Genomic DNA, 81,459 nt, shown 5'->3' with positions numbered 1-81,459 from the left:
CCCGGACACCGAAAGATGTCGAGCTCGCCGCATAACCTCAGCACCCCGAACCATCCCAAACCCGACAGGGTGTCTTGACGGAAGACATAGAGGCACCCCTTCCCCGTCCCCCTTTTCCCGATACACCGCACAGCAGGAGACCGGTAGGAGAGGAACGTCCATGACCCCGGTACGCACATCCGGCGCGAACCGATCCGCCGAGGGCGCCGTCGCGGGCCGCAAGCCCCGCGTGATGCCCCGGCTGCTGCGCGGGGGCGCGGCCGGGATAGCGGGGGTGCTGCTCACCGCCAGCCCGACCTGGGGCGCGGGCGTGGACATCAGCCACCGGTATCTGTCCGAGCGCGACGACCGCGCCCGCACCCACGGCAGCCCGGGCCCGCGCGGCGGCCCGCCGGCCCCCGGCGAGCGGCGGGACGCCGCCCGCGGGGCGCGGGAGGACACCGGGAGCGCGGACGGCCTGGCCAGCTCGGACGGCTCGGACGGCCCGGCCTCCGGAAAATCCACCGGAACCGGCGCCGCGCACGGGTGGACGCACCCGGTGGCCGACGCCGACGTCTCCGCCGCCTACGGCATCCCCGGCGGCTGGCTCGCCGGCCACCACACGGGTGTCGACTTCGCCGTCCCCGTGGGCACCCCGGTGCGCGCGCCCGGACCGGGCGAGATCGTGACGGCCGGCTGGGGCGGGGACTACGGCCACCTGGTGACCGTGCGGACGCCGGGCGGCCAGTACCTCCTCTTCGCCCACCTCTCCCGGGTCGACGCGACCGCGGGGCAGCGGGTGGGCCCGGGAGACCTCCTCGGCCTGTCCGGCAACACCGGCCGGTCGAGCGGGCCGCACCTGCACTTCGAGGTGCGGCAGAGCACGGAGTACGGATCCGACATCAACCCGCGGTCGTATCTGGCCTCCAAGGGCGTCCGGCTCTGACGCCCGGTCCCCCTGGGACGCGCCGCCGCCCGCGGGCCGGGCGGCGGCGCCGGGCCGCACGGGCCGGGCCGGCCCCGGGGACGCGGGCGGCCCGGAGACGCGGTCAGCCCAGGGACGCGGTGAGCGTGATCGTCGTCCCCGTCAGGGCCTGGCTCACCGGACAGTTGACCTTGGCGTCCTCGGCCGCCGCGGTGAAGGCCTCGGCGTCCGTTCCGGGGACCTCGCCCGACACCGTCAGGTGGATCCCGGTGATGCCCGTGCCCGGCTGGAAGGTGACCTCGGCCCGGGTCGTCAGCCGGGTCGGGGGCGTGCCGGCCTTCGACAGGCCGTTGGAGAGGGCCATCGAGAAGCAGCTCGAATGCGCCGCTGCGATCAGCTCCTCCGGGCTCGTCCGGCCGTCGGGCTCCTCGGCACGGGACGGCCACGAGACCTGGTACTCCCCGGCTCCGGAGGAGTCGAGGGCGACGGTGCCCCGGCCCTCGAGCAGATTGCCTTCCCAGACCGTGTGCGCGGTGCGTGTGGTGGCCACGTTGGATCCCTCCTGTGATGCGGGTGGCTTCAAGCCGATGGTCCGCCCCCGTACGGCCGCTCCGGCCGCGACGCGCCGTGCGGCGGATGCCGGCGCCGCAACCGGTCCGCGACATCTGCCCCGATACGGGACAGAGCGGTCCGGGAGGGGGCGGGCGGAGGCGGAGAGCGGCGGGGTGTCCGTCCGGGCCGCCGGCGGTCGCTGCGGAACGGACACGCGCGTGCGCCGGGGACACGGGGTGGTCCCCAGGCGGTTTGCGGGGCGCCCGGGCCGCGACCGATCCCATCGGCGGGCGATCGGCCGGGGGCGAGTGGCGGGGCGGAGGCGGACGGGAGACGAAGGGCTCGGCTCAGGCCGGAGCCTTGGCGTGGAGGGGGAAGCGGGCGCGGACCGTCTTGCCGCCGGGGCGGCGGAGGACTTCCAGCTCGTCGGAGAGCCGCTGGACCATGATCAGCCCGAGCCCGCCGCCGCCCGTGAGATCCGAGGTCCGGCGGATGGCCGGGGTGATCTCACTCCGGTCGTCCACATCGACGATCAGTACGTCCTCCCAGGCGCTGATGCGCAGCCGCCACCATCCGGACGTGTGCCGGGTCGCGTTCGCCACCAGCTCGGAGACAACGAGCACGACCGCGTCGGCATCCACTCCGGGGCACGCGGTGGAGACGTACTCCGCGGCCGCGTGCCTGGCATCAGCGGTGCTGGCACGGCTGGACTCCACCACGACCATGCGGCTGCACCTCCTCCTCACCGTTCATTACACCCCTCTTGCCCAGCGGCCGCCCAAACATGGGACACGATCAGGCAGAGGATGCGCGGATGATGTGAGAACACGCGTCATCCGGGTACTCCCCGCCCGAGCTGTCACCCGAGGGCGGGACGGAACGGATCCGCCTCCGCCTTCCGGGTGGCGGCCCGCCGGGCGCGGCGTGCGCACCGCGCACCTCCCCGCGCGCCGTGCCTAGCCTGCGGAGGTCACCGTATCGCGGAGGTGTCCTCCATGTTCCGTCCAGTCCTCCCCGTCCGCACGCCGGGGGCCCGGTCACTGGCGGTCGGCGTCCTCTGCGCTGCCCTGCTGGCCGGTGGCTGCGCCCAGTGGTCCGGGGCCCCGGAGCCCCCGGCACGGCCCGGTCCGGAGGCCGGCGCACACCGGGTCTCGCCCTTCGGGGGACTGACCGAGCGGCCGCGGCCGACGCCCGGCACGACCTTCCTGCTCGTGGGCCTGGACGGGCGCACCGGCATCTCGCGCGAGGAGAAGCGGCGGCTGTTCGTCGGCGGCGAGGGGTGCGACTGCACGGACGTGATGATGCTGCTGCACGTCTCGGCGGACCGGGACCGGGTCGGCGTCATCAGCATCCCGCGGGACTCCTACGCCGAGTTCCCCCCGCACATCGAGCCCGCCGCCGTCGAGCCCACCACCGGCGCCCCTCCCTCCACCGGAGCCTCCGGACCGGCTCCCTCCGGACCGGCTCCCTCCGGGAGCGTCTCCTCCGGGACCGTCTCCCCCGTGCCCGGGACCGCCGGGCCGAAGACCTCCCCGCCGGAAGCACCGGCGCCGGCGCCCTCCGGGTCCGGCACCGGGCCGGGGCGCCACTGGGGAAAGATCAACGCGGCGCACAAGCACGGCGGCCCGGCCCTCACCGTGGCCACGGTGGAACACGCGACCGGTATCCGGATCGATCACTACGTGGAGACGGATTTCACGGGCTTCGTCCGCGCGGTCGACCGGCTCGGCGGCGGCGAGGTCTGCACCGACAAGCCCCTCCGGGACGAGAACTCCGGCCTCGACCTCCCGCCCGGCACCCACCACGTCGACGGCACGGGCGCGCTGAAGTACGTCCGCGCCCGCAAGCTGGATCCCCCCGGAGACCTCGGCCGGGTCCGCCGGCAGCAGCGCTTCCTGCTCTCGGTGATGGAGAACCTCCTCTCCGGCGAACGGGCGGCCTCCGGCCGGGACGAGTTCTCCCGCGGCGCGCGGGCCCTGCTGGAATCCGTCCGCACCGACGAGGGCCTGACCCTGCCGAAGCTGGCCGGCCTCGCCCGGGCCCTGCGGAAGCTGCCGGGCTCCGCCGCCGAGTTCGCCACCGTGCCCATGAGGGACTTCGACCACCGGGTCCCCGGCTGGGGCTCCACCCTTCTCTGGGACGAGCCCCGGGCGGAGGCCCTCTTCGCGGCCGTCCGGGCGGACCGGCCGTTCGTTCCGGAGACCCGCCCCGGCGAGGTCCGCCCGGTGCCCGTCGCCATCGAACCGCGCAAGCTGCGGGTGAGCGTGGCCGAGGGGCCCGGGGCGGAGCCGGGCAGCGCCGCCCGGCTGGCGCGGAAGCTGCGGGCCACCGGCTTCACGGTCGTCGGGGTCACGGCCGGGTCCGGAGGCGGCACCCCGCACGCGGGACCGACCGAGATCGCGTACGACCCGCGGCTGCGGCGCGCCGCCCCGACCCTGTCCGCCGCGCTGCCGAACGCCCGGGTGCGCGAGGTGGAAGGGCTCGGCCGGGTCTTCCGGGTGACCGTCGGCCCGATCGCCGGGCGGGTGGTCCCGGTCGTCCACGACCGGAGCGGTGTCGAAGGGGCACCCGTGACCGGCGACGAGCTCAGCTGCCGGGAGCAGCCGCCCGGCGGGTAGTGCCCCGTGTCTCCGTGCCCCGCGCCTCCGGCCCGCGCCCCCGCCCCCACCTCCCGCGTCTCCCGCGCCCCCGGCTCCGGTCGGGCCGTGCGAGGGCCCACGGGTGACGACGGTCACCGGGCGTCATGAACGCCACGCAGGGTAGGCGACCGGCCAGTCTACGAACGGGGAGAGTGGCCCACCCATGAGCACACTGCGGGACAAGCGGCGCGAGAAGCTGGCCGACAGCCGGCGCAGCGAGGACAAGAAGACGCGGATGACCGTCCTCGTGGCGCTCGCCGCGAACCTCGTCATCGCGCTGGCCAAGGCGCTGGGCGGCCTTTTCGCCGGTTCCCCCGCCCTGCTGTCGGAGGCGGCGCACTCGGTGGCCGACAGCATGAACGAGATCTTCCTGCTCGCTTCCCTGCGGCGCAGCCGCAAGGCCCCGGACGCGGAGCACCCCTTCGGCTACGGCAAGGAGCGCTTCTTCTGGTCCCTGCTGGCGGCCGTCGGCATCTTCGTGATGGGCGGCTGCTTCTCCTTCTACCAGGGCATCAGCGCCATGAGTTCCGGCTCCTCGGAGAGCCTCGACGGCTATGTGGCCGGGCTCGTCGTCCTCGGCATCGCCCTGCTCGCCGAGGGGACCTCCCTCCTCAAGGCCCTCCACCAGCTCCGCGGCCACGCCCGCCGCAACGGACGCGGCATGATCGCCCAGCTGCGGGCCGGCACCGACCCCGCGCTGCGCACCGTCCTCGCGGAGGACGGCACGGCGTGCCTCGGTGTCCTGGTGGCCGCGGCCGGGATGGGCCTTCACATGGCCACCGGCGACATCGTGTACGAGGCGTGGGCCTCGCTGCTGATCGGCGTCCTGCTGGTCTACGTCGCCTACCGGCTCGGCCGGGAGAACCGGGACCAGCTCATCGGCGTGGCGCTCGACCCGGTCCTGCGGCAGGAGATCCACACCTTCCTGGACGAGCAGCCGGAGATCGACACCGTCACCACGCTCCTCACGATGCGGCTGGGCATGGACTCCACCCTGGTCGCCGCGCGGGTCGACCTGATCGGCGGGCTCGACAGCGAGGAGGTCGAGGAAGTCTCCGAGCGGATCAAGAACGCCATGGAGGGCGCCTGGCCCATGGTCGACCAGATCTTCCTGGACATCACCGAGGCCACCGTCGAGGACCGCCGGCGGGCCCGCCGGGAACGGCGGGAGCTCGACGCGGCGGTGGAGGCCGTGGCGGACAACTCCGGCTGAATGGCGGTGCGTTCATGACGGAACGGGGGAGTACGGGGGAGTATGGACGGGAGGGTACGGAGTGACGACGGGGGCACCCGCCGGGCCGGGCGCACGGAGCGCCCCGCCCGAGCGGGCACGTCCGGCCGGCACGGCCGGTCGCGTACCGCTGACCGCACACGGCTGATTCGAGAGGCGAAGAACATGGCCACGGCACAGGCAGCGCACCTGTCCGACGACGATCTCGCCACACTGGACCGCTACTGGCGGGCCGCGAACTATCTGGCCGTGGGCCAGATCTATCTGCTCGCCAACCCGCTGCCGGACGAGCCGCTGGCCGTGGAGCACATCAAGCCGCGGCTGCTGGGGCACTGGGGCACCACACCCGGCCTCAACCTGATCTACGCCCATCTCAACCGGGTGATCAAGGCCCGGGACCTGGACGCCATCCACATCACCGGCCCCGGCCACGGCGGTCCGGCGACCCTCGCCTGCTGCTGGCTGGACGGCAGTTACTCCGACGTCTACCCGGATGTCTCCCGCGACGCCGAGGGCATGGCCCGGCTCTTCCGGCAGTTCTCCTTCCCCGGCGGGGTGCCCAGCCACGTCGCCCCCGAGACCCCCGGCTCCATCCACGAGGGCGGTGAACTCGGCTACGCGCTCAGCCACGCCTACGGCGCCGCCTTCGACAACCCCGGGCTGGTCGTGGCCGCGATCGTCGGCGACGGCGAGGCCGAGACGGGCCCGCTGGCCACCGGCTGGCACGGCAACAAGTTCCTCGACCCGGTGCACGACGGCGCCGTCCTGCCGATCCTCCACCTCAACGGCTACAAGATCGCCAACCCGACGGTCCTGTCCCGCCTTCCGCACGAGGAACTGGACCAGCTGCTCCGCGGCTACGGCCACGAACCGGTGTACGTCGAGGGCGACGACCCGGCCGCCGTGCACCACGCCATGGCCGCCGCCCTCGACCACTGCCTGGACCGGATCGCGGAGCACCAGCGGGCGGCCCGCGAGGACGGCACGGCCGGGCGCCCCCGCTGGCCCATGATCGTCCTGCGGACTCCCAAGGGCTGGACGGGGCCGGCCACCGTCGACGGCAAGCCGGTCGAGGGCACCTGGCGCGCCCACCAGGTGCCGCTGTCGGGCCTGCGGGAGAGCCCCGAGCATCTGCGGCAGCTGGAGGAGTGGATGCGCTCCTACCGGCCCGCGGAACTCTTCGACGAGCAGGGCCGGCCGCGCCCCGAGGTGCTGGGCCACGTCCCCGCGGGGGACCGGCGGCTCGGCTCCAACCCGCACACCAACGGCGGCCGTCTGCTGCGCAGTCTGCCGGTGCCCCCGATCCGCGACTACGCGGTCAAGGTCTCCGCACCGGGCGCCACCCTGCACGAACCCACCCGGGTCCTCGGCGGGCTGCTGCGCGATCTGATGCGGCGGACGGGCAAGAGCCGGGACTTCCGGCTGTTCGGCCCCGACGAGACCGCCTCCAACCGCCTCCAGGACGTCTACGACGCGACCGGCAAGGGCTGGCAGGACGAGCTCCTGCCGACCGACGAGCACCTGACCCGCGACGGCCGGGTGCTGGAGATGCTCTCCGAGCACAACTGCCAGGGCTGGCTGGAGGGTTATCTCCTGACCGGGCGGCACGGCCTGTTCTCCTCGTACGAGGCCTTCATCCACATCGTCACGTCCATGGCGAACCAGCACGCCAAGTGGCTGAAGGTCTCCCGGCAGCTGCCCTGGCGGATGCCGCTGTCCTCCCTGAACTACCTGCTCACCTCGCACGTCTGGCGGCAGGACCACAACGGCTTCTCGCACCAGGACCCCGGCTTCATCGACCACATGGTCAACAAGGACCCGCAGACCATCCGGGTCTACCTGCCGCCGGACGCCAACACCCTGCTGGCCGTCGCCGACAAGACCCTCGACAGCCGCGACCTGATCAACATCGTCGCGGCCGGCAAGCAGCCCTGCTTCGACTGGCTCTCCCTCGACGACGCCGTGAACCACGTGGAGCGCGGCGTCAGCGTCTGGGACTGGGCGGGCAGCGACACCGGGCGGGAGCCGGACGTGGTCCTCGCCGCCGCGGGCGACGTCCCGACCCAGGAGGTCATGGCCGCGGCCGGCCTCCTCCGCGCGCATCTGCCGGATCTGGCCGTCCGGGTGGTGAACGTCGTCGACCTGATGCGGCTGCTGCCGCACACGGAACATCCCAGCGGGCTGAACGATCACGGGTTCGACGCCGTATTCACCGCCGACAAGCCCGTCATCTTCGCCTACCACGGCTACCCGTGGCTGATCCACCGGCTCACCTACCGGCGGCACGGCCACTCCAACATCCACGTCCGGGGCTACAAGGAGCAGGGCACCACCACGACACCGTTCGACATGGTCGTGCTGAACGACATGGACCGCTACCGGCTGGTGATGGACGTCATCGACCGGGTGCCCGGGCTGGCACTCCGGGCGATCGGGGTCCGCCAGCTGATGAAGGACAAGCGCAACGAGCACCGTTCGTACATCCGGGAGCACGGCCAGGACATGCCCGAGATCCGCGACTGGACCTGGGGCTAGGGTCCTTTCGGGGGCGGGGACCGTCGGCGCGGCGAACGACAGCAGACGCACAGACGCGGGGCCACCCCGCCACCGAGGGAGTCTTGAGATATGGCAGACACCGGGACGAAGGCGCAGATCGGGGTCACCGGGCTGGCGGTGATGGGCCGCAACCTGGCCCGCAACCTCGCCCGGCACGGGCACACCGTGGCGCTGCACAACCGCACCGCGACCCGGACCCGGGCCCTGGTCGAGGAGTTCGGGCACGAGGGCACCTTCCTCCCGTCCGACGACCCGGCCGCCTTCGTCGCCTCGCTGGAGCGGCCCCGCCGCCTGGTGATCATGGTGAAGGCGGGCATGTCCACCGACGCGGTGATCGACGAGTTCGTCCCGCTGCTGGAACCCGGCGACATGATCATCGACGGCGGCAACGCGCACTTCGAGGACACCCGGCGCCGGGAGGCCGCGCTGCGCGAGCGCGGCCTCCACTTCGTCGGCGCCGGGATCTCCGGCGGCGAGGAGGGCGCGCTCAACGGGCCCAGCATCATGCCCGGCGGCTCGGCCGAGGCCTACGCCGCCCTCGGCCCGCTGCTGGAGGACATCTCCGCCAAGGCCGCCGACGGCACGCCCTGCTGCGCCCACATCGGGGCGGACGGCGCCGGCCACTTCGTCAAGATGGTGCACAACGGCATCGAGTACGCCGACATGCAGCTCATCGGCGAGGCCTACGACCTGCTGCGCCAGGTCGCCGGTTACCGGCCCGCCGAGATCGCCGAGATCTTCCGCACCTGGAACACCGGCCGCCTCGACTCGTACCTCATCGAGATCACCGCCGAGGTGCTGGCCCACACCGACGCCGCGACCGGCCTGCCGTTCGTGGACGTCGTCGCCGACAGCGCCGGCCAGAAGGGCACCGGACGCTGGACCGTGCAGACCGCGCTCGACCTGGGCGTGCCGGTCTCCGGCATCGCCGAGGCCGTCTTCGCCCGCTCCGTCTCCGGCCACGCGGGGCTGCGGCAGGCGGCCGGCGGCCTGCCCGGCCCCCAGCGCGCCACGCTGGGGGCGGAGGACGCCCGGCACTTCGCCGACCAGGTGGAACAGGCGCTCTACGCCTCCAAGGTCGTCTCCTACGCCCAGGGCTGGAACATGATCGACGCGGCGGCCGCCGAGTACGGCTGGACGATCGACCCGGGCACGGTGGCCGCGATCTGGCGCGGCGGCTGCATCATCCGGGCCGCGTTCCTCGACCGCATCCGCGCCGCCTTCGGCACCGACCCCAAGCTGCCCACGCTGCTGGCCGACCGGGAGTTCGCCGGGGAGATCGGCGCGGCGCAGCGGGACTGGCGCACGGTGGTCGGCACGGCCGTGGCGCACGGGGTGCCGACGCCCGGCTTCTCCGCCGCCCTCGCCTACTACGACGCGCTCCGCGCCGACCGGCTGCCGGCCGCGCTCACGCAGGGGCAGCGCGACTACTTCGGGGCGCACACCTACCGGCGCGTCGACCGGGAGGGCAGCTTCCACACGCTCTGGGGCGGCGACCGCTCCGAAGTCGCCGGCTGAGTCCGGGACGGCCCGCGGCGGGGGCCCCCGCCCCGGGTTTCCCGGGCCGGGGCCCCGCCGTGCCCGTGCGGGCAGTCGGCGCAGGCTGATCATCACACTTTCGAGGGAGCGCGGGGAGCGCCTCGCCCGCCGCCGGGCCCGCCCGCGCGAGTCTGACCGGAGAGCAGCCGTCCGGAAAGGACTCCCCATGCGCTGGTCCCGCACCTCCGGCGGACCGCCCGTAGCGGTGGACCTCGGCACCTCCCGCATCCGTGTCCGCGGACCGCGGGGAACCCACCGCTACGACGGCGCGTCCGTCATCGCGGTGACCGCCGCGTCCCGCCAGGTGGTGGCCGTCGGCGACCAGGCGGGCCGCATCCTCGGCCGCACTCCGCCCGACATCGAGGCCGTCGTGCCGCTCAGCCGCGGTGTGGTCACGGACTTCGACGCGGCCGCCCTGCTGCTCCGGCACGCGCTGGGCGGCGGCGGTCCCTCCCGGCGGGGACTGCTGCCGCCCGGGGTCGTGACGGGCGTCCCCGCCTCCGCCACCGAGGTGCAGCGGATCGCTGCCGAGGAGGTGCTGCTCCAGGCCGGGGCCCGCTGGGTGCGGCTGCTGCCCAAGGGGATGCTCGCGGCGCTGGGCGCCGGGCTGCCGCTCTGGGACTCCGGCGGCACCATGATCGTGGACATCGGCGCCGGGACCACGGAGATCTGCGCCTTCGCCTTCGGGACCCTCGTCGCCGCCGAGTCCTCGCCGGTCGCGGGCGACGCCGTGACCTCCGCGCTGGTCACCCATCTCCAGCGCGAGCACACCCTGGCGCTGAGCACGGTCGCGGCCGAGGCCGTCAAGACCGGCCTGGGGCGGGTGGCGGAGACCGCGCCCGGCACCCGGCTTCCGGTCCGCGGCCGGGACCGCGTCACCGATCTGCCGAAAACCGTCTCGGTCGCGGCGGGGGAGCTGCGGGACCTCATCGAGCCGGAGATCGGGCGCATCGCCCGGCTGGTCGTCGCCGCCATCGGCAACTGCCCCGGCGGCGTCGCGGACGACATTGTGGAGCGCGGGCTCGTCGTCACGGGCGGCGGGGCGCTCTTCGACGGACTCCCGGACCGGCTGGGGCGGGCCATCGGCATGACCGTCCATCTCGCCGGGGCGCCGCGCTCCTCCGTGCTCGACGGCGCCGCGCGCTGGATCGACGACGTGGACCCCGCCGCCCGCCGGCAGATGCTGGCCCCGCTGTGAAGGGCACGGCCACCGTCACCACCGGCTTCCGGGGCGGAGGGCTTCCGGGCTCCCGGGGCGGCGGCTCAGATCTCCGCGCGGCAGCCCGGCAGGGTGCGGGGATGCGGCGCCGGCCCCTCGCGGCCTCCCGCCACGCGCTCCCGCTCCCGCCGGGCGCCCTCGCCCACGGCGGCGTGGACCGCCCGGGCCAGCCGGGCGCCCCAGAGGGAGCGCGGCCCGCCGAACGCTTCCTCCTCCTCGCCGGGCCGGGCGGCGCGGGCCGCGACGCACACCGCGTCCGAGGGGGTTCCGGAGCAGTCGAAGCCCGCCTCCAGCAGGGCCTGGACCTTGGCCTCGGTGACCGTGGCCACGGCGTTGACCAGCGCCGCGTCGCTCAGCGGAGCCGGTACGGCGACGACGATGTTGATCGTCCCCGGCGGCGGCGCGGCCGGGGACCCCGGGGCGGGGGAGGCGGCCCAGCCGGAGACGCCGATGCCCGTGGTGACCAGCGCCTCCACCCCGCCGTCGGCGGCGCGCGTGCACGCGTCGACCTCGGCCGCCGTCATCAGACCCACGCCGGGCCCGGTCAGCCCGGCGTCCCGGGCCAGCCCGGCCAGATGACGGCCGGGGTCGGTCCGGGTGTAGCCGGGGCGCACCTGGGCGTTGAGCACCCAGCCGCGCTCACCGAGGCCGCCGCCCAGGACCGCGCTGCTGGCCATCCGCCAGCCCGGCCCGGCGCGCCACAGCAGCAGATGGCGGCAGGCTCCGTCCTCGGTGCGGGCCAGCCGCTCGGCCCGCAGCAGGGCGGGTGCGGGGCCGGCCGCGGCGCGCGGCAGGGGTGTGGTGGTCACGGCGCCCTTCCTCCGCCGGCCGGGTCCGGGAGACGGCCCGGGAGGGTCCCGGCGGCCGGTGACCATGATCGTAGACGGCGGCCGCGGGGGCGGGGCGGGGGGCCTGGCCACCACACCGGCCATTGCTCCGCCCACCGCTCCGGTCATCACTCCGCCCACCGGTTCACCGCATCCCGGGACCCCGTCAAAACGGACAAAACGCCCGTCGGTGACGCGCTTCACAGAATGCCCGGCGGAATGGTGACGCATTGCATCGGGATGCCGCTGTTCCGTCGAGGATGTAACCCTCTGCTGTTTCCGGGCGCCGAACCGCGAGGTTTTTCGTCGCTCTTTGCTGGGGCGCGTGCGCACCGCGTCACGCCATCCCCGCGAATACCGCCGGTAAACACCGGGCTGTCCGACTTCTCCTTGCCTCGGTGAAATCAGAGCGCTTACGTTTGCCGCTGTTCCGCCGAACGCTTGGCGGACATTCCTCCTCCGGAACGCCGAATCCTGCCGCCGGAGCGGGGAAAACCACGACGCACCACGGCAGGAGCGGGGGACCCACAGGTAAGTCGCCGGACCGTGTGACACACCGCACGGTGCGGCTCGGGGTGAAGACGCGCAGGGCGGCCGAGCCGATCATGCGAATGCGTCCGGGCAACTCCAGCCCGAACCCGACAGCTCACCTCGTAGGCGTAGGAGAGGAAATACCCCTATGTCTCGCGGACGTCATCGCCGTACTCGCACGAGCCGTCTTTCCATCGCCGCCCTCGCCGTCACCACCGGTGGCGCGGGCCTGGCCCTTCCCCTCATCGGCGCCACCGGCGCCAGCGCCGCCTCGGTCGAGACCTGGGACAAGGTCGCCGAGTGCGAGAGCACCAGCAACTGGAGCATCAACACCGGCAACGGCTTCTACGGTGGCCTGCAGTTCACGCAGAGCACCTGGGCGGCCTTCGGCGGCACCGAGTTCGCGCCGCGCGCGGACCTCGCCACCAAGGACCAGCAGATCGCGATCGCCGAGAAGGTGCTCGCGGGCCAGGGCCCGGGCGCCTGGCCGGTCTGCTCCGTCAAGGCCGGTCTCACCCGCGGTGGTGAGGCCCCCGCCGTCGACACCGGCGCCAAGCAGCAGGGCCAGGCCGAGGCTCCGAAGAAGGAGGCCGCCGCCGCTGCCCCCAAGGCCGCGCCGAAGGCCGAGAAGAAGGCCGCGCAGCCGTCTCCGGCGGACGCGGACAGCGCGAAGACCTCTTCGTACACCGTCGTCAGCGGTGACACCCTCGCCAAGATCGCCGAGGCCGAGGGCGTCGAGGGCGGCTGGGAGAGCATCTACGAGGGCAACCGCGAGGTCATAGGCGGTAACCCGAACCTGATCTTCCCGGGCCAGAAGTACTCGCTGGACGGCGAGAAGGCCGCTCCGAAGGCGGAGGCCCCCAAGGCCGCGCCGAAGGCCCAGAAGTCCGAGGCCAAGGCCGAGGCCCCGGCCAAGGCCGCCGAGAAGCCGGCCGTCCAGCAGGCCGCGAACGCCGCGGGCTTCAGCGCCCCGGTCGCCGCCTCCCCGAGCACCCCGTACCGGGCCTCGGGCGGCAGCTGGTCCAGCGGTTACCACACCGGCGTCGACTTCTCCGTCGCCACCGGCACCTCGGTGAAGTCGATCGGCTCCGGCACGGTCGTCTCCGCCGGCTGGGCCGGCTCGTACGGCAACGAGGTCGTCGTCCGGCATGCCGACGGCAGGTTCAGCCAGTACGCCCACCTGTCCTCGCTGTCCGTCTCGGCCGGCCAGACGGTCCAGGGCGGCCAGCAGCTCGGCCTGTCCGGCTCCACCGGCAACAGCACCGGCCCGCACCTGCACTTCGAGGTCCGGACCGGCCAGGCCTACGGTTCCGACGTGGACCCGCTGGCCTACCTGCGGGGCAAGGGCGTCAGCATCTGACACGCCCGCACCGCACGGCACCACCCGAGGTGCCCGCTCCCGCTCCGGCGGGAACGGGCACCTCGCCCGTTTCCGGCCGGGCGCCCGCGGCTTTCCGTACCGGAACCGCCGTGAACCCACCCGGAATTCGATCTTCCGGGACGGGGCCGGGGCGGGGCCGGGGCGCGCGGGCGGCGCGTGCGGGCGGCGCGAGCGGCGCACCACGGATACGCAGGGGTTACACCGGGAAACAGACTTCTCCCCCGGTCACTCCTTTTCAAGATTCACTTCTCGGATTCCGATAATCGTCCCGCGGATTCCCGGAATCGGTTGTGACGCGGAATGTGCCCGCCTATCTTGGGCTCGGCCCGCGAACTCCCTTGCGCGGCTGCCTTTTTCGGCCCCAGCGCAGGAGAGGACCCAGCCGATGCCCCCCACCCGCGGACGGCACCGCCGGCCCCAGCCGAGCCGTATCTCCCAGGCATCGTTGACCGTCACCGCAGGAGGCGCGGGGCTCGCCCTGCCCCTGGTGGCCGCCTCGGGCGCGAGCGCCGCCTCCGCCGGCACCTGGGACCGGGTCGCCGAGTGCGAGAGCGGCAACGACTGGGACATCAACACGGGCAACGGCCACTACGGCGGCCTCCAGTTCTCGCAGAGCACCTGGGAGGCGTTCGGCGGCACCCGGTACGCGCCGCGCGCCGACCTGGCCTCCCAGGAACAGCAGATCGCGATAGCCGAGAAGGTCCTGGACGGCCAGGGTCCCGGCGCCTGGCCCACCTGCGGGCCGCGGGCCGGTCTCGCCCGCGGCGGCGACAGCCCGGGCACCGCGCCGGCGGCGGACCGGTCCGGCCCGCGCGCCGAGGACACGCGCCAGAAGGAGAAGGCCGCCGGGGCGCCGCAGCGGAAGCAGCAGCGCGCGGAGACCAAGGCCAAGGACCCGGCGCAGACCGCCTCCGCCACCCGCACCCCCGGCTCCCGCACCACCGACTCGTACCGGGTCGTCAGCGGTGACACGCTGTCCGGCATCGCCCGCGGCCACGACGTCGACGGCGGCTGGCAGCGGCTCTACGCGTCCAACCGCCAAGTCATCGGCGGGGACCCCGATCTGATCCTCCCCGGCCAGCGGCTCTCCCTGCGCGGCGGCGGGCAGGGCTCCGGGGCGGCCGGGGGCGCGCCCGAGACCTCGGAGCGCGGAACCTCCGAACGCCGGACGGCCCCGGCCCCGGAGAAGAAGGCCGAGAAGAAGGCGGAGAAGAAGGCGGAGAAGAAGGCCGGGAAGCAGAAGGCCGACCCGGAGGAGCAGCGGACCGAGCGGAAGAAGGAGAGCACCGGCGAGGACCGGGCCACCCGTTCCGGCTCCGGTACCGGCGCGTCCTCCGCCCCCGTCGCCGGCGTCTCGCCGAGCACCCCGTACCGCGCCTCCGGCGGCGTCTGGTCCAGCGGCTACCACACGGGCGTCGACTTCCCCGTGGCCACCGGCACCTCGGTCCGGGCCGTCGCCTCCGGCCAGGTCGTCTCCGCGGGCTGGGCGGGTGCGTACGGCTACCAGGTGGTGCTGCGGCACGGCGACGGCCGGTACAGCCAGTACGCCCATCTCTCCCAGCTCTCCGTGCGGGCCGGGCAGCAGGTTCCCGCCGGGCGGCAGCTCGGCCGCTCCGGTTCCACCGGCAACAGCACCGGACCGCACCTGCACTTCGAGGTCCGCACCGGGCCGGGCTACGGCTCGGACATCGACCCGCTGGCCTATCTGCGGGGGCGCGGGGTCGCGATCTGATCCGGGCGCGGTCCGGCCGGGGCACGGACGGAACCGGGGGCGGTGGCGGTGCGGGCACGCACCGCCGTCCCTCTCCCATCGAGCACCGCCCTCTGCTCCGCCCAACCGCTCTGCCCGCCCCCACCGCCTCGCGGCCCGGGCGCTTCCGCCGCCTCCCCCGGATCCGCGGCGCCCGGCACCGCTGATCCGCGACCGCCCACCGCTCCGCGGAGATCGCGCCCGTCTCAGACCGCCGCGCCGCGCTGCCGGGCGGCCAGGCCCGGCAGCAGCTTCTCGGGGAGGACCGGCAGGTCGCGGACGCGCACTCCCGTGGCGTGGTGTACGGCGTTGGTCACCGCCGCCGCCGTGCCCACCGCGCCGATCTCCCCGATGCCCTTGGAGCCCATCGGGTTGAGCCGGCCGTCCTCCTCCGCCAGCCAGCGCACCTCGATGTCCGGCACGTCGGCGCAGGTGGCCACGGGGTACAGCGCCAGGTCCCGTTCCGTGAAATCGCCGAACTCCGGGTCCAGGGTGCTGTGTTCCATCAGCCCCATCGACAGGCCCATCACCATCCCGCCGGCGAGCTGCGAACGCGCCGTGCGCGGGTTGAGGATGCGCCCGGCGGCGAACACGCCGAGCAGCCGCCGCACCCGGGTCTCCCCGGTGTCCATGTCCACCTGCACCTCGGCGAACTGGGCTCCGAAGGCCCGCCGCGCGTACTCCCGTGTGCGGACCGCGATCTCCTCCGCCGTGTCGGCGCGCACCGTCAGGCCGGTCTCCGGCGGCGTCCCGCCGCGCAGCGCCAGCTCGTGGCGCAGTTCCCGGCAGGCCTTGTGCACCGCCCAGCCCCAGGACGCGGTGCCCGAGGAGCCGCCCGCCACCGGGGCCTGCGGCAGATCGCTGCTGCCGATCTCGATCCGCACCAGGTCCAGGGGCGCGTCCAGCGCGTCGGCCGCGATCTGCGCGAGCACCGTACGGGCCCCGGTGCCGATGTCCGTGGCGTCGATCCGCACCCGGTAGCCGCCCCCGGCGTCGGCACGGGCCTCCGCCGCCGCGGGGGCCACGCTCGCCGGGTGGCCGGAGGCGGCCACTCCGGTGCCGATCAGCAGCCGCCCCTCGACGCGCGTGCCCGGCCGCGGGTCGCGGTCCCGCCAGCCGAACCGGTCCGCCCCCTCCCGCAGGCACTCGGCCAGCAGCCGGCTGCTGAACGGGCGCCCGGAGTCCGGCTCCTTCGCGGTGTCGTTGCGCAGCCGGAGCTCCACCGGGTCGAGCCCGCAGGCGATCGCCAGTTCATCCATCGCCGACTCCAGCGCGAACATGCCCGGGCATTCGCCGGGGGCCCGCATCCAGGACGGCGTCGGGACGTCGAGCCGGGTGAGCCGGTGTGTCGTACGGCTGTGCGGGCTGGCGTACATGAAGCGGCCGGGGGTCGCGGCCTGCTCGGTGAACTCCACCAGGGTGGAGCTGTAGGTGAACACCTCGTGGGACAGCGCCGAGATGCGCCCCATGCCGTCGGCGCCGAGGCACACCCGGTGCTCCGTCGCCGGCCGGTGGCCCACGATGCCCGCCAACTGGTGGCGGGGGAGCGCCAGTTTGACAGGGCGGCCGGTCACGCGGGCGGCCATCGCCGCCAGCACGGCGTGGGGGCGCGGGGTGCCCTTGGAGCCGAAGCCGCCGCCGACGTGCTCCGAGACGACGGTGACCATCTCCTCGTCCGTCCCGAAGAGGGCGGCCAGGGCCTCCCGTACGGGGGCCGCGCCCTGGCTGGAGTCGTAGACGCGCAGCCGCGGGCCGATCCAGAGCGCGGTGGCGGCGTGCGGCTCCAGCGGATGGTTGTGCAGCGGCGGAACGCGGTACGTCGCCCGGAAGCGGATCTCCGAGGCGTCGAACGCCATGCCGAAGTCCCCGCGCACCCGGTCGGCCGGGACACCGCCGTTGGCCCGCTCCGGCGCGTACATCCCGGGGTGGTCCGCGGCGAAGCGCGCGTCGTGCGGCTCGGCCGCGTACTCCACGCGCACCGCGGCGGCCGCCGCACGTGCCGCCTCCAGGGTCTCGGCCACGGCGAGCGCCACGTACTGCCCGCGGTGCGCGACCCGCGGCGACTGGAGGACGAGCAGCGTCGCGTCGCCCGGGTCGCCGAGCCGGGGCGCGTTCTCATGGCTGAGCACGGCGAGCACACCGGGCCCGGCCAGGGCGGCGGCCGTGTCGACCGCCGTGATCTCGCCGCGGGCGACGGCGGCGGGCACGGGCCAGGCGTACGCGCAGCCCTCGACGGGGTGCTCCGTGGCGTACCGGGCCGAGCCGGTGACCTTCTCGCGGCCCTCCAGCCGGGCCACGGGCTCGCCGAGCGGGGTTCTGCCGGGGCGCCGTGCCCCGGGCCGGGGCGCGGCACCGGGCACGGGTCCGGCGTTCCCGGGCACGGGTCCGGCGTCACCGGGCAGACGCCTGTCGTTCCCGTCACCGTGCGCGTTTCGGTCTCCGCTCATGGCGTCTCCCACGGTCCCTCGGGGTGCGGCCCGTCGTCCCCGGGCCGGAGGCCCGCCCGCCCGGACGGCTCGGCCCGTTCGGCCAGTTCGGCCAGGGTGCGCACGGTGAGTGAGCGCAGCAGCGGCACCTTGAAGGCGTTGTCGCGCAGCGGCTCGGCCGGGGCGAGTTCGGCGTCGACGGCCCGCGCGAAGGACTCGGCGCCGGCCGGCGCCCCCAGCAGCCGCTCCTCGGCCGTCCGGGCCCGCCACGGCCGGGCGGCGACCCCGCCGAAGGCCAGCCGCACCCGGCGGACGAAACCGCCGTCCACCCGCAGCGCGGCCGCCACGGACACCAGAGCGAAGCTGTACGAGGCCCGGTCGCGCACCTTGCGGTAGACGGAGTCCGCCGCCTCCGGCACCGCGCCCAGCTCGACATGCGTGATCAGGTCGCCGTGCTCCAGCACGGTGTCGTGCTCCGGACTGTCACCGGGCAGCCGGTGCAGCCCGGCCACCGGCACCGTACGGGTCCCCGCCCGGCTCCGCACGTGCACCCGGGCGTCCAGCGCGGTCAGGGCGACGGCCATGTCGGAGGGGTGGGTGGCGACGCAGGACGGCGAGGCGCCGAGCACGGCCAGCTCGCGGTGCGCCCCCTCGCGTGCCGGGCATCCCGTCCCCGGCTCCCGCTTGTTGCAGGGCTTGCCGGGATCCTGGAAGTACGGGCAGCGGGTGCGCTGGAGCAGATTGCCGCCGACCGTCGCCGCGTTGCGCAGCTGACCGGACGCGCCGGCCAGCAGGGCCTGGGACAGGGCGGGATAACGGGTGCGCACGGCGTGGTCGGCGGCCAGGTCGCTGTTGCGCACGGCGGCGCCGATCAGCAGACCGCCGGCGGAGGTGTGCTCGACGGCGGTGTGCGGCAGGGCGGTTACGTCGACCAGCAGGTCGGGCTGCTCGACCCCGAGCTTCATCAGGTCGACGAGATTGGTGCCGCCGCCCAGATAGCGGGCGCGGGGTGAGGAGCCCAGCGCGGTCACGGCCGCCTCTGCGTCGGTCGCGCGTTCGAAGCGGAACGGTTTCACCAGGCGCCGCCCTCGGTGGCACGGCCGCCGGGCGCGGTCCCGGTGTGCGCCACGTCGCGGACCGCGCGGACGATGCCCCCGTACGCGCCGCAGCGGCAGAGGTTGCCGCTCATCCGCTCCCGGATCTCCGCGTCGTCCGCCGGCACCGGCAGGCCGGACGGATGGTCCGCCGGCGTCACGGCGCTGGGCCGGCCCGCGCCCATCTCCTGGAGCGCCCCGGCCGCTGAGCAGAGCTGGCCGGGGGTGCAGTAGCCGCACTGGTAGGCGTCGCGGTCGAGGAACGCCTCCTGCAGCGGGTGCAGCCGGCCGCCCCGGGCGGGATCGCCGGAGGCCAGCCCCTCGACCGTGGTGATCCGGGCGCCGTCGTGGGCGACAGCCAGCAGCAGGCAGCTGTTCATCCGCGTCCCGCCGACGAGCACCGTGCAGGCGCCGCACTGCCCGTGGTCGCAGCCCTTCTTGGCGCCCGTGAGGTCCAGCCGCTCGCGCAGCACGTCGAGCACCGTGGCGCGGTTGTCGACCACCAGGTCCCGGGGCTCCCCGTTGACGTGGAGCGTGATGGGGGTGGTCACGGGCGTGGTGTGCGCCGGTGCGGTCATGGGGCCTCCCGGTCGCCCGGCCGGCGGACGGACGGGCGGACGGCATGGGACGGGGACGGACGGAGACGGGGACGGGACGGGGGGAACGGGGAAGCGGGGGGAGCGGGGACGGACCGGCGGAACGGGCGGGCGCGGAACCCCGGACCCCGGACCCCGTACCCCGGACGCCGGACGCCGGGACCCGGATCACGGGACCCGGAACCCGGACGCCGGACGCCGGGACCCGGATCACGGGACCCGGAACCCTGGCGTCCCCGGTCCGCCCCGCCCCGGACAGGGTGTCGGTAACCGTCCGTGCCCCGTCCGAAACAGCGGCGGCCGCCCGTCACCCGCCGGGCGGCCGCCGGGTGCGCGTCCACTCCAGCAGGCCGTCCGCCGTCCAGGTGTTGACGACCCGCCCGGCGGGGACGCCGCACTCCTCCGCCCGGGCGCAGCCGTACGGCTGCCAGTCCAGCTGGCCGGGCGCGTGGGCGTCGGTGTCCACGGCGAACAGCACCCCGGCGTCCACCGCCCGGCGGAGCAGCGCGCGCGGCGGGTCCAGCCGCTCCGGGCGGCAGTTGATCTCGACGGCGGTGCCCGACTCGGCGCAGGCGGCGAAGACCTTCTCCGGATCGAACCGCGAGGGCGGGCGGCCCCGGCCGGAGAGCAGCCGCCCCGTGCAGTGGCCGAGCACGTCGACGAGCGGGTTGCGCACCGCGCGGACCATCCGGCGGGTCATCGCCGCCTCGTCCATGGCCAGTTTGGAGTGGACCGAGGCCACCACCAGATCGAGCCGGTCCAGCAGTTCCGGCTCCTGGTCGAGGGAGCCGTCGGCGAGGATGTCGCACTCGATGCCGGTCAGCAGCCGGAACGGCGCCAGCCGCTCGTTGAGTTCCGCGACCACGCCGAGCTGTTCGCGCAGCCGCTCGGCGGACAGGCCGCGGGCGACCGTCAGCCGGGGGGAGTGGTCCGTGAGCACCGCCCACGCGTGGCCCAGGGCGGCCGCCGTCAGCGCCATGTCCTCGATCGGGCTGCCCCCGTCGGACCAGTCCGAGTGCAGATGGCAGTCGCCGCGCAGGGCGGCGCGCAGGTCCGCGCCGCCCGCCGCGAGCGGGTCGGCCGACTCCGCCTCCAGCCGCTCCAGATAGCCGGGCACTCCGCCGCCGAGCGCCTCGCGCACGACCTTCGCGGTCTTGGGCCCGATGCCCTTCACCGCCTCCAGCGAACCGGCCGCGGCCCGCCGCGCCACCTCCTCGCCGGGCATCTCCGCGAGAACGGCCGAGGCGGTGCGGAAGGCCCGCACCCGGTAGGTGGGGGCCTGGGCGCGCTCCAGCAGAAAGGCGATCCGGTCCAGTGCCGCCACCGGTTCCATAGCGCGTCCCTTCCGTCCTCGGCCCTCCGGCATCCTTTATCCGTTCCGCGTGCGCGCGTTCCCGCGTGGACGCCTTCCCCCCACCGTGGCCCACACCGCGTCCGTTCGCGCGCCGAGCGGTTGCCCGCCGTGAGCCGGGGAATACGCTGATCCGCACCGGCCGGACGACAGGAATCGGGAATCGCGCATGCGGAAATCGGCCCTCGTGGTCATCGACATGGTGAACACCTACGACCATCCGGACGCCGACCGGCTCATTCCCTCGGTACGGAAAACCCTGCCCGCGATGAAAGAACTGATCGAACGGGCCCGCGCCGAGGGCGTCGATGTCATCTACGTCAATGACAATTTCGGCAGATGGCGTTCCCACCACGACGAAATCCTGGACATGGCGCTGTCCGGTCCGCACGCCGAACTGGTGGAGCCCGTCCGGCCCGACAAGACATCGCTGTTCGTCCTCAAGGCACGGCACTCGGTCTTCTTCCAGACACCGCTGGAATACCTGCTCACCCAGTACGGGATCGGCCGCATCGTGCTCTGCGGCCAGGTCACCGAGCAGTGCGTGCTGTACTCCGCGCTCGACGCGCACATCCGCCATCTCACCGTGGCCGTTCCGCGGGACGCGGTCGCCCATATCCACGGAGATCTCGCGGACGCCGCGCTGCGCATGATGGAGCGCAATATGGGGGCGGAGATCTGCGACGCCGCCGATATCCGGTTCTGACAGCCCGGCTTCCCAGCCCCCGCGCACCGCCCGAGGAGGTCTTTCCCATGACAGCGCAGACCAGTTCCGCGGACGCCGCCCGCCCCGTCGCCGTGATCACCGGCGCCGACTCCGGCATCGGGCGCGCCACCGCCGTGCGCCTGGCCGGGCAGGGCATGGACATCGGCATCACCTGGCACGAGGACGAGCAGGGGGCGCGGGAGACGGCCGAGGAGGTGCGCGGCCTCGGCCGCCGCGCCGCCCTCCGGCAGACCGACCTCACCCGGCTGCCGGAGGCGGCCGGCGTCATCGACGAACTCGCGGACGAGCTGGGGCGGATCGACGTCCTCGTCAACAACGCCGGTACGGGCACCGCCACTCCCTATCTCGACATCGACCACGCCACGGTGCGGCGGGTCCTCGACGTCGACCTCGTGGGCCCGTTCCTCTGCGGGCAGCGCGCCGCGCGCCGGATGATCGGCCGGGGCGGCGGCGGACGCATCGTCAACGTCACCAGCGTCCACGAACACCAGCCGCGGGTGGGCGCCGCCCCGTACTGCGCCGCCAAGGGCGGGCTCGGTCTGCTCACACAGGTGATGGCGCTCGAACTGGCGGAGCACGGCATCACCGTCAACGCCGTGGCCCCCGGGGAGATCGCCACGCCGATGACCGGCCAGGAGGACACCGATGTGCGCACCGAGTCCCGCCCGGGGGTGCCGCTGGGCCGGCCCGGGGACGCCCGCGAGGTCGCCGCGGTGATCGCCTTCCTCGCCGGTCCGGACTCCGGCTACGTCACCGGCGCCTCCTGGGCCGTGGACGGCGGGATGCTGCGGATGGGCCCGATGGCCGGGTCCCATCTGGAGAGCGACGCCTGGCGTCGCGGCTGAGCCGGGCCCGGGCCGCCGCGGCCGAGCCACGGCCCGCCCGCGACCCCGGTCCGCCGGGCGTCAGTTCTCCTTCGACGTCACCGTGAACAGCCCGCCCTGACTGTCCCGCAGCGTCGCCTCCAACCCGTGCTGGGACTGCTCCGGCGGAGTGACGACCTCCCCGCCGAACGCCGCAGCGTGCTCCGCCGCGGCGGGCACGTCCTCCACGCAGAAGTACACATGCCAGCGCGGCCGGATCCGCGGGTCCGGCGCCGACTCCAGGGCCCCGCCGCGCAGGCCGCCGACCGTGCGGCCCTCGATCCGGACGAGCACCTGGTCGTCGGCGAACCGCACGTCGCAGCGCTCGGGCGGCTCGGTGTCCCAGCCCAGCACCTCGCTGTAGAAGATCGTCGCGGCGAAGACGTCCCGCGTGCGCAGCTCGATCCAGGAGGGGAAGCCCGGCCCCCGCCGGACCGGCCACTCCGATTCGGTGTACCCCTCCCAGACGCCGAAGGGGGCGCCCATCGGGTCCGACGCCCACGCGACCCGCCCCGGGCCGAACGGAATCGGCCCGACGGCCACCGTGGCCCCCCGCTCCCGGATGCGATCGGCCGCCTTGTCGGCGCTCTCGACCGCGAAATACGGGGACCAGGCGACGGGGAAGCCCATGGAGCGGGCCAGCGCCCCGATGCCGGCGACGGGTGCGCCGTCCTTGTACGCCACCACGTACTCCTCGCGGTGGAAGGCGGGCCGGAACTCCCAGCCCAGCAGGGCGTGGTAGAAGTCCAGCGAAAGCCGGAGATCACTCGTGATCAGGCTCACCCAGCAGGGTGCGCCCTGCACCACGGGGGTTGTGGCCGACATTCCGGCTCGCCTCGCTCTCTCGGGGTGCCGCTGGTGCCGTCGGTGCCGCCCGGAGCACCGGCCGTGTGCCCGTCCGCCACTGTGCCATCCCGGCCGTGAGGGCGCGCCGTGACGCACCAGCGGGCGCCGGCCGTCCGCGAACGCGGCGGGGGCGGGGGCCGGGCGCGTTCACCGGCGGGCCCGGCTCGGCTGGACCCGCTTCGGCTCGCCCGCCATCTTCGGGTGTTCCGGCGGATACGGGAGGTCCTCCAGGCCGTGGTCGCGCTCGTCCCGTTCGGCGAGTTCCAGCGCGGCCTCCAGCCGGCAGGGGTGCCGGTCCATGTCCGCGTGCACATCGCCCAGGTCCGCGTACCGCACCGGCATCGTCGCCAGGTCGAAGTCCTCCGGCACGGCGTGCGGCACCTCCTCCCACAGCAGCGGGGCGGAGACCGGCGCGTGCGGCCGGGGGCGCACCGAGTAGGCGCTGGCGATGGTGCGGTCGCGGGCGGTCTGGTTGTAGTCGACGAAGATCTTCGCGCCGCGTTCCTCCTTCCACCAGGCGGTGGTGATCCGGTCCGGCGCGCGCCGCTCCAGCTCCCGGCCCACCGCGATGGCGGCCCGGCGGACCTGCGTGAACGTCCAGCGCGGCTCGATGGGCACGAAGACGTGCAGCCCGCGCCCGCCCGAGGTCTTCGGCCAGCCGCGCAGGCCCAGCCCGTCGAGGACGTCCCGCAGCTCCTGGGCCGCGCGGACCGCCTCCCGGTAGCCGGTGCCCGGCTGCGGGTCGAGGTCGATCCGCAGCTCGTCGGGGTGCTCGGTGTCCCCGCGCCGCACGGGCCACGGGTGGAACGTCAGGCAGCCGAGATTGGCCGCCCACAGCACGGCGGCCGGCTCCGTGGGGCAGATCTCGTCCGCGTACCGGCCGCTGGGGAAGGAGATGCGCCCGGTGGGAATCCAGTCGGGGAGGTTCGCGGGGGCCCGCTTCTGGAAGAACGACTCGCCCGCCACCCCGTCGGGATAGCGCTCCAGGGTGGTGGGCCGGTTCCGCAGGGCCCGGGTGATGCCCTCGCCGACCGCCAGGTAGTAGCGGGCGACGTCGAGCTTGGTGAAGCCGCGCTCCGGGAAGTACACCTTGTCCGGATGGGACAGCTGTACGACCCGGCCGCCGACCGTGAGCTGCGCCGTCTCTGCCATGCCGCCACGGTAGGCCGGGGCGGCGCGCCCCGCCTCCCGGCGGACTCCGCCCCGGGGGCGCCACGGGTGCCCCCGCCGGCGCGCGGGCGGCCGCCGGGGGCCGCAGAATCGGCCCATGGACCTCCCGGTGATGCCGCCCGTGCGCCCGATGCTGGCGAAGAGCGCGGCCCGCATCCCGGAGGGGATGCTCTACGAGGCCAAGTGGGACGGCTTCCGCGCCCTGGTCTTCCGCGACGGCGACGAGATCGAGATCGGCAGCCGCTCCGGCAGGCCGCTGGGCCGCTACTTCCCCGAGCTGGTGGCGGCCTTCCGGGAGCGGCTCCCCGGGCGCTGCGTCCTCGACGGCGAGATCGTCGTCGCACGCGGCCCGCGGCTGGACTTCGACGCGCTGCTGGAGCGCATCCACCCGGCCGGCTCCCGGGTGCGGCTGCTCGCGGAGCGCACCCCGGCCGGCTATGTCGCCTTCGACCTGCTCGCCCTCGGCGGCGACTCGCTGCTGGACACCCCGCAGCGGGAGCGGCGCGTGGCGCTGGAGGCGGCCCTGGAAGGGGCGGGCGACCCGGTCTTCACGGCCCCGGCGACGTACGACATCGGCCTGGCGCGCCGCTGGTTCGAGCAGTTCGAGGGCGCGGGCCTGGACGGGGTCGTCGCCAAACCGCCCGGCCTGGGCTACCGGCAGGGCGAGCGGGTCATGGTGAAGGTCAAGCACGAGCGGACCGCCGACTGCGTGCTCGCCGGTCTCCGCCACCACAAGAGCGGACCGGTCGTCGGTTCCCTCCTGCTCGGCCTGTACGACGACGTGGGGCGGCTCCAGCACGTCGGCGTCTGCGCGGCCTTCCCCATGCGGCGGCGGAAGGAGCTGATGGAGGAGCTGGCGCCGCTGCGGATGGAGTCGGCCGAGGGCCACCCCTGGGCGGACTGGGCCGAGGCGGAGGCGCACGAGCGGGACCGGATGCCGGGCGCGCCCAGCCGCTGGACGGGCACGAAGGACCTCTCCTGGGTGCCGCTGCGCCCGGAGCGGGTCTGCGAGGTGGCGTACGACCACATGCAGGCCGGACGCTTCCGGCACACGGCCCGGTTCCGCCGCTGGCGGCCGGACCGCGTGCCGGAGTCGTGCACCTACGCGCAGCTGGAGGAGCCGGTCGGCTACGACCTGTCGTCGGTGCTGCCGGGCCGGCGGCCCTCCGGCTGAGGGCTCTCGTGCTCGCGCGGGCGGCGGCTCTCGTGCTCGCGCTGGAGGTCGTCCGGCCACTTGCGGGTGTCGCGCGGCTCCACGTACGGCTCCACCTCCTCCGGGTGGCCGGCCTTGACGGCCCGCTCCCGGGCCAGCTCGGCGTCGAACTCCAGGCCGAGCAGAATGGCCAGATTGGAGATCCAGAGCCAGACGAGGAAGATGATGACACCGGCCAGGGTGCCGTACGTCTTGTTGTACGAGCCGAAGTTGGCGACGTAGAACGCGAAACCGGCCGAGGCCAGCAGCCACACCACCACGGCGAGCAGGCTGCCCGGGGACACCCAGCGGAAGCCGCGCCCCTGCACGTTGGGCGCCGCCCAGTAGAGCAGGGCGATCATCAGCACGACCAGGAGCAGCAGGACGGGCCACTTGGCGATGGACCACACGGTCATCGCCGTGTCGCCCAGGCCGATCATGTCCCCGGCGCGCTGGGCGAGGGGACCGGTGAACACCACGATGAGCGAGCTGGCCGCGAGCATGACCATCAGGGCGACGGTCAGCACCAGCCGCAGCGGCGTGACCTTCCAGGCGGGACGGCCCTCCGGGAGGTCGTAGACCGCGTTGGAGGTGCGGATGAACGCCGCGATGTAGCCGGACGCCGACCACACGGCGGCCGCGAGGCCGATGATGGCGAAGATCCCGCTGGTCGAGCCGTTGTCCTGGAGCTGGGTCACGGCCTTGTCGAGGACGTCGCGGGCCGCGCCGGGGGCCAGGGACTGCAGATTGTCCAGGATCTTGTCCGTGGCCGACTTGCCGACCACTCCCAGCAGCGAGACGAGGACCAGCAGCGCCGGGAAGATCGACAGCACGCCGAAGTAGGTCAGTGCGGCCGCCCGGTCCTGGAGGTCGTCGTCCTTGAACTCCTTGAGGGTCCGGCGCAGCACCTCCTTCCAGGAGCGGGAGGGCAGGTCGCCCGGTCCCTCCGGGGCGGCGTGCGCTGACGGACCGCCCGGGGTGGCCCCGTGGGCCTTCTCATGATCGTTCGTTGGTCGCATGTTCTCCGGGTCCCCCGGTCCGCCGCCGTCAACCGGACGGGTTCGCGGCGGCGGATGCGGCGGAGGCGGCCGTACGGGCCGGAGCGGCGAACGTTTACGCAGGTCACGGCGGTGTCCGCCGGCCGCGTCGCCGGCCGTGCGCGAGGGCGGGCCCGGGCGGGGGAGACGGGCGTCCCGCCCCGGCCGTGTGAGCAAAGCCACCGCGGCCGCTGGAGCCGCGCGCCCGGCGGGAGTTGGGCCGTGCGCGGCGCGAGGAGCGGTGGTCCGGCTGTCGCCGGGCGCGGGGTGTCTGTGAGGATGGCCGCCGTTGGCCCCGCCCCGCCGGCCGTCTCCGGGCGGCCCCGGCGGCCGGGCCGGTATGCCGGACTCCTCTCCCCGGCATCCCGGTCCGGGGCCCGGCACTGCGAGAGCCGGGCCCCGGTCCGGGGACCACTCCGGCGCGGCCCGCTCCCGGGCACGGCCGCTCCGGGCGCGGCCCCCTTCCGGTACGGCCCCGTCCCGCGGGCGTCGTCCGTCCCGGCGGCCGGCCACCGGACGGCGGCGGGAGGCTCCGGCTCACCCCGCGCGGACGGCCCGGGCGACGGATCGCAGGTAGCGCTCCAGGGCCAGCCGCTGGGCCCCGCGGGCGACCGGCCCGGCGAGCCGGGTGTACCAGGCGGCGGCGCGGGAGAAGACCGCGATCTCGACGCGCACCGCGCCGTCGGCGTCGCGGATCACGGTGAACGATTCCTCCCCGCACTCCGGATGGCCCGGCAGCGAGCCGTAGGCGAAGCCGGTCCGGTCCGGCCCGTGCTCTGTCCACACCACGCGGCAGGGGATCAGGGGCCCCGGCAGCGGCAGACCGCCGGGGCGGGGGAGCAGCAGCACCGTGCCGCCCTCCTCGGCGGGCGTGCCGGGGTACGGGGCGAGGCCGGCGGCGCGCTGCGGTCCCCAGCCGAGGACGAAGGCACCGGCCCGTTCGAAGACCTCCGGGCCGCCGCCGATCCGCAGGGAGCGCCGGACCCGCAGCGGGTATCCGGCGGGGAGCGGGCCGCCCCGGGTGGCGCCGGTCTCCGGATACGTCGGCTCGGCGGCGCACGCCGCTCGGTACGCCTCTTCGGTGTCACGGGCCATGACCGGAATATAGGCTCCCCGGCCGTGCCCCCGGGCGGGCGGTGCCCGCCGGGGAGCGGGGGAGGCACCTCCGGGAGGAGCCCGGGGGAGGCGTCCGGCCGCCGCACCCTCCGTGACGTCCGCCCGGCATATCAGTGACATTCGGTTTGTCCTGGTCTGTGCGGGTTACCGCGAACCGCAGGCCCCGAGAGCCGGGCCCGCCGGCCCACCCGGCCGGGCAGCCGCCGAGCACCAGCACATCCGGGAGGACCGCGATGGGCAGCACGACAGCGCAGAAGACAGCGGCGCACGCCACCGCACCGGTGGATCTGGCGGGGAAGAACGCCATGGTGACCGGCGGAGCCCGCGGCCTGGGCGCCTCGATCAGCCGGGCGCTGGCGCGGGCGGGCGCCGCCGTCGACGTGGCGGACGTCCGGCGCGAACTCGCCGAGGACCTGTGCCGCGAACTCAAGGCGGAGGGCCACCAGGCCCGCTACACCGAGCTCGACGTCCGCGAACCCGCCGTGGCGGCGCGGTTCTTCCGCGACCTCGACCAGGTGGGACGGCCCCTCGACATCCTCGTCAACAACGCCGCCGTGGACGTCTCCAAGCCGATCGAGCATCTGTCCGCCGAGGAGGTCACCCGGGTCATCGGCACCAATCTGCTCGGCCCGATGTACCTGTGCCTGGAGGTCTACCGGCGGATGGTGGCCCGCGGCAGCGGCCACATCGTGAACATCCTCTCCACGGCCTCGAACCGCACCTGGACCGAGGCCGGCCCCTACGCGGCGGGCAAGTCGGGGCTGCGCGCCTTCACCCACACGCTGTTCAAGGAGGCCCAGCGCGACTGCCTGGGCATCGGCGTCACGGGCGTCATCGCGGGCGGTATGGAGACCCCCTTCGTCCTCGACCGCTTCCCCGACGCCGACACCACCAAGCTGCAGAGCCCCGACATCGTCGCCGACGCGGTGCTCTACGCCCTGTCGGTGCCGTCGGGCAGCGTCATCCCCGAACTGGTGGTGGTCCCGCGCTGCGAGACCTCCTGGCCGTGACGCGCGGCGAGAGCGAGCGGCGGCACGGCGTCCGCCGGGACCCGGACGGCCGTCGGGCCGGGGCGAGGGGCGGGCGGCGGGAGGGAAGCGGAAAGCGGGACGGGAAGCGGAACGGCGAGCGAGGAGAGGCGGAGTGACGGTGGACCGGAAACCGCGCGACGTCTCCGGCACGGGCCGCGCCGGCACGGCCGCCTCCGGCCCCCGCCGCGCGTCGGAGGCCCCGCGGACCCCGGTGGCCCCCGCCGCTTCGGGCGCCCCCGCGGCCCCCGGCGCCCCGGGGGCGCGGGCCCGTAACGGCGGGCCGCCGTGGAGCGGGCCGCTGCCGGGCGGCGGCGACCCCTCCGGCCACGGCGGGTACGGCGGGTACGGCGAGCCATACGGCCGCGCCGGGTACGGCCGGCCCGGCGGAGAACCGGGCCACGACGGCCCGGACGGCCCGGGCGCCGGCCACGGCGGCCCGTACGGGCACCTTCACGCGTACGGGGAGTCGCGCGGCTACGAGGCCCCGGCCCCCGACCGCATGCAGGCGATCCTGGACGCCACCAAGCACGTGGCCGGGCTGCTGAAGGCCGCCGGGCACCCCTTCGCGCTGGCCGGCGGCGTGGCCGCGTACGCGCACGGCAACATGGCCCGGCTCGAACACGACGCCGACTTCTGCGTGCTCCCCGAGGACGCCGAAGCGGTCGCCGGCACCCTGCGCAAAGCCGGCCTCCCCGTCTACGACCCGCCCGAGGACTGGCTGTTCAAGGCCCGCTGCCGGGGCCAGGACGTCGATCTCATCTATGAGCTCAAGCAGCTCCCGGTGACCCCGGAACTCCTGGGCCGCGCCGAGATCCTGCCGGTGGACTCCGTCGTGATGCCCGTTCTGGCACCGACGGACCTCCTCATCGGGCTGCTCAACGCCCTCTCCGAACACCACTGCGACTTCAGCGCCGTGCTGCCGCTGGCCCGCACCCTGCGGGAGAAGATCGACTGGGTCCGGGTGCGCCGCGTCTGCGGGACCGCGCCGATGCCCGACGCCTTCCTCTACCTCCTCGAACGCCTCGGCGTCATCGCCCCGCGCGGCCCGGGCCCAGCGGCCGCGGACGCGAGCGGGAGCGAAGACGGGAGCGGAGACGGCGACGGCAGCCGGCCCACCCCCGACGGCACACCGCACGGCACACCGCACGAAACGCCGCACGGAACGCCGCGGGCGGCGACGCCGCCGGGCGAAGGGCGGCAACGGCCGGAAGGACACCGGGCATGACGCACCACCACGCGGGGGCAGCAGCCGGCGGCGACCGGGACGGCGCCACCGCGACCACCGAGTACCGGCTCGCCCACCTCCAGGAACGGCTGGCGAGGGAGGGCAGCGGCGACATGGGCATCCGCCTGGAGATGCGCGGCGGCAGCCTGCTGCTGACCGGCACGGTCCCCTCGGCCGCGAACCGGGAGGAGATCCTGCGCATCGTCGCGGAAGTCCTGCCGGACGTCCCCGTCCACAGCGACATCGGCCTGACCGACCACAGGGCCCCCGACCGCCCGGAGGAACTGTCATGATCCGCGTCGCGGCCGTCGGCGACATCCACATGGCCCCGGACAGCCGCGGGCTGCTCCGCCCGGCCTTCGAAACCCTCGGCGACCACGCCGATCTCTTCCTGCTCGCCGGGGACCTCACCCGGCACGGCACCCCGGAGGAGGCCCGCGTCGTCGCGGAGGAGATCGCCGGGCTGCCCGTGCCGGTCGTCGCCGTCCTCGGCAACCACGACTACCAGGACGACCGGCCGGAGGAGGTCGCGGACATCCTGCGCTCCGCCGGCGCGACCGTGCTCGAGGGCGGCAGCACGGTGCTGCGCGTGGACGGCACGGCCGTCGGGATCGCGGGCGTGAAGGGCTTCTGCGGCGGCTTCGCGGGGCGGAGCGCCGGGGAGTTCGGCGAACCGGAGATGAAGGCGTTCGTCCGCTCCACCCGGCTCAGCGCGGACAGCCTGCACCGGGAGCTGGAGAGCCTGGCCGGGCGGGAGTGCGTCCTGCGGATCGCGCTCACCCACTTCTCACCCGTGCGCGACACGCTCGCCGGGGAGCCCGAGGAGATCTACCCCTTCCTCGGCAGCTACCAGCTCGCCGAGGCCATCGACGGCGCCGGCGCCGACCTGGCCGTGCACGGCCACGCCCATCTGGGCACGGAGCACGGCATGACGGGCGGCGGGGTGCTGGTGCGCAACGTCGCCCAGCCCGTCATCCGGCGCGCCTTCGCGGTCTACCACCTGGCGTGCGGCACGGAAGCCGGAGCAGCAGCGAGGGAGGGGCGGCCCGCGTACGCCGACCGGGGCATGTCCTGAGGACCGCTGATTGGTCCGGCCCGGTCCGGGTACTGCGGACGGGCGGCCGTCACCCGTGACGCCGCGCACTCCGTACCTCAGGAGGAGACATGGCTGAGAAGGTCAACCCGATCGAACTGCAGAAGGCTCTCAAGGGCGCCGACTACCCGGCTGACCGGAAGTCCCTCGCCTCGCTGGCCGAGAGCAACGGGGCCGACCGCAAGGTCGTCGAGAAGATCCAGAGCCTCGGCCAGAAGAAGTTCACCGGCCCCGACCAGGTCGAGAAGGCCGTGGCCCAGGAGCAGTGAGCCGGCCGGTGCGGAAAGGAGACCTTCCCATGGACGCCGCCGAGAAGGCAGCGATACCCGGAGCCGGCGGGCCGGACATGCCCGCCGGTGCCGCCGGCCCCGGCACGGACCCGGCCGGCGCGGTGACGGACACGGCCGCGGCGCGGCCCGGACAGCCGGCCGCCGGGGCCGTACCGGCGGGGGTCGGCGGCCGCCGCTGGGAACACGCCGTCGTCACGGGCGGAGCCGGCTTCGTCGGCTCCCATCTGTGCACGGCCCTGCTGGCGGAGGGGACCGCCGTCACCTGCGTGGACGACTTCTCCACCGGAACCCCCGGAAACATCGCGCACCTGCGGGACCACCCCGGGTTCACGCTGCTGCGGGCCGACGTCGGCGAACCGTTCGCCGGATACGTCCCCCGACCGGTGGACCTCGTCCTGCACTTCGCGTCCCCGGCCTCGCCCGCCGACTATCTGCGGCTGCCGCTGCACACCCTGGACACCGGCAGCCTCGGCACCCGCAACGCGCTGGCACTCGCCCGCGAACGGGGGGCCCGCTTCGTTCTCGCCTCCACCTCGGAGGTCTACGGCGACCCGCTGCAGCATCCGCAGAACGAGCGCTACTGGGGCAACGTCAACCCCGTCGGCCCGCGCAGCGTCTACGACGAGGCCAAGCGCTTCGGCGAGGCGCTGACCACCGCGGAGGCCGGGGCGCGCGGCACGGACGCCGGCATCGTCCGGCTCTTCAACACCTATGGCCCGCGGATGCGCGGCCACGACGGGCGCGCCGTGCCCACCTTCATCCGCCAGGCGCTGGCCGGCGAACCGCTGACCGTCACCGGTGACGGCCGGCAGACCCGCTCCCTCGCCTACGTCGACGACACCGTCCGGGGCATCCTCGCCATGGCCGGCTCGGACCTCCTCGGGCCCGTCAATCTCGGCAACCCCGACGAGATCACCATGCTGGAGCTGGCGCACAAGATCATCGACCTCACCGGCTCCCCGTCGACGGTCCGCTTCATCGCCCGGCCGACGGACGACCCGGCCGTGCGCTGCCCGGACATCACCCTGGCCCGCGGCAAGCTCCAATGGGCGCCGCTCGTCGACGCCGGTGAAGGGCTGGCCCGCACCATCGCGTGGTACCGGCAGCGGGCCCGGCCCGGGGCGGAGGCCGCCTGAGCGGCCCGCCACCGGGCCCGCCGGCGGCGGCCGGGGCCGGCCCCCTCCGGCCCGGGCACCGCGGTCCGGCGGCCGGGTCCGCCACCCGGGCCGCCCGGCCCCCGGACCGGCCCCCGGACCGGCCCCCGGACCGGCCGCCGGGCAGGTACTCCGCGACGAGCGGTCGAGCGGTGCCGGCGCGGAAGACCCGGCTCGGCACGGTCCGGCGCGCGGCCCGCGCCCCGTCCGGTTCCGCCCGGAACGGGCGCATCCCGCGCCCAACTCCCCGGGCGGGCACGCCCCTTGGGTCCCGCAGGCTCAGCTCCCGTCCCCTTTCACCAACCGTCCCCGTCCTTTCCCGTCCACCGGAACATCGCGGCCCCGGCCGCCGAAAGAGCGGAAACCCATGCGCATCCTCGGAATCAACGCTCTCTTCCACGACCCCGCCGCGGCGCTCGTCATCGACGGCCACACCGTCGCCGCCGCCGAGGAGGAACGCTTCTCGCGGCGCAAGCACGGCAAGCGCCCGTTGCCCTTCTCCGCCTGGGAACTCCCGGAGAAGGCCGCGGCCTGGTGCCTGGCCGAGGCCGGCCTGCGACCGCAGGACCTGGACGCGATCGCGTACTCCTTCGACCCCCATCTCGCCCGGCCCGCCGACACGATGGGCCTGGACGACCCCTGGGACCACCTGCGGCTCGCCTACGCCCGCGAGGCGCCCAACTTCCTGCACACCGCGCTGCCCGGACTCGACCCGGAGAAGGTGCGGTTCGTCCCGCACCACATGGCGCACGCCGCCTCCAGCGCGCTGGCCGCGCCGGGCGCCGAGACCTCCTCCGTCCTCGTCCTCGACGGCCGCGGCGAGGCCACGTCACACCTGGCCGGACGACGTGTCGGCGACCGCATCGAGCCCTTGTACGGGCAGGAGCTGCCGCACTCGCTCGGCCTCGTGTACGAGGAACTGACGGAGCATCTGGGCTTCCTGCGCTCCTCCGACGAGTACAAGGTGATGGCCCTCGCCTCCTACGGAACCCCGCGCATGCTCGGCGAGCTGCGGAAGTACGTGTACGCCACCGGCGACGGCGGCTTCCGCGCCGCAGGCGTGCCCTGGGCCGAGCTCAGCTCCCCGCTCCGCCCGGGCGAGGCGTGGACGCAGGAACACGCGGACCTGGCCGCCAGCGCCCAGGCATGCCTGGAGGAGACGCTGCTCGATCTGGCGCGCTGGCTGCACGGCCGGACGCACGACTCCCTGCTGACCATGGCCGGGGGAGTGGCGCTCAACTGCGTGGCCAACTCCCGCATCGCGCGCGAGGGCCCTTTCGACCGGGTGTGGGTGCAGCCCGCCTCCGGTGACGCCGGCACGGCCCTCGGCGGCGCGCTGTACCTCGCGGCGAGCGGCGGCGACCGCACCGAGCCCCTGGCCGGGGCCGACCTCGGCCGCCGCTGGTCCGACGCCGAACTGGAGGGCTGGCTGAAGACCGCCGCCGTCCCCTACGAGCGGCCCGCCGACGTCGCGGAGACGGTGGCCGAGGCACTGGCGGACGACCAGATCGTCGCCTGGTTCCAGGGCCGCTCGGAGTACGGGCCGCGGGCCCTCGGACACCGGTCGCTGCTGGCGCACCCGGGCCGCTCCGGCAATCTGGAGCGGCTGAACGACGTCAAGGGCCGCGAGCAGTTCCGCCCGGTGGCGCCGATGGTCCTCGCCGACCGCGCCCCCGAGATCTTCGACGGGCCGATGCCCAGCCCGTACATGCTCTTCGTGCACGAGGTGGCCGAGGAGTGGCGGGACCGCATCCCGGCCGTCGTGCACGTGGACGGCACCGCCCGCATCCAGACCGTCGACCCGGTGAGCGAACCCCTGGTCGCCCGGATGCTGGGCTCCTTCGAACGGCGGACCGGACTGCCCGTCGTCGTCAACACCAGCCTCAACACGGCCGGCCGGCCCATGGTGGACGACCCGCGCGACGCCCTGGAGTGCTTCGGCTCCTCGCCGGTCGACCTGCTCGCCATCGGCCCCTTCGTGGTCCGGCGCGGCACGTTCTTCGCGGGCGGGCGGCCGGACGCGGCGTCCGCCGCCGAACCGCTGTCCGCGACGGACGCGGAGGGCTTCGCGGCCGCCGGCTCCGTCCCGTCCTACGGCACGCCGGACGGCGTGTCGGCCCGCCCGGTCCGGACGACACCGGTCCGCGAACCGGTGGCGGGCACGGGCGCCGGAACGGCCGTCGGCGGAGCGGCCCGCACCGGCGCCGGAACGGGCGTCACCGGCGCGGCTGATGCCGGGGCCGGCCCGGGGGGCATGGAAGCCGGGCCGGGCGTCGCCGGCACACCTGTTGCCGGAGCCGGGGCGGGCGGCACGGAAGCCGGAACGGGCGTCACGAGCACACCTGTTGCCGGGTCCGGGCCGGGCGTCGCCGAAGCCGGAACGGGCTTCACCGGAGCAGGCGTTGCCGGGGCCGTCCCGAGCACGGCGGGGACCGTCCCCGGTATGGCGGGAACCGGCGCGGGCGTCACGGGAACCGGCCCGGGCGTCACCAGAGCTGGGCCGCACGGCGTTACCGAAGCCGGAACGGGCTTCACCGGAGCAGGTGTTGCCGGCGCCGTCCCGAGCACGACGGGGACCGTCCCCGGCATCGCGGGAACCGGCGCGGGCGTCACCGGAACCGTCCCGGGCGTCACCGGAGCCGGGGCGGACGGTGTCACCGGCGCGGCGGGACCGGACGGATCACCCGAGGGATCGCCGGGCGGTACCCCGGGCGGCGGCGCGAGCACCCCGGGGACGCCCCGATGAGCGGCCCCGCACCGCACACACCGCGGGGGCCGCGGGGATCGCGGGACCCGGAGTACGCGGTCGTCATCCCCACCCTCGGCCGGCCCAGCCTCGGCGCCTGCCTGCGAGCCCTCGCCGCGGCCGTCGACGCCGGCGGGCCGCCGCCCCGGCGGATCGTCCTCGTCGACGACCGGCCCCCGTACGACTCCACCCCCCTGGCCGTCGACATCCCGGACCGCTTCCAGGCGCTGGTGAGGAGCATCCCCGGCTGCGCCGGCGGACCCGCCGCCGCCCGCAACACCGGCTGGGAGGCCGCACCCGAGCCGTGGATCGTCTTCCTGGACGACGACGTCCTGCCCGGCCCCCGCTGGGCGACGGACCTCGCGGCCGATCTGGCCGCCGCGGGCCCCGCGACGGCCGGGATCCAGGCCCGGATCACCGTCCCCCTCCCGCAGGACCGCCCGCCCACCGACTGGGAGCGCAACACGGCCGGGCTCGCCACCTCCCAGTGGATCACCGCCGACATGGCCTACCGGCGCTCCGCCCTCGAAGCCCTCGGCGGCTTCGACGAGCGTTTCCCGCGCGCCTTCCGCGAGGACGCCGACCTGGCCCTGCGCGCCCTCGACGCCGGCTGGAACCTGGCCATCGGCAGCCGCCGCACCACCCACCCGGTGCGTCCGGCCGGCCGCTGGGTCTCCGTGCGCACCCAGGCCGGAAACGCCGACGACGTCCTCATGAACCGGCTGCACGGCCGCGGCTGGTGGGCCCGCGCCGGAGCGCCGCGCGGGCGGCTGCCCCGGCACCTGGCGGTGACGGCGGCCGGCGCCGGCGCCCTGGCCCTCACCGCCGCCCGGCGTCCGCGCGCGGCGGCGGTGTCCGCGGCACTGTGGCTGGCCGGCACGGCGGAATTCGCCGCGGCCCGCATCCTGCCCGGCCCGCGCACCCGGGACGAGATCACCACCATGGCGCTCACCAGCGCCGTGATCCCGCCGGTCGCGGCCTGGCACTGGACACGGGGCCTGCTGCGGCACCGCCGTGAGCGGCCCCGGGAACCGGGCCCGCCGCCGCCGAACGGCACCGGCCACGCGGACCGGAAGCGCATGGACGGCCCGGTCCGCTGATCCGGCCGACCCGGGGGGACACGGTCGGCGCGGTAGAGGCGGCGGAGGCGGGAGAAGCGGGGGAGAGACCCCGGGCTCGGCGATCCCGGTGGCAGGGTGAGGGCCGGGTGCGGCGCCAACGGCGTCGCCGCACCCGGCCCTCGACCGCACGACCCGGGCCCTCACGCGTGGTGCAGCAGCGGGTCCGTGATCCCTCCGGGGCAGGCGAGCCCGTCGATGTCCCAGCCGGCCCGGCCGGCCCCGGCCCGGTACGCGCTCTCGTAGAAGGCGAGCACGGCGGCGCGCGGATCGCGCTCGGCGCGGGCGTCGTCGTAGCGGAGGACCGCCAGATGGCTGTCCCCCCGGTCGACCCACCGCGCCGGCACCGGACTGAGCGGTTCCCCGGCCAGTCCCGCGGGTTCCGGCGCGGTGTAGGAGTAAAAGGCGGGCTCGGCGAAGGTGTCGTCCCCGAACCAGAAGCCGAAGCTGACCACTTCACGGGAGTACGCCTCCCGGGTCACCGGGTCGGCCTCGGGCGGCTGTTCGACGCGGCGCTCGGAGAACCGGGTGTGGGCGATGTCGAAGGTGTGCCAGAAGTGGTGGACGGGGCTGGCCTTCCCGGAGTACCGCGCCGCGAACTCCTCCAGGACCAGCGACACTTGGCTGAGTACGACCCAGTAGCGATGCGCCTGCACGGGGTCGTACTCCGCGTGCTGGGTGTCCTCGCTGAACAGCCGGCCCGAGTCCGGCAGGTCGAACGGCCGGGGCGAACGGATCTGCGTCCGCACGCCCAGACCGGCCAGGGCCGCGAGGGTCCGGTCGTGGAACGACGCCACGGACCGGCCGTAGAGGGGGAAGGACGACGCCCGGCCGTCCAGGGCCGCGACGACCAGCTGATGGTCCACGAAGTCGAAGTCGATCGTGAAGACCGGATTGCCGTCGGCCTGCCCCATGGGACGGCTGGTGATCCCGCGCCCGGTGACATGGAACGGGACGTTCCACCAGTGGTTGCGCCGGACACTCGCGGCGAGCCGGATCTTGCCGACGACTTGTGCGAACCGGTGCAGCGTCTCCTTGGTCCCCCGCCACTCCGCGAGCGGCATCGGCGGAAACAGCGGCATCATCGGCACCCTCCGTCAACTCCGGCCCGTCCGGCATCCGGGCCGGGATCCGCCGACGGGCCCGTCCCGGTGGCCCGGCCGGGCCGGTTCCATGATGGTCGGCCCGTTCACGGACGGCACCCGGCCGGACCCGGACGGCGTAACGCGGGCGGCGGCGCCCCGGCCGGGGGGCGCCCCCCGGCCGCCGCCCGGTCAGCGCACCGGCAGGGGCGCCTCCCGCTCCGACTCCGGGCGCGGGCCGAAGATGCGCCGTTCGGCCGCCGTGATGGGCACGTCGTTGATGCTCGCCTCCCGGCGCCGCATCAGGCCCTCCCCGGTGAACTCCCACAGCTCGTTGCCGTAAGCGCGCCACCACCGGCCGTCCGCGTCCCGGCACTCGTACTGGAAGCGGACGGCGATGCGGTCGCCCCGGAAGCCCCAGAGCTCCTTGCGCAGCGCGTAGTCCAGCTCCCGCCGCCACTTCTCGCGCAGAAACTCCGTGATGGCGTCCCGGCCGGTGACGAAGACATCGCGGTTCCGCCAGACCGAGTCCTCGGTGTAGGCGAGGGCGACGCGTTCGGGGTCGCGGGTGTTCCACGCGTCCTCGGCGGCTTGGACCTTCCGGGCGGCGGTGTCCTCGTCGAACGGCGGGAACGGCGGCCGTGATGCCATGGCGGTTCTCTCCCAACTCCACTGGAACGACAGGGAGAACGGTCGTTCTCCCGGCTTGCGGCTAGTCTAGGGAACGACCGTTCTCCAGGCGGGAGAAGGGAAGAAGAAGGGGGCGCGGTGCACGCGGACGAGGCCCGCGAACGGCTGCTCGACGCCGCGGAGCGGCTGTTCTACGAGCGCGGCATCCAAGCCGTCGGCATGGACCAGCTGCGCACCGCCTCCGGAGTCTCCCTCAAGCGGCTCTACCAGTGCTTCCCCTCGAAGGGCGACCTGGTGGAGAGCTGTCTGCGCCGCCGCGACGAGCGCTGGCGGGCCGCCCTCGCCGACCACGTCTCCCGGCACGCCGGCGACCAGGCGGAACGGCCGCTGCTGGTCTTCGACTGGCTGGGGGAGTGGTTCGCCGAACCCGGCTTCCGGGGCTGTGCGTTCATCAACGCGTACAGCGAACTGGCCGCGCTCTCCCCGGGCGCCGCGCAGGCGGCCAGGGATCACAAGCTGTCCTTCCTGGCGTATATGACCGCTCTGGTGGAAGAGGCCGCTGCGGTGGCGGACTTGACGCCGGCCGATCCGGCGGTGCTCGCCCGTCAGCTCGTCCTGCTGGCCGACGGCGCCATCACCACCGCCGCCATGACCGGCGATCCGGCGGCGGCACGACACGCCCGCACCGCGGCGGAGACCCTGCTGTCCGCCGCGCGCACGGCCGCACCGTGACCCGATGCGGCCTCGGGCGCGAACACCGGGCCGCCTGCCGGGAAGCCGCAGCGACCCGCCGCCGCACCGGCCGTGCCGCCGCCCTGGCTGTCACCGCGCCGCGGCGGGCTGGCAGGCTGACCCCATGACCGATACGGGGAAACCGGGCATGGCGGACGGAAACGGAGTGCCGGCGCTGAGCCGGGACGAGCGGGAGAGGGTGGCGGACCTCGCCGAACGGCTGTTCCGGCGGCCGACGCAGACCGACCTCGGCTACAACGCCCTACGCGTAAGGGAGTTCGGATTCGGCAGCGGCGTGCCCGAGCGGGCCCGCGCCTTCCGTGAGCTGACGGCCGTCATCGAGGCCCGGCTCGGCGCGCCGGCCTGGTGCGGCGGCTCGGCGAAGGGCCCGCAGGTCCGGTGGCGCGACGAGCGGCACACGCTGGTCCTGGAGGGCTGGAGCGCGGGCGCCGACCTGACGGTGCACCACACCGGGCCCCTGGAGCGCCTCGACGCCTGGTACTTCGACCACGGCGTCGGAGACGGCGAGGAGCAGGTGCCGTCCCACGACATGCTGCCCTACCTCTGGCAGCTCCACCGTCACCCGGGAGAACGGCTGGTGGGCGGCTGCGACTGCCTGGGCCTGCTGCCGGTGGCGGCCCCCGTCACGAGCTGGCCGCTGCTGGAGGAGTCGCTCGGGATGCTGCTGGGCGCCTGGAGCGAGCAACTGCCCGCGACGGTGGACGACTGGGCGGGCTTCCAGCTCCACCACTGCGCCGAGGACAACCGCGGCGGCGTGGTCGGCTTCACCCCGGGCACGGGCCTGTTCGCGTACGTCGACGACCACGACGGCGACGACAGCCCCGAACACGCCTCCGCCATGCGCGCGTTGGGCTGGCAGCAGCGAATCGGGCAGCGCTGGAAGGCGGCCTTCCCCGACCCGGACCGCCGCAGCGGCACGGCGCTGGCCCGCATCGTCGTCGCCGACGCCCGGGTCCGCGGCGCCAAGAGCCCGGCCGACCTGAAGGTCCGCGATATCAGCTGCGGCGACGACGGCCGCTTCGTCCTCCCGGCCCTCGGCCTGGAGGAGTGGTACTGGGGCTGAGCCCGCGCAGGCGGCGGGGAAGCGGGACGGCCCGACGGCACCGGGCTGCGTCGCGCCCCGGACCGGGGCAGGCACCGAAGTTGACGGTGCGGAAAGTTCGGATCATCCGGACGGGTGGACCCGGGGCTTTCCGGCCCCCGGACCTCTTGCGTCTGCGTAGCGTCACCGCCGCCGGCCGGTCACAGCACCGTCGGCGGCGAACGCGAACAGTCGCACGGGAGGTACGGATACATGGCAGGCGCAACGGGGCGGCGGCCGGAGCTGCCGGACGGCGACGGCACGGGTGGCTTCATCCGGAGCTTCGGCAAGCAGGTGCAGCTCTTCCGTGACCGTGCCGGGCTGACCCAGCCGGAGCTGGGCCAGCGCGTCCGGTACGGAGAGGACCTGATCTCATCGGTCGAGCAGGGACGGCGCATCCCGCGCCCGGACCTCATCGAGAAGCTGGACCGCGCTCTCGACGCGCACGGCGTGCTGTGCGCGATGAAGGACGAGGTGGCGAAGGCCAGGTATCCGGCGTTCTTCCAGGACGCGGCGAAGATCGAGGCGGAGGCGGTCGAATTGCACGCCTACGACTGCCATGTACTCAAGGGCATCCTGCAGACGGAGGAGTACGCGCGGGCCGTCTTCACCATGTGGCGTCCTTTCCTGGACGACGACACGGTCGAACAACGGGTGGCGGCACGCATGGCCCGGCAGCAGATCTTCTCGCGGAACCCCGCGCCGTTGGTGAGCTTTGTCATCGAGGAAGCGGTGCTGCGCCGCATGATCGGCGGCCGGGCGGTCATGGACGGCCAGATGGAGTGGTTGCTGCACATCGGACAGAAGCGCACGGTGGACATCCAGGTCATGCCCATGGGCCGGGGAGAGCACGCTGGACTCGGGGGACCCTTCACTTTGATGGTGGACCGGGAGCAGCAGAGGGTCGCCTACACGGAAGTGCAGGGCAACGGCCGCCTGTACATGGATCAGCGCAGGGTGCGGGAGCTGGAATCGACCTATGGAATCATCCGGGCTCAAGCCCTCACACCCCGTGAGTCGCTGACCTTCATCGAGAAGCTTCGGAGTGAGCTATGAGCGACGAGAAGCCGCAGCACATAGCCGGTCGGGAATGGTTCAAGAGCAGCTACAGTGCGGGAAACGGTGGTGATTGCGTAGAGGTGGCCGTCGTCCCCGGCACCGTTCATGTCCGTGACTCCAAGGACCAGGCGGGCCCCGTCCTCTCGGTCGCGGACGCCGAGTGGGCGGCGTTCACGAGGTTCGCCGCGAACCTCTGATACGGGACCACCCGCCGAACCACAGTGCCGCCCCTCCGGCGCTCGCGCAGCGGGCACCGTAGGGGCGGCACGGTCCGTTCCGGCCGGCGGAACGCGGGGCGGCTTGCCTCGGGACCCGGCCGGGTCCCGCTCATGGCCAGAGGGACGGGCCCGTGCTCACCGCAGGAGCGCTGTCCACCGTTCCAGGGAAGCCAGTACCCGCGGCAGGTGTTCCGCTGCCGACGCAACGAACCGCAGGCCGAAGGCGCGCTGCGCGGGACCGGCACCCCGGTGCCCCAGGGACAGCCACAGGCACCAGGCGAGGCTCGCGAGCTGGCTGCGCAGCAGGCCCGCGAAGGCCGAGACCTCGGCCGGACCGCCCGGAGCCCCACGCGCCAGGTAGCCCTTGATCACCGGGCGCACCACCCGCGGATCGCCCTCGGCCATCGGTCCGTTGAACGGCGTCGCGAACCGGAAGGCCACGCTCACGGTCTCCCACCACGGCACCTCCGCGGTGACGGAGTCCCAGTCGAGCAGCAGGTAACCGGCCGGTGTGCGCAGGATGTTGGCGCGGGAGGTGTCCCCGTGGACGAGGACGGTGCGGGGCCGCTCCTCCAGCGCGTGGAGGATCAGTGCCGTCGCCTCGTCGATGACCGGCAGCAGCGCCCGCGCGGGCCGTGCCACCGCGTGGCCGCCGGTCTCCGCCTCGGCCACCCAGGCGTGCCAGTCGGTCATCGGGTGCACGGGGCTGTTGTCGTCCAGGTCGGTGCCGGCGTCCAGGCCGAGCAGCGCGATGCGCCCGAGCACATCGCCCGTCCAGCGGGCCGCGTCCGGCAGGGAGGTGTCCGCCGCGTCCGCCGTCCGGAGGTCGTGGCCCTCGGCCCATGGGGTGACCCGCACGATTTCCGGCCCGTCGGCGAACCGGTGCCAGGCGCCGACGGCCGGCTCGGGCGGCTCGACGGGGCGGGGCAGCGGGACTCCGGCCGCGAGGGCCGCCTGCTCCAGACGGTGTGCGTGGTGGGCGTGGCGGCACTGCCAATCGCCGAGGAGCCGTCCGGTCTTGACGACCCACCGGCCCCGGTCGGTGGCCAGTACGGAAGTGGCCGACGGACCATCGCCGTTGGCGAGAGGACGCGGCGCCCCGAGGGGCTGTCCCAGGCCGAAGGCGGCGGCGATCTCGTCCGGACGCGGAAGCACCGCACCAGTCTGCCCGCCGTGGCCCGGCCGCGCACGAGCGTTCCCGGCTTCTTGAATCACCGTCCGTGATGTCCTTGTCCTGATCGCAGGTTCGTCGTTCGTCGCCAACAAGCTCGCTTGATCAGGTCCGATTTCCGGGTGAGCGTGATATCCGCGCAGCTGGCCGGCTCGAACGGACTGCATCCTTTTACTTCCAGGTCTCCATATATCCGCTCGATCTCGGAATCCTGCATGGCGGTGTCCGGCGCGACCGACCGGACCAGGGGTACGAGGAAGCGCCGTCCGTCAGACGCGCGCAGGCCCCGCGCTGCCAGAAGCCGGACGCCGCTCGCTCGGTCACCGTCGTGAACGGGTTCTTGATCAGCTGGGCACCGAGGAGGCTGACCCGTTTGCCGTCACCACCACGGCTTCGAGGTCGACCTTGACGCCTTGGAGACTCCAGTAAAGCTGCTGGTGGGAGGCCGTGAGGTCCACCATGCCTGCTCGGTCACGGCTCCGGGCAACTGCTGGAACCCGAGCGGCTCCAGGGAATCCCCGATATTGCGGATCTGCGCGGCGGACATGGGTGGAGCAGATGACGCTTCTGGATCCATTATTTCCCCTTTCGTGGGATTCCGGGAAAGTGCTAGAGTCTGGATATGCTGGCGCATATCTATTACGACTCGCACCCTCTTCCGTATCTTCTCCTGATTTCCTTGTGCGGCCCGACGCTTTTCGTGGCGATCTGGTTTCTGGCCAAGTGGATGATTCTTGCCCGGCGCGGAAAAGTGGTGGCCCTCGACGAACCGGGCGGATATTCCAGCCATTACGTCTTCACCGTCGACGGCAGGGAGTACCGGTGCAACGGCCGGGTGCCGGCCGAGCGGCGGTTCGCCGGAGATTCGCGGGACACCGGTGAACCGCCGCCGAGGTATGTCGTCTACGACCCGCGGAAACCCGAGCGGAACGAGGGGAAGCAGGAGCTCCGCTCCCAGTTCGGCGGCTGCCTGTTCGTGACCGTGGTCCTTGTGGCACTCGTCGGCTGGGGCGTCGTCGGACTGCTGGACTTCGTCTGATTCCCGGAGCCTTCCGTTGCTCTCGGGCCTGCCGGGCACCCGCGAGTTCTGGTCAAACGAAGAAGCCAGTCGGTTACCGGTTGGTCAGCCGGGGTTGGGCAGGAGCGCAAGCCGTTCAAGGGCGGCGGTGATCTCGCCGGTCCAGGGCAAGTGGCGGGCGAGGCGGAGGATGCGGCGCCGGCCGGTGGTGACGAGTTGGCCGGCCGCGGAGCACAGGCGGAACCGCAGCCGGCGGGGCTCGAAGAGGCGGGCTTGGCCGGTCAGGGCGAGCATGGGCATCCAGGCGAGCAGGTCGAGGGCGATCTGGACGATCTCCAGCCAGACCTTGTTCCGGGCGGTGTGGTGCAGGGGCAGGTTGCGCAGTCCAGTCGCGCGGGCGGCCCGGATGCGGTCCTCGGCCCACGGCCCGCAGGCGGTGGTGGAGCTCGAGCCCGGCGATCGGCCGGTGGGGGGTGTCGGTCGCGAAGCAGGTGATCCGCATGCCGTCCGCGTCGGTGATCCGCAACTGGGCACCGGGATGCTGTCGTTCCTTGCGGACGATCAGCCGCATCCCTTTCGGCCAGCCGGTGAGGACATCGCCGGTGAGTTCGGCGACCCAGGCGCCGTCGCGGATCTCGCCGTCCGTTTCGATGGCCGCGTCCAGGCCGGTGCCGGGATCTTGAGGACGTGGCTGTGGATGGTCTCTCTGATCACCATGCCGACCGAGTGGGACAGCCAACGTCCTCGCTTCGCGAGCCAGGACACGAAGTCGTGGGTGCCGCCGGCGGAATCGCAGCGGATGAGGGTCTGCCGCCCGCGCCGGTACTTCTTCGGCAGCTGGGCCAGCGCGAGGCGGGCGGTGGTGATGTGGTCGGCGGCCGTGTTCGAGCCCCGCGTTCCGCGGTGTCTCGCGGGAAAGTTCCGGCCGGTAGGTGATCGCCGCCGCGCTGGGCATCCGGGATCAGGACCGGAGTACGGGGACGAGGCGCCTGTATCAATGCAGCGCCCCCTCCAGCAGGGCCTCGCCCAGCCGGGTCCGGCGGTGCAGGACGCAGAGGCCCTGGCGGCGTGAGGTGAGCAGGCCGGCCTCGCGCAGCACAGAGGTGTGGCGGCTCGTCGTCGATGGGGCCAGGTCCAGGGCGGAGGCCAGGCCCGTCGTGGTCATCGGCCGGTCGAGGAGTTGGAGGAGCTGGGCGCGGGAGGTGCCGATGAGCTGGGCGGCGGGCGGTGCGCTCTCGCTCGGCCGGGCGCGTTCCAGCCAGCCCGGGGCGGGGGAGAGCGGGTGCACCAGGACCGGCGGCAGGCCGTCGTCCGCCAGGGCCAGCGGTGCCCGGACGCAGAAGAAGCCCGGGACCAGGGTCAACGTCCGGCCGTCCAGCCGCAGTTCGCGGTCCATGGGATACGGGGCGCGGAGCGCGCTGCCCTCGCAGCGCCACTCCGGCAGCCCGCCGTAACTGGCGAGCAGCCCCTCCGCGCCACCCGTCAGGGCCGCCTCGGCGCGCTCGGAACGGTCGGCGGCGGCCTCGGTGCGGATGGCCGGGAGGTACGGCTCGACGGCCACCGCGTGGTAGCGGCGGAGCGCCGTGCCCAGCCAGCGCAGCGCCTCCGGGCTGCCCTCGGCCAGCCGCCGCACGCCGCTGGGCAGCGGGGCGCCCGCGTACAGCCGGGAGAGTTCCGCGGCCAGCCGCTGCCGGGGCGTGCACATCACCTTCTCCAGACCGGTGTCGAGGTCCGCCGCGCCGCCGGGGGTGAGGAAGTCGGGGAAGTAGGCGGCGGGCGGGCAGAGCAGCATCAGGCCGCGCACGGCGGCCGTCAGCCCCGCGCGTTCCAGGGACGCCCGCACCTCGCGGCGCCAGGGGTCGAAGACGAGGGCCGCCTGCCGGGTCTGCAGCAGATGCAGGCTCAGCGCGATCTCCCAGAGCGGATCGACGCCCGCCGCCATGCGCAGCCGGGCCAGTTCCCGGCCGCTGAAGTCCACCCGCAGCACTGCGCACCCCCGGAGAACGTCGCGGGCCCGCCCTGGTCGGGGGCGGGCCGGATCCGGCCGCCTCGGAATGTCTCCCGTTGCGTTCGCGCGGGGAGTCTACGCGGGTAGGCGGCCCGGCGTCAGGCCATCGGACGGGATCCTGGCGGGTGTTGACGGTCACAGCACGGCCCGTCCGGCGGCGGGTCGGGGAACGGCAGGGGAGTGGCGGGGGCGCTTGCGGTGAACGAGCGCACGGCCCAACGGGGTTATGCAGAGCCCTGGTTGGTCCGGGTGGAAGCGGACGGGCTCCTCGCCGCGCCGGTTGACGCCGCGGAGGGCGCGCGGCGGCCGGCCGGGGCCGGGAGAGGCCGCAGGGGCCCCGGAGATCCGGAGCCCCTGCGGCCGTGCCGGGCGTCCCGTATGGCGGGCATCCCGTGCGGTTCGCTCCCGCACGCCCCGTGCGATCCGCGCGGCGCCCCCCGTTCCCGGCGCCGTACGGGTCAACGTGCCGTCAGCACAGCGGTACGCCCGGCAGTTTCGCGGCGGGGTGGTCGATGTAGATGTTGCTGATGAACCCGCCCTGGTCGCGGAGCTTGCTCCACCAGTTGTTGGTGTAGCCCTCGGCGTTGACGGTGTCGCCCTGCTTCTGGCAGAGCACGCGGACGCTGGTGGGCCCGCCGAGCACGGTGACCACGGAGGCGTTGAGGCGGGCGTCGGCGCGGACGCGGACGTCGGTGCCCCAGGTGGTGAACGGCGAACCGGAGCCGCCGCAGCCGTTGTCACTGGTCAAGTGGTACTGGTTGTAGCTGCCGGGGTAGGCCAGGCCGGAGCCGTTGATGACGATGTTCTGGCCGGTGCCGTTGTACAGCTGCTCGTAGTGGATGTGGGCACCGGAGGAGTTGCCGGTGCTCCCCGTGGTGCCGATCTGCCGGCCCTGGCCGACCGACGCGCCGTTGGCCACCGAGTAGCTCGCCAGGTGGAAGTAGTAGGTCTTCCAGCCGCCGCCGTGGTCGATCACGATGTAGTTGCCGGCGCCGCTGGGCTGGCTGTGCCGGGTGGCGGTGCCCGCCGCGGAGGCCAGGACGGGCGTGCCGGCCGTGGAACCGCCGTCGGAGCGGACGAAGTCCAGGGCGCGGCGCACCTCGGCCGAGTGATGGCTGTAGGTCCACTTCTGGCCGCAGGGGTAGGGGGCCTTGAAGTTGGGGGCGGCGGCCCGGGCCGCGCCCGAGCTCTCCGCCTGGGCGGGCATGGCGAGCAGGCCCACCAGCGCGATGAGCGCGGTGGCGAGTGCGGCAGGGAGGCGTCTCGGGTTCACGCATGCTCCTTGGTCGGGGGAGACGGACCGCCGGCCGGTGGGGCCACGGTCGCTGCGGGACGCCGGAAACGTAAGCGGTTCGTCTTGTACCTGACAACAATGGCCCGGGGTCTTCGCCTGGGATCGAATTCCTTGCCCCGGCGGATGCGCTCCGCCAGCCTGGCGCTGCTCACCTGCTCACCTGCTCACCTGCTCACCTGCTCACCGCTTTGCGCCCGTGTTCCTTCCGTACCGTCAGGCCCCGAGGAGTCGGCAGACCGATGCACGCGGAACCACCAGGAACCACCCCGGCCCAGACCCCATCCGCGGACTCGCCCGCGCAGCCCGTCCGCCCGGCCGCCGCCCGCGCCCGGTGGATCCGGCGGCCGCTGACCGGAGTCGCCCTCGCGCTGGGGATGCTCGGGGCCTTCCTCGCCGCCCCGGCGAGCGCCGGGGCGCAGCCGCAGCCCCGCCAGTCGCCGCTCGCCGGGCCCGGCGCGGACATCCCGGCGGATGTCACGGCCGGTGTCGCCGTCTTCGACCGCCGCACCGGCAGCTTCACCGAGCGGATCAACGCGGACCACCGCTTCCGGTCCGCGTCCGTCGTCAAACTGCTGCTGGCGCTGGACTTCCTCTGGGACCGCGGCCCCGGCTACGACATCCCGCAGGAGGACCGCGGCCGCCTCGAAGCGATGCTGCGCAGCAGCGACGACGGCGAGGCGAGCCACTACTGGGCCCAGGGCGGCCGCAGCGCGATCATCGACCGGATGGTGCCCCGGCTCGGGCTGACCGGCACCACCCCGCCGCCCGCCGCCCATCCCGGCTACTGGGGCTACACCTCGCTCACCGCCGCCGACACCGTGCGGATCTACCGGCACATCCTCGACGAATCCCCGGCCCCGGTACGGGACTTCATCATGGGCAGCCTCCACCGGGCGACGCGCTGCGCCAATGACGGCTTCGACCAGTACTTCGGCATTCCCTCGGCCTTCGAGGGGCCGTGGGCGGTCAAGCAGGGCTGGTCCGGCTTCCGTTCGGGCGGCTGCACGGCGGACGGGGCCCTGGCCGGGGCGGACGCGGCGGACGAGGCCGACAAGGCGAACGCGGCCGGCGCGCCCGGAGCCCCGGCCGCGTTCTCCGCTTCCCCGGCCCCCCCCGCCGCCGATGTGGACCTCGTCCGCGAGGCCCTGCACACCACCGGCACGGTCGGTCCCGGCGACCGCACCATCGTCGCCGTCCTCACCCTCCACCCGGACGGGACCCCGTACGGCACCGCGTACTCCGGCCTCACCCGGCTCGTCGGCTCCCTGGACGTCCCCGGCGCCCGGCACCCCTCCGGGACCTGGTTCGAGACCTGGGGCGACGGGGTGCGGATCCGGGCCGGGGCCACGACCTCCTCGGCGGTCGTCAGCACGCTCCCGGCGGGGGCGGACGTCCTGGTCTCCTGCCAGAAGCGCGGCGAGCCGATCTCCGACCCGCCGCACAGCAGCGCGTGGTGGGCGTATCTGCCGCAGTACGGGGGCTATATGACCACGGTGTACATCGACGCGGAGAGCAGACTGCCGGGCGTTCCGGAGTACGCGTGACCCGGCGGCCGGCCGCGCGGGCCTCGTCGGCGGGGCCTCCTCCCGCGCGGCCCGGTACGGCGCCGGGCCGGGGGACGGTCAACCGGCGGCGTCCGTGCCTCATCGACGGCCGGCTCCCCACGGGGGGCGGGCTTCCCGGGCACCGGCGACCCCGAGGAGGATGGACTTGTCAGGTGCATGGTCAGTTGGTCGATTATCGGGGGTGCGGCGGCGACGTCTGGCCGTATCTCCCCGACGTCGGCGGCGATCTCTCCAGCATCGTCACCGATGTGGCGGACGCCTGGCTTCCGGGCGTGCCGAACTGCTGAACTCGTAAGCCGGCGGCGGACGTTCGTACGAATCCGCCGCCGGTGTACGCACGAGCGGATCCGGGCTCCGGCCCCGCGTACCGGCGCACGCGCGCCGGAGCCCGGATCCGCTCCCCCCACCGTCCGCACACCACCGCGCCCACGGGCGCACCAACCCAGCCGCACCACCACCCCCCTCACCCACGCGCCGGAGAGCGGAGAGAGATCCGATGAACTCGTTGATCCCGGCCACCCCCAGCCCCAGCCCCCGTCCCGTCCCCCGGCCCCGTCACCGCCGGCTGACCGTGCTGATCGGCACGGCGGTCGCCGCCTCGCTGGTCCTGGCCGGCCAGCCCGCGTCCGCCGCGCCCGACGAAGGACCCGCCTCCGCCTCCGGCGAGGTGAACGCGGCCTTCGCCCGCGCGGCGGCAGAGTACGACGTACCGCGCGACCTCCTGGTGGCCGTCGGCTACGGCGAGACGCACCTGGACGACCACGACGGCGCGCCGAGCCACGCCAACGGCTACGGCGTCATGCACCTGGTGAGCAACCCCGGCCACCACACCCTGGAGCGCGCCGCCCGCATCACCGGCGAACGCGTCACCGACCTCAAGAAGGACACCGGGGCCAACATCCGCGGCGCCGCCGCCGTCCTCCGCGCCCTCGCCGACGACCTCGGCCTGGACGCCGCCGAACGCGACCGGCTCGGCGCCTGGTACCCGGTCACCGCCCGCTACGGAGGCACGGACGGCGCCCGGGCCGGCCGGCTCTACGCCGACACCGTCTACGAACTCCTGGCCTCCGGCATCCGCGGCCACGCGGACGGCGGCGAGCAGATCCGCGTCAAGCCGCGGAAGGTCACCCCCCAGCGCGGCACGTACGCCGACGCCGACGTCACGGGGGAGACCGGCGAGACGGGCGCCCAGAGCCCCGACTACCCGCCCGCGCAGTGGGTGGCGGCCAGCTCCGCCAACTACGCCACCGGCCGCTCGCAGCCGATCAGTGCCGTCGTCGTGCACGTCACGCAGGGCTCGTACGCCGGCACGATCAGCTGGTTCCAGAACCCGTCCGCCGAGGTCAGCGCCCACTACGTGGTCCGCTCCTCGGACGGCCAGGTCACCCAGATGGTGCGCGACAGCAACACCGCCTGGCACGCACGCTCCGGCAACGCCTACTCCGTCGGCATCGAGCACGAGGGCTGGGTCGACGACCCCTCCTGGTTCACCGACGCCATGTACCGCTCCTCGGCCGCGCTGACCCGGCACCTGGCCGACAAGTACGGCATACCGAAGGACCGGGCGCACATCGTCGGCCACCACGAGGTGCCCGGCAACGACCACACCGACCCCGGCCCGCACTGGGACTGGTCGTACTACATGGAGCTGGTGCGCGGCGGCAGCAGCGGCGACACCAAGTCCTTCCCCACCTGGGGCACGGACGTCGGCATCCGCCAGGCCGCCACGACGAACTCGACGCGGGTGGCGAGCCTCGCCGGCCCGACCACGGTCCGCGTGCGCTGCCAGGTGCGCGGCCAGCAGGTGACGTACCAGGGCTACACCAACGACGCCTGGGCGTACCTGCCGGACTACGGCGGCTACGTCTCCAACATCTTCATCGACGTCCCCGAATCCTGGCTCCCGGGCGTCCCGGCCTGCTGACCCGCCCGCCACGATGACGGCACGGGGACGGCCGGCCCGCACCAGGCGCCGGCCGTCCCGACCGGCCCGGGCGCCGCAGGACTCGGATACGCCGGGTGAGAGGGCATAGGACCGCCACACTGGGGAACTTGCACCGGGCCGTATGGAAGCCCGCGTGGATACACCGAATCGTTCAGAGTTCTGGCACGTTGCGCACATTGCGCTCGCTGACGTCGGGCAGGAAGCGAGCCACGGTGACGAAGTCGGCGTCGTCGTGCAGGACGATCAGCCCGTGGTGCGCGGCGGTTGCGCAGATTATCAGGTCAAGTGGCCCGGCCGCGCCAAGGGCGCCTTTCTCGGCGAGAGCGTACTGCGCCGAGTCGACCCAGTCCCACAGCCTCTTCGGGAGCGGCACATCGGGGTACAGGTCAGTGAACATGTCACCCATGGCCTCGTACTCGGTCGCGTTGCGCGCCGAGCGCCGGAACTCGGCTCGTTGGGCGGCGCACGACCCGATGGCCCGCAGAGTGGTGGTCTCCAGCCACGCGGCACTGAGATGCTGCTCGCGCAGAAGGCGCCACAGGCCCGAGGAGTCGAGCAGGTAATGAATCACGCGCTGCCCTGCTTGTCCTCGGTGCGCCGGCGCTGCCAGCCCTGGTAATCCCACTGCTGGGCGGCTCGGAAGTGCTTGGCTACGAGCGCCGCCCGATGGTGGCGTTCGGCGTACTCGCGGAGAGCGGCGTTGACCACATCCTTCTTGGTGCCGCCGCCCGCGACGCGCATGGCCTTCTCCAAGGCGTCGTCATCGAGATCGATCGTCGTCACACTCATACTGGACCTCTCTATTCAAGAGCAATACTCAGTGTATATGAACCTGTCGTGGGGGCTCGTTCGCGGTAAACGCCGAGCCGGGCAGGGCTCCGCGCTCCCTTGGTACATTGGCCGCTGACCTGCTCAAGCACCATGTGCGCTGGAGGAATACCGTGTCGTCTGGGTCCGTACAGGAATCCGCCCCCCTCTTCGGGGAGGTGGGGCTGGAGGCCGCCCGCAAGGAGTACGCCGAACTGCGTGCCCAGGGGCTCAGCCTGGATCTGACGCGGGGCAAGCCCTCGCCGGAGCAGCTCGACCTCGCCGACGGCCTGCTGTCCCTCCCCGCAGCCGGGGACATCAAGGCCGCCGACGGCACCGACACCCGCAACTACGGCGGCCTCCTCGGCCTCCCGGAGCTGCGCGAGATCTTCGCCGGCCCCCTCCAGGTGCCCGCCGGGCAGCTCCTCGCCCTCGGCAACGCCAGCCTCACGCTCATGCACGACAACGTGGTGCAGGCGCTGCTCTCCGTCCTCCCGGGCGGCGAGCGCCGCTGGGCGGACGAGCCGAGGGTCCGCTTCCTCTGCCCCGTCCCCGGCTACGACCGGCACTTCGGGATCTGCGAGCGGTACGGCATCGACATGGTGCCGGTCCCGCTCACCGGCCAGGGTCCGGACATGGACGTCGTCGAGGAGCTCGTCGCCTCCGACCCGACGATCAAGGGCATGTGGTGCGTGCCCAAGTACAGCAACCCCACCGGTGAGGTCTACGGCGACGAGACCGTGCGCCGCCTCGCCGCGATGCCGACGGCCGCGCCCGACTTCCGCCTCTTCTGGGACAACGCCTACGCGGTGCACCACCTCACCGCGGAGAAGGTGGAGATCCTCTCCATCCTGGACGCCTGCGCCGAGGCGGGGAACCCCGACCGCGCGTTCGTCTTCGGCTCCACCTCCAAGATCACCGCGGCCGGTTCGGGCGTGGCCTTCGTCGGCTCCTCCCCGGCCAACGTGGCCTGGATGAAGGAGCGGCTGGCGAAGCAGACCATCGGCCCCGACAAGGTCAACCAGCTCCGCCACGTCCGCTTCTTCCGGGACGCGGACGGCGTGGCCGCCCACATGGAGCGCCACCGCGCGCTGCTGGAGCCCCGCTTCGCGGCCGTCTACGAGGTGCTGGAGCGCGAGCTCGGCCCGCTCGGCATCGCCGAGTGGACCCGGCCCAAGGGCGGCTACTTCGTCAGCCTGGACGTCCCCGACGGCTGCGCGAGCGAGGTCGTCCGCCTCGCCAAGGAGGCGGGCATCGCGCTGACCCCGGCCGGTGCCGCGTTCCCGTACGGCAAGGACCCGCGCGACCGCGAGATCCGGCTGGCGCCCAGCTTCCCGTCGGTGGACGAGGTGCGCGAGGCCATGCGCGCCGTCGCCGTCTGCGTCCGCCTGGCCGCCGCCGAGCAGGAGGCCGCCCGCACGGACGGCTGACCCGCCGCGACCCGCAGCGGAACGCGGGCCGGTACCCCGGGCACCATCGGGGTACCGGCCCGTTCGCGTGCCGCGGTCCTCCGGCGGCCCGGCCGCGTCCGGCGCGGGGTCAGCGGGCGAACCAGCGCTGCGGAGTGGGCGCGGTGTTCTCGTAGATGTGCTTCGCCTGGCGGTACTCCGCGAGGCCGTCGTGGCCCAGCTCCCGGCCGATGCCGGAGCGCTTGAAACCGCCCCACTCGGCCTGCGGCAGATACGGGCCGAAGTCGTTGATCCACACCGTGCCGTGGCGCAGCGCCCGCGCCACCCGCTCGGCCCGGCCGGCGTCCTCCGTCCACACGGCGCCGGCGAGCCCGTAGTCGGTGTGGTTGCCGAGCTCGATCGCGGTCTCCTCGCCGGTGAAGCGCTCGACGGTCAGGATGGGCCCGAAGGTCTCCTCCTGCACGATGCGCATGTCCCGGGTGCAGTCGTCGAACACCGTCGGCAGATAGAAGAACCCGTTCCGGAGGCCCGGTTCCTCCGGGCGCCGGCCCCCCGCCAGGAGAGTCGCGCCCTCCCGGACGCCGAGTTCCACATAGGACTCGACCTTGTCCCGGTGCTCGGCGGAAACCAGCGGACCGCTCTCGGTGCCCTCGTCCAGTCCGTTGCCGAGCCGGATGCGCTCGGCGCGGGCGACGAGTTCGGTGACGAACGCGTCGTGCAGCCCGTCCTCCACGATGAGCCGGGTGCCCGCCGAGCACACCTGCCCGGCGTGGAAGAAGACGGCCATCAGGGCGTAGTCGATCGCGGCCTCGAAGTCGGCGTCGGCGAAGACGATATTGGGGTTCTTGCCGCCCAGTTCGAGGGCGATGTTCTTGACCGTCCCGGCCGCCGACCGCATGATCCGGCGGCCCGTCTCCAGGCCGCCGGTGAACGACACCAGATCGACCCCCGGGCTCTCCACCAGCGCCGCGCCGACGGTCCCGCCCGCGCCCAGCACGAGGTTGACGACGCCCGCGGGGGCGCCGGCCTCCTCCAGCAGCTCGACCAGCCGGATGGTCGTCAGCGGGGTGATCTCGCTGGGCTTGATCACCACGGTGTTGCCCGCGGCCAGCGCGGGCGCCACCTTCCACGACACCTGCAGCAGCGGGTAGTTCCACGGCGCGATCAGCGCGCAGACACCGACCGGTTCATGGACGACGCGGCTGCGGATCCGGGGATCGCCGGCGTCCACCAGCCGCCCGGAGTCCGCCTCGGCCTGCCCGGCGTAGTACTCGAACACGGCCGTCACGTCGTCCACGTCGATACCGGACTCGACGAGTGTCTTGCCGGTGTCGAGCGTCTCCAGCCGGGCGATGTGCTCCCGGTCCCGCCGCAGCAGGCCGGCCACCCGGCGGAGCAGCTCGGAGCGCTGCCGCGCGGTCCAGGAGGGCCAGACGCCACCGTCGAAGGCGGACCGCGCCGCGTCCACCGCGGCCAGGGCGTCCGCCTCCCCGCCCTCGTCCACGGTGCGGACGACGGACTGGTCGTAGGGGTTGATCACGTCGCGGGTGGCACCGCCGGCGGCGGTTTTCCATACCCCGTCGATGAAGAGACTGGACGTGGGAAGTCCTTTCCCGGTGGAGCGCCGAATGCCGCCACCGTTGTGCGCCGGAATGCACCGCTTTCTACGTTAGGTTTCAGCGCCGTGGAATGCCATCCGAGGACGAGGAGCACAGCATGGGCCGAGCGGAGTACGACTACGTCATCGTCGGCGGGGGGTCGGCAGGCTGCGCCCTGGCCAACCGCCTCAGCGCGGACCGGGAGAACAAGGTCCTGGTCCTGGAAGCCGGCCGGCCGGACTGGATCTGGGACATCCTCATCCACATGCCCGCCGCCCTGACGATGGTCATCGGGAACCCGCTGTACGACTGGCGCTACGTCTCCGAACCGGAACCGCACATGGGCGGCCGCCGGGTCAGCCACGGCCGCGGCAAGCTGCTCGGCGGATCGAGCTCCATCAACGGCATGATCTTCCAGCGCGGCAACCCGATGGACCTGGAACGCTGGGCCTCCGACCCGGGCATGGAGACCTGGGACTACGCGCACTGCCTGCCCTACTTCAAGCGGATGGAGCACTGCGTCGCCGGGGCCGACGACTGGCGCGGCCAGGGCGGCCCGCTGTGGCTGGAGCGCGGGCCGGCGGCCAACCCGCTGTTCCACGCCTTCCTGGAGGCGGCGCAGCAGGCCGGCCACCAGCTGACCCCCGACGTCAACGGCTACCGGCAGGAGGGCTTCGCCCGCTTCGACCGCAACATCAAGCGGGGCCGGCGCTGGTCGGCGGCCCGCGCCTATCTGCACCCGGTGAAGAAGCGGCCGAATCTGACGGTGCGGTGCTTCACGCAGGTGGACCGCGTGCTCTTCCAGGGGAAGCGGGCGGTCGGTGTGGAGTACCGGCGGTACGGACGCCAGCGCGGACGGGTGTCCGCCGGAGAGGTGATTCTCTGCGGCGGCGCGATCAACACGCCTCAGCTGCTCCAGCTCTCCGGAATCGGGAATCCCGGCGAGCTCACCCCGCTGGGCATCCGCATGGTGCACGAACTCCCCGGGGTCGGGGAGAACCTCCAGGACCACCTGGAGGTCTATGTGCAGCACGCCTGCAAACAGCCCGTCACCTACAACCCGGCGCTCAAATGGAGCCGCCGGCCCGGAATCGGACTGCGGTGGCTGCTGTTCCGCAGCGGTCCGGCCGCGACCAACCACTTCGAGGCGGGCGGCTTCGTCCGCGGAAACGACCAGGTCGCCTACCCGAACCTGATGTTCCACTTCCTGCCCATCGCCGTGCGCTACGACGGCACCCCCGTCGGCGCCGAGCACGGCTACCAGGTGCACATCGGCCCCATGTACTCCGACGTGCGCGGCTCGGTGAAGATCAAGTCCGCGGACCCCCGGCAGCACCCGGCGCTGCGCTTCAACTACCTCTCCACGGAGAACGACCGCAAGGAGTGGGTGGAGGCCGTCCACGTCGCCCGGGACATCCTCGGCCAGCCCGCCTTCGCCGTCTTCGACGCGGGCGAACTCTCCCCCGGGCCCTCGGTCGTCACGGACCAGGAGATCCTGGACTGGGTCGCCCGCGACGCCGAGACCGCGTACCACCCCTCCTGCACCGCCCGCATGGGCATCGACGAGATGTCCGTGGTCGACCCGCTCTCCATGCGCGTCCACGGAGTGGAAGGGCTCCGGGTGGCCGACGCCTCCGCGATGCCCTACCTGACCAACGGCAACATCTACGCCCCGGTGATGATGCTCGCCGAGAAGGCCGCCGACCTCATCCTCGGCAACACCCCGCTGCCGCCGGCCACGGCCGGCTTCCACCGGCACCGCGTTCAGGAGGCATGAGCCATGGCGGCGTACGGCACGAGCGGAGACGGGCCCGGAAGCGGCCGGGGGCGGGGGCCCGGAAGCGGGGACGGGCGCGCGAGCGGGGGAGGGAAGGGGAGCGGCGGAAGCACGGGCGGCCTCCCGGCCGGGGAACGGGGCCCTGCGGGCAGCCCGCCGGTCCACGGGGAGAGCAGGCTGAAGCCGGTCGTCTTCATCGGCTCGTCCGCGCTCATCCTGGCGGTCTCGATCTGGGCGATCATCACCCCGGAGGGCGCCGAGGAGACCATCGGCGTGGGCGTCGACTGGATTTCCAGCGGATTCGGCTGGTACTACTTCCTCGCCGCCACCCTGTACCTGCTGTTCGTCGTGTACGTGGCCGCGTCCCGCTACGGCGGCATCAAGCTGGGCCCCAAGCACTCCACCCCCGACTACGGGGTGTTCGCCTGGGCGGCCATGCTGTTCGCGGCCGGCATCGGCATCGACCTGATGTTCTTCGCCGTCTCCGGCCCCGTCAGCCACTACCTCGCGCCCCCAGAGGGAGACGCCGAGACCGTCGAGGCCGCCCGGCAGGCCGTGGTGTGGACGCTGTTCCACTACGGCATCACCGGCTGGGCCATGTACGCCCTGATGGGCATGGCGCTCGGCTACTTCTCCTTCCGCTACCGCCTCCCCCTCGCGATCCGCTCGGCTCTGTACCCGGTCATCGGCCGGCGCATCCACGGCCGGATCGGCGACACGGTCGACCTCGCGGCCATCATCGGCACGGTGTTCGGCATCTCCGTGTCGCTCGGCATCGGCGTCGTCCAGCTCAACTTCGGGCTGAACTACCTCTTCGGCATCCCCGAGGGCACGGCCGCGCAGATCGGCCTCATCGCCGTCGCCGTCGTCATGGCCACGGCCTCCGCCGTGGCGGGCGTCGACCGGGGCATCCGGCGGCTGTCCGAGCTGAACGTCCTGCTCGCCATCCTCCTGATGTCCTACATGCTGTTCGCGGACGACCCGCTCCGGCTGCTCAACAGCCTCGTCCTCAACATCGGGGACTATGTCAGCCGCTTCCCCTCGATGACCCTCAACACCTTCGCCTACGACCGGCCGACCGAGTGGCTCAACTCCTGGACCCTGTTCTTCTGGGCCTGGTGGATCGCCTGGGCCCCGTTCGTCGGCATGTTCCTGGCCCGCATCTCCAAGGGACGGACGATCCGCCAGTTCGTCGCGGCCACGCTCGTCATCCCGTTCCTCTTCACCCTCACCTTCCTCTCCGTCCTCGGCAACAGCGCGCTCAACGTGGTGCGGGAGGGGAACGCAGCGTTCGGCGAGACCGCCATGAACACCCCCGAGCAGGGCTTCTACGGGCTGCTCGACCAGTTCCCCGGCGCCACCTTCAGCGCCGGGCTCGCGACCGTCGTCGGACTGCTGCTCTACGTCACCTCCGCCGACTCCGGCGCGCTGGTGATGAGCAACCTGTGCTCGCACCTGCCCACCCCGCTCACCGACGCCTCCGCGTGGGTACGCGTCTTCTGGGCGGGGGCCACCGGGCTGCTCACCCTCGCCATGCTCCTCGTCGGCGGCGTGGACGCGCTCACCAGCGCGACCATCATCATGGGGCTGCCCTTCTCCTTCGTGATGTTCCTCATCATCGCCGGGCTCTACCGGGCGCTGCGCCTGGAGAGGATGCGGGAGGAGGCGGCGCCCGCCGTCCCGCCGCCGCACCTGAGCTGGCGTCAGCGGATCGCACGGGCCACGTCCTTCCCCGGCCGGGCGGACGCCGTCCGGTTCGTCGACGAGGTGTGCCGCCCCGCCTTCGAGGACGTCGCCGCGGAGCTGCGCGGGCAGGGCCTGGCGGCCGAACTCACCGAGGTGACGGAGGAGGAACTGCGGGTGCCGTCCGTGGAACTCCGGGTGCCGATCGGCCCGGTGGAGGAGTTCCTCTACCGGGTGTGGCCCACCGAGACGGCCGTACCGGCGTTCGCCACCCGCTCGGTCACCGCGCACGACACCTATGTGCGCTTCGAGGTCCAGCTCGCCGAGGGCAGCCAGGGCTACGACGTCATGGGCTACACCAGGGAGCAGCTCATCCACGACATCCTCAGCCACTACGAGCAGCACCTGGAATTCCTGCGCCTGCACCGCGAGTCGTCCGCCCGCTCGGCCCTCCCGGACCACCGGCCCGACACGGCGGGAAGCCATCTGCCGGGAGACGGGGGCTGACGGGGCGGGGCCCGGGTGGCCGAGGCCGGGACCGCCGCCACCGCGCCGCCATCCCCGTCCGGACTCACCCGAAGGGGTCGGGTCCGGGACGGGACGGCAGGAGCAGGCTGCGGCGCTCGCGATCGGTGAGACGGCGGAAGACCCGCGAACGGGCCCGCTCCACAAGGGAGTCGAGGCTCGCGGCAGGTTCCCAGATCCGCACCGTGCGATCGCGGGAGGCCGTGGCCAGAAGAGATCCGCCGGGGTGCCAGGCCAGTCCGTTGGCCTGGTCGTCGTGGACACCGATCACCTTCAGGTGACGGCCGCGGTGTGGATCCCACAACCGTACGGTCCGGTCCCAGGAGACGGACGCGAGCTGCCTTCCGTCGGGAGACCACACGACATCCTGGACCCGCTTCCGGTGCCCGGCCATCGTGTGGAGCGCGGCGCCCGTGAACGGGTCCCAGATACGGATGGTGCCGTCCCGGGAGCCCGAGGCCAGCCGCCGCCCGTCGGGAGACCACGCGAGGCTCCATGCGTAGTCGGTGTGACCGCGGAGGGCCGTTACGACAACGCCTTGTTCGGCGTCCCAGACGCAGAGCTCCGTGTCCGTCGAAGACGTGGCCAGGTGGCGGCTGTCCGGTGACCATGCGGCGCCGCCGAGCCAGTACCCGCCGCCGCGGAGCACCATGGCCTCCGTGCCGTCGTCCGCGGTCCAGACCCGGGCGGTGTGGTCCCGCGAGGTGGTTGCGATCCGCCTGCCGTCGGCCGACCAGGAGACTTTGGTGATCTCGTCTCCGTGACCGCGCAGCGCGGCGATCCGCGTACGGTCCCGTACGTCCCAGACGGTACCGACGGCACCGCGGGAGATGGTGACCAGCCGGGAACCATCCGGGGACCAGGCCACATCGGACACTTCTCCGCCATGCTCGAGCACTGTCACCATGCTGCTGCGCTCAGGGTCCCAGACGGCGGCCGTTCCGTCCTTCGAGGCGGTGGCGAGACGCGTCCCGCCGGAATCCCAGGCCAGTTTCTTGACCGATCCGGTGTGGCCCAGCAGCGTGCTGCGCTGCCCACCGGGTGGGACCACGTCCCAGAGAGCCACCGTTCTGTCGCGGGAGGCCGTGGCGATGCGCCGGCCGTGCCAGGCGATGCCGTTGACGGTGTCGGTGTGGCCGGAGAGGGCCGTCTTCTCACCAGTGGCCAGGTCGCAGACCCTGGCGGTGCGCTCCGTGTCGCCCACGGCGATGCGGCGGCCGTCGGGGGACCACGCCACGCACTCCAGCTTCTCGTGGAACTCCAGCCGCTGATGCGGAGCGGACACGGCACGCGCGTCCACCGCGACGGTCTGTGCTGCGAGGACGTCCCAGATGCGCGCTGTACAGTCCTCCGACACCGAGGCGAGCCGGCGCCCGTCCGGTGACCAGGCCAGGGCCCAGACACCGGCCTGGTGGCCCGTCAGCAGTGTGGGGTCCGTACCGGGCGAGAGGGACCAGACGCGTACGGAGGTGTCGTCCGAGCCGCTCGCGAGCCGCCGGCCGTCGGGTGACCAGGCCACGTCCCACACCGGTCTCTCATGCCCGGTCAGCACGGTCAGTTCCGCACGGGACGCCGCGTCCCAGATCCGTACCGTGCGGTCGCTGCCCGCCGTGGCGATCCGCGCCCCGTCGGGCGCCCAGGCGAGGCCGTCGACGGCACCGTCATGCCCGCGGAGCACGCCCAGTTCAGCCCATGTCCCGGCGTCCCAAAGGGTGACGGTACCGTCCCGGGAGCCGCACGCCAATCGCTTCCCGTCCGGAGACCAGGCCACCGCATACACCCGGTCCCCGCCGGGCCGGGTGAGAACGACGGGACCGGTGGACTCCGCGGTGCTCCAGACGCGGACCGTGCCGTCGTCGGACGCGGTGGCCAGCCGGGCGCCATCGGGCGACCAGGCCACCGCGTTGATGTCCTCCTCGTGACCGCGGAAGACCGCATACCGCCGTGAGGCGTTGAGAGCCACGTGCAGCGCCTGCTGGGCCGCTGGGGTCGGAGCGCATTCCTCCACGGCGGCGAGAGCACCGAGGAGCGCCAGTTCCGGGTCCCCCGCGGCGCTCTCCATGACCCGCGCGGCCACACCGTCGGCCAGCCGCTCCCGGAACGCGCGGTCCTGGCCCACGGACCGTTCCAGGAACTCCGCCACGACCGGAGCGCCGCCGAGAAGGTCGGCCGCCTCGTCCGACCAGGCAAGGGCAGCGGTCAGCCGTTCACCGCTCAACAGGTAGGCGTCCCGGCGCCCCGACTGCTGCCAGTCCCGCGCCCATCGCTCCAGCTCGCCGCGATGCCGCAACTCCCGCGCCCGGGCCGCAACAGCCTGGCGCAGCGGTGGCCACTGCCGGAACAGCGCTTCATGAGCCACGTCCAGGACGCCATCGGCACTGGTGAGCAGCCGCCCCGTGACGAACGCCCCGGCCACGAGCCGCTCTTCGTCCGCGAGGTCCTCACGTGAGACGCGGCGACGGGCCGGCTCGCCGTGCTCCAGGGAGACGAACTTCAGCAAGGTGGCGAGGACCGGCGCGTCCGCGTCGGCCGCCCGCAGCTCGGCGCTGATCCGGTCCGCCTGGTCCGACAGCGCTCCGGCGACCCCGCCCAGAGACCGGTAGTCCTCGTGCGTCACCGTTCCGCCGGGGCCGACCCGCAGGTAGAGCCCTTGAAGGGTGTACGCCAGGAGGGGCAGCGCGTCGCCGCCCCCGGTGTCGTCCACCATCTGCGCGACGAGCCCGGGAGCGAAGCTCAGGCCCGCGGCCTCGGCCGGTCCCTCGATCACCTGGAACAGCTCGGCGCGGCCGAGCATGCCGATCAGCGCCGGCTGGCGCACCAGGCCGGCGTGCTCGGTTTCCAGGAGGTCCGTGAGGAAATCGGACCGCAGGGTGGCCACCACCCACAGACGAGGGTCGGCCGCGAGCGAGGCCCGGATCAGAGAGAGGAACGCATCCCGCTCCCGCGCCCCGCAGAGTGTGAAGACCTCCTCAAGCTGGTCGACGACCAGCAGGACCGGCACGGCAGGCCCGCCCCGAACGGAGCGCAGCCGCTCCAGGCACCGGCCCAGCCCCTGGGCGCCACCGCTCAGCTCCGCCAGCACCTGCGCGCCGGTCATCTCCGTCCCGGCGGCGGCCAGGCTCGCGGCGAGGCTCGCCTCCGGATCGGCCCCGGGGGTGCACGGAGCCACGACGGCCCAGCGGCCCCGCCGCCGACCGAGCGCGGGCAGCAGCCCGGCCCGGACCAGCGAGGACTTCCCGCTCCCGGACGGGCCGATCACCGCGACGAACCGGTGCGCACGAGAAGGCACGGCCGGATGCAGCCGCCCGACGAGGTCCCCGATCTCCCGGTCGCGGCCGAAGAAGACGCCGGAGTCGTCCTCGGTGAACGCCTCCAGACCCGGATACGGGGGCTGCGCGGCATTCCACTTCCGCTTGATCGCAGCGGGCCGCTCCAGCAGGTGCAGCCAGACCTGTCCCGCGACGAGAAGAACGAGTGCCACCACGACCAGGGGGACCGACCACTCCCGCAGTACCCGCAGCAGCCAGGGCACGTCGTCCGTCCTGCTGGTGGCGTAGTTGGCCGCCATGCCCAGCAGTGCCCCGACCAGCATGATCAGAACATCCACAACAAGCTTCGCCGGACGACGATCCACCCTGCCCCCACCCGTGGCGATCAGTGACCTTCCGCCAACCTTACGCATCGGGGCCGGGGTGAGGCTCCGCCGCGCGAGGACCGGGTCGGGAACAGGCGCAGCCGTCTCACCGCGAGCCGTCCAGCCCCATCAGACGCAGCACGATCGTGGTAAGACCCCGACCACCCACAGCCCGCCTGCCGTGGCCCCGGCGGTCAGGAGCGACAGGGACAGCACGGAGATGAGGACGGGCTGGGCCGCGATACGCCACGTGGGGCGTGCGGCCCCCAACTCCCATGCCCCCAGCGCTGAGTGATGGCACGCGAGGGCCCCGCCGGAGCTCCCCGCTCCTCCGGCGAGGCCCTCGCGCCGTCCCGTGCCACGGGACGTCCGGGCACCGTGCGCCGCCGTCAGTGGTGGTGGTGATGGGCGTGGACGACCGCGTGGCCCCGGCCGCGGGCTATCAGCCAGCGGTTGACCGGCACGGTCAGCACGAAGGCGACGGCGAGCGCGAACGCCAGGGCGCCCCAGAAGAGCCAGTTGGCGAGACCCGCCTCCATGGCCCCGGGCACGCCGACCATGACCGCGTTGTCCACGGTCTCCATGACGATGATGGAGACGGTGTCCGCGGCGAGGGCCACCTTGAGCGCCTCGCGGAAGCCCAGCCCGGCCTTGAGAACGCCTCGCATCGTCAGCGCGTACCCGAAGAAGAAGGCGAGGGCGACGGCCAGCGCCACGGTGACCCCGGCGGACAGCCCGGCCGCGGTGCCGATGACCATGCCCAGCACCTCGCCGATCGCACACCCGGTGAGGCAGTGCAGCGTGGCCTGCGAGGCGGTGCGCCACGACACCGGGACGGTGCCGGGGCGGTCAACCGACGGTCCGTGAGCCGTCGATGCATGAGTCGTCGGTCCGTGCCCCGCCGGTCCGTGCGCGGTGTGGACTCCCGCCGGCTCTGCGGCGGCGCTGTGCGGCTGCCCGGCGTGAGCTGTTTCCCCCGTGGTGGTGGTGCCGTGCTCGGCCCGGGCGGTGTGCCCAGTCTGGGCCCCGGCCCCGGCCCCGGCCCCGTCCTGGCCCTGCTCGTGCGTGACCTGATGGTGCTCATGCGCGTGCTGCATGACGATCCCCTCCCGGATTCCGCGGCCGATGCCGACGGCCGCATGGGAGATATGTATACCCCCTTGGGGTATACATGTCGAGGGGGTGGGTTCGGACGGGCACACTGGGGCACCGGGCAGGCCGGTTGCGGGCCGGGTGCCGGGAGCGCGGGCAGCCACGCCGCGCCGGGTCGGCCGACCGTGACCGCGCGCGGGTGCTGCGGGCCCGATAGCCTCAGCCTCCTGGCGACCACGTCACGTTGTTCCCGCCCCGAGTGAGACCGAGTGAAGAAGAGCACCGCGCCCGCCCGGCTCCGCGTGGGGCTGTCCCTGACCGTCAACGTCCTGCTGGGCGTTCCCGCCGTCGTACCCGCCTTCCTGCTCTGGTATTTCGCCTCCAACTGGCCGCTCGCGGAGCTTGGCTGGACCGATGGGGAGCCCACGGAGAACGACGGGGTCCTCCCCTGGGTGATGCTGGCCACGCCGGTCCTCATCCTGTTCGGCCTGGTCTGGTGGCTGGCCAACTGGCCGCTCCGGCGCAGGACTCCGCTGACCCGGGGCACGTACTGGCTCCTGAGCGCCGCGGCCACCGCACTGCCCACGCTCCTCCTCATCGTCATCAGCGTCGGAAGGAGCTGAAGACCGTTCGGTACGGCGCGCGGGCAGGGCGAGGCGGACGGTCGACGGCGCAAGCGGAGGTCTGCCGCAGCGGCAACCGAGCCCTACGGGAGCCGTTCTCCCTCGCTCGGGTCGTCGCTCACGGCGCACGGCACCTCCGCCCACACCGCCTTGCCCGGGCCGTCCCGGCGTGGGGTCACAGCCCAGCGGGCGGCGAGCCGTGAGACGAGGAAGAGACCCCGGCCCGACTCGGCCGCCGCGGCCGGGAGTTCGGGTTCATCCGTGGGCACGGGGCGTTCGGTGCGGGTGTCGCTCACCTCGATGCGCAGCACCCCGCCGGCCCGGCTGAGCCGTACCGCGAAGTCCCGCCCCGGCACCCGGCCGTGGCGCACGGCGTTCGCGGCCAGCTCGGCGGTGATCAGCGCCACGGTGTGGTTCGTCTCGGAGTGGTACGGGTGACCCCACTCGTCGAGCCACTGGGAGACCAGCAGCCGGGCCAGCCGCGCACCGCGCGGCGTGGAGGTGAACCGCATCGCGACGGCCTGCCCGCCCCCGGCCGCCTCGGTCCGCGCCAGGGCGCGGGAGGGCCGTGAGCCGGTGGAGCGGAGGGCCGGGCGGGGCGTGATCGTCCCCCTGCGAGAGACGGGTGTTTCGTGTGTCATGCCGTTGAGATTGGCCCTACGCACCGGCTCTGACCAGCACTGATGTCGGGACGTCCGGTTCTGTACCGACGATGGGCGGCCTTGTCGGATGCCCCGGACCGTGCCCGTCTAGCGCGTGGGCGGGAGGCGGTAGACGGAGACGTGCGAGTCCGACTCGGCGGTGAACTCGGCGCCGCCCCAGTCCGCGTGCCGGGTCTCCAGCTCGAACCCGGCGAGCTGCGCCATGAGGTCCAGCTCGGCCGGCCAGATGTAGCGGTGCGGACTGCGGAACAGCTCCGCCTGCTCGGTCTCGTTGAACCGGAAGTGGTGCGACACGACGTGCTGGCGCAGGACGTCGTAAGTGTCCAAGCCGATGTAGCCGGGCTCGGACTGCCAGACCATGGCCGTCTGCCCCGGCGGAAGCTTGCGCAGCTCCGGCACCCAAAGCTCGATCACGAACCGGCCGCCGGGCGCGAGGTGTCGGGCCGCGTTGCGGAAGCACTCGACCTGCTCGGCCTGGGTGAGCAGGTTGGAAATCGTGTTATAGACGAGATAGACCAGGGAGTACGTACCCGGGGCGGTGGCGGTCGCCATGTCGCCGATGACCACGGGGATCGTCGATTCATCGGCCTTGGTGCGCAGTTGTTCCACCATCGGCCGGGACAACTCGATCCCCGTGACGGGCACTCCGTGCTCCGCGAGCGGGATGGCCACCCGGCCCGTCCCGATGGCGAACTCGAGCGCCGCTCCGTCGCCCGCGAGCTGCGCGAGGCGGTCCACGGCCGGGCCCAGCACATCGGGCGCGAACATACCGGTGCCGGGCGTGTCGTAACTGTGGGCCGCATCGGCGCCCCAGATGCTCTCCTGATCCATGCCCTCCACGCTCGCCGCCGGCCGCTGGGATGTCCACCGGATTTCTGCCCCGTGGAGCGAGGGCTCGGAGCGTTGGGCCCCCGCCGCCGCGCAGCGGGGCTCAAAAGCTTGACGTTGCGGCAAGTTCGGATCATTCGGATGGGTGAGGTTCCGGCTGTTCCGGTCGAGCGGCCCTCCGGTGTGCATAGCGTGACCGCGCGACCGCAGAGGCGGACGGTTACCGACAGGTGCACGGGGTGGGCGGCGAAGACGGCCGGGAGCGAGTGCGCAATCGACTACGGGTGACCGATCCCCGTGGCGGTCGGCGGTCAGTCAGCGCACACACGCAATCGGAGGTACACGCATGGCTGTTATGGGACGGCCGGAGCTCCCGGACGGCGACGGAACCGGCTCCTTCCTCAAGAGCTTCGGCGCCCAGATCCGGGTGCTCCGCACCCGCGCCGGACTCACCCAGGCCGAGCTGGGCCAGCAGATGCAGTACGGGGAGGACTTGATCTCCTCGGTGGAGCGGGGCCGGCGCATCGCGCGGCCGGAATTCATCGACAAGGCGGACGAGGTCCTGGACGGCGGCGGACTGCTGGCGGCGATGAAGGGCGAGGTGCTGCGGGCGCGGTATCCGGCCTACTTCCGCGACGCGGCGAAGCTCGAGGCCGGAGCCGTGGAACTGAACGCCTACGACTGCCAAGTGATCAACGGCCTGTTGCAGACGGAGGAGTACGCGCGAGCCGTCCTCACGATGTACCGCCCGCCGGTGGACGAGGAACTCATCGAACAGCGGGTGGCCGCGCGCATGGAGCGCCAGGAGATTCTGTCCCGGCGCCCGGCCTCGCTGCTGAGTTTCGTCATCGAGGAAGCCGTACTGCGCCGCCCCATTGGCGGACGGGATGTTCTTCGCAGGCAACTGGAACACCTTCTGGCCATTGGCCAGTTGCGGCATGTGGTGATCCAGGTCATGCCGACGGACAGGACGGAACACGCCGGTCTGGACGGGCCCTTCACGTTGATGGAGACGACCGAGCGGCAAAGGATCGCCTACGTGGAGGTTCAGGACACGAGCCGACTCCACACCGACCGGGAAACCGTTCACGCGCTCGAAGCGCGGTATGGAATCATCCGGGCGCAGGCTTTGACCCCGGACGATTCGCTGGCCTTCATCACGACCCTGTTGGGAGACGCATGAGCGCTGAGAAGATCACCAAGCCGATAGACGAGCCGACTTGGCGGAAGAGCAGCTACAGCGGCAGCGGAGGCGGCCAGTGCGTCGAGGTCGCGGCGGGCCCCGTAGCCGTGCGCATCCGTGATTCCAAGGACACGGCGGGCCCCGTGCTCTCGGTCGCGGCCGATGAGTGGTCGGCCTTCGTGGAGTTCGCCGCGCGCGCCTGAGACGCCGGGCATGAGGATGCCCCCGGTACCGGCTCCGACCGGTACCGGGGGCATCGCGGTGCGAGGCCGGCCGCCGTCACGCGCCCCGCGTCAGTCCTTCTCCATGTCGCGGAAACGCTCGAAGGTGTCCGTCCCCTTGGCGCCCTGCTCCCACTTGACGGTGAGCGTGTCGCCGCTCTGCGAGAGCCTGCCGAAACGGTCCTTGCTCTTGACGCGCTCCCCGTCCTGCTCGCAGAGCAGCGCGACGACCAGCTCGTCGCCCGAACCGTCTTTCTGCCAACGTCCCTTGCACTCCAGGCCGTCCCGGTCGTCGTAGACGGCGTTGATGCGCCTGGGCTCGTCGGTGTACGCGTCGCCCAGCGCCAGCATGGGCCCGTCGGAGGCCTTCCAGACGGCCTGCAGGCCGGTCCCCGTCGGCTCGGGGACGAAGGGGTTCCGGGTGGATTCGGGTTCAGGTTCGGTCTCCGACGGAGTGGGGGTCGAAGTCGGCTCCGGTCCCGGTTGCGTGGGGTCGGCCCCCGCGTCGGTCTCCTCCGCGCTCGCGGACGGGGTCTTCGCCGCCGTCGACCCGGATCCGTCCTCGTCTCCGCCGACCGCGAGCCACACGCCGCCGATGACGACAACCAGGGCCACGGCGGCGGCACCCGCCAAAAGTGCGGTCCTGCGCTTGCCCGGGCCGCCCGGGACGCCCGGGGCCGGGGCGTGCGGGGGCGGCGGGTACGCGCCGTAGGGCGCCGGGTGCGCGTACCCCTGGCCCGGCGGCTGCTGCCCGTAGCCGTACGGGGCGGGCTGGCCGTAGCCGGGCGGGGGAGAGGGCGTGGGCTGCGCGGACGGCTGGGTGTAGGGGTTGCCCGGCGCGGGCTGCGCGAGCTGTGCGGGCTGCGCGGGCGGCGCGGCCTGGGCGGGCGGCGCGGCCTGGGGGAAGCCGTAGCCGGGCGGCGGCTGCGGCGGCGGCACGCCGTACGGGCCCTGCGCCCCCTGCGGCGGAGGCCCCTGCGGAACACCGTGCCCCCCGCCCTGTGGCGGCTCACCGGGCGGCTGCGGTGGCGGTTGCGGCTGTGACATGAATTGCCCTTCCCCCGGGTTGCAACTGGTTTGCTGGAGCGGTTAGTTCTTTCTATCAGCGCACGGTGTCAACGCCGCTCCGGCTCGACCGCACCGGTGGAGCCGGAGCGGCGGGCCGCAGGAGGCGTTCACCGGCGGGGTCCCCAGGACCTTCGAGCGGCCGATGGCCTGGAGCATGCCGGGGAAGATAATCGGTTGCCTGTCGACGATGGCGGCGCGTGCAATGGCCGACATGGTCACCCGAGTACGAGCGCCGAGGCGCGATGCGTTGGACGTGTACCGCCGGGCCTCGCGACTCCGGGCTCCGGGCAGGCCGCGACCGCATCGCCACATGGGAGAGACCGGCGCATGAACACGTCACCACCGCCCTCCCGGTCGGGTCGAACTGCCGGGTCATCCGGGTCACCCCTCCTGATCGGCGTTCTCGTTCCGCTGACCCCGCCCGGATGGACCGAGGCGGGCCGGCACCTGCTCGCGGGGATCGAGCTGGCCGTTCGCGACGTCAATGACGGCGGCGGGATCGCCGGAAGGCCCCTTGAGCTGGCGGTCCGGGACACCGCGGCCGATCCGCGGCGGGCCGCGGCGGCCGTGGACGAGTTGGCCGGTCTGGGTGTGGCCGCCCTGGCGGGGGAGTATCACAGCGTCGCCGCTCGCGCCGCCGCTGCCCGGGCCGAGGCCCTCGGTGTGCCGTTCCTCTGCTCGTCGGCGGTGCTCGACGCGCTCACCGATCAGCCGGCGGAATGGGTCGCGCGCCTCGCCCCGGCGCAGTCCCACGGCTGGCGGATCTACGCGGACTTCCTCCTCGGCGCGGGCCACCGCCGCATCGCCGTGGCGGCCGAACCGAGCGTCTACTGGGCATCCGGGACCCGCATCCTGCGGGAGCACCTCGCTCCCCGCGGCGGCAGCATCGTCGAACTCGACGCGCGTGCGCTTGCCCCCGCGGCCGTGTGCGACGAACTCGCCGAGAGCCGTGCGACAGCCCTGCTTCTCCTGGCCGGTCACCCGGAGCCGGCCGTGCCGATCGTCAGGTCCGTCCGCCGCGACCCGCGCCTCGCCGGGATCACGATCGGTGCTCCGGCCGGGCAGCCGGAGTTCCCCGCGTGGGCGGCTCTGCTGGGCGACGACGGCGCCGCCATCCCGTTCCTGCGCTACCTGCCCGAGCGCCTCGGCCCACTCGGCGCACGCGTCGCGACGGAGCTCCGCGAACGGCTGGCCGGAGAGCCATCCTTCGTCGCCTTCGAGGGCTACGACACCGTCGTCGTGCTCGCCGAGGTGCTGCGTGCTCACGACGCGGACCGGGCGCACAGCGCCGGCCTCTGGCCGCGCGTCGCCGTCGAAGGCACCCGCGGGCCGATCCGGTTCTCGCGCACGCCGGGCATCAGCGTGTGGCAGTGGTCCTGGCCGCCCGTCCACGTCGCCGACCGGGACCCGGCGGAACCGGGTCGCTTTCGGGTCCTTCACACGGGTTGAGCGAGCGGGCGACGAGCCGGGGAACGTACCGGAGGCTCGGTTGCAGCTCACCGGCACACGCATGCGCTGCCCGCTACGGGGCGACGGTGCCGGGCGCGGCGGCCCTCGGCGCGAGGTCCCGCCCCCGCACCTTCACCAGCGGCGGGAGGCCGCTGTCAGCGGTGGCTCAGCACATTGATCACACGGCCGTCGGGGTCGCGGACGAAGAAGCGCCGTACACCCCACTCCTCGTCCTGCAAGGGGTGCACGATCTCCGCGCCGCTGTCCCGCATGACGGCGTAGGCCGCGTCCACGTCGTCCACCTCCACGCTCATGTCCGGCGTGACCGGCGCGGTCTTGTCGCCGGTCATGAAGCCGACCTGGGCCGCCGGGGTGGACGGCGAGGCGAGCGTCATGATCCAGCCCAGGTCCATGACCTCCTCGAAACCCAGCAGACCGTAGAACTCCCGGTTCTTCTCCTGTGCTGCGCCCGACCGGAGGACGGGCATGACTCGGCGAACGGCCATCGATGACTCCAAGTGGTAACGGGTGTTTCTCCGGGGCTTCCAGGAGTACTACGGGATGCCCGAATCCGCACACACTTTCGCAACGGATCTCGGCCGATGGTCCGCTCCCGTGGCGCCGGACGGCAGCGGAGCCCCCGGCCCGCCGGGGCGGGGCCGATGCGGGACGCCGCCGAGGCCGAGCCCGGAGCCCGTGCCTGCCCGCCCTCGGTCACCGACAGCGAAGACGGGCCCCCGGAGGAGTTGGAGGCCCGTTCCCGAAGGCCGGGCTAACGCACCGCCCGGATACGGCCGTCGACGTTGCGGAGTCTCCTCTGGGCGCACAGGTCCGCGATATCGGCCTCCAGGCCTGCCCGGGTGTCCTTGGTCACCCGGCGCCAGCCGAAGTAGTCGCAGGTCTGCCGCACCAACTCCTCGCCGGTCATGCCGGGGCACTCCGCCGCCAGCTCGTACAGCGCGAGCTTCCGCTCGTCGGGGGCCACGTGCGCGAACTTCCGCACGGGCTCGTCCTCGGGGTGAAGGCGGGCCTGGAGCTCGTCGCCACCGACCGCGTCCACGAAGTCTCCGCTGAAGAGGACGACGTTCGCCCGGGAGAGGCCGCGGAGCACCGTGCGAATGTTGTCCCGGATGCGGTTGCCGGCCCGGGCGGTTCCCCAGGCCTCGCGGGTGCGGGTGATGAGCAGGTCCTCGTGCAGGGGGCCCTCGGTCCGCACGATGACCGTCAGCAGGCGCTGCAAGGCCGGGCGGGCCTCCTCGGTGTGCAGCTCGTACGGGGACGCGACCGTGCCGACGAAGCTCTGGTACGGGGCGCTCCACGGGCGGTCCGGCGCGGAGACCGGGACCCGCTCGTGCTCGACGGGTGCGGAGGCGGCGGCGCCCGCGGCTTCCGGGCTCCGGGGGAGCGGAACCCGGTGCCGGGGCTCGTCGGGGCCGGAGGGCGGACCGCCGTACGGTGCCGGGGCGACGGCCGTGGCCGTCGCGTTCGCGGTGGAGGTGCCGGCGGCGTGGCCTGCGGCGAATCCGGCGGTGCTTCCGGCGGTGCTTCCGGCGGCGGTGTCCGGCGGGGCCACGGCCGGCGCCGCTGCCGCGGCCGTCGCCGGGTCCGCCGCCGCGGTCCCCGACAGGACGGCCGCCGCCGTCGGTGCCGCTGCCGCGGCTGTCGCCGTCGCGCTCAACGGCCCCTGCTTCACCGCCTGTTCGACCGCCTCGCGCAGCCGCTGCTCCGCCGCCTCGCGGCCCCGGTACCAGTCGGTTCCCCAGATGCGGTGCAGCCGCCAGCCCAGGCCGGCCAGGACTTGTTCCCGGAGCCGGTCGCGGTCGCGGGCGGTCCGGGACGAGTGGTACATGGCGCCGTCGCACTCGATGCCCAGCGCGTAGGAGCCGGGCAGCTCCGGGTGGCGCACGCCGATGTCGATGCGGTAGCCGGCGACGCCGACCTGCGGCTGGACCCGGTAACCCCAGCCGCGCAGCACCGCCAGCACGGACTCCTCGAACGGGCTGTCGGGCGCGGCGTCCTCGTCCTGGACGACGTCCTGCGCGAGCACGGCGGGGCCGTTCTCCGCGTAGGCCAGATAGCGCTTGAGGTGCTGGACGCTCTCATTGGCGCTGTCGGCGAGCGCGCCGCCGTGGAAGGAGGCGACGACCTCCATGCGGTAACGGGCCCGGGTGACGGCCACGTTGAGCCGGCGCCAGCCGCCGTCCTTGTTGATCGGGCCGAAGTTCAGGCCCAGCTTGCCGTGTTCGTCGGGGCCGTAGCCGATGGACATGATCATCACGTCGCGCTCGTCGCCCTGCACCGATTCGAGGTTCTTGACGAAGAAGCCGTCGAGCCGGTCCTCGGTGAAGCAGTGGTCCAGGTCGGGGCGGGAGATCCGTGCCTGCTGGACGGCCAGGTCGATGGCGGACGCCTGGGCCTGGGAGAGGGCGACGACGCCCAGGGTGCGGCCGGGACGGGTGTCGAAGTGGTGCAGGACGCGCTCGGCGACGAGTTCGGCCTCGCGCCGGTTGTCGCGCCGTCCGCCCCGGTCGTAGACGCCGTCGGCCCCGATGAAGGCCACGCCGACGTCATTGCCCTCGTCCAGGGCGCCGGGGAAGGTCACCATGGAGCGCTCGTAGAACGAGCGGTTGCTGAAGGTGATGAGGTCCTCGTGGCGGCTGCGGTAGTGCCAGCGCAGCGGCAGCTCGCGCAGGGCGCCCGCCTTGCAGGCGTCCAGCAGGGACTCGAAGGAGTCGGGGACGTCCGGGTCGTACTCGTCGGAGTCGTCCTCGACGGCCGAGTCGAAGAACGAGGTGGGCGGGAGCTGCCGGGAGTCACCGGCGACGACCAGGGAACGGCCCCGGTAGATGCAGTTGACCGCGTCGCCGGGGCGGACCTGTGACGCCTCGTCGAAGATCACCACGTCGAAGTGGTAGTCGGCCGGGAGGTGCTGGCTGACCGTCAGCGGGCTCATCATGAAGCACGGCTTGATGGCCTGCACGGTGTCGCGGGTCCGGCCCAGCAGCTCGCGGACCGGCATGTGGCGGGTCTTCTTTCCCGCCTCGTGGGTGATCACGGCCGGTTCGCCGCCGCCGAAGGAGCGTGGCCGGCGCCGGTTGCACGCCTCGATGACGGCGCCGTGGGCGGCGGAGACCAGGCGGCGGTCGGCCTCCTGGAAGCCGGCGACCCGGGCGTCCAGGTCCTCGGAGCGGGTGGTGCGCAGCCGCTCGTCGGTGGCGAGGACACCGTCCGCCCAGGCCCGCAGCACGGCCTGCTCGACGACCTCGGGCAACCGGGCCGGGGGGACGGCGCGTTCGGCGGCCCGGGTGACGAGCTCGTCGGCGCCGTGCCGGGCCAGTACGGCGAGGCCGGCCCGGTACGCCTGCCACTCCTCCGGGCCGCGGCGGTCGGCGCGCAGGGCGTCCACGGCCTGCCGGGCCCGGCCCAGGTCGCCGAGGAGGAGCGGTGAGAGCTGCGCCCGGCGGCCGGTGTCGAAGAGATCGCGCAGCGCGGTGGCGGCCCCGGTCCAGCGGGTCGCGCGTGTCTCGGCGGCGTCGCACCAGTCGGCCAGCGCGTTCCTGATGCTCGCGGCGAGCAGGCGCGGCAGCTCCTCCGGGGCGGCATCGTCGGCCAGCGCGGCGGCCGGGCGGTCCGGGACCTCGGCGCGGGCGGTCAGCTCGGCGATGCGGCCGGCCGCCGCCAGGGCCCGGTCCAGTGCCGCCAGGCCGGCGGTGCCGCGGGGGGTGCGGGCCGCAAGCAAGTCCGTGTGCGCGGCCACGAGCCGGGCGGTCTCCGCGGCGGCCCGCTGCCAGGCGAGCGCCTGCTCCAGCCGGCCCGGCAGCGACTTCTCCCAGGTGCCGTCCCGGGTGAGCGCGGTGACGGCGGCGCGGTCCGCCTTGTAACGGGCGGAGAAGCGGGCCATGAGACCGCGGTGGTCCTCCGCGAAGCGCCGTACCAGCTCCGGGAGTCCGGTCTCGGCGAGGACCTGTTCGCCGAAGACGTCCTCCGCCGCCGCGCGGGCCTCGTCCTCGGCGGCCAGGGCCTCGCGGAGCTCGCGGGCGGCCTCGTGGGCACGGCGCAGGGTGGCGGCGTCGAACCAGGCGCGGGGCGGACGGTCGGCGGAGGCGGTCAGATCGGCCAGCTCGCAGAGGGCGAACGCCTCCTCGGGGCCCTCGGGCTCCGGCATCCCGAAATGGCCGGCGAGACCGGTGAGGGAGGCGGAGGGGTCCGCGGGGAGCCCCGCACCGGGGGAGGGGGCGCGCTCGGGGAGGCCCGCGCGGAGGGTGCGGATGATCTGCCGGAGCTCGTGAACGGTGCCCGGCTCGGCGAGCGTGCCGGCGAACGGGCGGCGTACGGCCGCGGCGCGCACGTCGTCCAGCGCCTCGGCGGCTTCCTCGGCCACGGCGAGCGGTGAGGCCCCCGCGGCTCCGGGGGCGGGCGCGCTCCGCGTGCCGGTGTCCGTGCCGGTGTTCGGGGTGACGGCCGTACCGGTGTCCGTGGCGACGGCCAGTCCGCGCCAGGCGAACTCCTCGCCGTCGGCGGCCGGGCGCCAGGACCGGCTGACCGCTCCGGCGGCCACCAGCAGGTCCTGCAGTGCGGCGGCGGCGAGCCCGCGCACCGGCCGTGCGTTCGCCCCGCCCAGTGTGAGCGGCGGAGTGCCGGCCTGCTCCAGCAGGACGAGACGGCCGAGGACGTCGTGCAGCGTGCGCCCCAGCGGCTCGCGGACCTCGTTCATCGCGGCGGCGTAGGCGGAGAGCTCCTCGCGCAGCCGGCGGGCGTGGTCCAGCTCGTGGGCCGCCGCACCCGTGACCCGCACCTCGGTCGTCAGGACCCGCGCCAGCTCGGTCGCCACGGCCTTCTTGGAGGTGTCACCGCTGTGCAGGGCCAGGACGAAGTCGCCGAGCCCGACGCCGCGGAGCCGGTTGCGCACGACGTCGAGGGCGGCCGCTTTCTCGCTGACGAAGAGGACGCTGCGGCCCGCGTGCATGAGCGCGGCGACCATGTTGGTGATCGTCTGGCTCTTGCCGGTGCCGGGTGGACCGCTCATGACGAAGGAACGCCCGTCCAGCGCGGCGGCGATGCACTGACGCTGGGAGGCGTCCGCGTCCAGGACCAGCGGTATCTTCTCGGGGAGCTGGACCTCGTCGATCCGCTCCAGCTCCGGCGGTTCAAAACCGATCACGTCGGCGGGCAGGCCGGAGTCCGGGCCCAGCGCGACGGCGCGCACCAGCGGGTGGGCGAGGATCTGCTCCTCGTTCTGCTGGAGGTCCTGGTACATCGCCTCCTTGTGCGAGGCGAAGAGGCCGAGCACGACCCGGTCCTCGACCTTCCAGCCCTTCTGCCGGGCGGCGGCCTCGCGGGCGGCGGTGAGCACGGCGCGGGCGTCGCCCGTGTCCGTACCCGTGACCTCGCTCCAGTCGACCCCCATCCGCTCCAGCCGGACCGCCAGCGCGGGATTGTGCATCCGGTCCTGGCCCTCGGCCGGGTACAGCCTGCTGCCGGTGCCCCGGCCGTCGCGGCGGAGCTCCACGGGGACGAGCAGCAGCGGGGCGGCACTCGCCTCCTGCGCGCCGGGCTCGCGCCACTCGACCATGCCGACGCCCAGCCAGAGCACCCAGAGGCCGTAGTCGTTGAACATCTGGCCGGACTTGCTGCGGAGCTGCCACAGGGCGCCGTCCAGTGAGCCCTGGGTGGTCTTCTGCGTCACCAGACCGGCCGGGGACGGCCGTTGCCGCGACGGTCGTGCCGCGTCCGCCGCCGGGCGGTCACCGCGCTTGGCGAGAGACACGCCGTCCTGCGCCTCCGCGCCCTCGTCCTCCTCGACGGGCGCGAAGGCCCAGCCCCGGCCGAGACCGGACAACAGAGCCGGGGCTTCCGGGTACTTGAGCTCCAGAGTGGTCGACCGGGTGTGCCGGAAATTCAGCAGCCGGTTGCGGCCGCCCATGTCGAGCAGGGAGTCGCGCCAGCCGCCGAGCACCTTCCTCAGCCGGTCGACACCGGGGTCGCTGGTGCCGGGATGCGCGGGGCCGGTCATCGACGGGCTGGGCATAGGGGTGGTACCTCCAGGGCATTCGTGAACAGGGGTTCCCCTCACGAAGGCGCCCCCCACCAGGAGTTACCTATCAGCTCGCGCAGGGCGACATGCCCGAAACGGCAGGCATCGATACGCGTTCGTTGCTGTGAACAGAGGTTACGAACGTCTTCTGTTGCTCTCCGTCGCCGGTTGACAGCTCAGTGCCAGGGCGGCGCCCGTCCGGTGGGTGCGGTCGGTCACCCGGAGCGCCCGTGGCCCGGCCGTGAGACGGGGATCGGCCGGGCCACGGGAGCGCGGGAGTCCGGGGCCGGGCCGGATCAGTAGCCGTGGATCATCTTGTAGGCCACCTCGGGGAGGAACTGGCCGGCCGAGGAGCCGCCGCCGACGCCGCAGTTGCCGTCGGACTCACCCGGCGCCTTGATCCACAGGAGCATCTCGGCGCCCCCGCCCAGCTGGGTGGGCGTGCCGATGCGGCGGCCCGAGGGGTTGCACCACTCGCCGTTGGAGCCGTTGCCGTTGCGGCTGGTGTCCACCACGAACGGCTTGGTGTAGCCGTAGCGGGCGCGCAGTTCGCGGTTGACGGCGTCGCCGTAGGCGGTGTTCTCGCCCGTGGTGAAGTAGTTGGAGACGTTGAGCGAGAAGCCGTGGGCCTGGGGGAGGCCCGCCTCGTGCAGCCGGCGGGCCATGGTCGCCGCGTCGGCCCAGCCCGGGTTGCCCGCGTCCATGTAGACCCAGGTGTTGGGGGCCTGGCGGCTGAACTCGGAGAGGGCGCCGGTGAGCATGGCCTCGCGCTCGTCGATCTGCGCCTGGTTCATGCATCCGTAGTCCCCGAGGGAGTCCGGTTCCAGGATGACGACGGCCGGACGGTTCCCGATACCTCCGGCGAACTGGGCTATCCAGTTCGCGTAGTCGGACGGCGAGGAGGCGCCGCCCGCGGAGTGCCCGCCGCAGTAGTCGCGGTTGTAGACGTTGTAGGCGACGAGAATGGGCAGCTTGTCCTTGCTGTCCGCGGCGCCCGCGTACGCGCCGGTGGCGGTGCCGATCGCGCCGCTCCAGGAGCCGAACCAGCGGGCCATCGGGGTGTTGGCTATCGCGGAGTCGATCTCGGCGGCCCGGCCGTCACCGGGGTTGGCGGCGACCCACTGCTTGGCGCTGGAGTCGGGGTCCACGTAGAACCCGCTGGTCATGCCGGTCGGGTCGGCCGCGTGGGCGGACGGCGCGGCGGCCAGCGCGAGCGGCAGGGCTAACAGCGCTGCCGCCAGGGCGGAAAGTCTGCGGCGCATGTCGGTACCTCGGATTCCTGGTGGGGGATGCGCCGCCCGCCCTCGTCCCGAGCGTGCGACGCGCTGAAGGAAGTGCGGTGGTTCCGCGCCCCCGCACGGCGGCGGCTTGTCCGGCCGGCCGGTGGGGACGGCATGCGAGTGGTGCGGCGCCGGTTTGGAAGCGCTTCCAACCGAGAGCGCTTCCAGCGCCGCACCTCGACATGTGACCGGTATCGTTGTGCCGCTCCGTTTCCCCTGTCAAGAGTTCAATTGTGAGGATCGGTCAAGCGGCTGGAGGTGAGGGCCGCCACGGCTGGAAGCGGTCCCAGTTTTCTCCTGCCGGGGCTTTCTCGCCCGGTCCGGCTCCCATCCGCGGGACGGGGGCGGCCGAATGCGCGAGGATGGGACGCCGTCCGGTCGGCAACGAGGGGATCGAGGGCATGGCAGAGGATGCGCCGCGTCGGCGACCGACGCTCGACGAGGTGGCGGGACTCGCGGGCGTGTCCCGGTCCGTGGCCTCCCGGGCCCTCAACAACGCCCCGCACGTCAGCAGCGCCAAGCGCGAGGCGGTCGAACGCGCCGTCCGGCAGCTCGGTTACGTGCCCGACCCCACCGCCCGGGCGCTGGCCACCCGGCAGACGGGGGCGGCCGCCCTGGTCGTCTCGGGAGAGGATCCCTCGATCTTCGCCGATCCGTTCTTCGCCCAGGTGATCGTCGGGGCGTCGGCCGCCCTGGAGGAGGCGGACCTGCATCTGATGCTGTGTCTGGCCGCCTCCGACCGGGGCCGCAAACGGGTGGAGGAGCTCTTCCGTTCCAAGATCGCCGACGGTGTGATGCTGATGGCGCTGCGCGAGGGCGACCCGCTGGCCCGGATGGCCGAGGAGGCCGCGGTGCCCGTCGTGTTCGGCGGACGGCCGGTCGGTCCGGCGCCCCGCTGGTACGTGGACGTCGACAACGCCGGCGGGGCGCGCGAGGCCGCCGAGTACCTCGTCTCGCTCGGCCGTACGCGCGTGGCCGCGCTCTGCGGGCGGCTGGACACCGAGGCCGGACGCGCCCGGTACCGCGGGTACCGGGACGCCCTGCTGGCGGCCGGGCTCGAACCGTTCCCGCCGCGGGAAGGGGACTTCACCGAGCGCAGCGGGGCCGCCGCCATGGCCGCGCTGCTGGCGGAACACCCCGACGTGGACGGGGTGTTCGCCGCCAACGACAACATGGGCGTGGGCGCGCTGCGGACGTTGCGCGGGGCCGGCCGGAGGGTGCCCGACGACGTCGCCGTGGTCGGCTTCGACGACCTGGCCCCCGCGCAGGCCTCCGATCCGCCCCTCACCACCGTGCATCAGCCCATACAGGCCCTCGGGCGGGAGATGGCGCGCATGCTCGCCGCCCTCGTGGGCGGGCAGACCCCCACCCCGCTGATCCTGCCCACCCGGCTGGTCGTCCGCGCCAGCGCCTGACGGCGGCGGCGCCGCTCACGTCCGGGGGGAGGCACCGCCGTCCGCGTCGTGACCGCTCAGCGCCGGCCGGCGCCGGGGGTGCGGCCGCGGGCGTCCGTGAGGAGCAGGTCCAGGTCGACCGCCTCCGCCATCGCGCGGGTGCCCGCGTCGTTGGGGTGGAGGTGATCGCCGCTGTCGTAGGCCGGGTTGAGCGTCAGGGGGTCGCCGGGGGAGGCGGTGGCCGCCGCGAAGTCGATGACGCCGTCGAACGCGCCCGAGGTGCGGATCCAGTGGTTCACCGCGTCCCACGTGGCCTGGCGGCTCTCCGTCCAGATGAGCGAGCCGGCCATGGGCAGCAGTGTTCCGCCGTACACCTTCACGCCGTGGCGATGGCCCTCCTCGATGAACGCCTGGTAGCCGGCGATGAGTTCCTCCGCCGTGGCGTCGTAGCCGATGTCGTTGACGCCCTCCAGCAGGATCACCGAGCGGACGCCGGTCTGTCCGAAGGCGTCGCGCTCCATGCGGGAGAGGGCGGCGACGCCGTAGTACGGCTCGCCCTCGCGGTCGGCGAGCAGGCGGTTGCCGCCCAGGCCCGCGTTGACCACCGACAGGGTCGGGCCCGTGCGGGCCCGGAGGCGGCGGGCGAGATGGTCCGGGTAGCGCTGGTTGGCGTTGCCCGTGGTGCTCGCGGTGTCGGTGATCGAGTCGCCGAAGGCCACCACCGAGCCGACCGTGCGGTGGTCGCCGCGCACGTCCACCCCGCTGACGAGCATCCAGCACGGCGTGCCGGCGTAGTCATCGCCGGAGGGGTCGGCCGCCTCGTCGCCGTCGGCCAGGTAGTTGCCCTGCGCGGTGAAGGGGTGGTTGGCGACGGGGCCGGTCGCCTTGTCGACATGGACGCTGACGAGGAGAGTCGAGAGCGCTCGTACGGGCATCCGGACCGGGTCGCTGAACCGTTCCTCTCCCGCAGCGAGGGTGGTGGCCCGGTCCCCGCCGAAGGCCAGGGTGCGCAGGGTGCCGGGGACGGCGTCGGCGCCCTCGGCCTGGAGAGCGACGGTCACCTTGTCCACCGTGACGGGCTGCGTGCCGAAGGCGTTGGTGACCCGGACCCGGACGCTGCTGCCGCCGCCCTTGACGAACAGGACGTTGCGGACCGTCTGGTTCTCCAGCCCCTCACCGGCCGGGCAGTCGCTCCAGGGGATGGTGCTGCCGGCCACCTGGCTCGCGCCCCAGGCGGCGACCCAGCCGCGGCTCTTGCCGGGGCCGGGCCGGGCCGGGGTGCCGTGAGCGGCGGCGGGCTGGGCGGCCGCCGGGGCCAGTGCCGCCGCCAGGGCGAGGACGGCAGCGGCGGCCACGGGGCGGGCCAGGCGGCCGGCGGCGAGGGCCGGGAGCCGTCGGGCGGCGGGTTCGCGCCGGCCGGATCGGGTTCCCGCCGTGCGGGATCTCCGGTGCGGTGCCCGCGCCGAGTCGTGGGGTGAGGGCGGGGCGGGGTGGGCGGGGGAGTTCATGGGGGTCCTCCTGGGCCGGTGGCGTGGTCGGGGGCGGTGCGGGAAGGGGCCGGGCGGGACGACTGGTGCGCCCGCGGTGGTGGCGGGGGTTTCGGGGCGGGCGGCTTCTCGACAACGTTGTCCGACGGGCGCGGCTCTGCCGTCCTGGCGGAAGGGTGTTGGGTGGTGCCGGTGCCGCCGTGGAGCACGGATGGCCCGAGGGCCGTCAACACGCTCTGGAATGCGGCGCGTTGGTGAGGCCCGATGCAAGCACCGATCCGATCCGGCGGTCAAGGTGGCGGCGGGGCGGCGGCGGGGCCGGTGAGGTGCGGTGCGGTGCGGTGGCGGAGCGGAACGGCGCCGCCGGTGCGGGACCACACCCACACCGCTGTGCTGCTCCCGGCTCCGGCCGCACGGTGTGCCGCCGGGCCGCTGCGGCTTACCGTCGCCCGTCGCCCGTCGCCCGTCGCCCGTCGCCCGTCGCCCGTCGCCCGTCGCCCGTCGCCCGTGGCCCGTGGCCCGTCGTTCCGTGTACCGCTTTCCGTCAACCGCTCGCCCATCGCTCAGCGTGCAGTCCACCGCGCACTGTCCCTCGCGTGCCGCGTGCCGCGTGCCGCGTGCCGCGTGCCGCGTGCCGCGAAGCGCGTGCAGCGCCGTGTCGACGTTCGGCCGGGGTGCGGCCCGGGTCTCAGCTCACCGCCCGGCCGGCTGTCTCGCCGGAGCCGGACGCCGGACGCCGCACCGCCGCCGGTCCGGAAGGGCTGCCGGAGGCGGAGGATCCGGGAGGGCGCCGACCGGGCACGGAGGGGCGCATGTCCGGTAATCGGCCCTGGTTACCGTCGCGACCAGGAGCGATGTACTGGGCGGTCCGGCCACAGTGACTCCTCGTGGCGTTTGACCGTGTTTGCGGAGCGGCTCTCGGGCTACCCGCGCCGTCGTGCCGATCACTACAACCCCCCACGAAGTCCCGGCGCCGCCCGAGGGCCCGTGGCTCTACGCTCCCGGTGAGCCGCCGCGAACGCCTCTCGCGCCCGCCGGCGCGACGCGAGCCGTCCTGTTCGACCGCGACGGCACGCTCGTCGAGGACGTTCCGTACAACGGCGACCCCGCGCTCGTACGCCTGATGCCGCACGCCCGCGAAGCGCTGGAGGCGGTACGGGCCCGGGGCGTGGCCGTCGGCGTGGTGAGCAACCAGTCCGGGGTGGCCCGCGGGCTCCTCACCCGGCGGCAGGTCGAAGCCGTGCGGCGGCGGGTCGAGGAACTGCTCGGACCGTTCGGGGTGTGGGCCGTCTGCCCGCACGGGCCCGGCGACGGCTGCCCCTGCCGGAAGCCGGCGCCCGGACTGGTGTTCGCCGCCTGCGCGCGGCTCGGTGTGGCGCCGGAGGAGACGGTCGTCATCGGCGACATCGGCGCCGACCTGGGTGCGGCCCGCGCGGCCGGCGCCCGGGGCGTACTGGTGCCCACCCCCGTGACCCGTGCCGAGGAGACCGACGCGGCCCCGGAGCGCGCGGCCGACCTGCTGGCGGCGGTGCGCGTGGCGCTGGGCCGCCCGCCGTCCGGACTGGACCTTCCGTCCGGACTGGACCGTCGGTCCCGCGAGGACCGCCGTCCTTCCCCTCCCTCCCGCGAAGGCCGTCCCTCCGGGGAAGCGGACGGTCCGTCCGGCGAAGGGAGCGCCGCGTGATACGCACCCTCGTCGTCCGTCTCGACAGCGCCGGAGACGTCCTGCTCGCCGGCCCCGCGGTACGCGCGGCCGCGCACGGTTCCTCGTACACCGCGATGCTCTGCGGGCCGCAGGGCGAGCAGGCCGCGCGGCTGCTCCCGGGGGTCGACGACGTCCTCGTGTACGACGCGCCGTGGGTCGGCCTGGAGCCGCCGCCGGTGCGCCGGGGCGATCACGAGGCGCTGATCGAGGCCGTATCGGCGGGACGCTTCGACCGGGCGCTCATCCTGGCCTCGTACCACCAGAGCCCGCTGCCCATCGCGCTGCTGCTGCGCATGGCCGGCGTGCGCTGGATCGCCGCCGACAGCGAGCACTACCCCGGATCGCTGCTCGATCTGCGTCACCGGCGCGCGGCCGCGCAGCACGAGGCGCGGGCCGCGCTGGCGCTCGCGGAGGCGGCCGGCTTCGCCCTGCCGGCCGGCGACGACGGGGCCCTGCGGGTGCGCGACACCGCCGACACCACCCACCTCACCGGGGAGGACCCGTACCTCGTCGTCCACCCCGGGGCCGCCGTCCCCGCCCGCGCCTGGAGCCCCGAGCGGGCCGCGCGCGCCGTGGCGGCGCTCGACGCGGCCGGGCACCGGGTCGTCGTCACCGGCGGCCCGGGAGAGAAGGAACTCACCGCGGCCGTCGCGGGGGAGTACGGGCTCGACCTCGGGGGGCGCACGGACCTGCGCGAGCTGGCCGGGGTCCTGTCCCGCGCCCGGGCGGTCGTCACCGGCAACACCGGGCCCTCGCACCTGGCGGCGGCCGTCGGCGCGCCCGTCGTCTGCCTGTTCGCACCGGTCGTGCCCGCCGAGCGCTGGGCGCCGTACGGGGTGCCGCACGTAGTGCTGGGACGGCAGGACGCGCCGTGCGCCGGGACCCGCGCCCGCGAGTGTCCCGTACCCGGGCATCCGTGCCTGGACTCGGTGACGGACGCCGAACTGCTGTCCGCCGTGGGGAGGTTGACGG

63 protein-coding genes, 3 pseudogenes and 1 riboswitch are annotated in these 81,459 nt (G+C 73.7%); of the genes and pseudogenes, 37 read left to right on the top strand and 29 right to left on the bottom strand.

Going from position 1 to position 81,459, the window contains the following annotated elements:
* Positions 1–160 precede the first annotated feature (160 nt).
* Positions 161–925, top strand: a complete 765-nt coding sequence (locus tag IF83_RS31135) for a M23 family metallopeptidase (protein ID WP_051722594.1) — start codon at positions 161–163, stop codon at positions 923–925.
* A gap of 103 nt (positions 926–1,028) precedes the next feature.
* Here IF83_RS31135 and IF83_RS0108815 read toward each other — a convergent pair whose 3' ends face one another.
* A complete protein-coding gene (locus IF83_RS0108815; protein WP_030543516.1) occupies positions 1,029–1,454 on the bottom strand; it encodes an OsmC family protein in 426 nt (141 codons plus the stop codon).
* 349 nt (positions 1,455–1,803) lie between these two features.
* On the bottom strand, positions 1,804–2,181 hold the full coding sequence (locus IF83_RS0108810; protein WP_030543515.1) for an ATP-binding protein: 378 nt from the start codon (positions 2,179–2,181) through the stop codon (positions 1,804–1,806).
* 270 nt (positions 2,182–2,451) lie between these two features.
* Here IF83_RS0108810 and IF83_RS0108805 point away from each other — a divergent pair, with 270 nt between their 5' ends.
* From IF83_RS0108805 to IF83_RS0108785, 5 genes are all read left to right on the top strand, one after another.
* Positions 2,452–4,074, top strand: coding sequence for an LCP family protein (locus tag IF83_RS0108805; RefSeq protein ID WP_051722593.1), 1,623 nt, complete (start codon positions 2,452–2,454; stop codon positions 4,072–4,074).
* A 184-nt stretch (positions 4,075–4,258) separates the two neighbouring features.
* Positions 4,259–5,308, top strand: a complete 1,050-nt coding sequence (locus tag IF83_RS0108800) for a cation diffusion facilitator family transporter (RefSeq protein ID WP_051722592.1) — start codon at positions 4,259–4,261, stop codon at positions 5,306–5,308.
* A gap of 183 nt (positions 5,309–5,491) precedes the next feature.
* Entirely contained in the window at positions 5,492–7,861 is a 2,370-nt protein-coding gene (locus IF83_RS0108795; protein ID WP_030543512.1) for a phosphoketolase family protein, read from the top strand.
* Between the two features lie 90 nt (positions 7,862–7,951).
* Entirely contained in the window at positions 7,952–9,400 is a 1,449-nt protein-coding gene (gene gndA, locus IF83_RS0108790) for an NADP-dependent phosphogluconate dehydrogenase (protein ID WP_030543511.1), read from the top strand.
* Between the two features lie 187 nt (positions 9,401–9,587).
* The gene (locus IF83_RS0108785; protein ID WP_030543510.1) at positions 9,588–10,619 is read left to right on the top strand and encodes a rod shape-determining protein; all 1,032 of its coding nucleotides are present in this window, start codon (positions 9,588–9,590) and stop codon (positions 10,617–10,619) included.
* 65 nt (positions 10,620–10,684) lie between these two features.
* On the opposite strand, the gene IF83_RS0108780 is transcribed toward IF83_RS0108785, so the two are convergent.
* Positions 10,685–11,449: an adenosylcobinamide amidohydrolase gene (locus IF83_RS0108780; RefSeq protein WP_030543509.1), complete on the bottom strand. Its 765-nt coding sequence runs from the start codon at positions 11,447–11,449 to the stop codon at positions 10,685–10,687.
* A 473-nt stretch (positions 11,450–11,922) separates the two neighbouring features.
* Positions 11,923–12,142, top strand: a riboswitch (cyclic di-AMP (ydaO/yuaA leader).
* 4 nt (positions 12,143–12,146) lie between these two features.
* Here IF83_RS0108780 and IF83_RS0108775 point away from each other — a divergent pair.
* Together IF83_RS0108775 and IF83_RS0108770 are read left to right on the top strand one after the other, a co-directional pair.
* Positions 12,147–13,358 (top strand): transglycosylase family protein, encoded by a 1,212-nt coding sequence (locus IF83_RS0108775; protein ID WP_030543508.1) that lies wholly within the window; start codon positions 12,147–12,149, stop codon positions 13,356–13,358.
* 406 nt (positions 13,359–13,764) lie between these two features.
* On the top strand, positions 13,765–15,111 hold the full coding sequence (locus IF83_RS0108770) for a transglycosylase family protein (protein ID WP_030543507.1): 1,347 nt from the start codon (positions 13,765–13,767) through the stop codon (positions 15,109–15,111).
* 224 nt (positions 15,112–15,335) lie between these two features.
* On the opposite strand, the gene IF83_RS0108765 is transcribed toward IF83_RS0108770, so the two are convergent.
* From IF83_RS0108765 to IF83_RS0108750, 4 genes are all read right to left on the bottom strand, one after another.
* Complete coding sequence (locus tag IF83_RS0108765; RefSeq protein WP_078843294.1) at positions 15,336–17,576, bottom strand: xanthine dehydrogenase family protein molybdopterin-binding subunit; 2,241 nt, start codon at positions 17,574–17,576, stop codon at positions 15,336–15,338.
* A complete protein-coding gene (locus IF83_RS0108760; RefSeq protein ID WP_051722591.1) occupies positions 17,573–18,631 on the bottom strand; it encodes an FAD binding domain-containing protein in 1,059 nt (352 codons plus the stop codon). The genes IF83_RS0108765 and IF83_RS0108760 overlap by 4 nt, the downstream gene beginning before the upstream one ends.
* Positions 18,628–19,227, bottom strand: coding sequence for a (2Fe-2S)-binding protein (locus IF83_RS0108755; protein ID WP_037679159.1), 600 nt, complete (start codon positions 19,225–19,227; stop codon positions 18,628–18,630). Before IF83_RS0108755 ends, IF83_RS0108760 begins: the two co-directional genes overlap by 4 nt.
* A 325-nt stretch (positions 19,228–19,552) precedes the next feature.
* Positions 19,553–20,578 (bottom strand): PHP domain-containing protein, encoded by a 1,026-nt coding sequence (locus IF83_RS0108750; RefSeq protein WP_030543503.1) that lies wholly within the window; start codon positions 20,576–20,578, stop codon positions 19,553–19,555.
* Positions 20,579–20,765: 187 nt separating this feature from the next.
* Between IF83_RS0108750 and IF83_RS0108745 the strand changes: the two genes are divergently transcribed.
* Together IF83_RS0108745 and IF83_RS0108740 are read left to right on the top strand one after the other, a co-directional pair.
* Positions 20,766–21,302, top strand: a complete 537-nt coding sequence (locus IF83_RS0108745; protein WP_030543502.1) for a cysteine hydrolase family protein — start codon at positions 20,766–20,768, stop codon at positions 21,300–21,302.
* A 47-nt stretch (positions 21,303–21,349) separates the two neighbouring features.
* Positions 21,350–22,168, top strand: coding sequence for an SDR family oxidoreductase (locus IF83_RS0108740; RefSeq protein ID WP_051722590.1), 819 nt, complete (start codon positions 21,350–21,352; stop codon positions 22,166–22,168).
* Positions 22,169–22,228: 60 nt separating this feature from the next.
* On the opposite strand, the gene IF83_RS0108735 is transcribed toward IF83_RS0108740, so the two are convergent.
* Both IF83_RS0108735 and ligD read right to left on the bottom strand, forming a co-directional pair.
* Positions 22,229–23,011 carry a VOC family protein gene (locus IF83_RS0108735; protein WP_030543500.1) on the bottom strand — a complete coding sequence of 261 codons (783 nt, stop codon included), beginning with the start codon at positions 23,009–23,011 and terminating at the stop codon, positions 22,229–22,231.
* A gap of 168 nt (positions 23,012–23,179) precedes the next feature.
* Positions 23,180–24,184, bottom strand: a complete 1,005-nt coding sequence (gene ligD, locus IF83_RS0108730) for a non-homologous end-joining DNA ligase (protein ID WP_030543499.1) — start codon at positions 24,182–24,184, stop codon at positions 23,180–23,182.
* Between the two features lie 115 nt (positions 24,185–24,299).
* On the opposite strand from ligD, the gene IF83_RS0108725 reads away from it, so the two are divergent.
* Complete coding sequence (locus tag IF83_RS0108725; protein ID WP_030543498.1) at positions 24,300–25,376, top strand: ATP-dependent DNA ligase; 1,077 nt, start codon at positions 24,300–24,302, stop codon at positions 25,374–25,376.
* Here IF83_RS0108725 and IF83_RS0108720 read toward each other — a convergent pair.
* Positions 25,331–26,413 (bottom strand): YihY/virulence factor BrkB family protein, encoded by a 1,083-nt coding sequence (locus IF83_RS0108720; RefSeq protein ID WP_078843293.1) that lies wholly within the window; start codon positions 26,411–26,413, stop codon positions 25,331–25,333. The genes IF83_RS0108725 and IF83_RS0108720 overlap by 46 nt on opposite strands.
* A gap of 555 nt (positions 26,414–26,968) precedes the next feature.
* Positions 26,969–27,526, bottom strand: a complete 558-nt coding sequence (locus IF83_RS0108715; RefSeq protein ID WP_051722589.1) for a DUF1990 family protein — start codon at positions 27,524–27,526, stop codon at positions 26,969–26,971.
* A 254-nt stretch (positions 27,527–27,780) separates the two neighbouring features.
* On the opposite strand from IF83_RS0108715, the gene IF83_RS0108710 reads away from it, so the two are divergent.
* The 8 genes and pseudogenes from IF83_RS0108710 (at position 27,781) to IF83_RS0108670 (ending at position 36,186) form a co-directional block, all read left to right on the top strand.
* Complete coding sequence (locus IF83_RS0108710; RefSeq protein ID WP_051722588.1) at positions 27,781–28,557, top strand: SDR family oxidoreductase; 777 nt, start codon at positions 27,781–27,783, stop codon at positions 28,555–28,557.
* A 133-nt stretch (positions 28,558–28,690) separates the two neighbouring features.
* Positions 28,691–29,803: a nucleotidyltransferase family protein gene (locus tag IF83_RS35625; RefSeq protein ID WP_107046726.1), complete on the top strand. Its 1,113-nt coding sequence runs from the start codon at positions 28,691–28,693 to the stop codon at positions 29,801–29,803.
* Entirely contained in the window at positions 29,800–30,096 is a 297-nt protein-coding gene (locus IF83_RS0108695; RefSeq protein WP_030543493.1) for a hypothetical protein, read from the top strand. The genes IF83_RS35625 and IF83_RS0108695 overlap by 4 nt, the downstream gene beginning before the upstream one ends.
* Positions 30,093–30,878, top strand: a complete 786-nt coding sequence (locus tag IF83_RS0108690) for a metallophosphoesterase family protein (protein WP_051722587.1) — start codon at positions 30,093–30,095, stop codon at positions 30,876–30,878. Before IF83_RS0108695 ends, IF83_RS0108690 begins: the two co-directional genes overlap by 4 nt.
* A gap of 89 nt (positions 30,879–30,967) precedes the next feature.
* On the top strand, positions 30,968–31,165 hold the full coding sequence (locus IF83_RS0108685; RefSeq protein ID WP_030543491.1) for a DUF2795 domain-containing protein: 198 nt from the start codon (positions 30,968–30,970) through the stop codon (positions 31,163–31,165).
* Between the two features lie 29 nt (positions 31,166–31,194).
* Entirely contained in the window at positions 31,195–32,322 is a 1,128-nt protein-coding gene (locus IF83_RS0108680; protein ID WP_244176940.1) for an NAD-dependent epimerase/dehydratase family protein, read from the top strand.
* A gap of 385 nt (positions 32,323–32,707) precedes the next feature.
* Positions 32,708–34,351 (top strand): annotated as a pseudogene (locus IF83_RS0108675) (carbamoyltransferase family protein); the annotation flags it as partial.
* Between the two features lie 731 nt (positions 34,352–35,082).
* On the top strand, positions 35,083–36,186 hold the full coding sequence (locus IF83_RS0108670) for a glycosyltransferase family 2 protein (RefSeq protein WP_051722586.1): 1,104 nt from the start codon (positions 35,083–35,085) through the stop codon (positions 36,184–36,186).
* 161 nt (positions 36,187–36,347) lie between these two features.
* Here the strand turns inward: IF83_RS0108670 and IF83_RS0108665 are convergent, their stop codons facing one another.
* On the bottom strand, positions 36,348–37,286 hold the full coding sequence (locus IF83_RS0108665; protein WP_030543487.1) for a DUF5996 family protein: 939 nt from the start codon (positions 37,284–37,286) through the stop codon (positions 36,348–36,350).
* 192 nt (positions 37,287–37,478) lie between these two features.
* Positions 37,479–37,937 carry a nuclear transport factor 2 family protein gene (locus tag IF83_RS0108660; RefSeq protein WP_030543486.1) on the bottom strand — a complete coding sequence of 153 codons (459 nt, stop codon included), beginning with the start codon at positions 37,935–37,937 and terminating at the stop codon, positions 37,479–37,481.
* Between the two features lie 117 nt (positions 37,938–38,054).
* Here IF83_RS0108660 and IF83_RS0108655 point away from each other — a divergent pair, with 117 nt between their 5' ends.
* The 4 genes from IF83_RS0108655 to IF83_RS0108640 all read left to right on the top strand — a co-directional run bounded on the left by IF83_RS0108655 (position 38,055) and on the right by IF83_RS0108640 (position 41,006).
* Complete coding sequence (locus IF83_RS0108655; protein WP_030543485.1) at positions 38,055–38,648, top strand: TetR/AcrR family transcriptional regulator; 594 nt, start codon at positions 38,055–38,057, stop codon at positions 38,646–38,648.
* A 124-nt stretch (positions 38,649–38,772) separates the two neighbouring features.
* Complete coding sequence (locus IF83_RS0108650) at positions 38,773–39,732, top strand: hypothetical protein (RefSeq protein ID WP_158711017.1); 960 nt, start codon at positions 38,773–38,775, stop codon at positions 39,730–39,732.
* A 231-nt stretch (positions 39,733–39,963) separates the two neighbouring features.
* The gene (locus IF83_RS0108645) at positions 39,964–40,806 is read left to right on the top strand and encodes a helix-turn-helix domain-containing protein (RefSeq protein ID WP_030543483.1); all 843 of its coding nucleotides are present in this window, start codon (positions 39,964–39,966) and stop codon (positions 40,804–40,806) included.
* Positions 40,803–41,006, top strand: a complete 204-nt coding sequence (locus IF83_RS0108640; protein ID WP_051722584.1) for a DUF397 domain-containing protein — start codon at positions 40,803–40,805, stop codon at positions 41,004–41,006. Before IF83_RS0108645 ends, IF83_RS0108640 begins: the two co-directional genes overlap by 4 nt.
* A 156-nt stretch (positions 41,007–41,162) precedes the next feature.
* Here IF83_RS0108640 and IF83_RS30020 read toward each other — a convergent pair whose 3' ends face one another.
* Complete coding sequence (locus IF83_RS30020) at positions 41,163–42,182, bottom strand: phosphotransferase (protein ID WP_037679156.1); 1,020 nt, start codon at positions 42,180–42,182, stop codon at positions 41,163–41,165.
* A gap of 638 nt (positions 42,183–42,820) precedes the next feature.
* On the opposite strand from IF83_RS30020, the gene IF83_RS0108625 reads away from it, so the two are divergent.
* Positions 42,821–43,237 (top strand): hypothetical protein, encoded by a 417-nt coding sequence (locus IF83_RS0108625; protein ID WP_158711016.1) that lies wholly within the window; start codon positions 42,821–42,823, stop codon positions 43,235–43,237.
* Positions 43,238–43,321: 84 nt separating this feature from the next.
* On the opposite strand, the pseudogene IF83_RS30015 reads toward IF83_RS0108625, so the two are convergent.
* From IF83_RS30015 to IF83_RS0108610, 3 genes and pseudogenes are all read right to left on the bottom strand, one after another.
* Positions 43,322–44,116, bottom strand: a pseudogene (locus tag IF83_RS30015) (transposase); the annotation flags it as partial.
* A gap of 94 nt (positions 44,117–44,210) precedes the next feature.
* Positions 44,211–45,194: a helix-turn-helix domain-containing protein gene (locus IF83_RS0108615; protein ID WP_244176939.1), complete on the bottom strand. Its 984-nt coding sequence runs from the start codon at positions 45,192–45,194 to the stop codon at positions 44,211–44,213.
* A gap of 499 nt (positions 45,195–45,693) precedes the next feature.
* Positions 45,694–46,431: a M23 family metallopeptidase gene (locus IF83_RS0108610; RefSeq protein ID WP_078843303.1), complete on the bottom strand. Its 738-nt coding sequence runs from the start codon at positions 46,429–46,431 to the stop codon at positions 45,694–45,696.
* Between the two features lie 326 nt (positions 46,432–46,757).
* Between IF83_RS0108610 and IF83_RS0108605 the strand changes: the two genes are divergently transcribed.
* From IF83_RS0108605 to IF83_RS0108595, 3 genes are all read left to right on the top strand, one after another.
* Complete coding sequence (locus IF83_RS0108605; RefSeq protein ID WP_244176937.1) at positions 46,758–48,062, top strand: serine hydrolase; 1,305 nt, start codon at positions 46,758–46,760, stop codon at positions 48,060–48,062.
* A 185-nt stretch (positions 48,063–48,247) separates the two neighbouring features.
* Positions 48,248–48,370 (top strand): hypothetical protein, encoded by a 123-nt coding sequence (locus IF83_RS35270; RefSeq protein ID WP_279617214.1) that lies wholly within the window; start codon positions 48,248–48,250, stop codon positions 48,368–48,370.
* Between the two features lie 209 nt (positions 48,371–48,579).
* Complete coding sequence (locus IF83_RS0108595; protein WP_078843292.1) at positions 48,580–50,007, top strand: N-acetylmuramoyl-L-alanine amidase; 1,428 nt, start codon at positions 48,580–48,582, stop codon at positions 50,005–50,007.
* Between the two features lie 172 nt (positions 50,008–50,179).
* Here the strand turns inward: IF83_RS0108595 and IF83_RS0108590 are convergent, their stop codons facing one another.
* Together IF83_RS0108590 and IF83_RS0108585 are read right to left on the bottom strand one after the other, a co-directional pair.
* Positions 50,180–50,599, bottom strand: coding sequence for a PIN domain-containing protein (locus IF83_RS0108590; protein ID WP_030543476.1), 420 nt, complete (start codon positions 50,597–50,599; stop codon positions 50,180–50,182).
* On the bottom strand, positions 50,596–50,817 hold the full coding sequence (locus IF83_RS0108585) for a type II toxin-antitoxin system VapB family antitoxin (protein ID WP_030543475.1): 222 nt from the start codon (positions 50,815–50,817) through the stop codon (positions 50,596–50,598). The genes IF83_RS0108590 and IF83_RS0108585 overlap by 4 nt, the downstream gene beginning before the upstream one ends.
* Positions 50,818–50,969: 152 nt before the next feature.
* Between IF83_RS0108585 and IF83_RS0108580 the strand changes: the two genes are divergently transcribed.
* Positions 50,970–52,265: an aspartate aminotransferase type Ic gene (locus IF83_RS0108580; RefSeq protein ID WP_037679151.1), complete on the top strand. Its 1,296-nt coding sequence runs from the start codon at positions 50,970–50,972 to the stop codon at positions 52,263–52,265.
* 109 nt (positions 52,266–52,374) lie between these two features.
* Here the strand turns inward: IF83_RS0108580 and IF83_RS0108575 are convergent, their stop codons facing one another.
* The gene (locus IF83_RS0108575; RefSeq protein ID WP_051722583.1) at positions 52,375–53,874 is read right to left on the bottom strand and encodes an aldehyde dehydrogenase family protein; all 1,500 of its coding nucleotides are present in this window, start codon (positions 53,872–53,874) and stop codon (positions 52,375–52,377) included.
* An 86-nt stretch (positions 53,875–53,960) separates the two neighbouring features.
* Here IF83_RS0108575 and betA point away from each other — a divergent pair, with 86 nt between their 5' ends.
* Together betA and betT are read left to right on the top strand one after the other, a co-directional pair.
* A complete protein-coding gene (betA, locus tag IF83_RS0108570) occupies positions 53,961–55,619 on the top strand; it encodes a choline dehydrogenase (protein ID WP_030543472.1) in 1,659 nt (552 codons plus the stop codon).
* Positions 55,620–55,622: 3 nt separating this feature from the next.
* Positions 55,623–57,809 carry a choline BCCT transporter BetT gene (gene betT, locus IF83_RS0108565; RefSeq protein WP_078843291.1) on the top strand — a complete coding sequence of 729 codons (2,187 nt, stop codon included), beginning with the start codon at positions 55,623–55,625 and terminating at the stop codon, positions 57,807–57,809.
* 64 nt (positions 57,810–57,873) lie between these two features.
* On the opposite strand, the gene IF83_RS0108560 is transcribed toward betT, so the two are convergent.
* Together IF83_RS0108560 and IF83_RS34635 are read right to left on the bottom strand one after the other, a co-directional pair.
* Entirely contained in the window at positions 57,874–61,434 is a 3,561-nt protein-coding gene (locus tag IF83_RS0108560; protein WP_244176933.1) for a WD40 repeat domain-containing protein, read from the bottom strand.
* Between the two features lie 416 nt (positions 61,435–61,850).
* Positions 61,851–62,291, bottom strand: a complete 441-nt coding sequence (locus IF83_RS34635; protein ID WP_030543469.1) for a DUF4396 domain-containing protein — start codon at positions 62,289–62,291, stop codon at positions 61,851–61,853.
* A gap of 531 nt (positions 62,292–62,822) precedes the next feature.
* Between IF83_RS34635 and IF83_RS0108550 the strand changes: the two genes are divergently transcribed.
* A complete protein-coding gene (locus tag IF83_RS0108550) occupies positions 62,823–63,176 on the top strand; it encodes a hypothetical protein (RefSeq protein ID WP_051722582.1) in 354 nt (117 codons plus the stop codon).
* An 83-nt stretch (positions 63,177–63,259) separates the two neighbouring features.
* Here the strand turns inward: IF83_RS0108550 and IF83_RS0108545 are convergent, their stop codons facing one another.
* The gene (locus tag IF83_RS0108545; RefSeq protein ID WP_279617213.1) at positions 63,260–63,817 is read right to left on the bottom strand and encodes an ATP-binding protein; all 558 of its coding nucleotides are present in this window, start codon (positions 63,815–63,817) and stop codon (positions 63,260–63,262) included.
* A gap of 108 nt (positions 63,818–63,925) precedes the next feature.
* On the bottom strand, positions 63,926–64,669 hold the full coding sequence (locus IF83_RS0108540; protein ID WP_030543466.1) for a class I SAM-dependent methyltransferase: 744 nt from the start codon (positions 64,667–64,669) through the stop codon (positions 63,926–63,928).
* A gap of 343 nt (positions 64,670–65,012) precedes the next feature.
* Between IF83_RS0108540 and IF83_RS0108535 the strand changes: the two genes are divergently transcribed.
* A complete protein-coding gene (locus IF83_RS0108535) occupies positions 65,013–65,849 on the top strand; it encodes a helix-turn-helix domain-containing protein (protein ID WP_394297308.1) in 837 nt (278 codons plus the stop codon).
* Positions 65,846–66,052 (top strand): DUF397 domain-containing protein, encoded by a 207-nt coding sequence (locus IF83_RS0108530; RefSeq protein WP_030543464.1) that lies wholly within the window; start codon positions 65,846–65,848, stop codon positions 66,050–66,052. The genes IF83_RS0108535 and IF83_RS0108530 overlap by 4 nt, the downstream gene beginning before the upstream one ends.
* A 90-nt stretch (positions 66,053–66,142) precedes the next feature.
* Here the strand turns inward: IF83_RS0108530 and IF83_RS0108525 are convergent, their stop codons facing one another.
* Complete coding sequence (locus tag IF83_RS0108525) at positions 66,143–67,117, bottom strand: hypothetical protein (protein ID WP_030543463.1); 975 nt, start codon at positions 67,115–67,117, stop codon at positions 66,143–66,145.
* Positions 67,118–67,465: 348 nt separating this feature from the next.
* Between IF83_RS0108525 and IF83_RS0108520 the strand changes: the two genes are divergently transcribed.
* On the top strand, positions 67,466–68,587 hold the full coding sequence (locus IF83_RS0108520) for an ABC transporter substrate-binding protein (protein ID WP_030543462.1): 1,122 nt from the start codon (positions 67,466–67,468) through the stop codon (positions 68,585–68,587).
* Between the two features lie 155 nt (positions 68,588–68,742).
* On the opposite strand, the gene IF83_RS0108515 is transcribed toward IF83_RS0108520, so the two are convergent.
* From IF83_RS0108515 to IF83_RS0108505, 3 genes are all read right to left on the bottom strand, one after another.
* Positions 68,743–69,093, bottom strand: a complete 351-nt coding sequence (locus IF83_RS0108515) for a VOC family protein (RefSeq protein WP_030543461.1) — start codon at positions 69,091–69,093, stop codon at positions 68,743–68,745.
* Between the two features lie 266 nt (positions 69,094–69,359).
* Entirely contained in the window at positions 69,360–74,615 is a 5,256-nt protein-coding gene (locus IF83_RS35265; RefSeq protein ID WP_030543460.1) for a DUF3320 domain-containing protein, read from the bottom strand.
* Positions 74,616–74,917: 302 nt separating this feature from the next.
* Complete coding sequence (locus IF83_RS0108505) at positions 74,918–75,883, bottom strand: glycoside hydrolase family 6 protein (RefSeq protein ID WP_030543459.1); 966 nt, start codon at positions 75,881–75,883, stop codon at positions 74,918–74,920.
* Between the two features lie 419 nt (positions 75,884–76,302).
* Here IF83_RS0108505 and IF83_RS0108500 point away from each other — a divergent pair, with 419 nt between their 5' ends.
* Positions 76,303–77,316, top strand: a complete 1,014-nt coding sequence (locus tag IF83_RS0108500) for a LacI family DNA-binding transcriptional regulator (RefSeq protein WP_030543458.1) — start codon at positions 76,303–76,305, stop codon at positions 77,314–77,316.
* A 56-nt stretch (positions 77,317–77,372) separates the two neighbouring features.
* On the opposite strand, the gene IF83_RS0108495 is transcribed toward IF83_RS0108500, so the two are convergent.
* Positions 77,373–78,803, bottom strand: a complete 1,431-nt coding sequence (locus IF83_RS0108495; RefSeq protein WP_051722579.1) for an SGNH/GDSL hydrolase family protein — start codon at positions 78,801–78,803, stop codon at positions 77,373–77,375.
* Positions 78,804–79,725: 922 nt separating this feature from the next.
* On the opposite strand from IF83_RS0108495, the gene IF83_RS30005 reads away from it, so the two are divergent.
* Together IF83_RS30005 and IF83_RS0108485 are read left to right on the top strand one after the other, a co-directional pair.
* Entirely contained in the window at positions 79,726–80,466 is a 741-nt protein-coding gene (locus IF83_RS30005) for a D-glycero-alpha-D-manno-heptose-1,7-bisphosphate 7-phosphatase (protein WP_208605856.1), read from the top strand.
* Positions 80,466–81,458 (top strand): annotated as a pseudogene (locus tag IF83_RS0108485) (glycosyltransferase family 9 protein); the annotation flags it as partial. The gene IF83_RS30005 and the pseudogene IF83_RS0108485, both read left to right, overlap by 1 nt.
* Position 81,459: the final 1 nt, after the last annotated feature.

The organism is Streptomyces albus subsp. albus, assembly GCF_000719865.1.
Classification (GTDB): domain Bacteria; phylum Actinomycetota; class Actinomycetes; order Streptomycetales; family Streptomycetaceae; genus Streptomyces; species Streptomyces albus_E.
This window is presented reverse-complemented; position numbering and strand designations above follow the sequence as displayed.

Coding starts and splice junctions, on each gene's coding strand:
- IF83_RS31135 (WP_051722594.1), top strand. CDS start 161: ATGACCCCGGTACGCACATCCGGCGCGAACCGATCCGCCGAGGGCGCC.
- IF83_RS0108810 (WP_030543515.1), bottom strand. CDS start 2,181: ATGGTCGTGGTGGAGTCCAGCCGTGCCAGCACCGCTGATGCCAGGCAC.
- IF83_RS0108805 (WP_051722593.1), top strand. CDS start 2,452: ATGTTCCGTCCAGTCCTCCCCGTCCGCACGCCGGGGGCCCGGTCACTG.
- IF83_RS0108800 (WP_051722592.1), top strand. CDS start 4,259: ATGAGCACACTGCGGGACAAGCGGCGCGAGAAGCTGGCCGACAGCCGG.
- IF83_RS0108795 (WP_030543512.1), top strand. CDS start 5,492: ATGGCCACGGCACAGGCAGCGCACCTGTCCGACGACGATCTCGCCACA.
- gndA (WP_030543511.1), top strand. CDS start 7,952: ATGGCAGACACCGGGACGAAGGCGCAGATCGGGGTCACCGGGCTGGCG.
- IF83_RS0108785 (WP_030543510.1), top strand. CDS start 9,588: ATGCGCTGGTCCCGCACCTCCGGCGGACCGCCCGTAGCGGTGGACCTC.
- IF83_RS0108775 (WP_030543508.1), top strand. CDS start 12,147: ATGTCTCGCGGACGTCATCGCCGTACTCGCACGAGCCGTCTTTCCATC.
- IF83_RS0108770 (WP_030543507.1), top strand. CDS start 13,765: ATGCCCCCCACCCGCGGACGGCACCGCCGGCCCCAGCCGAGCCGTATC.
- IF83_RS0108765 (WP_078843294.1), bottom strand. CDS start 17,576: ATGAGCGGAGACCGAAACGCGCACGGTGACGGGAACGACAGGCGTCTG.
- IF83_RS0108755 (WP_037679159.1), bottom strand. CDS start 19,227: ATGACCGCACCGGCGCACACCACGCCCGTGACCACCCCCATCACGCTC.
- IF83_RS0108750 (WP_030543503.1), bottom strand. CDS start 20,578: ATGGAACCGGTGGCGGCACTGGACCGGATCGCCTTTCTGCTGGAGCGC.
- IF83_RS0108745 (WP_030543502.1), top strand. CDS start 20,766: ATGCGGAAATCGGCCCTCGTGGTCATCGACATGGTGAACACCTACGAC.
- IF83_RS0108740 (WP_051722590.1), top strand. CDS start 21,350: ATGACAGCGCAGACCAGTTCCGCGGACGCCGCCCGCCCCGTCGCCGTG.
- IF83_RS0108735 (WP_030543500.1), bottom strand. CDS start 23,011: ATGTCGGCCACAACCCCCGTGGTGCAGGGCGCACCCTGCTGGGTGAGC.
- ligD (WP_030543499.1), bottom strand. CDS start 24,184: ATGGCAGAGACGGCGCAGCTCACGGTCGGCGGCCGGGTCGTACAGCTG.
- IF83_RS0108725 (WP_030543498.1), top strand. CDS start 24,300: ATGGACCTCCCGGTGATGCCGCCCGTGCGCCCGATGCTGGCGAAGAGC.
- IF83_RS0108720 (WP_078843293.1), bottom strand. CDS start 26,413: ATGCGACCAACGAACGATCATGAGAAGGCCCACGGGGCCACCCCGGGC.
- IF83_RS0108715 (WP_051722589.1), bottom strand. CDS start 27,526: ATGGCCCGTGACACCGAAGAGGCGTACCGAGCGGCGTGCGCCGCCGAG.
- IF83_RS0108710 (WP_051722588.1), top strand. CDS start 27,781: ATGGGCAGCACGACAGCGCAGAAGACAGCGGCGCACGCCACCGCACCG.
- IF83_RS0108695 (WP_030543493.1), top strand. CDS start 29,800: ATGACGCACCACCACGCGGGGGCAGCAGCCGGCGGCGACCGGGACGGC.
- IF83_RS0108690 (WP_051722587.1), top strand. CDS start 30,093: ATGATCCGCGTCGCGGCCGTCGGCGACATCCACATGGCCCCGGACAGC.
- IF83_RS0108685 (WP_030543491.1), top strand. CDS start 30,968: ATGGCTGAGAAGGTCAACCCGATCGAACTGCAGAAGGCTCTCAAGGGC.
- IF83_RS0108680 (WP_244176940.1), top strand. CDS start 31,195: ATGGACGCCGCCGAGAAGGCAGCGATACCCGGAGCCGGCGGGCCGGAC.
- IF83_RS0108670 (WP_051722586.1), top strand. CDS start 35,083: ATGAGCGGCCCCGCACCGCACACACCGCGGGGGCCGCGGGGATCGCGG.
- IF83_RS0108665 (WP_030543487.1), bottom strand. CDS start 37,286: ATGCCGCTGTTTCCGCCGATGCCGCTCGCGGAGTGGCGGGGGACCAAG.
- IF83_RS0108660 (WP_030543486.1), bottom strand. CDS start 37,937: ATGGCATCACGGCCGCCGTTCCCGCCGTTCGACGAGGACACCGCCGCC.
- IF83_RS0108650 (WP_158711017.1), top strand. CDS start 38,773: ATGACCGATACGGGGAAACCGGGCATGGCGGACGGAAACGGAGTGCCG.
- IF83_RS0108645 (WP_030543483.1), top strand. CDS start 39,964: ATGGCAGGCGCAACGGGGCGGCGGCCGGAGCTGCCGGACGGCGACGGC.
- IF83_RS0108640 (WP_051722584.1), top strand. CDS start 40,803: ATGAGCGACGAGAAGCCGCAGCACATAGCCGGTCGGGAATGGTTCAAG.
- IF83_RS0108625 (WP_158711016.1), top strand. CDS start 42,821: ATGCTGGCGCATATCTATTACGACTCGCACCCTCTTCCGTATCTTCTC.
- IF83_RS0108610 (WP_078843303.1), bottom strand. CDS start 46,431: ATGCCCGCCCAGGCGGAGAGCTCGGGCGCGGCCCGGGCCGCCGCCCCC.
- IF83_RS0108605 (WP_244176937.1), top strand. CDS start 46,758: ATGCACGCGGAACCACCAGGAACCACCCCGGCCCAGACCCCATCCGCG.
- IF83_RS0108595 (WP_078843292.1), top strand. CDS start 48,580: ATGAACTCGTTGATCCCGGCCACCCCCAGCCCCAGCCCCCGTCCCGTC.
- IF83_RS0108585 (WP_030543475.1), bottom strand. CDS start 50,817: ATGAGTGTGACGACGATCGATCTCGATGACGACGCCTTGGAGAAGGCC.
- betA (WP_030543472.1), top strand. CDS start 53,961: ATGGGCCGAGCGGAGTACGACTACGTCATCGTCGGCGGGGGGTCGGCA.
- betT (WP_078843291.1), top strand. CDS start 55,623: ATGGCGGCGTACGGCACGAGCGGAGACGGGCCCGGAAGCGGCCGGGGG.
- IF83_RS0108545 (WP_279617213.1), bottom strand. CDS start 63,817: ATGACACACGAAACACCCGTCTCTCGCAGGGGGACGATCACGCCCCGC.
- IF83_RS0108540 (WP_030543466.1), bottom strand. CDS start 64,669: ATGGATCAGGAGAGCATCTGGGGCGCCGATGCGGCCCACAGTTACGAC.
- IF83_RS0108535 (WP_394297308.1), top strand. CDS start 65,013: ATGGCTGTTATGGGACGGCCGGAGCTCCCGGACGGCGACGGAACCGGC.
- IF83_RS0108530 (WP_030543464.1), top strand. CDS start 65,846: ATGAGCGCTGAGAAGATCACCAAGCCGATAGACGAGCCGACTTGGCGG.
- IF83_RS0108525 (WP_030543463.1), bottom strand. CDS start 67,117: ATGTCACAGCCGCAACCGCCACCGCAGCCGCCCGGTGAGCCGCCACAG.
- IF83_RS0108520 (WP_030543462.1), top strand. CDS start 67,466: ATGAACACGTCACCACCGCCCTCCCGGTCGGGTCGAACTGCCGGGTCA.
- IF83_RS0108515 (WP_030543461.1), bottom strand. CDS start 69,093: ATGGCCGTTCGCCGAGTCATGCCCGTCCTCCGGTCGGGCGCAGCACAG.
- IF83_RS35265 (WP_030543460.1), bottom strand. CDS start 74,615: ATGCCCAGCCCGTCGATGACCGGCCCCGCGCATCCCGGCACCAGCGAC.
- IF83_RS0108505 (WP_030543459.1), bottom strand. CDS start 75,883: ATGCGCCGCAGACTTTCCGCCCTGGCGGCAGCGCTGTTAGCCCTGCCG.
- IF83_RS0108500 (WP_030543458.1), top strand. CDS start 76,303: ATGGCAGAGGATGCGCCGCGTCGGCGACCGACGCTCGACGAGGTGGCG.
- IF83_RS0108495 (WP_051722579.1), bottom strand. CDS start 78,803: ATGAACTCCCCCGCCCACCCCGCCCCGCCCTCACCCCACGACTCGGCG.